The sequence below is a fragment of the Hyphomicrobium sp. 99 genome, assembly GCF_000384335.2.
Taxonomy (GTDB): domain Bacteria; phylum Pseudomonadota; class Alphaproteobacteria; order Rhizobiales; family Hyphomicrobiaceae; genus Hyphomicrobium_B.
Window position 1 is genome coordinate 1319300 of record NZ_KQ031382.1, and the last position, 115343, is coordinate 1434642.

Sequence of the window (115343 nt, forward strand, 5' to 3'; positions counted from 1 at the left end):
AATAAAGAGCCTCAGCGAAGATCAGATGCTGGCGCTCGTCAAAGAACAATTGGCAAAGTCCTCGACTTTCAAGGATCACGCCTTCGTCTTCGTGCACGGCTTCAACACGTCTTTTGACTGTGCGCTCTATCGGACCGCGCAGATCGCTTACGATCTCGGCTTCGATGGCGTGCCGTTTGTCTACAGCTGGCCGTCCGGAGGCAAGGTCGCGAGCTACACCTACGATCACGGCAGCGTCGAGCAGGCCGAGCCGATGCTTGCGGACTTCCTCAAAATCGTCATCCAGAAGAGCGGCGCGAAATCCATCAGTCTCATCGCCCATTCGATGGGTAACGAGCTATTGCTCCGCGTGCTCGAAAGGTTGAGGCCCAAGATCCCCGAAGGCGTCGTGATCAGTCAGGTCATTCTCGCGGCGCCCGACGTCGACCGCGATAAGTTCAACATCATCGCGCGCGAGATCACGAACTTCGCCAAGGGCGTGACCCTCTATGCCGCTTCGAACGATCGGGCACTCGGATATTCCGCGCGGTTCTGGGGTGGCGTGCCGCGTGCGGGAGACATTCCCAAGGACGGGCCGCTGATCATACCGGGCGTCGACACTATCGACGTCACCGCTGTCTCGACGGATGCGCTGGGTCTCAACCACTCGGGCTACGCGGAAAATCCAGCGTTGCTCGACGACGTCAAAGCGCTCGTGAAATTCGGCATTCGCCCGCCCGATAAGCGCGTGAAAAGCATTTTGACCGTCGAGTCGACCGCGGGAACGTTCTGGCGGTTTCAGGCAACCAACTGAAGCGGTAGCCTCGTCAGCCGGTCATACCCGTTCGGCGTTTAAGTATATCCAAAGCGCGGGGAGAACGTTCCGCTTCTCGCTCTTTGCTGCGGCGACTACGTTCCTCCTCGGCATAGACGCGTTTCGTCTCCCGATCCGCACGCTCCGAGCGCCTGCGCTCTGAAAGGGTCATGCCATAAAACAACAGGGCGCCGAGAACGATCGGCGCGCCGATGACTGACAGGACCAAAAGAAATTCGCTCAAATATTCCTGCACGGCGAAATCTCCGCTCTATTGCCGAAAAACTGCGCAGAAATCGCAAAGTTCCGGATCCTGAAAGAAAGCGATCCGCGCAGGATTGCGGGCCCGGGTTCCTCAAACATTCGAATGCCGCTGGCCCATGCGGAACGGGAACATTGCCTGTCCCGCGGCGGTTACGAGCCCACAAGTCGAATGACTGTAGGAGAGATCGCGATGAGAGCAATATTAGCAACGATTGTGCTGGGCTTTGCCCTGCCGGCATTGGCTGCGGACGTCCCGAGTCAAACCAAAGATTTCATAAACAATGCCACCGTTGGGAATAAATTTGAAATCGACACGAGCCAGCTTGCGTTGAAATACGCCAAGTCACCCGAAGTGAAGAGCTTCGCGCAGCAGATGATCACCGATCACACCAAGGCGGGTGACGAGTTGAAGGCAGCTCTCACGGAAGCCAAAATCGAGCCGCCTTCAGACACTCTGGATGTGGCGCACGCGGCCAAATATGCAAAGCTGCGGCTGTTCACGACTGAGCATGGGTTCGACGCTGCCTATACGGACGAGCAGCTGAAGGCGCACGAGGATACCGTTGCCAAGTTCAAGGATTATGCAGCGAATGGACCGACGCCGGAAGTGAAGGCCTTCGCAACGAAACTTCTTCCCACGCTTCAGCACCATCTGGAGATGGCGAAAGATCTCAATGAGAAGGTGCACTCAAAAAGCTAGCACGCGAGAGCTTTTCTCGAACTCGATCACAAAATGAAAAAGGCCCCGAAGTGAGAAGCCTTCGGGGCCAAATGCAATATTAACAAATGAATGTACGGGAGCGTACAACAAGAAAATCCTAGTTGAATCGCGCCGATTCTGCAATTGCCAGCGACGATCAGCGCGACTCTACCCACACAAAAAATGCAATCCTAATTCTCTTCGCCGCCTCTCGATGTTCAACATAGCCGTGCGCTTCATCGCGAAGCGGATCTGCTCGTCTCGTTGGAAATAAGCGAAATCACCTTGGGCGCTCGGAGCCAACGCCTGAAGCAATTTCGCCCGCTTGTGTGATTGAGCGAATGCCCGCTAGTAGGTGGGAACGATCGCAGTCACGAGAGTGGGCATGCCGTGAGTAAGCTTGACGACGTAGTCAAAGAAATCGCCGATGAGATGCGCCACATGCCGGACCGAGGAGTGGTTGCATCCTACATTCCCGAACTGGCGCGCGTTGATCCGAAGGCTTTCGGTATCGCCGTTATCGACACTGAAGGAAACGTCGCAGCCGGCGGCGACGCCGATACGCCGTTTTCGATCCAAAGCATCTCGAAGGTCTTCACGCTGACCCTCGCTCTGGGCAAAGTGGGTGATAGACTATGGGACCGCGTCGGCCGCGAGCCCTCGGGAAGTCCCTTTAACTCGATCGTTCAGCTCGAGCACGAAAAGGGTATTCCGCGGAACCCCTTCATCAACGCCGGAGCCATCGCGGTAACGGATCTGATCCTCTCAGGACATTTGCCCCGCGAGGCGCTCGGCGAAATCCTGAGGTTCATGCAGTTCCTGGCCGACGATTCGACCATCACGATCGACCAGGAAGTTGCCGCCTCAGAGCACAGAACGGGCTTCCGCAATGCCGCGCTCGCCAATTACATGAAGTCTTTCGGCATCCTCAATAACCCCGTCGACTTCACCCTCGGCGTTTACTTTCATCACTGCGCAATCGCAATGTCTTGCCGACAATTGGCCATGGCGGGACGGTTTCTTGCACAATTTGGAAGCAATCCGTCTACTGGACATGCAGTCGTTCAGCCAGAGAGGGCGCGTCGGATTAACGCTCTCATGTTGACCTGCGGGCACTACGATGGATCCGGCGAATTCGCCTACCGCGTCGGTCTGCCCGGCAAGAGCGGGGTAGGGGGTGGCATCCTGGCCATTGCTCCCGGCACGGCCTCCATCGTCGTCTGGTCGCCCGGATTGGATAAGACAGGGAACTCGCGTCTGGGCCGTATCGCGCTCGAGCGCCTCACCAGCCGAATGGGCTGGTCGATCTTTGGGGCATGACGTTCTGAGACCATTCGAACGAGGCCGAGACCTCAAAGGGCTCGTAGGCACGCACGCTCAGGTGGTGAACAGGCCAGTCCGGGATTCGTCTATATTGGGGGTGGGCAGAGCCGGAAAATAGAGCGCTTCCAAACCTCGGTGGCGGTCATTCCCCGCCTCGCGCGAAAAGGACCAAAGCCCTTCGCGCGATATCGATCAATTCCTGAGGTTGAAGAAAGTGTCGTTAAGAATGACGTCTACAACTCGGGAGCCTCAGCTCCAACGCACCAGCTCGGCATCTTCAATGGCTGCTTCGTGATACCAGCAGCTGCCGTACTCGACCGGTCTGGCGAGCCGCGAGGGAATGATCGCAGCAGCTTGTTTGACGAGGCGCTGTCCATGCAAAGAAGCACGTCCGCCCCTCGGGAATTGGTAGATCTTTGCCGATGGTCTCATGTGCATTTCAGTCATCTAAGTCGCTCCTTGAAGTCCCACTGCTTGCACGGCGCAGTCGGATCGTCATCTATTCTCGCCCGTTTATTCTGATGCCTCAATAAAAATCAGCAGTTGCTCAAACTATGGGCATGCTTGGATTTGCATCTTTCGTTAGCATCCGTGCCGTGGTGAACGCTCGCAGCACGCGTCGTGTTCCGCCACGTTGCCTTAGGCCTCCCATGGGCCTGCATCACAAGAGGGAGACTGGATGCTGACCGGCGTGTCTCAAGATGAGAGCGAGAGACTCTGCGCTGGAATAGCATCCGCACGCAAATCTCGATCCGCCTTGGCTGTCGGCAGACGGCGCCCAGGCGAGCTCCCCGACGATGCAGGTTCTCATCGAGGCCCAAGCGCATTCGCGGAGCCGTCCGCAATTTCAGACTTCAGCGCCGAGGCAATCCAACGCCGGTCGCAGCAAACGCATTAGGAATTCTCAGAACGCTAACTCAGGGAGCAGCTCAGAATGACGAAGTATAAGCTTGAGTACATTTGGCTCGATGGTTACACGCCGGTCCCGAACCTGCGTGGCAAGACGCAGATCAAGGAATTCAGCTCCTTCCCCGACCTCGAGCAGCTTCCCCTCTGGGGCTTCGACGGCTCGTCGACGATGCAGGCTGAAGGCCACAGCTCTGACTGCGTCCTGAAGCCGGTCGCTCACTATCCCGATCCCGCCCGCACCAACGGCGTGCTCGTCATGTGCGAAGTCATGCTGCCGGACGGCAAGACACCGCACGCCTCGAACAAGCGCGCAACCATTCTCGATGATACCGGCGCGTGGTTCGGCTTCGAGCAGGAATACTTCTTCTACAAGAATGGCCGTCCGCTCGGCTTCCCTGAGGCTGGCTACCCGGCTCCCCAGGGCCCCTACTACACAGGCGTCGGCTACAAGAACGTCGGCGACGTCGCGCGCCAGATCGTCGAAGAGCATCTTGATCTCTGCCTCGCAGCCGGCATCAACCACGAAGGCATCAACGCCGAAGTCGCGAAGGGCCAGTGGGAATTCCAGATTTTCGGCAAGGGCTCCAAGAAGGCCGCTGACGAAATGTGGATCGCACGTTACCTCTTGCTTCGCCTCACGGAGAAGTACGGCATCGACATCGAATTCCACTGCAAGCCGCTTGGCGACACAGACTGGAACGGCTCGGGCATGCACGCAAACTTCTCGACGACCTACATGCGCGAAGTCGGCGGCAAGGAATACTTCGAGGCTCTGATGAAGGAGTTCGACAAGAACATCCAGGAGCACATCGCGGTTTACGGTCCCGACAACCACATGCGCCTGACCGGCAAGCACGAGACGGCGCCGTGGAACAAGTTCAGCTATGGCGTTGCCGACCGTGGCGCCTCGATCCGCGTGCCGCACTCGTTCGTCAACAACGGCTACAAGGGCTACCTCGAGGATCGCCGTCCGAACTCGCAGGGCGACCCATACCAGATCGCTTCGCAGATCCTGAAGACGATCTCCGCGGTGCCGGCAGGCGCCGTCGCAAAGGCAGCCTAAGTCTCTCAATCGCGGCGCCGGCTTTCCAGTCGGCGCCGTGAGTCTATCTGGGACTGCGCGGCACAAACGCCATCCCCGCAAAAAACTCCGGGACCGTGCGGTTTTACTGAAGTTCCGCAGATTTCTTGCTGAGCAGCGCCGCTCGTCTGGCACGCGATGACGTCTGGTGATGTTTGCTTCTTCGCGAAGACGATCGCATCGTCGTTTTCTGAGGCTCTGGCGGCGTAACATCCGCGACGAGCTGCAGCGTCGTTTTCGGCTTTAAAAGAACGACCTTATACCCACCCGCTTTAAGTTTCGCGAGAAGACCGGGCACAGCACCGGCAGTCCACTTATGGATGTCGTGCATCAGAATGATCCCGCGGCCACGTGCCTTCAATCCCGCCATAACCTTTGCGATGACTGGGGCTGAACTGCGCATGCGCCAGTCGGAGGAATCGATGTCGACCGCGAACTGCGCGATGTTGCGGCTCTTGAAATAATCCTCGTCGAGCTTGCTGCTCGAGAGATACGGATAGCGGAAAAACGGCGCGACCGGCTGGGGACTAGCCTTCTGCACGACATCGAACGTCGCTTCGACCTCGCGGGTGACTTCGGGCAAGTCAAGCCGCGCGAGATTGGGATGAGACCACGTGTGCGTTCCGATGGTATGGCCCTGGTCCGCCACCTCTTTGACGATCTCGGGATGCACGGCGACCATTTCGCCGACCATGAAGAAGACGGCCTTAGTGCATTCCTTGGCCAGTGCGGCGAGGATCTCGCGCGTGTCCTTCGGCGAAGGGCCGTCATCAAACGTGAGAACGACTTCGCCCGGAGCGAGGAAATTCGGATCGCCAAGCGGGGCGCCGATCCATGGGCCGCCGGTCGCGTCGACTTCGATCGTGCGTGAAACGCCGAGCGTACCAGCCGGGCAAGCGTCGTCTGCGAGCGCGGGCGCCAACGTGCCAATGGCAGCAGCAATAACGGCTGAAGCAGCCAGGCTCAGGTTCCGTCGTCGCATTTGAAATCCAGTTGAGAAGGGCCGAACAGGTTCCGAAGTCGTTTACAACAAGCGGTCTTGAGTCTGACCATACAATTTGGTGAGCCTGCGGGGCCCATCTGCACAGAAGCTCACTCCCGGGGAAGGCGTATCAACCCCAAAAGAATATATCAACTTCCGCTCGGAGCGAGCTAGGTCAGAGACGAGGGCACCCCGAGAATCGCTTCGCCTGGGGGGACGATGGGCAACATTCTCTCGCGATTTCCCTGCAATTTCACGGGCGCGGCATACGCTCCACGTGAACCGCCGGTGCAAAATTTCATGCCGCGGAGAAAAACTTGATCCGACCGCAGTCGATTCGAGGGCCAAAGGCTACCGAAGCAGAGAGTTCACCTTGAATTTTTGAATATCGGCGGGGACTGACCAAACTCTACTGAGGAGCCGGCTTTTGAGGCGGCGTTGCCTGCGAAGGCTGCTCCGCAGGCGCCTTGTTCTGCACGCCCTCCATTTGCGGCGGCGTCTTTCGAATGAATGCAATGGCGAAGCCGCCGAGAATGAGCACTGCGAGGGCCGTCGATATGATCAGAACCCGAAAGTTCATCTTTCGAGGACTGGCTTGTCGAGCTTCGGTCGGTGTCTTCGCCACGGATGAGCCTTTCGCGTTCAACCGAAGAAATATGCGAGCGCTATCAAAATGACCGCGACGTGGGCGACGAAGATGGTAACGCCGCGTATGAAATCCCGATAAGTGCGGACATGATTTTCGAATTCCTGCACCGTTGGCGCGTACGGCTGCTTCTCGACGGCAGCGCGTTCGATGCCTTCTTCTTCCAACATCTCTAACGCGGTAGGATTGCTGGTCACAGCCATGATCGCCTCCATAACCTTGAAGGTTAAACCTCGGTCCAGGGGTGCGTGTTCCCGCATGCATTTGCGTGTTCGAACCGCACACCTGTATCCGTACGGGAGCATCTAGCGGGAGCGCGGGTTAACGCACGATGAGGCCGAGTTGTCGGACGTGATACCTATTCGTCCAAAATTTTACGTAGTTTGAAGGCAAGCGCTTCGACATTGAACGGCTTGCTGAGAAGACTTGTGCCGGGATCGAGCACGCCATTATGGACGATGGCATTTCGCGTATATCCGGTCGTATACAGAACTTTCAACTCAGGTTGCTTCTGACGCGCGCGATCTGCAAGCTCCCGCCCCGACATGTCGGGCATGACGACGTCGGTGAAGAGCAGAGCAATGTCGTCATGTGCCTGAAGCAATGTCAGCGCCTGCTGCGGGCCACCCGCTTCCAGAACGCTATAGCCGAGTTCCCTCAACGCTTCGACGGACACTGCGCGAACGCGATCATCATCCTCGACGACGAGAATGATTTCCCTCGTCGAACCCTGTTGCAGGTCGACAGGGTTGCGCGTCTCGGGAACTCCGCTGGCCTCGCCGTAGAAACGCGGCAGATAAACTTTGACCGTCGTGCCGACGCCAACTTCGGAATAGAGTTTGAGATGTCCGCCGGATTGGCGCACGAAACCGTAAACTTGGCTTAGTCCGAGGCCTGTGCCTTTGCCCACGTCCTTGGTTGTGAAGAACGGCTCGAATGCTTTTTCCATGACGGCAGGTGCCATACCGCTGCCGGTATCGGTGACGGCGATCATCACGTATTGACCGGCAGTGACCGAGTATTCCTTGGCGTAAGTATCGTCGACGACCGAATTCGATGTTTCGATCGTCAATCGTCCGCCCTTCGGCATCGCGTCGCGCGCATTCACGGCGAGATTGATGAGCGCATTCTCGAGCTGAGCGGGATCGGCGGTCGCGCGCCAAAGGCCCGCGGCGAGCACGGTCTCGATCTTGATGGTTTCCCCAAGCGTCCGCGCGAGAAGCTCGCTAATACGTGAGACGAGTTTGTTGGCGTCAATCGGCTCGGGAGCGAGCGGTTGTTGGCGCGAGAAGGCGAGCAGGCGCTGCGTCAGGCTTGCAGCTCGCTTTGCGCCGTCGATGGCCGCATCGGCAAAGCGTTCAACGTCGGTCTCGCCCTTCGCCAGCCGTCGCTTCAAAAGATCAAGGCCGCCGAGAATAACGGCCAGCATGTTGTTGAAGTCGTGCGCAATGCCCCCCGTCAATTGACCGACCGCTTCCATTTTTTGAACTTGACGCAACTGCTCTTCCGCCTTTGAGCGCGCGTAAATTTCGTCCAGCACCCGCTGTTCGAGCGTGTTGTTGAGCGCCTGGAGCGCTGCCTCGGCGCGTTTGCGTTCCGCGATCTCGCGCTCCGCGGCCTGATAAAGCCGCGCATTGTCGATCGCCGTTGCCGCTTGCCCCGCGATGCCGACCAGAAGCTCTTCATGCTCGGCGATAAATTTTGCCCGTGAGCCGTGGCCGAAAAACAGGCCGCCGATAACGCCGCCAGATCGGGAGGTTACGGGAACAGCGAGATAGCTGCGTACCGGAAGATGCCCTTTCGGCATGCCGTAATGGGGGGCGTTCCGTCCGTAACGTGGATCGTTCAAGATATCGTCGGAGCGAACAGTCCCGACGCCCCGGAACGTCGGCTCGAAGATCGCCGTGTTGCGCGGCATCGGAAAGTTTTCGAAACTTTCTCGCGGGACGCCGGATAGCCCGTACAACATGTAGCTTTCGCCGTTCTCGTCGATGACGTTGTAAAAAAACGCCCCGAACTCAGCGCCGACCAGGTCGGTGCATGCGTCTGTCACGATTTGAACAATGCGCGTGACGTCGAGTTCGGCGGCGACCGCGGCGCCCGTGCGGTTCAGCACATCAAGCTTGCGCGTCTCCGCGCGATTGGCGGCTTCAATTTGCTTCTGCTCGGTGACGTCGTGACCTTGGATGAAAATGCCGGTAGTTTTCCCATCGCCGGTCGTGATCGGCTGATATACGAAATCGAGGTAATGCGAAGCGAATGGACCGCCTGGCGAATGCTGGAGATTGACCGGTAAGCCCCGTCCAAGAAATGGCTCCCCGGTTTCGTAGACGCGGTCCAGCAATTCAAGGAAGCCCTGATTTGCAACTTCCGGAAGGGCATCGGAAACGGACTTGCCCAATACTGGACGGTTCCCAATCAGAGTCTTGTAGGCCTCGTTGATCATCGTGAATTTGTGCTGGGGGCCGCTTAGAACCGCGATAAAGCCAGGCGCTTGCTCGAACATGCGCTTGAGACTTTCTCGTTCGGCCTTCAACTCGCGTTCTGCCTGCACCTTCGCTGTGATCTCTACGACAATTGCCATGACGCCGACGGGCGTGCCTTCCTCGTCGAGCAACGGCGAATAATCGAGATCGAGCCAGACCTGCTCACCCTGACCGCCGCGCCGGTAGAGCGTGAGTGGAAATTCACGATATGCCAGCGTATCTCCCGCCAGCACCACCTTCATGACGTTGTCGTTGAAATCCGCGACCTCCGGCCACCCTTCGCGAACCTTTGATCCAAACAGCGCAGGATGACGTTCCCCCGCGAAGGCTGAATAGGCATCGTTATAAATCATGACGCCGTCTTCGCCCCACAGCGTCACGATCGGTACCGGAGAACGTAGGACGAGGGACAAGGCGGCTCTTTGGCTCATCGGCCAATTTTCTATTCTGCCGATCGGGGTACGTGACCAGTCGAAGCTCGCGATGATCTGCGATGCTTCTCCGCCGCCTGCGAGGAACGGAAACTCAATCTGACTGCTCAACGCGCGCCGCTCCCGTCATCTATCCATCACTAGGTATAATCGTTCGACCGATAGGGAAACGTTCGCACACAGAAGAAGCGGCAATGCTTGCTGGAAATTTCTGTAACTGCAAGCTCATCGGAATTGGCGCGACTTTGTCGCTTTCGGGAGGAGGGCGCTAGGGACGGGTCGACTGATGGTCAGAAGATCGGTGGGCCGGCACTGTCCCACACTCAATCGCAAATCGAGCGCGTCGCAAATCGAACGACGCTGCTCGCAACGCCAGCCCCGGAGTAAAGTTCCGCGCATACCTGAGCCTGCGTGCGGCCAAGGACTCTAGAACGTAGGCTTTCAGCTAGGCGGGCGGCTGACCGTTGCGGCACTCTTCAGCCGCTGGCGAGCCGGCTGGCGATGAGGCTATTCACAACGATCGAGACGTCGTCCGGATTGTAAGGCTTTCCGAGAATTGGGGTATTGGGATAAAGCGTGCCCAGCTCATCCTCACCGGCGCCGGTGCAAATGGCGAATGGAATGCCTTTGTCGTCGAGCGCACGCGCCAATGGCGCAGCCTCGCCGTCCTCCAGAAGGTAATCGACAACGGCGATATCGACTTCCTCCGTACCGAGCACTTCAAGCGCCTCCCTTACGGTCACGCTTGGGCCGACAACGCAACAACCATACCCCTTGAGGATCTCCTCGAGGTCGAGAGCGATCAGCGTGTTGTCCTCCACAAGCAGAACTCGCGGCGGAGGTATTTGTCCGAAAATCTTGGTCTTCACCATACTTCCCGAACCGCCAAACTTCATACGAGAACTCCGAAAAGCCGATCCTCAATCCTTTTGCAATATTAATCAATCCGTTAATGGCGGCACTTGCTCCTCTGTCGCGAAATTGTGAGCGAACGCAGGAAACCATTCCTGCTTCATGGGCGTTAGCCGCTGTCATCTCTCAGTTTGAGTAACTTACTAACTCGGGACAGAAACCCTTTATGGAATGCGCGAAGGAGGTCGCGATGAGTGCCGCTGCAAACAGGGACGAACGTCTGCAAATTATGCTTGAGCCCGAAGAGCTGAGAGCTGTCGATGACTTTCGCTACAAGTATCGTCTTCCAAGCCGGGCCGCAGCCGTGCGCGAATTGTTGAAGCGCGGACTATCGAGCGCGCCGACGGGACAGGTCGACGATCACTCCCGATCGCAAGATTTCGGCGTACTCGGCATTGCCAACGGTAGTCGCTTCAAAGAGGTCGATAAATCTCGCGAAGAGAAGTAACGCAGGTCGCAAGCTATCGTTCGAGCCGAGCGACCGGTTAAATCGCGCCAAGAGATCTTACCCGTATTTGAACCCCTATATCCCAGAAAGCTTCACGTTTGCTTCCACGCTTGTCTCCGACCGAAAACGGCATTTGGTTCCGCGACGCGGGCCTCTAAAACTCGCGAAATCAACGCGTTATGCGGGCCTTCGTCAGAGATACGAAGAGGGCGCCCATCCTTGTCCAGGCTTACCTGCGATTTTTTGCTTTTTGACGGAACTTCGAGGGGCGCGTTGCCGTTTTCTGCTTACAATCTCCCCCCAGATTGTACTCCTGGCGCTATTCCCCCGTAGCGCCGTCCCAAAAGACGTCGGCTTTTCCCCGAAGCCGGCGTCTTCTCTTTTCGGGCTCACGGGACGAACTTGTGACTGCCGGGTGGAATAACCAGCGGCGGGTGATCCAAACGGTCAGCTGGCTAGCGCTCTCTCTTTTTCTGACTGCCGCAAGCGCGTGAGCAGATCCGACATAAAATCCGGAAAGCAATTCAGTTCCCGTTCGAACATTTCCCGCAGACGAGGGCTCGCCCGATCGTTGAACTCGGTTAGCCAATTGTCCTCAAACATATCGTTTTCCCGTGCCTCGCGTTCTGACCCGTTTAAAAAGTCGCGCGGGGAATGTGCAGTTCCGCCCCCTAGGCGGCATATGTTTTTGAGGAGACGGGCGGTTTTTTTTACGTAGTCGCAACGCGCCTGTGCTTTACAGAATTTGCATTGCTGCTGAGCCGCAAATCCCGAGGTTCGCGCTGAAACGAAATCATAAGCCCCTGGGCTACCATCCGAATTGAATTAGGCGGGTGGTGAACTATCCGGCTGGTTTAATTCGCGCTCGGAAGCTGTGCCAAGAGGGCACGCAACAAAGATATCTCGCAGGTGTTTGAACTTCATTGGAGCCGCATCGGCTCCTCAGAGAATGAGGCAAACCCAAATGGAAAGATTTCGAAAGCTGGCCACCATCGCTGTCGCCGCGCTTGCAGTGACAGCATTCTCAGTTTCGGCTGACGCCCACGGCGGCGGTGGTGGCGGACACGGAGGCGGTGGAGGAATGGGCCACGGCGGCGGCTTCGGTGGTGGAATGGGCCACGGACATATGTCCGGAAATTTCGGTGGTCACCGCGGACATGGATTTAGAGGCGGCGGTCCCTGGTTCGGTTACGGATACGACGGCTATTACGACAGCTACTACGATGACGACTATACCTGCTACTGGCGCCACGGGCGCCGCATCTGCGGCTATTACGATTGAGACGATTGATGAAAAGCCCCGGTCACCGGGGCTTTTTTTCTGTGCTGATTGTAGAAATAGAGAGCCCTGCCATCGCTGGCAGGGCTGACAGGAACACGTCACCCTCACGCTTGGCGGTATCGGCTCCCGCTATGCCGACCGTTCAAGCAGCGACGCTCTTCCCGCTGAAGGACGCAGCCAATACAGAAATTCCACGGCACAAACAATTCACAATCCGACGCAGTGTGTAACAGATGTGTCTTCGCAGCCACCCTGCCGCGCTCCCAGAACGATTGCGGCGAAAATCCTGGATGATGATCAGAACAGTTTTCGTCCGGCAACCAAAGCAGCGGGAAGACGAGCGCGAGCGCTTGCAGTCGCGCCGTCGCTGGCAGCTTCGATCGTATGAAGCAGCTCATCGATCTCAAACGGCTTGCCGATGTGAGCTGTCATGCCGGCGGCATAACAGCTGGCGATTTCGTTGGGGAGAACGTTTGCCGTCATGGCGATGATCGGAACTTGGCCCTGGTTGGGCGGCAAATTCCGAATTTCCTTCGTCGCCGCGAGACCATTCATCCCGGGCATCTGCATGTCCATGAGAATGACGTCGAACGTCTCGGATTTCACGAGCGAAATGGCCTCCGCTCCGCTTGCGGCCGTCACGGCGCGATGACCTGCTCGCCGTAAGACCGTCGACGTGAGCCGCCGGTTCGGTTCCATGTCGTCGACCACGAGAATATTCAAGCCGCCGGGGCTAGCGGGCTTCGATTCCGCCGAGCGATCGGCCGGAGGGAGCGCGCGGCTGACGATGAGCGGCAATTCGAACCAAAACGCCGATCCTGCGCCGAGTTCGCTGTGCACGCCGATTTCACCATCCATCGCAACAACGATACTTTTGCTGATGGCAAGCCCGAGGCCCGATCCCGCAAAACGCCGCTCGTAACTTCCGTCGAGCTGACTGAATCTGTTGAACAGTTCCGGTATTGATTTTTCCGGTATCCCAGGGCCCGTATCCTTGACGGTAAAGCGGACCGCAACGATGTCGTCGGAGCGCCGGAGCCATCGGGCTTCGACATCGACGCGGCCTTCGGAAGTGAACTTCACCGCGTTGCCAACGAGATTGACGAGCACCTGCCGGACTCTCTGTGCGTCCGCCTCAACAGTCACCTCATCCAACGCGCTATCGATTTCGGCACTTAAAATTAAGCCTTTCGCCCGCGCCTCGACCTGCATGAGCGATAAGCAACTCTCGATTGTCGGGCGAAGCAGCGTCGGCGCAAGCAACAACTTCAAGCGGCCAGCTTCGATCGCGGAAAAATCGAGAATGTCGTTTACGGTGTTGAGGAGCGAACGCCCCGCGTCCCTCACGATTTCGAGGTCGCGCGCGTCTTCCGCGTTCAAGCCACGCCGTGCCAGCACGAGGCTCGTATAGCCGATGACGCTGTTCAGCGGGGTCCTGATCTCATGGCTCATCGTTGCGAAGAATTCCGACTTCGCCGATGTAGCCCGTTGCGCCGCTTCGTTTGCAGCCCGCGCGTCTTCGATGGAGATCTTCAGCCGCTGCAGAACCCTCAAACGCTCCATGAACATGCGAGCGTTCGTCATGACCAGGATGACGAGGAACACCAAAAAGCTGACGGCCAACGCCGCGAGGAGCAAATTATCTCTGCCGCCGACAATCAACAGCTTGATGATGAGTGGACCGAGGATTGTGCCCGCATAGCTGAGTGCCGCTGCCGGTAGCGGTGCAAGCAGGATGCTGCCGCTTGCTGCCATACCGACCACGAATGCAATGAGGATCGCTTCGCTCGTCCCATTCACGGCGCCTGCCCAAAACACCGCCAAAGATGACCAGGGAACTGCAAGGAGAATGGCGAATACAAGCGCGTTGCGTGCGCTCCGCAACTCGGAGGAATTCTGACCGCGAGGCGTCGGCGAACGATGAAGCGAACGCAAGCCCACGATCCCGCATACTGTCAGCGAGAAGAGGAACCACAGAAAAAGGTCTCGCGCCGGTATGGAGTTCCAGAAGGCGGCGGTCGCGAGCACGACGTTGATGCCATACCCGGCCATCGCATAGGGAGTGACGCGCGCGACGGCCGACAATTGATCGCGATGAACGCGCATCTTACCCGCCATCGACGCCTCCCATGTACGCGTTCAGCGCAGCAACGGCGCGGTCGCCTGCCCTTCGTAGTTCCATCTGGGCTGTGACGACATCGGCTCGTGCATTCCGGCGGGCGAATTCCCTCAATCGCTCGGCCGACGACATCAACTCGCACATTCCAAGCGTGCCGGAGAAATTGATGAGGTCGTGGCAGATCGCTTCGATTTGCGAAGGCGAAAGCTCGAGCGAGCCGAGGTTCACGAGTTGCTGACGAATTCCGGTCTCGAATTCGCCGATGATTTCCCGAAAGCCCTCCATGTCCAAATAGCCCCGCATACGCAGTAACTTGTTGGCATCCAGGACTGGGCCCTCATCGGTAAATACGGCCTCGGGGATCGGAGACTTCATTGAGAGCAATTATTGTCTGACGATAAGGCCGGGCACGCTAATTCGGCCCCCCAGAATATCATCCTCACAATGCATTACTCTGAGCTTAACTGAGCCTTGCGGCCTCCCAATTGAAAAGACAGTGTTCATTTGCGAACCTCCCATTCAATGCCGGATCTAACCTCTCGGTTATAAAAGTTAATGAAAACATTCGTGCTTACTGAGGCCCGCGGAATCCCATTGAGAGCGAGAACGAGGAGCACGCGAGGCTGGCGTTTCAGCAGTTAGGTTCGTTTCGAGAACTCCAGCCTTTCTATTGCCGTCGTTGAGTTTCTGATTGTCTCCGGGGAGCAAGGGACGTCAGTTATGAAATTTGTCGCGTCAGTCGTTCTGCCGGTCCTGGCATTACTCGCGGCGTATGTATCGCCGGTTTTCGCAGACACGCCCGCTTCAGGGCCGCAAGACCCGCAATCCGCCGGCACGACGCCGCTGCCGGCATTTATCCCGTTATCAGGACAGGAGAAATATGCTTCCGCCTTGAAGAGCAAAAGCGGATCGGCAGCCGCCGCGCGACAGGAGGCAGAAAAAATTAGTGCCCTTTTCGCCGGGATGACAACCGGTTCAATTTCGAAAAGTGATGAGGCAGAGCCTGCCGAACGCCGTGTCGAAGCACCGCTCGAGGCTGATCCCGTAAAGCCAATAGCGACTGAAGAACCGTCCGGGCGCTCGATCACCCTCGCATCGAACCAATCGGCCGAAGACAAAACCGGGAAGACCCAGGTTCCGCCGAAGAACGCGCCACCAGCCGATCAGATGAAAGGCACGAGCAAGCCCCACCGGATTCCACAAAAAGCGATAGCCAGAGAGACGCACGGCGGCCCAAGCCTCGCAGGAGGCGAGCCCGGGAACCTTGCGGCCATCGGTCAAAAGGTGAGCGTCATCGATCTGCTGACCAACCCGGCGTTGTGGTGGCACTGAGTACGCCAACAGGCAGTACGAGCCGCGCGCTCATTCGCTTTGCGGCGGCGCCATCACGGGTACTGGCTGTTTTTTGCGAGACGCGCGCCATTCCTCGAAACGCTGGATGATGACGAAGAACGAGGGAACGAACAGCACCGCCAGACACGTCGAAGCGAGCATTCCGCTGAACACCGTGATGCCGATGGACTTCCGCGCCGACGCACCGGCTCCCGAGGCGAACACCAGCGGCGCGACGCCGAGGATGAATGCGAATGACGTCATCAGGATCGGCCGGAACCTCGCACGCGCTGCTTCGAGTGCGGATTCCAGGGTCGGCTTGCCTTCGGCTCTCAGTTCGCGTGCGACCTCCACGATCAAAATGGCGTTCTTCGCCGAGAGGGCAATCAGGAGGACAAGCCCGATCTGAACGTAAAGGTTGTTGTCGACGCCGACCGCGATCAATACCAGCACTGGTCCGATGAGGGATAACGGCACGGCCAGCAAAACCGACATCGGCGCGTACCAACTTTCGTACTGGCCGGCGAGCACGAGATAAACGAGAAGCATGGCCAGCGCGAACACGTAATAGATCTGTCCGGCGACAAGCTTCTCTTGATAGGAGAGCGCCGTCCAAGAATAGCCGACGCCGGGCGGCAGCGTGTGGGCCGCGATCTCTTGCATCAGCTGGATAGCCTGCCCGGATGAAAAGCCCTTGGCCGGCACGCCGACGATCGTGGCTGCAGGATAAAGATTGTAAAGACTGATGAGGGACGCGCCGACCGTCGGCGTGATTGTCAGAACGGTGCCAAGCGGGATCATGTCCCCATTCTGATTGCGAACCCTGAGACGGAGGATGTCTTCAGGCGTCATGCGGAAGTTCGCGTCGGCCTGCACGTAGATTTGGAAAACACGTCCGAACTTGTTGAACTGGTCGACGTAGCTCGATCCCAGATAGCTCGCGAGCGTCGAGAAAACCTGATCGGTCGTCAGCAGAAGCGTCTGCACCTTTTCGCGGTCGATCGTGACCTTGTATTGTGGAGCGGTCGCGCGGAACGACGTCGAAGCCCGCTGAATGCCCGACTGCGTGCTGGCGGCGCGCACCATGGCGTTGACCGAGCTTTCGAGCTTGGCCAAGTCGAAGCTGCTGTCGCGAAGTTCGATCACCATGTTGAAACCGCCGGCATTGCCGATGCCTTGGATCGGCGGAGGCGGCACGACGAGGACGCGACCGTCCTCGATGACCGAAAGCTTGTCGTTGAGAGTCTTATAAAGTGACGCCAAGTCCTGACCCGGGCCGCGCGCGCTCCAATCCTTTAACGTGATGTAGGCAACGCCGGCGTTGGCGAGCGAAGCGCTGTTGTCGAGTGCCGACTGCCCCGCAATGGTGATGACGCGCTCCACGCCCGGCACCGAATTTGCGATCTGTTCAACCTCCTCCAGAGACTTCTGCGTCCGGCCGAGCGAAGCGCCTTCCGGAAGCTGCACCGCCGCGATCAAATATCCTTGGTCTTCGATTGGCAGGAAGCCCGTGGGAACGCGCGTCATTCCGTAAATGGCGGCGCCGATGATGGCCAGCGCAACAATTGCCATCGCCCCGCTGTGGTGGACCATCGAGCCGATCAAGCCCGCGTAGCGGTTCTCGAGCCTCTGATAAAGAGAGTTGAATCCGCGATAGAACGCGTTTCTGTTCTCCATCGGCACGGGACGGCGAAGCCAGAGTGCGCATTGCGTAGGCTTCAGCGTCGCCGCGTTGATGGCGCTGATCAACGCCGTCGCGGCGATGACGAGCGCAAACTGAGCATACATCTGTCCCGTGAGACCGGGCAGGAATGATGCGGGCAGAAACACCGCCATCAGGACCAGCGTGATGCCGATGATTGGACCCATCAGCACGTTCATGGCGGCAATCGCCGCGTCATGGCCGGACATGCCGCGCTCGATATTGTGAGCGGCGCCCTCAACCACGATGATCGCATCATCCACCACGATGCCGATGGCGAGCACGATCGCAAACAACGTGGAGAGATTGACCGAAAATCCTAAGGCCGCCATGGCAGCGAACGCGCCGATGATCGTCACCGGCACTGTCGTCGCCGGAACCAGCATCGCCCGCCAATCCTGGAGAAATACCAGGATGACGATCAACACGAGGACAGCGGCTTCGATCAGCGTCTTGTAGACTTCCGATATCGCCTGCTGCACGAACGTCGTCGTGTCGAAGGGAATGGTGTACACCATGCCATCCGGAAATTCTTTCGCGAGCGCCTGCATCTTCTTCGATACTTCGCCTGCGACTTCGAGCGCGTTCGCTCCCGGCGTCAGGAATATCGCGAGACCGGCGGCTTCCTTACCGTTGAGATTGAAAATCTGCGCGTAGGTCTGCGCACCGAGTTCGACCCGGCCCACATCACGCAACCGGGTCAGATCCCCTGCGTTGCCCGTCTTGACGACGACGTTTGCAAACTGCTCCGCATCTTCGAAGCGCCCGATGACGTCGAGCGTGTATTGGAATGATTGCGCGCCGGCGACAGGCGGCGCCCCGATCTGCCCGGCCGTCACCTCCTGGCTCTGTTGCTGGAGGGCCTGGACCACGTCTTGCGCATTGAGACCGCGCGCCTGCATTTTTTCCGGATCAAGCCAGATCCGCATGGAATATTGCCCGGCGCCGAAAACGTTGACGTTGCCAACTCCCGGTAAGCGAGCAATTTCGTCCTTCAGCCGGATTGTCGCGTAATTGCTGAGATAAAGACTATCGAAGCGGTTATCGGGCGACGTCAGCGTGACGATCTGCAGGATGGCCGTCGACTTCTTCTGAACGACGACGCCCTGCACCTGCACCGATTGCGGCAGCGACGCCATGGCAGCCGAGACACGGTTCTGCACCAGAACCTGTGCTGAGTTGAGATCGGTGCCGATTTCGAACGTGACGGTGAGCGAGTAACTGCCGTCCGACGCGGAAAAAGACTGCATGTAGAGCATTCGCTCCACGCCGTTCACCTGCTGCTCGATCGGCAAGGCGACGGTATCGATAACCGTGCGCGCGCTCGCGCCGGGATAACGCGTCGTCACCTGGACGGTCGGCGGCACGACGTCGGGATATTGCGAAACAGGAAGCCGGAGAAGGCTAACGGCGCCAATGACGACAATCAGAAGCGCGATGACATTCGCGAGAACCGGCCGTTCGATGAAGAACTTCGAAATCATGGCGCAGCTTCCGGTTTAGCTTGGCCTTCGGCCTTGGGTGCGACTTCGGGCTTTGACATGACCTCGGGCTTCGCGATGGTCTCCAACACCGGCTCGATTTTTTCGCCCGCCACCACTGCCATCAATCCCGATATGACGACGCGATCGTCGGGGGTCAGTCCCGTCTTGATGACGCGCAGATCGCCGACCTGCTGGCCGAGCACGACTTTGCGCTGTTCGACGGTGTCGTCTTTATTCACGACAAGCACATAGCGGCCACTCTGGTCGCTGCCGACGATACGGTCCGGAACGAGCAGCGAGCCCGGCTGCTGCGAACGCGGTATGCGTACGCGCACGAAATACCCGGGAAGCAGCGCGCGATCGGTGTTGGGAAACACGGCGCGCACGGCAAGCGTACCCGTCGCGGCCGTAATGCTCGGCGCAACGTAGTCGAGGCTGCCGTGATGCGGATATCCCTGCTCGCTCTGCAGGCCGACTTCCACGGGAATCTTCCTGAGTTCCTCGTTCGTAATGCCCCGCGCCCTCATGTCGGCGCGGATCTCTTGCACGTCGATTTCACTGACCGAAAAATTGGCATAGATCGGTTCGAGTTGAACGATGGTCGCGAGCGTCGTCGGGCTACCGGCGCCCACGAGTTGACCCAACGAAACTTCACGCGACGTCACGATACCGTCGAACGGCGCTCTGACTTCGGTGTAGCTGAGGTTCAGCTTTGCCTGGTCGATGTCGACTTGCGCCTGCTTCTGCTTCGCGACCGCCGCGTCCTTGGCCGCGGTTGCCTGATCGAGCGCAGCTTGGCTGGCGATATTCTTGCCCGCGAGATCGACCTGACGCTTGTAGTCGGCCATCGTCTGCGTTGAAGAAGCCTGCGCGCTCGCCAACCCGGCTTCGGCCTGTTCAAGCGCGAGCTGATAGGGCTTTTGTTCGATGACGAACAGCACTTGCCCGGCCTTTACGAAGTCGCCGTCCTGATACTTGATCCCTTCAAGGAAGCCTTGAACACGCGCCACCAGGGTCGTGCTGTTGACCGCGGCAGTGCTGCCGGTGCTTTCCAGATAGCGGGTGACCGTTTCCTTGAGCGGCACCGCCACTTCGACTTTCCGCGGGGGAGGGGGAACGAACGTATTCTTCTCGCCGCAAGCCGAAAGCGCCAGGGTCGAGACCAGCGTCGGGATTAGGATGCATGCTCGCGTCATGGACCGGCGTGCGGACGATCGCAGTACGGATTCATCACCCATAGAGATTCCACAAGGTTATCGAGGAAATTGGATAAAGGCGTTCAATGAAGCCAAGTCACTTGGCCGACGCCGCAGATATCCTTCATTCCGCATGTTGGTTGCTATACAACTACTGGAGTTGCAGGGTTTCGATTAAAGTTATGCTCGGCAATATAGGAGTGCCGACTTTATAGATTATTGCCGCGTTCCATTCATTTGGATGCTGAAACCGCCGCCACGGATGATGGGCCAATTCCGGCGGCCAAGTTAAGCACTTACGCCGCCATGTCTCCAAAGCATCAGAAACCGCTGGTCGGGGATGGATCTTTGGAGCATTCTCCCCGAAAAAAGAGGAACAATTCCCGATGTATCCGGGAATTAATCCCATAGGGAGGCCAGCTTGAGGTTCGGCGCGATTATCAGAGCTTCGCTGCTTATCTGCGGTGCCGTCATTCTCACTGGCTGCAACGCGCCGCATTCCGAAGAGGCCGAAGACCGTCAGGACGCTCCGAACGCCCTTCCTCCGCCTGTTCACACCATCACGCTCGCCGCGTCGAAAGAGCCGGTGAAGATCGAGGGCATTGCAACCGTCCTCAATCCGGACGTGCTTCTGCAACTTGACGCCGATATCCGCTCCGCCACCGTTGCCGCCAACTTCAGTCATGGACAACTCGAGCGCTTCAAAGCGTCCACCATGCTGTCGAGGCAGACGCTAGAGAACGCAGCGCGCCAGGAGGGCATAGACGCGTCTCAGCTGAAGCTGCTTCTGACGCGCCTTCAGCAATCGTGGGGCGATAAGGCGCCGTTCGTAAATGCTGAAGCCCGGCAGACATTGATGGCCGATATCGCCAATGGTTCACGCGCTGTGCTCCGCTTGGACTTCCCGGATATGGCGACGGACGAGCCGGAGAATGTCCGTGTCGTACCTCTTCGCGGCGGTTTGGAAACGAAGGTCGATACCCTATGGGCCGCGCCTTCCGGAAATCTGGCAATGCCGGGCGTCTCCTTCTTCGGCTTGATCAATGCCGGTCCGGGACTTCGCGCTGGCGATCGCGCGCGCGTAATCGCCGATAGTCCGGAAAGACTGGGCGGTGTCGTCATCCCGAGTGCCGCGCTGGTCGTCTACGGAAGCAAATCATGGTGCTACGTCGAAACAGAGCCACGGAAGTACGAGCGCAAGCTCGTGTCTCTGGAGGCGCCGGTAGACGATGGATATTACGTCAAGGGCGGTTTCGAGCCGGGCGAGCGCGTCGTTGTGAAGGGCGCGTCCATTCTGCTCGCGCGGGAGGCGACGCCTGGAAGCCTCGATGATGACGACGACGCCGGTCCGCAAGCTCCTCCACCCGCGGCGGCACCGTCCGGAATCGGAAAGTCGGCAACGCCTGCCGTAGCCCAAAGCCATACCGCTCCAACCGGCGACCCGGACTAAGCCAGCATGAACGCGCTCATCCGCTGGTCGATCCGCTATCGTGGCATCGTCGCACTGCTCTCCGTCGTCTGGTTCATCGCCGGAATCTTTCTGGCGATGCGGGCGCCGCTCGATGTCTTTCCAGAATTCGTGCCCCCGCAAGTAACGATCCAGACAGAAACGCCCGGTCTCGCGCCCGAGCAGGTCGAGCAAATCATCACGCGCCCGATCGAGGCAGCGATCATCGGCGGACCCGGCATCGATACGGTTCGCTCGGAGTCCATTTACGGCCTGTCGGTCGTTCTCGTGACGTTTGACCAAGGCGCCGACGCCAACGCGGCGAGGCAGGGCATCGCGGAGCGCCTGACGACCCTCAACGGAAAATTACCGGCAGGCATCGGGCCACCGAAGCTGACGCCACTGACATCGAGCACGATGGACGTGCTGAAGCTCGGCATCGTCTCCGATCAGGTCGATCCCTACACCCTGCGCGATATCGCGGACTGGACCATTAAGCCCCGGTTGCTCGCAGTACCCGGCATCGCTCGTGTCACGGTATACGGCGGCGCGGTAAGGCAGGTTCAAATTCAGCCCGATCTCGAACGGATCGCAGCGCTCGGTCTTACAGTGACCGAGGTGATGGACGCGGCAAGCGCTGCCATTGCGCTTCGCGGCGGCGGTATCGTCGAGACGTCAGCGCAACGGATAACAATCGAGACGCCGCCACCCGCGCCGGACCCGCGCGCAATATCGCAAGCCGTCGTCACGATGCAGAACAATCGGCCGGTTCGCCTTGCCGATGTCGCGACAGTGACGATCGGACCCGCAGCGAAAATCGGCGACGCCACGATCATGGGCCAACCCGGTGTTTTGATCACGGTTTCCGGACAGTTCGGCGCCAATACGCTCGATGCCACCAAAGCGACGGAAGCCGCGCTCGACGAACTCAAGCCTGCGCTCGAACGACGGGGCATCACGATATATCCAGCCCTTCACCGGCCGGCATCGTTCGTCGTACGCGCTCTGAAAAATCTTGAGACCGCGCTGACGCTCGGCTCGGCTTTGATCCTGTTCGTGCTTTACGCCTTCTTGAGAAGCGTGCGCGCGTCGCTGATCTCGTTTCTCGCGATACCGCTGTCGCTTCTCGCAGCCGTCGTGGTGTTGAGCGAATTCGGCCAATCGCTGAATACCATGACGCTCGGCGGGTTTGCGCTGGCGCTCGGCGTCCTCGTCGATGACGCGATTATCGATATCGAAAATATCGCACGTCGCTTGCGCCTCGCAGCGCCCGACGCAAACCGCCTGAACATCATCGAAGACGCGTCGATCGAAATCCGCGGCTCGATGCTCTACGGCACGCTGGCGGTGATCTTCGCATTCTTTCCGGTGCTGTTTGCGGGCGGAGTGCAAGGCCGCTTCATTGGACCGATGGCGCTGACATTTATCATCGCGGTGCTCGCTTCAATGCTCGTCGCGTTGACGGTCACGCCCGCGTTGTGCGCGCTGCTGCTGACAAACAGCGAGGACACGAAAGAATCGCCGCTCACGAAGAGCCTCAAAGCCGCTCAGAAATGGGTCCTGGCGCTCGTTCATCGCGCATGGGGCGCGACGGTTCTGATTTTGACGCTCGGCGTGTTGGCTGCTGCTGCCGCCGTCCCCTTTCTCCATAGCGAGCTCATTCCTCAGTTTCGCGAAGGGCATTTCGTTCTGCAAATGGCGATGGCGTCTCCCGGCACGTCGACGGATGATGTCGTGGCCGTCGGCGAGCGCGTGACGCAGGCCCTGCTGAAGCTGCCGTTCGTCGAAACCGTGGGACATCAGATCGGCCGGGCTGAAGCCGGCGAGGATACCTGGAGCGTCGATCGAAGCGAATTTCACATCGAATTGAAACCGGTGCACGATGAAAGCGAAGAGGAAGCGCAAAGCATCATCCGCGACACGCTGCGCGGCTTTCCCGAAGTCCGAAGCGAAACATTGACGTTCCTCGGCGACCGCATCAGCGAAAGTTTGAGCGGCGAGACGGCGCAGGTCGTCATCAGCGCGCTCGGAACCGATCTAGCGTCGCTGGAAAGTGCCGCTGCCGACATTCAGAAAGCCGTCGCGGATATTCCAGGCGTCACCGATCTCAGAATGCCCCGGAGCGCCATGGTGCCGACGCTGTCGGTCAAGCTCGATCCGACAGCGCTCGCAAATTATGGCCTCTCCTCGCGCGACGCCCTCGACGCGATCCAGACAGCATTCGCCGGAACCACGGTGGGCCAGACTTACGATGGCGCACGCACCGTCGATGTCGTCGTCATTCTTTCGCCCGATGATCGCAACCGCATCAGTGCGCTCGACAAGCTGATGATCGGCAACGCGATGACTAGGACGCTTCTGAAGAATGTCGCCGCGATCACGATCACAGAGGGCCGCTCCAACATTCAGCACGATGGCGCGCAGCGTCGCGTGTCGGTCACCTTCAATGGGGCGAAAGGTTATTCGCTGCGCCAGATCGTGAACGAAGCACGCGAACGCGTCGGCGCGCTTGCGTTGCCCAAGGATGTCTATGTCTCATTCGCCGGACAGGCCGAGGCTGAGCGAGAAGGGCAGATCCGGTTGGCCGGCCTGACCGCCATGAGCACTGCGCTCATCATCGCCGCGCTCACGATGGCGTTTCGCCGTCGGGGCCTGGCGGTATTGGTATTGATCAATTTGCCGTTCTGCCTCATCGGGAGCATCGCCGCGATCGTCGTCAGCGGCATCGGCATGACGCTCGGAAGTCTCGTCGGCCTCATCACGGTTTTCGGCATCGGTGCCCGCAACTCGGTCATGATGCTGGCGCACGTCGAGCATGTAGCGGACGAGGAAGGCAAAGGTTGGAGCCCCGAAACCATCCGCCTCGCGGCATCCGAACGTCTCGCGCCGGTATTCATGACCGCGTTGATGGCCGCACTCGGGCTTGTGCCGCTGGCGCTGGGTCTGGGCCGCCCAGGTCACGAAATCGAAGCGCCGATGGCAATCACGGTGCTTGGCGGCCTGACGACGGCGACGCTTCTCAACCTCGGCGTATTGCCGGAAGCGCTCATTCGCCTCGGCCGCTTCCTGCGAATTTCCCGCACCGCCCCTAACTCTCAAGCAACTCGCCCGGAAGTGCCGCCAGCCGCAAAACCCACTGCCGCGGAATAACACGCGCTCGCTGCGGTTCAGATCGGCTGTTTGAACTGATCGACTACATAGATCGTCAGCTTTTTGGGATCATGCTCGCCGGCGCGCATGAAGCCCGTGACCAAAAATGCGACCCGCTCGCGGTTGGCGCTGTCGGTTTCCTTGATGGCGAGCTCGCTGCATGCAAGGTCCATCGCTTGCTGCATGATGTTGAGATGTTCGCTGTCTATCACCCCACGAGGGAACGGCATCTTTGCGCCCGCTATCTAACGACCCACGAGCTATGACGCCGAATGACCCGAATTTGTTCCGCTCGTCGTCGCCGAAGCGGCCTACCGTGGCAGCAAAGGCACAACCCTTCTGAGCAGATTGTCGGTGTAAACGTCGGCGCCTTCCGCTTACTCCACGTCCAAGATGCGGCCGCTCCCGCGATTGGGACGCACGTAGACGAGTGTGCCGGTCTCGAACGCTCCTGCTGCTGTGCGCCGTGGCGTGTCGATCATCAGCTTCTGTCCGCCGCCGATCTCGACGAACAACCGCAGCATCGGACCGTAAAACACCGTCGAAATAATCTGGGCCGCAACCGCGCCGTCGGACGGCGCCGCGGAAACGGATAATTCTTCGGGCCGAATGCAGACGAGTGTCGGCGCTCCAGGCGCCGGAGCGACAGTCGCCCGATCGACGGGAACTTCGAAAGTTATCGGCCCGGCGGCGACGCGATGGAATTCGGATGTCGTCTCGAGAATCTTGCCCTCTACGAGGTTCATCGTTCCGATGAAATTCGCGACGAAGCGCGTCGCCGGTGCATCGTAAAGTTCCGCGGGCGATGCGATCTGCTCGATTCTGCCGCGGTTCATCACCACGATGCGATCGGAAATCGAAAGCGCCTCGGTCTGATCATGCGTGACCATGACGAAGGTCGTGCCGAGACGCGCCTGCAGCCGTTTCAATTCAATCTGCATCTGCTCGCGCAAGTTGGCGTCGAGCGCCGAAAGCGGCTCGTCGAGCAGCAGCACGCGCGGCGAACAGACGAGCGCTCGCGCAAGGGCCACGCGTTGGCGCTGGCCACCGGAAAGCATTGAAACGCGCGCATGGATCTTGTCGGCAAGGCCAACGAGATCGAGCGCCTCGCGCACTTTCCCGCCGATCTCCGCGTTGGAAAGTTTGCGCAGCGACAGCCCGAAGCCGACGTTCTCCGCAACGTCCATGTGCGGAAAGAGCGCGTAATCCTGAAAGACCGTGTTGAGCGGCCGGTCATAGGGACGAAGCGCGGTAATGTCCTGCCCATCGAGAAGAACGCGTCCGCTGGTCGGAGATTCAAATCCCGCCATCAACCGCAGGCTCGTCGTCTTTCCGCACCCGGACGGCCCGAGAAGGCTGACGAATTCGCCGTGTCCGATGTCGAGATCGACATTGTCGAGACCGACGGTGCCGGTATCGAACACCTTCGAGACCGCGTCGAGACGCAGGAGCGGATCACGCCCCATTGCTGATCTCGTTCGGCTTGGCGGTATTGATCCAAACGATCTCGCACCGCTCTTTGCCGCGATTGCGGAACGCATGTTCCAGCGTGCTCTTGAAGGCAAAGCTGTCGCCGGCTTTGAGAAGATAAACGACACTGTCGATCGTCAATTCGACTTGGCCTTTCCTGACGATGCCGAATTCATGTCCGGCGTGGCTGTAGGAAGCGCCCGTTCCACTGTCGGGCTCGACGGAGACCAATAGTCCCGTCAGCACTGAACCCGGCGGCGAAAGCAGCTCCTTGTGAATGCCTTCCGATCGCACCGGTATTTCCTTACGGTGCGAAGCGCGAACGACGTAGAGATCGCCGCCGTCGTCCTGCGTTTCGGCAAGAAGGGTATGCGGCTCGACGCCGAGCGCCGCAGCCAGCGGCCACAGCACACGCACGCGCAACGAGGAAATGCCTCGCTCTATCTGGCTCAGCGCGCCGACAGAAATGCCGGCGCGCTGCGCAACGTCTGTGAGACCTAATTTCCGCTCGAGACGCGCCGCACGAATGCGGCGCCCGAGACGGATATCTGCATCTGACGGAACCTGTTCCGAGACTTCCGCGCGTCCTTCCTTAGCTTTCGTACGAACCACGTTGGTTGCCTTTCTCCAAAGTTCTAAGAAATGGAACGCGCTTCAAAACGTCCGGTGGGGTTCCGCTAGCCGCCGGCCTTCACCTTCTCGAACATCTTGGCCAGATCGTCGTTCTGCTTCATCGGTCCGGTAAAGACCGTGCTCTTCAAAACGACATCCGGATCGGCAGGAAGTTGCAGCCGGTCGAGTTCTTCTTTGGGAACGAGGGCGAACGCCGCGCTCGATGCACTGCCGTAGCCATATTGCGTGATCAACTCTTTGCCCGACGCGCCTTCGAGGCGGCTGTTGATGAAGTCGTACGCGAGATCGACGTTCTTGGCGTCCTTCAGCAACACGAAGCCGCAGCTCCACGTCAGCATGCCTTCCTTCGGCTTCAAGAATTCGACCTTGACGCCTTGCTTCTTGAGCGTCGTGGCAGATGCATTCCACGTCATCGCGGCAACGAGTTCTCCGCTCGCGAGTGATTGCTCGACGGACGTCATGTCAGTCGTATAGGCGCGAAGAAGCGGCCGTTGCTCGCGCAATTTTGCAGCGACCTTCTCAAGTTCTGCAGGCGACATATCGAACGGGCTGACACCGGCAAGAAGCGCCGCGACCACCGGCGTATCGTGCACGGCATCGATCGTGGCGATGCGCCCGCTATATTGCTTGTCCCAAAGCAGGTTCCAGCTGGGCGCCGGATCTTTTACGAGATCCGTGCGGTAAAGAATGGACGTGTTCCCCCAGTCCCACGGAACCATCCAGACCTTGCCGTCTCCCGCCTGGATGTCGGCCAAATTCTTGAACACCGGGAAAATCGTATCCCAGTTCTTGATGCGCTTCGTATCGATCGGCTGCAGCAAGCCTTCCTTGTTCCAGCGCGCGATCTTGTCGTAGCAGGGATGCGCGAGATCGGGATGGAAGCCAGCCTTGACCTTGGTGAAGGCCTCATCATCGTCGCTGAAGACGGATGTTTCTACGCCGTCCGGGTGGGCGGCGAGGAAACTCTTGTTGAAGTCCGGCAACTCGTAGCCGGACCACGTGAAGTACGTCAGCTTGTCGGCCGCGAGGGCCGGGACCGCGAGTGAAGCAATCACCGTCGCAAGGCCGGCAGCCCTGCGAAGCATCCTGCGTGTCGTCGAACCGTGCATAGTTTTTATACTCCCTGTTCGCGCTCAAGAAATCGGCAAAGGTCTCGGTGTAGTGACGGGAAGTTCGTCGTGCGAGGCGCCGCGCCGCCGTATGATTTCGGCAGCGGTCGCGATGACGATAGAAGCAAGCAGAATGAGCGTCCCGAGCGCCATGACGCTTGGAAGCGCCTTCGGAAAACGGAGCTGCCCCCAAACGAAGAGCGGCAAAGTCGGCTCCGTGCCCGATAGAAAAAACGCGACGATGAATTCATCGAACGACGTCAAAAACGACAGCATGAACGACGAGGCGATGGCGGGCGCCGCAAGCGGCAAAACGATACGGCGGAACGTCGTCCATTCATGCGCACCGAGGTCCATTGCGACCTCGCTGAAACTTCTCGGCAGCGAAGAAAATCTTCCGCGCATGATGACGACGGCTGTCGGCAGCGCAACGAGCGTATGACCGAGAATGATCGCCGTCCGCGAGGGCCCGAGGCCCGCAAGATTGACCAGGATCAGAAGCGCGATCCCGACGATGACGCCCGGGATCAGAATCGGCAAACGGCAGAGGCCGGATATCACCTGCGAAACGCGCGTTCCTCCAGTCACTTCCATGTATCCGACGGTGACACCAATCGCAGTCGCGAGAAACGCTGCCGAGAGACCGACGATCAAACTCGTTTCGAAGGCGCGATGCAGATTTTCGTTGCCGACGAGGCTGCCATACCATTCGAGCGTGAAGCCGCTGAGCGGAAAAGCGGCCTGGATCGAGTTGTTGAATGAGAAGAGCGGAATGATCGCGATTGGCAGATAGAGAAACAGCACATACGCGATGACGTACATCCCGAGCCAAGTTCCGTTGGTGAAGCGCGTTCGGGTCACGTTCTGCTCCCGAAGCGTTTGTCGGCGAACCGCGCCGCCATGACGACAGCAAGAATGACGACCATGACGATCACGGAAAGCGCCGCGCCGAAGGGCCAGTCGTTGGCTTTGCCGAATTGCGCCTGGATCATCGAGCCGATCATCGTGCTGTTCGGACCGCCGACGAGCGCGGGCGTGACGTAGTCGCCGACCGTCGGCACAAACACCACGAGCGCCGCTGCCATCACGCCCGGCATCGAAATGGGCAGGATGATCCTCCGGAATATCGATATCGGACGGGCCCCGAGATCTTCGGCCGCTTCGATCAGCGATCGCGGCACATTCTCGAGCGCGACATAAATAGGAAGGATCGCGAACGCCGCGTAGGCGTGCGCGAGCGTAACGACGACCGCGGCCGGTGTGTTGAGAAACGCGAGGATCGGCTCCGACGTGATGCCGGTCATCAGCAATGCCGAATTCAAGACGCCGTTGTAGGCGAGCACGACTTTCCAAGCGAAAACGCGAAGAAGATAGCTCGTCCAAAACGGCAGCGTCACAATGAAGAGCAGCAGCCCGCGATGCTTGCCAGCATGAAATGCAAGATAGTAGGCGACCGGATATGCAGTGATAACCGTGGCCAGCGTCACGAACGCGGCAATGGCCAACGAGCGCAAGATCACCGTCGCGTAAAGCGGGTCCGTTAGCGCGGCTTTGAAATTGTCGAGCGTAAAGGCGCCGCCGAGCAGCGACCCGTCATTGGTGCGAAATCCGAGGAAGAGAACGACACCGAGCGCGAACAGCACGAGCACCGATGTGGCAAGCGCTCCGGGAGACGACATGCCGATGAAGAAAAGTCGGCGTTGGCGCTCAGAAGCAGCCGGTAACGCGGAGACATTTTCGGCGGATACGTTCATCAGAGCGCATTCCTGAATTCACGCAATAGTTTTTCACATTTACGAAAATGTCAATCCGTCGGCGATTTATCTTTCGAGCATGTCAACCAGCCGATACCAGGCGATGGCGGCGCCGATACCGACATTGCGAAAAGCGTGAAACGGAATGGGCCGGATCGGCGTCAGCGGAAACGGAACAAGTTCCGGATCTTTCGTCACGAAATAATCGACGAGACGAGGGCCAAGCCCGCTCATCAACCCGACGCCGCGACCTTGGCATCCCGCGGCCACGAGCAATCCTGGCTCCGGTTCGTGCACGTGCGGAAGATGATCGAACGTAAGCGCCACGCGCCCATACCAGCGCTTCTCGATTGGAACGCCGGCAAGAGCCGGATAGAGCCGCTTCAAGGCATGCTCCAGATGAGCCCACGCTTTCGGTTCCGTGGGCTCGGCCATCGAGCCCCGGCCGCCGAGCAGCATCCGGCCGTCGGGCCCCTTCCGGAAGTAGATGACGATGCGGCGCGAATCCGAGACGACCTGACCTTGCGGGAGTATTGTCGAAAGAAGATCGTTCGACAGCGGCGCAGTCGCGATCTGAAAGGAATGCAGCGGCAGCAGCGTCCGCGCGAGACCCGGAATGAGGCCATCCGCATAGGCGTTCGTAGCGATGATCACGCCCTTGGCGTTGACCGATTTGCCGTCCGCGGTTTCAAGAACCCAAGCTCCACTTTCGCGCTTTACCGAAGCAACCTGCGTGTTTTCCGCGATGAGAGAACCTGCGTCGATGGCGAGCCGCGCCAACTCGCGCGTATAGGCGAGGGGTTGAATAGCGCCACCGCGCGGATCGAGCCACCCGCCGAGATATCCGTGTGCGCCGGTAAGACGGGCCACTTCCGCCGCGCTCAAAAACTTTGCGGATACGCCTCTCGTCTTCCATTGTTTGGCGCGCTCTTCGGCAGACCGCACGGCAGCTTCCGAATGCGCCGCCTGAATCCATCCGGTCCGCTGATGCGGAACGGCAAGCTTCTCCCGCGCGATGAGATCGAACACGACATCGGCAAGCGATGAACTGAACCGAACGACGGCTTCGCCGCGCTTTTCGCCGAAATGCTGAAGAAGCCAATCCGGATCGTACTTCAGACCCGGGATAACCTGTCCGCCGTTGAGGCCCGACGCGCGATCCCCGACCTGGGCGGCGTCAAGAACGCGAACCGAGAGTCCGCGCCGCGCCGCATGAAGAGCCGACGAGAGCCCGAGAATTCCGCCGCCAACAATGGCTAGATCGACTTTCTCGCCGGATTTGAGCGTTTCGGAAGCGAGCGGCTCGAACGCCGGGTCTGCCCACGCGGATTTGGCTTGGTAGCCGGCAATCATCGCTCGCCCCAAAATGAAGATGCGCGCAGATTTTCACCAATGTGAAAGTTTGTAAAGCGGGGAAAAAGCCAATCTTTGCGTCAGTGGCAATAAAAAAAGGCGCCCGGGACTTTCGTCCTCAGGCGCCCGGCCCCCCGAAATCGGCTCTGGCGAGTTCAGCCCGCTGCCGAAGGATCGATGACCGTTTTGACCTCGATGATGCGGTTGGCGGGGAAGCCGCTCAGTTCCGCATGTTTGCGGATCGCCGCTTCGTCATTCGCAAGATAGACGCAGAACGTGCTGTCGCCTGCGATGTAGGAGTGAAGCCACTGCACGTCGGGTAATTTTGCCAAAGCAGCATTGGAAGTCTGAGCGGCGCCTTTGAGCTGATCGGCGCTCGAATCGCCGACACCAGGAATGTTCCGCTCAATGATGTACTTCTTCATTTGCTCTCCCTTTGCTTCTTGGGCGCATCCCGATATCCGAACGCGCCCGATTTAAGAACAGCCTTCTGGCGGGCCGTCTATCGAATCTTTGGAAGTATTACGAGCCGTAATTGACCCAGACGGTCTTCGTCTGAAGATACTTGTCGAGGCCCTCGCGTCCGTTGTCTTTCCCATAACCCGACTGCTTGAAGCCGCCCCAGCCCACGGCCGCGTCGAACTGGTTATAGGTATTGATCCAAATGGTGCCCGCCTGGATCGCCGCTGCGGCTGCGTGCGCCTTGGCTATGTCGCGAGTCCAGATACCGGCTGCGAGCCCGAAGTTGCTGTTGTTCGCGCGCGGCACGAGATCGTCGAGAGAATTGAATTTCTGGATCGTGAGAACCGGCCCGAAGATCTCTTCCTTGACGACGCTGGCGCTATCGTCCGCACCGCAGAGCACGGTCGGCTCATAGAATGAACCGGATGCGAGATCGCCTTTGCCGCGCTGTCCGCCGATGGCAACCTCGATGCCGCCCTTGCGCGACTGTTCTACGAAGCCGTTGACCCGCGCGAGCTGGTCTTCGGAAATCAGCGGGCCCATCGTCGTGTCGGCGTTGAGACCGTGGCCGAGCTTCAGTTGCTTCGCTTCCGACACGACGCGGTCGACGACACGGTCGTAGACGGCCGCATCGACCATGAGACGCGAGCCCGCAGAGCAGACCTGCCCGCTGTAGAAGAAGATCGCGCCTGCCGCGACGGAAGCAGCGGCGTCGACATCGCAATCGGCAAAGATGATGTTCGGATTTTTCCCGCCAAGTTCCAGCGACACATGCTTCAGCGTTTTGGAAGCACTGCGCGCGATATGCTTGCCCACCTCCTCCGAGCCGGTGAACGAGATCTTGGCGACCCCCGGATGCTCGACAAGAGCCTGGCCGGTCGTCGCGCCTTCACCAGTCAGAACGTTGAGAACGCCGGGAGGAATGCCGGCCTCGAGCGCGAGACGTCCGAGAATGAGAGCCGAAAGCGGCGTCTGCTCGGCGGGTTTCAAGATGACGGTGCAGCCCGCAGCGAGCGCCGGTGCGATCTTGAAGCAAGCTTGGCAGAGCGGGAAATTCCACGGCACGATCGCAGCGACCACGCCGACCGGTTCGCGGCGCGTATAGACGTGCATGTCCGGTGCGTTGACGGGAATAGTTTCCCCCGCAAGTTTCGTGCACCAGCCGGCATTATAGCGAAGCGCGCCGACAGCCAGCGGAATATCGACTGCTGCGATGTGCAACTTGGGCTTTCCGGAATCCAGGCTTTCGACTTCCGAAATCCACGCGGTATCGCGTTCGATCAGATCCGCGAACCGCATCAAGAGAGCCGCGCGTTCGCTCGGCGCGATTTCCTGCCAGACCAGCTGCGCCGCTCGCGCCGAGGCAACGGCCGCATCGACATCCGCCTGCTTCGCATGCTGAACGGATGCCAGCACCTTGCCGAACGCCGGATCAAACGTTTGAAAGGTCTCGCCTGTCGCGCTGAGGGCCTCGGTTCCGCCGATGACCAGCTTATGCTGAGCAGACAGAAAATCGGTCGTTTGCTTCGAGGCTGATTTCACTTCCGCGGTTTCCGCTATCGACATTGGTGTTTCACCTACGCTGGTTGAGGGCAAGCGGGCGCGATCCGCTGCTCATTGAAAGAAAGCGATTGCCGGTGATGGTGTCACCAAGGCCATCCCCAGATCAGAAGACCGGCGGGAAATATGATCCCGAGCACAACGAGCGCGAGCCAATCCCAGAATGTGAAGCTCACATCTTCCGCGCCGGTGTCTTCGAAAGCGCGAATGCGCCGTTCGAGTTCAGGATCGAAACCACGCATCTCGAGTTTCCCTATTTTTGTGTGTCTGCCACGGTTTCGAAAGATCAGATCTCGGCCGTCAGGATCGTCGCTCCGCCATCGGCGAAGTTTGCCACGTCGGCCACCGCCGCCTTGCCTTCGTCGGACGCGAGTGACGCCTCGAGATCTGCCTGCGAGGCGTAATCGAGATAGGCGACCAGATGCACCGGCTTCGCGGGATCGCTGCTCGCGACCGGGCCGCGGCTATAGGTGAAGTTTTTGAGATGAGGCATCTTGGCGGCGAGCGGGGCGTGCACATCCCTGTAGTACGCGTCGAACTTTGCCGCGTCGGCCGGCACACCGTAAATCACTGTGAGGCGTATCATGGGCTTGCTCCGTCGTTTTCGAATGGCAGCATTTTCCGGCGAGCGTAGACAATGGGATTTAGCGCGCTCTCGCGATCGACTTCGAGCACACGGCCGATGACGATCTTGTGGTCGCCGGACTCGATGATTTTATCGACCTCGCACGCAACGGCGACGACACAGCCCTCGATTTTGGGCAAGCCAGAAATCCCGGCGTCCCAGGCCACATCGCTGAACTTATCGGGAGATTTGCCGGAGAACTTCATCGCGATGTGCTGCTGGCCGTGGGCCAGGACGTGTACCAGAAATCGGCCGTGAGACTGGATGGCGCCGAGCGTGTTCGATGCATGATCGAAGCACGCCAACATCTGCGGTGGGTCGAGAGACAGCGAAACGACCGCCGAAAGCGTCGCGCCGGATGGAGCGCCGTCGGATCCCCACGAAGTGATGACCGTAACGGCGCCCGGCATATCGCCCATTGCCGAGCGAAACGCGCCGGGGTCGGCCGATCGCGGGCGATCCATTGTCCGCCCGTCAGTTTGCAGCATCACTGCCATTTCGGTTCCAGATCTGCTTGCCGTTCTTGAACACGTGATCGACTTTGATATTCGGCAGGTCGTCGACGCCAACAGCATGGGGGTCGCGATCGAGCACGATCAAATCGGCAAACTTGCCCGGAGCGAGGCTACCACGAACGTCGTCTTCGCCGAGCACGGCCGCAGCGTCGAGCGTGTGCAGCCGTAATGCCTGATCGAGAGTGATGGCCTCGTCAGCGTCAAGCGTAGCGCCGGAATACGTTTGCCGTTTGAGGCAGCACCAAACGCCGAAGAGCGGGTTCGTTGCGCCGCTTTCAGAGCCAACCCAAACGTCCGAGCTGCCCGACAAACGCCAGCCTTGCTTCATGAGCGTAGCAAACGAGAAACGTCCGAGCTTGCCGTAATCGCCGAGATAATCGGGGAAGTACTCGCCGAACGTATAGAGGAATACCGGCTGCGGAACGGGAATGATGCCAGCCGCGGCCCACTTGTCCGCCGTGACTTCCGAAGGCATCAGGTTGCCCGCATGTTCGATGCGCGTGCGCACACGCCCCGTCGGCGCGCCACCCATTTCGAGAACGGTATCGCACACCCATTCCTGGGCGCGGTCGCCGTTGGCGTGAACGGCCAGCTGCAGACCCGCGTTTTGCGTCAGTTGGATCGCGCGGCGGGCAAAGTCCTTGTCCAGCGCAACCTCGCCACGGAACGTATGGCCGCCGCGACAACCGCACACCAGATATGGATTTTTGACGGCCGCACTCTTGGCGGAGAAACCGCCGTCTGCGAACAGCTTCACGCCTTGAATGCGGAAGAGATCGTCGGATGCCGTGACCGAAATGCTTTTCTTCCAGTTGCACGCCGCTTCGAGCGAAAGCGTTCCCGGCGCCCAAATATAAGTCCGGACCGATACCGGCAGCTCATCGCGAGCCGCCATATCGTTCATGATCTGCAATCCGTCGACCGTCTCGGAGATTTCTCCGATCGTGGTGACGCCGAACTGTGTGAAGAGCCTCGGAATGCCGGTCTGCAACGCGGCCGCGAGCTGCTCGTGATCCATGGCCGAGAACGGCAGCAGATTGTCCATCTCCTTTACGATGCCGGTCGGCTCACCAGACTCGTCGCGCTCGACACTCGGAAGCCCCGTGATGGAATACGGAGGCGGCGAATAATTGCGGTCGATCATGCAGACCGCAAGCGCCTTCGAGTTGAGAATGGTGAGATGGCCGCCGGCGCGCAGCGCAACCGGGTGCGAGCTGCTCACGCGATCGAGTTCGTAGCGCGTCGGAAAGCGCTTCTCGGCGAGCTTGCGATCAAAAAAGAGATTGGCCTGACCGACAACCCATTCGCCGGGAGGCGTCTCGACGGCTTTGGCCGAGAGCGCCGCGACGACTTCATCAATCGTCCCGCATCCAGGCGCTCTGCAATCGACGACGCCGAAAGACGAACGGCAAGCGACCTCGATATGGGCGTGAGGATCGACGAAACCCGGCATGACCGGTCGGTCGCCGACATCGATGATGCGAGTCTTTTCGTTCGTTACAGAAGCGATCTCCTCTCGACGGAGGAGGCGCAAAATGCGCTTCCCCCGGACCGCGATGGCTTCTATCCGCGGATCCGTCTCCGGGTCCATCGTGATGACGCGGCGGCTGAGAACGATGAGATCGGCGGGTTCGGGAGCGCTGTCTGTCATTCTGCTGCAACCTTGTAATCGCGGTCGACGGCGGGAATGACCTCAGTTCCGATCAGATGGATGCTCTTCATGATTTCTTCGTGAGGCACGCCGTCGATGCGCAGAAGAACCTCGTCGATACCCATGGCTTCGAGCTTGCGCAGGCGCTCGATGAAGTCCGCAGGCGAACCGACGAGCACGGACGCGGTCTCGCTCAATAGGAAGTCGAGATTGGTCTCGTTGGCTTCCAGGAGCTGGATCCGCTCGAGATATTCGTAACTCGGGTTACGCGACAGCGGCACATAGAGATCGAGAATGAATTTGAAATACCCGAGCGTAACATCGCGCGCCACGCGAACCGCTTCCTCGCGCGTCTTCGCGCAGAATGAAGTGGCAACGTAAAGCCCCATGTACTCATTAGGGTTAGGCATGAGGTTCTTGCCGCGGGGATAAGCGTCGCGGTAGGCGTCGATGCACTGCTGCAGGTAGTCGAACCCGAAGTAGTTTTCGAAGCACATTGCACCGATCTGCATCTCGCCAGCCGCGGCGTGAGTCTTGATGCTAGAGGCCGCAACGGAAACGGGAGGATGTGTATCCTTGTCGAACGACGGGACAATCGTTCTCTGCGGAATTTTCCAAACCGGGCCGTCATGCTCGAGCTGGTCGCTGGCGAAGATCTTAGCCAGCACCTCCATGGAATCGTTCCATTGCTCGACCGTCTCTGTCGGCTTCACGCCGAAGGCCCCCAATGTGGTGAGATTGTTGGAGCGAGCCGTGCCGATTTCCGCTCGGCCATTGGAAACGATGTTAAGCGTCGCCAGACGTTCGGCCACGAGAATTGGATGATTCCATTTCAGCAAGACCGAGCACATAATGCGGAGTTTGATGCGCTTCGTGTGCTGCGAGATTGCGGAATAAAGCACCTCGGGCGCGGAGACTGTAAACCGGGGAGGGCTGAAATGTTGTTCCGAAGTTCCCCAGGTCGAGAACCCCAGCTTGTCCGCCAGAGCAACCTCTTCGATCATCTCCCGGTAGCGCTGGGCATAACTCACGCCCGGCATTACCTCGCCTTCCTGCAAGATGCCTACTTTCACAGACGGCCACTCCTTGTACCGTAATTCGTCGAAATCTGATGAGATAATACTGTAATTCGTATCAACTTTTGTGTCAAGGCTGGGAAACGCATTACGGGCTTGATCCGTTGCCGGCTTCGGGCTTCTTCGTGGAACGCCGCGCGGTGCCGGTTTGGGGAGGATTGAATGAAAGGAACTATGACGACGCCGGACTATCTTCGGCTCGTCGCATCGCTCGACGATCTCGATCGGAAAATTGTTTCGCTGCTTCAGGCGGACGGACGCATGCCGTTCTCCCGGATCGCGCGCGAAGTGGGAGTGACCGAAAAGACGGCGCGCACACGTGTGCTCGATCTCGTCGAGCAGCGCGTAATGATGATAACTGCGGTGACGGACCCGACAGTGCTCGGCTACGGCGCGTCTGCGCTGCTCTGCATGACGAACCGTCCGGACCGCCCCGCGAGCGAGATTGCACGCGAGCTGCAGAAAATTCCCGCGGTCGACTATGTCGTCGTCTCGCCCTCCCACTATTCGCTCTTCGCTGAAGTCCTATGCCGCGATCGAGCCGCGCTGCAGGCAACGATCGAGAACGAAGTCGGCAAAATCGACGGCATTCAGAGCATCGAAGCCATGCCGTACCTCAGTTTGCACTATCAGCTCGCTCACTTCGCGGCAGCGCAGAACAAGGCCGGCATCGAAACGGGCGTGCGCCCGCGCGAAATCGATGCGATGGACGTTCGCATCATCCGCTCGTTGAGTGAGGATGGCCGCAAGCCGTTCTTACAAGTCGCAGACGAGCTCGGCGTCTCCGAAGGTCAGGTGCGCCTGCGCTTCAAGAATCTGTCCGATACTGGCACCGTCAGCGTCATCGCATTGATCAATCCGATGAGCCTTCAATATCGTTCCATGGCCTGGGTCGGGATTAACGTGGCGGCCGGTCATCGCGTGAAGGAGGTGGCGGACTCATTGGCGCGACTGGCCAACACGACCTACATCGCCATCTGCGCCGGGCGCTACGACATCCTGACGGAGTTCATCTGTCAGAACGACCGCGAACTCCTCGACGTGATCGACCAAAACGTGCGCTCGCTTCCGGGGGTGGGTAGACTTGAAGTGTCGATCTACAGCGATCTCTACTACAAGCGCCTCGCGGCGATCCGCGATGAAGCGGCTCCAGATCGGAGTCTGGGAGTAGGAAACTGAGGCGTTCCACGGCCCTTCCCCTTCAGCCCGGGCAATCGCTGTAAAGCGACCCGAGCCGCGCGGTCCTTCCCCCTAATCCCAATCACGGAATCTCGTTAATGTCGCCGCTCTCCCGTGCGCTTGCCAAAGTGCAGTATCGCATTTTGCCCCTTCTGATCGCGGGCTATTTCTCCGCTTACCTCGACCGCGTAAATATCAGCTTCGCGGCACTGCAGATGAATGCGGATCTATCGATCCAGGCCGAGGCCTTCGGATTTGTCGCCGGCGTGTTTTTCCTCGGCTATTGCCTCTTCGAGGTGCCGAGCAACATCGTCATGTCGCGGGTTGGCGCGCGCATCTGGTTGGCGCGGATCATGATCACATGGGGGCTGCTGTCGGCAGGAACCGCGTTCGTCACCGGCGTCAACGGTCTCGCAGTTCTGCGCTTTATATTGGGCGCCGCCGAAGCCGGGTTTTTCCCCGGCGTCATCTACTATCTCACCAATTGGGTTCCAGCTGCGGAACGCGCCCGAACCGTTTCCATTTTCATGATGGCCGTACCGATATCCACGATCGTCGGGTCACCGCTGTCCGGTTGGATCCTTGACGCGTGGGACGGCGCGCTGGGATTCCGGGGCTGGCAATGGCTGTTCATTCTAGAAGCGCTGCCCGCGATCACGCTTGGCTTGATCTGCTTTTTCGTACTGCCTGATACACCGGCGAAGGCAAAATGGCTGACTGACGAAGAGCGCGATGCGCTTCTTGCGCGGCTCGCAGCCGATCGCAAAGAGAATGTGCCGAGTCACAGTCACTCCATTCGTGGAGCCCTGACAGACCGGCGCGTGCTTATCCTCGCCCTATCCTGCTTCGGGACTGGCATCGGGCTTTATGGGCTCGGCTTCTGGTTGCCGCAAATCGTCAAGAGCATGTCGTTGACCAATAAAGAGACCGGATTGGTCGTGGCCGTGCCCTATGCAATTTCAGCGCTATTCATGTGGGCTTGGGGCCGCCATTCGGATCGCACAGGCGAGCGTATCTGGCACATCGCGATCCCGGGATTCGTTGCGGCCGCAGCTTTTGCACTGTGCGTGTTCGTTTCGTCCCCCATACTGCTGCTCGTCCTGCTGACGATAGCATCCGCATGCACTCTATCGATTTTCCCCGTCTTCTGGACCGTGCCGGCGGCGATCTTGAGCGGTCCCGCAGCCGCGGCCGGCATAGCTCTCATCAACTCCGTTGCAAACAGCAGTGGATTTTTTGGACCGTATCTGGTCGGCTTCGCCAAGCAGCATGGCGCGTCTTCGCAATATGCTATTGCGCTCTTGGCCGTCTTCATGCTGGCCGGTAGCGTACTCGTTCTCTCGATGGACTTCGGAATGAAGAACACCGCGAAGAAATCGTAAGGGGGGAAGATGAGTTCGACGCAGGATGGCGTAACCGAATCCGGTTGGCCGCTGACGGGTAAAGACCGGACGTGGACGACTAAGCAGCTGACCGTCGTTCTGCTCGTCACCGCCTGCGGGAACTGGTCCTATCTCATAGGCCAATACGTCGCCTTCTATCTCGATTTCAAAATGGGCGTCGCAGCATTGATCGCGGGATCGATGATTGGCATGCTGATGTTGACGCTCGCGGTCGTGCCGATTTCGACGAAATACGGCATCGATTCCATCGCGGCGTCGAAGCCCCAGTTCGGCAACCGCGGTTGGCTCATTACGGTCTTCCTGCAATACGCGTCGATCATCGGATGGAATGCACTGCTTCTCGTATTCTTCGGAAAAGCCGTTGCTCAAGCGATGATCACCTTGGGAATGGCAGAGCCCGAAACATCGCTGACGATCGTGCGCGTCGTATCGGCGATCACCTGCGCTGTCGTTTATCTGGTGCTGCTTCGCGGCTTGAAAGGACTCGAGGCCGCCTCGAACCTGCTTTTCTTTGTCGTCATCGGCATCGGAACCTGGATGCTCTATCAGCTGCTCTCCTCGCAGGCGGACGCACTCGCCGTTGCGAAGCCCTCGATGGCATCGAGTAGCCTCTCCTGGAACTACGTGACGGGAGTCGAGATCAGCATCGTTTCGCTGCTTGGCTTCTGGGCTTACTTCGGCACGATCGTCCGTGAAGCCCCATCGCCGTCGAGTTCAGTTCTGCCGTCTATGCTGGCGATGGGACTGTCGCTGCCCTTGCTGAGCATCGTCGGACTTGCGGCGATGCTGGTTCTCCAGGTTCCGGATCCGACAGCTTGGCTCGTGTCTCTGGGCGGACCGCTCTATGGCCTTATTGCGCTACTGCTCATCATGGCGGCGAACCTTGGGCCATCGCTCGCGGGCGTCTATTCGACAGCCATGGGCTTGAGGCGCGTGCCAGCCCTCGGAGATGCGCGTTGGAGCACGCTCATCCTCTTTTCAATCGTGCCCGTGGCAGCCGTCGGTATTTTCATTCCGGAAGAGTTCTTCTCGAATTTCGGCACGTTTCTGGCCTTCATCGGCGTCTTCTTCGCACCATTGTGCGCGATCCAGATCGCCGACACGTTCCTACTGCGCCGGAATAGGATAAACGTGCGCGGGATATACGAAGACGGCCCCGATACGCCTTACCACTTTTGGGGCGGCTTCAATCCCGCGGCGCTACTGGCGATGGTCGCGGGATTTGCAACCTATCTTTATCTCTTGAATCCGGTCTCGTACGAAAGCCGATGGCCCTACGAGTACACCACGGCATCATTGCCCGCTGCGCTCGTCGCCGGAATTGTTTTCGTCGCTGTTACGCGTCTCGTCGTCATGCGCTTTCGCAAAGGCGACTACAGGTAAATCTGGAATTTGGATTGCGGACCGTGGGCAGGCTGATCAGTTCGGCGGGCGCCGCTCCGTGTAACTTCCGTAACGCAAATCCGCGGCCGCGTTGCCCCCGGGCCTACCAATCAAGCGCGCACGAAGCGATCTCATTATTGCGCAATATTCCGAGAGACGATTGAGCGTAATCGCACTCAAGATGTCCGCGAAGTTCCGCAGGGCCACGACGGTGCCCTTTCGCGCACTGTAAAAAAAGAAAGGCAGATAGGACGAAAGGGGGTCGTTGACTTACATCAATTTGCGAAATACGGTCGCACAAGCCGTCATCACTACGCATTCCGGTTTGCAACCGCTCAAGTGGTGCGCAAACAGCCTCGAATTTGGGCATTCATTCAAGTCGGGACGAACAGCGGAATGCGGGCATTTGGGATGGCGCAAAGACGTGTTGAACGATATTCAACAGCGGTCACACGCTGCGGGGGCAGGATGCATTCTTGGAATGCCGAATGGGCAATCGGACCGTCAGGGGCTTTTTCGAAAGCCGTCCCCGTGGGCCTTCCGTTTCTTCTTTCCATCGATAACCAGTCCTCGTGCCTCCGCATGAACAGCTTTTGGCACGGCGCCCGTCCTCACCTGACGAAGCTCGGCGACGTTTCGATGGCCATTGCATTTGGGCGAAACACCTGCCCGCAGACGCACTTCGCATCCGCACAATCAGCAGCATCATCCATCGGGAGTTTCTGAAATGAATGACGGTGAAGGCAAGACCAATAAGAACACTCTGTCTCGCCGCCAGCTTTTGCAGACTGGTAGCGTGATCGCTGGCGCAGCACTCCTGCCCATGCCCGCAATTATCGGCCGCGCTTACGCGCTTGATGCCAAGGACGCGTTCAAAGGCGAAGAGTTGACGGTGTGCGCTTGGTCCGGTGGGTACCTGGACTCGTTTAAAACCGCTATCTCAGACCCCTTCAACGAGAAGTACGGCACGAAGGTCTCGCTGGTCGGCGGCTGGGATCAGATGGTTGCGCAGATGAAGGCCGCGCCAGCAGGCAAGCCTCCGTTCGATATCACCATCTCTGAAGAATACACCACGCTCGGCGCGCTCGCCGAAGGTCTCTACGCGAAGACCGACCGCTCCAAGCTTCCTCAGCTTTCCGAGCTGCAACCGTTCTACCTCACCGCACGGCCGGAAGCCGCTCGCGACTACGGCGTGCCGTTGGGTCTCGGCTTCCTGCTCCCGATGATGAACACGGCGCTCACTGCCGACAAGCCGCTCAGCTGGTCGACGATGTGGGACAAGGACCTCGAAGGCAAGCTCGCGCTCGACGCCGGCGCCTACTGGTGGTTGATCGCGATCTCGGCGCTCTGGGGTGCGAAGGTTGATTTCAACGCCTTCTACGACTGGAAGCCCGGCATGGCGTCCGATCCCATCTTCGATGCGGTCGAGCGGCTGCGCCCCGCCAAGTACTATAAGGATGGCGCGGAGCTCTCGTTCCTCATGCTGCAGGAGCAGGCGTCGTTTGCGGAGATCTATTCGGCCGATGCCTTGGGTCTCATGCAAAACGGCGGCCCGACCTACAAGACCGGCATCCCGGCTGACGGCACGGTCGCGTATGGCGACTGGTACATCAAGGTTAAGGGCACGCAGCACGATACGTTGGCTGACGCCTTCCTTGGTTATTTGCTTGAAAAAGAGACGCAAGATCGCTTCATCCAAGTGCAGATGTCGGTGATGTCGCGTAAGGACGTCAAAGTTCCGGCCTTCTGGAACAACTATCCTGTTACGAACGAAGACCTGGTGAAAAACGTGCGCTTGATGACAATGCAGGGCCTGGAGCGGCTGTTGCCGAACTTCGACGCGATGGGCGAACGCTTCCAGCAAGCAGTGCTGAAGACCTCGAAGGGCTAAGACGGGATGGTTTGCGCCCTTCGGTTGGAACGTGTCGTCAGGCGTTATGGAAGTCACGCCGCCGTCGATGAGATTGATCTCTCTGTCGAGAAAGGGGAGTTCCTTACGCTCCTCGGTCCGAGCGGCTGCGGAAAGACGACCACACTCCGTCTCATAGGCGGAATGGATCGTCCTGACGGCGGCACCATTGAGATTATGGGGCGCAGGGTCGACCACCTGCCGAGCTACAAGCGCGACACCGCCACCGTCTTTCAATCCGGGGCTCTGTTTCCTCACCTCACCGTGGCGGAAAACGTTGCCTACGGGTTGAAGATGCGTGGCGTCGCCTCGGGCGATATCGCGCCCCGCGTGAAGCGCATTCTCGATGTCGTCCGGATGGGTGGCTTCAGCGAACGCTATCCGGCCGAGATGTCGGGAGGCCAGCGCCAACGTGTGGCGCTGGCGCGCGCGATGGTCGTCGAGCCAAGCATCTTGCTGTTCGACGAGCCGATGAGCGCGCTCGATCTGAAGCTCAAACTCGAACTTCGGACTGAGATCCGCCGTCTCCACGACGAACTGGGATATACGGCAGTTTTCGTGACGCACGATCAGAGCGAAGCGATGGCACTCTCTGACCGCATCGCCGTCATGAACAAGGGCAAGATCGAGCAGATCGGTCCGCCGATCGAAATCTTCGAAAAGCCTGCGAGCGAATTTGTCTACACATTCGTCGGCGAGTCCTGCTCGCTACAACTCCCGCCGATTCTTGGCGGCTCAACGGCGGATGGCGAAAACGCGCCGGTCGGCCGGTTGTTCATCCGCCCCACGAGCCTCGGGCTGGTCAACGGAGCCGGCGCCGAAAACGTCGTGACCGCACGCGTTACATCGATCGAGTATCTCGGCGGCACCTATCGAATTCACGCGGATACGGATCGCGGCAGTCTTTTCTTCGATAGCCCGATAGCTCCCGCAGTTGGCCCCGATCACATGGTCAAGATCGGCTGGAAGAGCGCCGACGCAACCTACTTTCCGCTCTCATGACGGCAGAGACCGACATCTTGCCAAGACGTTCTAGGATCTCGGCCGCGTTGCCGAATGTTCCGTGGCTCATCCTGCCGACGCTCGTCTTCATCGTCGTCGCATTCGGCTGGCCGCTACTCTATCTCGTGCGCATGAGCTTCAACGAACATCCCGCTGGCGGGATTTACGTCGAAGCCTGGACGCTCAAGAACTATCTCGTCGTGCTGACCGAGCCGAACATGCTCGCGGTCATCGGCAAGACGATCTACATTTCGCTCGTTACCGCAGTCATCACCGTCGTCGCTGCATTCTTCTTCGCGCAATTTGTCTGGCTGCGCGAAGGCCGTAGCAGATTAATGCTGCTCGCGATCGCCATCGGGCCGATGCTGATCTCGGAAGTCTCCGTCATCATCGGATGGCGAATGTTCTTTCCATCGAATGGTTTGCTCTCCTACACCCTGATGTCCACCGGCCTTGCCGACACCAAGGTCAATCTTCTCGGCACCCAGCTCGCCGCTGTCGTCGGCCTGTCCTACATCTCGATTTCATATTGCTTCTTCTCGATCCTGAGCGTCCTGAACGGGATCGATCGTAATCTTCTGACCGCCAGCGCCGACCTCGGCGCATCGCCGGCGCGAACGTTCTTCACCGTTCTCTTGCCGCTCGCGAAGGGTGGTATCGCGGCCGCCTTTACGCAGGCGTTCGTCTTTACGATGGGCATCTACGCCACGACGAATGCGCTGGGTCCGGATTCGCTCTGGACGATGCCCTACGAGATACAACTTCAGATGCTCACGCGCCGCAATTGGCCGATGGCCGCGGCAATCGCCGTCGTATTGATCGCGATCATCGCCGTCGCGGCGATGGTGATCCAATCGCTGCGGCATAGGAAAGGGGCGAGCCATGTTTGAGGAGCGCACCTTCCGTTTTCTCCATCGTGCTTTCGCGGCGCTCTTCATCTTGTACGTGTTGATCCCGCTCGCGATCACCGCGGTGGTGGCGTTCAGCGACGACAACGTCGTCCGTTTCCCGATCCGCGGCTTTTCAGGCCGCTGGTTCGGTGTGTTTTTCAACGATGCGCAATGGATCAACGCCGCCTGGAATTCACTCCAGATTGCGTTGATCACCGCAGTCATGTCGATGGTTCTGGCGCTGCCTGCATCTTACGCATTGGCGAATGGCAAGAAGGCCCGTCCGATCCTCCAAACGCTTTTGATCTTGCCGCTGTTCGTACCGGGCGTCGTGTTGGGAATTTCAGTGGCGATGGGTCTCGGCTCCATCAATCTGTTTGGCTACGACCTTTTCGGTTCGAGAATTCTCGTCGCTTGCGCCCACACGCTTTGGGCATTGCCATTGGCGATCACCGTTCTCATTCCGACGTTCGAGACGCTCGACAAGAGTTTGGTCGAGGCTGCGGGTGATCTCGGCGCTTCGCCACTCAGAGCGTTTTTCAATGTGATCGTGCCCGTCGCGATGACCGGCATCGTTTCGGCTGGGCTCTTCGCGTTCATCACGTCGCTGAACGAATTCATCATGGCGCTCTTTCTGACGACGCGCGAAACGCAGACGCTGCCGGTCATGCTCTGGCTTTCGCTCCGCTCGAGCGCGACACCCCAGATCGCGGTCGCTTCGTTCGTATTGGCAGGCTCCGTGTTCACTGCCGTTGGCCTCGCATACGCTTGGTTCACGCTCTCGCGCCGGCGCAGTCAACCAAAGATCGCCTGAAAATACTCGTTTGCAGGTGACGCGGACGTGAAATTATCTATTGAAAATTTCACGAAAGCGAACAATGATCCCGCCAGGGAAATTCAGTCGACAGGCGGGTGTAAATGTCTTCGTTCCGGAATCGTGTTGAGGTTCTGATTGTCGGGGGCGGCGTCGCCGGCGTCTCGATTGCCTATCACTTGGCGAAGCTTGGCATCACAGATGTCATGCTCTGCGAACGTAAGCAGCTGACGTGCGGCACCACATGGCACGCAGCCGGCCTCGTCACGCAGCTCCGCGCCACCCGCAACATGACGGAGCTCGCGAAGTACACCGGCGAACTCTTCGCTAGCCTCGAATCCGAAACGGGACAGGCGACCGGCTTTCGCCAGAACGGAGCGCTTCGCGTCGCGAAGACGGAAGGACGCTTCGAAGAACTGAAGCGCGGCGCCTCGATGGCGCGCAATTTCGGACTGCCGGTCGAAGTGCTGAGACCGGAAGAACTCAAGGAGCGTTGGTCGCCACTGAACACCGATGGAATCGTCGGCGGTCTGTGGGCGCCGAAAGACGGTCAGGTCAATCCGGTTGACGTGACGATCGCGATGGCGAAAGGCGCGCGCAACGCCGGCGCCACCATCCTCGAGAATATTCGGGTCGAACGCATCCTCGTCGAAAACGGCCGCGCCGTGGGTGCGATTACCGATCATGGCGAAGTGCGCGCCGACAAAGTTGTGATTTCCGGCGGAATGTGGTCGCGCGATCTTGCAGCGCTGAGCGGCGTGTCCCTTCCGCTCCATGCCGCCGAGCACTTCTACATCGTCACCGAGCAGCTGCCGAACGTGCCGCGCGATTTGCCCGTGCTCTTCGTCACCGACGAGGAGGCGTATTACAAAGAGGACGCCGGCAAAATTCTTCTCGGCTGCTTCGAGAAGAACGCCAAGCCCTGGGGTCACAAGGGCATCTCTCCGGACTTTTGCTTCGACTCGCTGCCCGAGGACTTCGAGCACTTCGAGCCGATCTTGGAGAAGGCAATCAAGCGCGTGCCGATGCTCGCGGAAGCCGGCATTCAGCTCTTCTTCTGCGGCCCCGAAAGCTTCACGCCGGACGATCGTTATTTGCTGGGCGAGACGCCGGAAGTCGAAAACCTGTTCTGCGCCTGCGGCTTCAACTCTATCGGCATTCTGTCTTCAGGCGGCGTCGGCAAGGCCCTGTCGCAATGGATTCGCGACGGCCGTCCGCCTGTCGAACTGACCGACGTCGACGTGCGCCGCATGATGCCGTTCCAGTCGAACAGCAAGTACCTCTACGATCGAACGACCGAAACCCTCGGTCTGCTTTTCGATATGCACTGGCCTTACCGGCAGTTCGAAACCGCGCGCAACGTCCGCCGCAGCCCGTTCCACGACAGGCTGATTGCGCAAGGCGCATTCATGACGGAAGCGGCCGGTTACGAGCGTCCGGGGTTCTTTGGCGCTCCCGGTACGAAGCCCGAGATCGAATATAGCTACGGACGTCAGAACTGGTTCAGCCTAGCGGCAGAAGAGTGCCGGGCCACGCGTGATGCCGTTGCCCTGTTCGACCACAGCTGCTTCACGAAATTCGCCGTCGACGGGCGCGACGCGTGTGCTGCGCTCAATCGCATTTGCGCGAATGACATCGACGTTCCGGTCGGCCGCCTCGTCTATACCCAGTGGTTGAACGAGCACGGCGGCATCGAAGCCGACGTAACGGTGACACGACTGTCCGAAACGTCCTTCCTCGTCGTCAGTATCGCGGTTTCGCAGATCCGCGATTTCGCTTGGCTGACGCGTCATCTTCCGAAGGACGCACACGTTTTCGCACGCGATATCTCATCGAGTCTGCCGATGCTGGCGCTGATGGGCCCGAAATCACGCGAGCTGCTGAGCTCCATTTCAAACGCCGATCTCTCGAACGCAGCATTCCCGTTCGGCACCAGCCGCGAAATCGAAATCGGATACGCGAAGGCCCGCGTAAACCGCGTGACCTTCGTTGGCGAACTCGGCTTTGAAATTCTGATGCCGGCCGAATTCGCCCAACACATCTTCGATGTTCTCGTCGAGGCAGGCAAAGCGTTTGGCCTGAAGCAAGCTGGCTACTTCGCGATGAATTCGCTGCGCATGGAAAAGGGATACCGCCACTGGGGCCACGACATCGGCGAGGATGATACGCCGCTCGAAGGCGGCCTCGGATTCGCTGTCGCCTGGGATAAGAAGGGCGGCTTCATCGGCCGTGAGGCACTGCTGAAGCAGCGCGAAAGCGGTCCGCTGAAAAGGCGCCTCGTGCAAATCCAACTCGAAGGCGACGATGCTCCGTTGCTATATCATGAGGAGCCGATCTGGCGCGACGGCAAGGTGATCGGCTCGGTTACGTCCGGCGGTTATGGCCATCGCATCGGCGCTTCGCTCGGAATGGGCTACGTGCGCTGTGAAGAGGGCGTCGACGCAGCATGGCTCGCCGCTGCGCCACTCGAAGTCGAGGTTGCCTGGAAGCGCTATCCCGCACGCGCGCAGCTTGGGTCCTGGTACGACCCGAAGGGCGAGCGCATCAAAAGCTGAGCCGGTTTAGAATTCAGAACCCAGACGCCGCGCGGTCTCGAGAATGGTCTTGGGGCCGGGCGCGCCTTCGATAGACCCGAATAAAAGCTCGAGCCGCGTCTCTCTTATCCCGCAATACTGGAGAATGCCCGTCTCGAGCTGCGTGCGCATCGCTTCGTCATAGCCGCGCTTTGCATAGGCCTCTGCCGACGTTCCAGCTACCGCGAGCATCCACGCGCGGTTGTGAGGATAGGTCCGATCGCCGTACGCCCAGCCGTTGTTCCAGACGCGGTCGATCCAGCCTTTGAGAAGGGCCGGCATCGACCACCACCACACGGGAAAGACCATCACGGTCGCCTCGTTGCGTTCGATGCGCGCCATCTCGCTTTGAACCGCAGCGGAATAGAGCTTGTTAGGATCAGCCCAGTCAGGTTCGTCGGGTTGCAGTAGAACAGGATCAAACCCTTCCGACATAAGATCCGCGACCTCGATCTCGTGGCCCTTCTTCTGCGCAGCTTCGGCGAACGCCTTCGCGGCAGCAAAAGTGAGTGAGTCAGAGCGCGGATGCGCAGTGACGAGAAGAATCTTCATGGCGACCTGTCCCTCCGCGAAAACGCAACGATTTGACGCTTGGGCCTCGCCCGCGCGCCAAAATCGCTGCGTTCGCCGACGTTTTCAATACTATCGTTAGGCGGTTGGTTCGAAGCTCTCCGCCTTGGAATACGGGAACCACCAGAAGTCCTGGTTCGATGCTTTGGGATCGATCATCACGAACTTGGTGTTCTGGAACTGCGCGAGGCCCTCTGGTCCAAGCTGACGTCCGCTGCCCGAAAGCTTGCGTCCACCGAAGGGTAAGGCGTCGTTATCGAGCAGAGGCGCGTTGACCCAAAGGATGCCGCTTTCGATTTCGCGGACCGCGCGGAACGCTTCATCCATGTCGAGCGAGTAGAGGTTGGCGCCGAGCCCGAAGCGCGAATGGTTGGCAAGGGTGATGGCTTCATCGAAGCTCTTCACCTTGCAGATCGGCGCGACAGGACCGAACGGCTCCTCGTTCAGGATCTCCATATCAGGCGTCACATCGGTGAGAACGGTGGGCTCGACGAACCAGCCTCGATTGAGTTCAGCGGGACGCCCGCCGCCGGTTGCCACCTTCGCGCCTTGCTTACGCGCCCGCGCGATTAATCCTTCGAAACGATCGCGCTGACGGCTTGTCGCGAGCGGTCCGAGATCGACCGTGCCGAGACCGTTGCCAATGCGAAGCTTGCGCGCTTCCGCGACAAGCCCTTCGACGAAGGCATCGTGAATGGATTCGTGCACGTAGAAGCGTTCCGCCGATGTGCACACCTGCCCGCAGTTGAGATAGGCGGCGAATGCTGCGCCCCTGACGGCCATGTCGAGCGGCGCCGAAGGCATGACGATGAACGGATCATTGCCCGAAGCTTCGATGAGGCTCGGCTTGAAACTCTCCGCGCACGTGCGCGCTACGGCCTGACCGACAGCAACGGAGCCCGTGTAAGCGACGCCATGCGTCTTCGGGCTGGAGATCAGTCGCTGACCGACCCGCGCGCCACCCGTTATGACCTGAAGCAATCCAGGTGGCAGGCCCGCGAAAACCTCCATGAACTTGAGCGTCGTCAGGCTCGTCTGCTCATGCGGCTTGATGATGACGGAGTTTCCGCCAGCCAGCGCCGCAGCGGCTTCCCAGCACAACAGAACGAGCGGATAGTTGAACGGCAGGATGATCACGATCGTGCCGAGCGGTTCCTTCACGCTGAAGTGAAATTGCCCTGGCACCGTTGCGCCCGCGAGACGTCCAGTCTCATGCCGCGCAAGTTCCGCATAATAGTCGATGGCCGTAGCGCACCACGAAACCTCATCGGAGGATTCCTTGAAGGGCTTGCCCTCTTCGCGCGTCAGGCATTCCGCGAACGGCCGCCGGTCCCGGCGAAGGATCGCCGCGATATCGTGTAGGATGACAGCCCGGCTGCGTGCGTCCATCGCCGTCCAAACGCGGCGCGCGTCATTTGCCGTGTCGATGGCGGCGTCGACTTCGTCGTCGGGACAATCGGCGACCGATCCGATCTTGTCTTCGGTCGCCGGATCGATGACATCGAAGTGCTCACGTGCTCTGCTGGCAACGAACTTGCCGCCCGCGTAAATCTTGCCGGATAGGAATGCGAAGTCATCCAGAGCCGCCATCTGCGTTCTCTCCCGTTAAAAACGATCGGAAGTGCAGAGTATAAATTTATCGAACATATTGCTATAAAAATTTGATCGAGCCGAATTGGGCTCCAACGCGAATTGGAAACGATGGCACAATCGAAGAAAAAGCCGACCAACGTCACGACCAAGGCCCGCGCCCGGGCAGAGGCGAGCGAGCTGGCTGTGGGATCGCGTCTCAAATCCGTGCGCGAAGCAGCTGGTCTTTCGCAACGCGAACTCGCCAAACGCGCGGGCGTCACCAACGCAACCGTTTCGATGATTGAGCAGGAAACGCACGCACCATCGCTCGCGTCGCTGCATCGCCTGCTGGCCGCGATTCCGATTTCGCTTGCCGATTTTTTTGCATTGCCGGTGTCGCAGAAGAATGCGCTTTTCTACGAGGCGGAAGATTTAGCCGTCGTCTCACGCGGCGATGCCGATCTTCGGGTTCTCGGCAGCGAGCGCCGCGAGAAGAAACTTCAAATGTTTATTGAGCGCTATAAGCCAGGGGCTGGCACCGGCGACGATCCGATCGTGTTCGACGGCGAAACAGCGGTCGTTGTCGTTCAAGGAACGATTGAAGTGGAGGCGGAGGGCGAGGTCCGTCGTCTAAGCAAAGGCGGTGGCTATCAGCTCTTCGGGCGCGTGCCGTATCGGCTACGCAATATCGGCAAGATAGACGCGATCGTTGCCTGCGCGTGCACACCGCCGATTATTTGAGCATCAGTACGATGGTGGCGTAATTGCCCAGACGACAACAGTCTCGACGTTGCCGGGGTTGCGATACCGGTGAGGCTTCGTGGAAGGAAAGCTGAAACTGTCACCCTCCTTCAATGTAAATGATTGCTCACCGATCCAGAGTTCGAGCGATCCGGTGAGAACCAGACCCGCTTCCTCGCCTTGATGCGTGTAAGGCGATCCGGTCTCGGTTGATCCTGGCGGAAAACGGGACATCAGCAACTCGAGCTGGCCACGCAGATTGGGAGAAAGAAGCTCGTCGGTTATCCCCGATGCAAAACGCAACGTGCGCCTGTTGCTGGCGCGAACGATGTAGTCGCGCTCGTCAGGGTCTCCGCCTTCGGCGTTGTGTAGAAACCATCCGATGGTGACGCCGAGCGCTTTCGCAATATCGTGCAGCGTCTTGATGCCGGGGGAGGAGATCCCGCGCTCGATTTCGCTCAGATGACCGATCGAGAGTGACGTCGCGAGCGAGAGTTCCTTAATTGTCAGCCTCTTGGCCTTGCGAAGGTCCCGGATTTCGGCTCCCACGCGCGAGGGCGTAAGATTGTCGTCCCCCGCGGACGCTGCCTTCTCCTTTGCCGCCGACAATGTCGCCCCCTAAGATTAGCGTTTGTTCAAGCCTAAAATTTCAGCTTGTCAGGCGAAATATGCAAGGCATAATTTCGCTATGCTGAATTTATCAAACCCAGCCGCGCCCGTGCGTGATCTAGATCCCGATATTTTATCGGCGATGGCTTGGATCGGTAAACTGGGTGGAAGTCCGGTGAAGCCCCAGAGCTTCGCAGCATCCCCGGTCCTCGCCGTGGGCCATTTTCGTTTCGACGGTCTGGCCGAAGAAGTTGAAGCTCCCCAGCTTCCCTTTCACTACATTTCAGTCTCGCTTGGCGCGCCGTTGGTCATTGAAGCGCGACTCGGTGGCGAGAAGGTCAAAGCGCGCGTTCTTCCCGGTCAATCACTGATCATGGCGGCGGAACGCAGCAACATCTGGCGCTGGGACGGTCCGACGGAAGAGGCGCACGTATTCCTCCACGCTGATTTTCTGGAACAAGTCGCGGTCGACGCCGGTCAGCGGCGGGCGGAAATCTCTGACCGGCTCGCCTTCACCGACACGAGGCTTCGCCATACAATCTTGGCGCTCACCGAAGAAATGCAGCGCCATGGAAGCATTCCGACGCTTTTCTTCGACATGGCAGCGGATGTCCTGGCACGCCGCATCTTGTTTCGTCATTGCGAAAGCGATGGAAAATCACGTCCGAGCAGCAGCACTGGAGCGCTGACGGCGCGTCAGCTGCGGCGTGTTCTGGCGGTTGTCGAGGATCGGCTATCCCACGATATCTCGCTCGACGATCTTGCGAGCGCCGCGGGCTTGAGCCGGTTTCACTTCGTGCGCGCATTCAAGACTGCTGTTGGAACGCCGCCGCACCGCTGGCTCGTCCGGTTGCGTATCGAGCGCGCCAAGGAATTGCTGCTGTGCCGCACGGCAACGATTATCGAGGTCGCAGCACTCGTCGGGTTTGAAAGCCAAAGCCATTTTGGTCAGGTTTTCTTAAGCCAGGTCGGCGTGCCTCCGAGCGAATGGCGCCGCCGCGCACTTTCCTGAGCAAAAAGCGCAATTTTCCGAGAGACGGTCGCCCTGGCTCCCGCTCATCATCACCCGAATAGGAGCGGAGGTTAACCGCTGCCGGGAGATGATAATGACGACGATGTGGGGCGATAGCGCCTATTACGGGCTTGACGCAGAGTTCAATCCGGACTGGTTCCTGACGCATGAACAAAAAGAGCTGCGCCGCGAGCTGATCGAGGTTTGCCACAACGTTCTGCGTCCGAACGCGATCGAGTGCGATAAGACCAACGCCTATCCGCGCGCGAACATCGAAGCGCTGGCCAAGCTGCGGCTCTTAGGGGCGATCATCCCCAAGCAATTCGGCGGCAGAGGCGAAAATCACGTCGGCATCACGATGATCGCCGAGACCATCGCGCGATACGGTTGTCCGTCCACCGCCCTCATTTACATGATGCACACCGTGGCGGTTGCGGGACTCGTCTATCGCGCCAAAGGCAATAGCGAGATCGAGAGCTTGCTGTCACGCATCGACAGCGAATGTCTGATCGGCACGGCATCCTACACGGACCCTGAAACGGGCGGCCACTTCTGGTACCCGAAGATGTCAGGCGCAAAGCGCGTCGAAGACGGCTGGCACGTGCACAAGAAGGCTGCGTGGACGACGTCGTCGGGCTATGCCGATTGGTACATCTCGCAGACGACGAGCCCGGATTTCGACGGCAACTACGGCAACCTCTCCGTCTTCCTGTTCTACAAAGACGAAGTGCAAGGTTCCGCGGGCAAGTGGGACGCGATGGGCATGCACGGAAACCAATCCGGCCCCGTCGAGATCGATACGGTCGTTCCCGCAAACCGCATCGTCGGATGGCCGGGTGACGGCGCGGCGTCCAACGACGAGGCCATCGATCCGCTCGCGATGCTTCTCTATGCGGGTTCGTATAACGGCGTCGGACTTGCGTGCATCGACGTCGCGAAGCGGCATGTGACGCGCAAAGCCCACGTGCAGTATGGCCGCCGCGTCGCCGACTACCCGACGATCCAGGACACGTTCGGTCGCGCGATCATGGATGCTCAGGCTTCGCGTTTGTATGCGTACTCCGTCGCCAAGGCTCTGGACGATGCGACGGGTGGCGGACGCTGGGACATCTACTATGAAGATCCCAAGGCGATGCCGCGCGCCGAATATGCGCTGTGGTGCTTCAAAGCCAAATTTCTTTCGACGCGATTCTGTTTCGAAGTCTCGGACAAGATGCTGCAAGCATGCGGCGGCCGTGGCTACATGCGCGATCTCGAGCTGGAGCGCCTCGTACGCGACTCGAAGGCTGGCTGGATCATGGCGCCGTCGAACGAAGTCACCGCGCAGCTCATCGGCAAGTGGGGTTTGTTCGGAAACGAAGCGATCGACTGGTGGAATCAGAAGGTCGACGAGCCCGTTTTGATGACTGAGCTCGGCAAGCTCGACGACGCCGGAAAGCAGCGCATCATCCAAAAGCTGACCTCCGAAATTCAGACCAAGAAGGCCGCTGCGGAATGACGTCTGCCGACGATTGGATCTCGCCCGACGATCCGTTGGACCTGCGCAAAGCCCTTGCGTGCTTTGCAACGGGCATCACGATCATCACGGGAACGACCGAAGAAGGCGCGCGCTTCGGATTGACAGCGTCGTCTTTCCAGCCGGTCAGCCTGACGCCGCCGCTGGTTCTTTACAGCGTCCGAAAAGGTGCAGCCAGCGTCGATCTCGTAAAGGGCAGTGGATCGTTCTGCGTGAACGTTCTGCGCCACGAGCACGTCGAACTCGCAAAGCGCTTCGCGGCTCCGATTGCGGATCGTTTCGAAGGTCTCGAATGGTATCGCGGATCATTGGGCTGCCCGGTGTTGCCGGATGCCATCGCAACCTTCGAGTGCCGGTTGTGGACCACCTACGATGGCGGAGATCACGAGATCGTCGTCGGCGAGGTCGCAAAAATGCGGCGCGCTCCAGAGGGTAATCCTCTGGTCTTCTTTCGCGGCGAATTCCATCCGATCGTCGCCGATGCCCCACGCGTATCCTGAGAGGTCTTGCAGATGACACTTATCGCTCCGGTCAAATCGGAACACGTCACGTTTGATCCGCCCGAGTTCGCCCATCTCGGAATGATTCCCGAGCTGGTCGTGCTGCCCGTGAAGGACGAGCGCATTTGGGTTCTGCTTGAGCCGAACGTCTGGTTTCGCCCGTTGTTCTTCGACATGAACTCCGGTTCGCACGGAGAAGTGCTGAAGGTCAAAAAGGGCGGTGTCCTATCGCGCCATCGCCACCCGTCGCCGGTGCACGGCTTCGTGCTCAAGGGCAGCTGGCGGTATCTCGAACATACCTGGCGCGCGGAGGAAGGCTCCTACGTCATGGAGCCGCCGGGCGAGACGCACACGCTGACGTGCGACAGCGGCGACGAAATGCAAACCCTGTTCTTCATTCAGGGTGCAACGCTCTACATCGACGAGCAGGATCGCGTGACCCTCGTCGAAGACAACTTCCACCTCATCGAAGCCTGCCGCAAGCACTACGAAGAGGTTGGTCTAGGGGCCGATTTCGTCAACCAGTTCATTCGCTAGCAGAAGCGCCAAGGCAGGCCGCGCGCGTTTTTTGGGGGGCGCGTGCACCGCCGAACGCTGGAAAGCGCGGGTCGAAAGCCCGCGCTTTTCATTGTCGCCCCCGACCGCCTTTGCCGGACGGGAACCAATGGCCACGATCAGTCATTCTCCTGGCAAGGATTGCCACGGAGAGGCTTCATGGCTGCTCAACAAGACGTTTCATCCACCGTCCGCGACGCAACAAGCGCCGCCAAGCGGAATATCGATCAAACCGCCGATTACGCCGTCTCGGTCATCGATGACTTTCAAAGTATCGGGTCAGAATTCAAACGTGCAGTGAACAAATCGATGAAAAAGGAGCCCTATACGACGCTCGCGATGGCGGCGGCTGCGGGCTTCGTTCTTGGCGCACTGTGGCGCGCATAATTAGGTGGAAACAGGAGCGGAAGGCGTCGCTTCGGCGAGGCTCTCCGGCTGTCCAGACACGCAAAGGAAATCGACCCCAGAGTGGGCTCCGGGGCCGATCAGGTGATTACTTCTTCTTGCGCGAATCTTCGCACTTGCCGCCCTTCCAATACTTGAAGGTGCCCTTGCAATCTTTCTTCTTGTCCTTGTGTGCCTTGTGATGATGCGCCTTGTGCGGCTTCGCCTTTGCGAAAGCGTCCTGAGCTGCGCCCATTCCGCCGAGGCTGAAGATTGCCAGAGCGAGCACTGTCGTAAATTTCATGAGTGAAGTCCCCCAAAAGGCCGATCTGTAGTGATCGGATCGCCGTCGCTTATCTGAAATATGTGACAAGTGAGTGTAAGGGGGAGGGGGCTGTATTGGTGCCTGAACTCGGCTCTTCCGTCGTATCCATAAGGACATCGTCACGAGAGGCTGAGCCGATACGGGTTTCAAGCTAGACGCTGCCTACTAGGGCAGACGTCGCACGGGTGATATGCGAGCGCATCTAACAGTGGCCAAGCGTTGCTAAGCGCCGTCGACCCGTTGGTAGTAGTTTGATGTTCCGCCGATCAGCCCCGAAAAGCTTCCCCAAGCTTTGGTAACGCTGATGAGGCCCTTCAACATTGTTCTTTCGGCAGCGAATCGGCGCAATGGCCAGAAGCACGCACCGGCAAGCACCAAGAAACTTCCAACGCAGATCCGCCTTAAGCCATGCGGCAGGCGCCTGCCCAGCGTCTTGGCGTAGCCCTCTCTGATCACGTCGAGAAAAGTACCCGCTGACGAGACCATGTAAGTGCGTTGCAGGAAGCGGCTTAGTGTGAGCCGGGAAGCTGGCACGATTTCGATGACCCTCGCTTCCGCCACGAACACGATGCGGGCGCCCCGGGCATGTGCGCGTCTGAAAAAATCGACGTCCTCGGCGCCGAATGTGAGGCGATTGTCGAACCTCAACGCAAGCCCTTCTTGGGTGACAAGACGGGCGTTGAAGAGGACGTTGTTCGTATAAGCGTCCCGCCGGAACTCGCCCGTCGTTCGGCGAGAATGCGAATGTGGTTTCCACCAGTGCGGCGCCTCGACTTCGGCCACCTGCTTTACCGGACCTGTCGCGACGTCCGCATCGAACCGCTCACACCCTTCGAACAACCGGAGCAGCCAGTCCGGCTCCGTATACTCATCATCGTCGAGCATCGCGATCCAATCGGCATTCTCGCCGATTGCGGCATCGATCGCGCGATTGCGCGCATGCGGAATTCCGATGTTCGATTCCAAACAATACTTTATCGGAAACGGGCTCGACGCGCGGAATCGTTCGACGACGTCGAGCGACCGTCGCGCGTAATCGTTCTCCACGACGACGACGGAAAGCGTACAGCCCGGAGGTACTGTCAGCCGGCCCACGCTCGCCAAGGCTCGCGACAACATCTGCGGGCGCTTGGCCGTGCACACGGTAATTGTGATATGAGCCATTTACCGTAACTGATGAGTCAGCTTTGCTGCCTCGCAGAAGGCAACGCGCGATTGGGATTGTTCTACCTGAGTAGCAATCTCCGATCTCGTGGTCGGCATCCAGGACGGATCTTGATTCTCGCTCAAAATGTCGTGGATAAAATGCTCCTTGAAGAGATTGGCCTTTATCAATATGCCCCATCGATCACTGCGCGATGCGAAGTTGAGACACGCAGCGGGATTTCTTCCCGCTACGGCAAAACTGCTATTGAAAACTTCTTCAGAGCTAGATCGGCCGTCGGCCGCCCCGCCGCGTTTAGAAGTTGAAGCTGGCTTTGCCGCCGAAGGCATGCTGCTCAGTGGTCTCGCCAAAGGAACCATCGTAGTAGAGCTTCAGGGCTCCGCCGCTGATTGCAAGTAAGTCCACGCCTGCAGAGATGGTGCCTTGAACCTGATCCATCGCAGCGCTCGTTTTGAAAGCTCCAATATAAGACGGCAAACCCGCAAACGAGCTGACGACCGAGATCTCATCTGCGCTCAGGATGCTCGCGCCCAAACGCACGAACGGCCGTGCCGTCAGGCCTTTGGAGACACCCATCTCGCCGCCGATCTCGATTGCCGGGGCGAAGCGCGCAAACGTTTCCTCGCTGCTGGCGACTGAAAGCGCGACAGCACCGCCGGTCTCAGTGAACGACCCAAGCCAGAGCTGTGCCACTTCGAGGTCGGCCATTGGCTTCGCATAGAGGGAGGTGCTGCCGAACTGATAAGCGACGCGGAGACGCCCGCTGAGATTGGCGACGTCCTGGCTGCCGTGCATCGATGAAACCAAGCCGCCAAAGTCAGCCCGTCTATCCGTGTCGTAGGCCGCTTGGCCGCCATAGATGGCAGCGGCGAAAAGCCATGGACCAGCATTGTGCTTCAACGTGGCGCCGCCGAAGAAGCGGTCGCCGTCGGTGCGGGCATAACCTCCCGTATCGGACGTCGACTGCTCGACGCCGCCTGCAAGACCAAACGTGAAACCAGGCGCAAGCTTCACCTGCGCCCCGCCGGCAAAGCGCCAAGCTTGCTCGCCGTAGCCAATATTGCTGCCGGTGCGATCCTGCTCGAAGTTGCTGCCCGAGACGTTAGCCCAGACGCATTCCTCTTCGCTCACGGCAACGTAAGCCGCGTCCTTTGCCCGGCAACTCATAAGCGCGTTGCCGAAATTCGTTGCAGCGAAGAGCGTCGAGGCTGCCGACTGCGCGTAGACTTCGGGCGACAGCTGATCGAGAGCGGAGCGATAGTCCGAGTTCGTCGTGACGTTCAACAGCGCGTCGGTGATGGGCTGAATGCCGGTTCCGCCCGCGGATACTGCGGCGTTGATATGCTGGCCGAGCGCCAACTGATTGCCGTTGAGGCCGGCATTGGTCGGAGCAAAGCTGATGGAGTAGGCAACCACCACGTCATTGGCATTCGGATAGACGAGTTCCGCTTGTACAACAGGACCGGAGCCCGCGAAGTTGAGCGCCAACCCGTTCGCAGTCGTGCCGTTTGTTGCGCTGAGGATTGTGACCTGACCACTCGTGATCGCAAGGCTCTGCATCGCGATCTGCACTTGACCCGAAAGCGCAGCCGTTCCGCTGACATTGACGCGATCCGCCGAGTTGCTGGCGGCGTCGAGATCAATGGCGAGAACGCCTGTCGCGGTCTGCGAAAGATTGCCGGTGACCGCCGTCGTTACGATCGATCCCGCGCCGCCGGGAGCGAGCGTTCCGGCGTTCGTCAACGTATTGCCTGCGCCAACCGAAAGCGCAGTTCCGGCGATAAGCCGACCGGCTGCGAGGTTGGAGAGAGTGTTCGTGCCTCCTCCGAGATCGATGCTGCCGATGATCGTGCCGGAGTTGGTGACTGTGTCATTGCCAACTCCCATGATGATGGTCGCTTCGCTGCCATCTCCACGAATAATTCCCGAGTTTGCGATTGAGTTGGCGTAAGGCCCCACGACTTTGATCGCGGCGCCGGCGAGACCCTCGATTGTGCCCGCGTTCGTGATCGTGACGGCACCCACACCATCGCCTTCCGAGCCGTCATCGATAAGAATACCGCGCTTTGCACCAGAAATGAGCGCTCCGGCATAGTTGTTGATCGTGCCGCCACCCATGGCGATGCCTTCAGAGCCGTTCGGTTGCCCGCCGGAATCGACGCCGCCCGCGCCGGTGCCCTGAATGATACCGTAGTTGTTGATTGTGCCGATCTTATCGATGTCGACACCATCGCCGTCACCGTTGATCGAAGCGGCACCGCCGTCGAGAAAAATATTTCCTACGCCCGCGTAGGCGCCAGTGATCGTGCCGTAGTTCGTAACTGTGCCGTTGCCGTCCGATCCGACGCCCGAGCCGTTGCGGCCGGTAATCGAACCATAGTTGACGACCGTGATGTCCGTGTCGGCCGTGATGCCGTGACGCGCGCCGGAGATAACGCCAGTACTCTCGTTTGTGACGACGACGCCTGTTCGCGCGCCGGCGTCGATACCATCGGCGGAACCGCTGCCCGAGTTGGGAGCAGCGACGCCTTCGATGCCGCTGCGGATCGTGCCGTAGTTGTGAATGATCGAGTTCTGCGCAGCGCGGATCGCGTCATCCGTATAGGATTCAATAATGCCCGTGACGTTGTTGGTGATAGTGACCGTCACGCCGGAAGTAGCCGCGATCGACCGCAAATCGAGCGCTTGGCCAAGCCCGGTGAAGCCCGATCCGCCAGCGCGGATGAGGCCCGAGTTTTCAATCGTGATCACGCCGCTCGTCAAAGCCGTGTCGATGCGGAAGGCATCGTTGGCACTGGCGATCAGGCTCGCACCGGCATTATTGGTGAATGTCAGATTGCGCGTGCCGGACGCGGAACTCGGGGCATTGAAGGCGCGGCCCGAGCCAAGCTGCTCGACAATGCCCGAATTGGTGATGACGACAGTGCTCGCCGTGCCGTTCCAGGTGATGGCATTCGTCGAACCGGAAATACTGAGCTTTCCGCCGGCATCGATCGTACCGGATTGCGTGCCGCTCAGCGTTTTGGCGGCTGTATCGGTGACGCCGGTGCCAATCGTGAACGTCTGTGCTTCAGATGGGCCCGCTAGTGCTGAGGTGAGGGCGATACTCGAAAGAATACCAAACGCGATCCGCGGTACCGCGGCATGAGAACTCGACACAGATATCCCCGACTGACGACAAAGAAATGAGGCTGCGTCCCTAAGCAGGGGTTGTCTCAGTTTGATGACAACTGATCGGCTCCGCCGCCATCCGTGGCTGGGAGATCACACGCGACGATTGGCTCTGCCAAATTTGAGATCGCCACATCGCTCGGACTTTCATCATATGCACGCGTGTTGATCTGAAATTTTTACACCCCGTTGACGACAAGAACAGAAGGCCCGCCGAAAAAATCAAAAGCTAAGCGATGTTATCGTGCATCGCATGCTTTCGGATAAGCCAGAAGGTCGTCACGAGCACCGCCTTGGGTGCATCGATTATAGAACCGGGTGAGTTTCATGTTTTTTCGAGCGCTATTTTATATCTTGTTTTGTTTGATTGCTGTCCCGGCCCGCGGTCAGGAACAAGCTGAAAATCCGTCCGACACGCAAGCGCCCTCGGCATTGCCGCTGCCGCTGAAAGAGTTGCGAGATCATATCGACGCGCAGCAGGAGATGGATTTTCAGACGACGTTTCACGCGTCGAGCAATGTCCTGGATACAAAAGTACAAGGGGTGTCGGAGTTTCGGACCCGGCGACCCAATCTGTTTCGGGCGACGGCGAATAGTGGTCCCAACGCATACGAATATGTCTCTGATGGAACCGTGCTGACGATTTATAACGTTCACACCAATGCGTTCGCACAGACACCGGCTCGCGCCTCGGTGCAAGGAAACATGGCGTTGATAGCCGGGCTGATGTCGTATCAAGCGCGAATATTCGATTTCTTCGCCGCGCTTGATCAGGCGACAGTTGGCGGCGGTGTGGAGATCGCGACGAAAGGCGCGGAATCCGTCGGCGGACGCGAATGCGATGGCTTCGCGGTAAGAACGATGGTCGAAAAATGGGATGTTTGGGTGGAAAAGGCATCACCTCATCTGCCATGCAAACTTGTGAGCAGCGATGTAGATGATCCATCCGGGAACGTGCAGGTCAACGAATTTACCTGGAAAAAAGCACCGAACTTTGAGCCGGCCACTTTCAAATTCTCTCCGCCGCCCGGAAGCAAGCGGCTCGATATCGGAGACTTGTTGGCGACTCCCCAGTGATCGAGAGTACGGATGGGGCAGGAAAAGAGTAGTCGTGACTTGCATCGCTCCCTTACCAACAAACCAAACAAACCTGAAGGGAGGCAAGCGATGCGCCCGATCGTCGACCCGCGGCGCGGTGACGTCGAAGACGACGCATCAAGCACGAAACAGCGATCGCTTCTCTCGTTGGCCGGAAGCTTGTTGGCGGAGATCAGTCTTCCGAAGCTGCTCGCCGCTTGGGCCATCCTAATCATCTTGCCGGCACTGCTACTCGGCGTGGCACCTCTCCTGGGGTCGATTTGGATGAGCACCGTCTCATCGAAGGTTGCTGCGATTTACACGGGTTTCTTGGCTCCCGTCGTTTTGGTTATTCTTCTCGTCGTGGGTTGGTTCGGAGGTAAGCCGCTGTGGCGTCTTATCGAGACAAATTTCTGGTCTTTGAATGCGCTTGCCGTTCAGCCGGCTTACGCGCTGTCGCGCGAGACGCTGCGCCAGCTCGTCGAGCGATTTTTGCCAGCAGACGCAGATCAGCACTCGCGAGATTTGATGCGCGCCATCAGTGCCGGCGCGTCAGGCCTGATAATCTGCGGGCTTTCACTGTGGATTGTCGCGCTCGCCTGGCCTCACACGCGATGGACTGGCTCGCTCTCCGATATAGCCTCGCCTTCTCTAATTGCGCACGCGGCGCTCTTCAACAGCATCACGATCGTCTCCGCCTATCTCGCAGTGGCGGGACTTAGCTGGGGTCTGGCGGATGCGTTCATGACAGCGCCGCACGATCTTCCGAGCTACGCGCAGACGTCGGAAGGCAGGAAAATTTGGCGCGTCGCACACCTTTCCGACATTCACGTTGTCGGAGAGAGATTTGGTTTTCGGATCGAGGGAGGGCGGTCCGGCCCGAGTGGAAATGAGCGCCTCAAGCAAACGCTAGCGGCCCTCGACGCCGTTCATGCGCGCAACCCGCTCGACGTGGTTCTGATTACCGGCGACATGACTGATGCGGGTCGTTCATCGGAATGGGCGGAATTTATCGATGCGCTTGCGCCCTTTCCGAGCTTGGCGGAATTGATGGTGATCCTCCCTGGTAATCACGACCTCAACGTCGTGGATAGGGCCAATCCCGCCCGCTTCGATCTGCCGACGAGCCCAAAGAAGCGACTGCGCCAGATCCGGGCGCTTTCGACGATGGCGGGCTTGCAAGGCAAGCGTGTGCATATCATTGACGATGTGACGGGCAAGCCTCGGGCGACGTTAGGGGAAGTTCTCGAACCTTATACCGGGCGCATCGCAGACTTCGCTGATCGCGGATCGGCGCGCTTGACATGGGAGTTGGCCGACCTGTGGCCGCAAGCCTTTCCGATGGTGATGCAGCCGAAAACCGAGGATGGCCTGGGCGTCATTCTCCTTGATTCAAACGCGCAAACGCATTTCTCGTTCACCAACGCCCTTGGGCTCGTGACGCATGACCAGACGAAAGCCATCGAAAAAATTTCCGCGAACTTTCCAAAAGCGAAGTGGATCGTTGCGCTCCATCACCACGTTGTTGAGTATCCCAAAGCCGCAAAGACATTGTCCGTGCGTATCGGGACAGCACTTGTCAACGGAACGTGGTTCGTCCGCCGGATGCAGCGTCTATCGGACCGGCTGATGATCATGCACGGCCATCGCCACATTGATTGGATCGGAATTTGTGGCGGCCTCATCATCGTGTCGGCGCCATCTCCGGTGATGGACGTAACCGACGAAAAGGCCACTTATTTCTACATCCACAATCTCGGCGTTGGCACGGACGGCCGCCTCGCGTTGTTTGAACCGGAGCGCGTCGCCCTGCCTGGCCAGCCGACGAGCTGACCGCTGAATAGGGCCATCAACTAGCATCGCGTGGTTGGCCAAACAGATCGACGACCCAATGGGTCGATGGGTGCTGCTCACAAAGTGTAAGAATCGAAATGACGATCGGGACGCCGATAAAGGCGCCTGTGAGCCCCCAGAGGAACGTCCAAAAAAAGACCGCGAACAAAACGACGAAGGGCGAAATCGACAACGCGTTCCCGACGAACCGTGGCTCTAAATAACTTCCCACTACGAATTGGATGACGTTGAGGCACGCGAATACGACCACTGCCATCTGCCAGGATTCAAACTGAGCCACGGCGAACAGGGTCGGGAAGACGGTCGCAATGAAGGGACCGATGAACGGGATGAAGTTCAACGCGAACGCGATAACACCCCACTCAACGGCAAGCGGAAGCCCGGCGAGCAAGGCGAACGCCCATACCAGCAGGCCCGTTACGGCGCTCATCAGGGTTCGGACAAGCATATATCGCCGGAGCTTGATCGCTGTTCTTGCGCCGCCGACGAGGAGGACATCGCCCAGTTTTCCGTGCCGCCAATTGTGGATCTTGAGGTAGGCGTCATCCACCTCCAGCAGGCCGAGCAGTACGTAGATGAAGACGACGATCAGAAAGGTCACTCCCGTATTGAGCCGCGAAGTGGCTTGCTGGGCCAGACGGACCAACTGATCGACGCTGAAATAATTCGACCAAAGACCGGCGAGCGCGATGCCGTGACCTTCGAGCCATAGGGCAAACGAAGCGTAGAGCGCCTGAAGCCGTGGCATATCGCTCGCAATGAATCGGCCGACGCGGCTTCCGGCCCAGGCGATCAACCATCCGAAGGCAACAATGACGAGGATCGTAGCCGCCATCGTCAATGCAAGAGCCAGGAGACGCGGGAGTCTCAGTTGCAACTGTCGCTGCAGCGGCCATGCGATCGCAACAATAAAGAGGGCAACAGCGAGTGGCGCAAACACCGACTGCGCCACGGAAAGTGCCCAGAACGTCAATACGGCCGCGCACACGCCGACCGGCGCGATGAGCGCGTGGCTCGTGTCGGATCGAGGTCGTGGCTCAAAGTTGGTCACGCAGGAAACTCTGACCTCATAATTTTCAACGAACAAGGATCGCCCGTTGCGAATGGTAAACTGAGATGTTTTAAAAAATACACGATGAGTGAAGTTATGGTTGCGCGATTATTGCCCGGGCACACGCTTTCAAATTCTGTCTGGCACGCACTCTCTGCTCATGGGGCCAAGTCCGCTAAGGGCGTTCCAGGCAGGGCGGGGCCACATCCGGAAACGGCAAAATCATCTGGCGAGAATCGCAAGTTCATTGACTGGTCGGAACGAGGGCGGCAGCCGCGCGTCCGCGGATTGACCGGCCTGTACGGCAATGGTAAGGCCCCCTCGCATCGAAATCATAGCAAGCTGCGCCATCCGCCGGTCCCAACCTGAAATACGCAAAGAGGGAGATCCGGGCGCGGACGCGAGCAAGTGGCTCCATGCGTGACGCGCGACGTATCAACACTTGCGCGGGTAGCTTCCCCTGCTGCGGTCATCACGCGGCAATCCAAGTTGGGCGGAGCCGGCACTCGAAAAAGACAATCTTCGTTGGGCTTTCATTTAGCCGCTAATCGGCTTCCTAGAACGGAAGCCAGGCCCTAGTCGCACAGCATTCCGTTGTCGCGACTAAATGGAGCCGCCAATCGAAGCCGCAGATATCTTGACAGAAGCGGCATATGCCTCGATTAATTTTTTGTAAGAATTTCTTCCGGGGGGAAGCGTGCCTGAAATTATTCATATGCCGATCTCGGCCACGTGCCTCTCTCGACCCCATTCGTTGTCGCCCATCGCGCCCCGCATTTTACACTTCTCGCCGATTGCTCGGGAACTTCGCGAATGTCAATCGCGGATAACATTGAGCGCGGAATCGCAAACCCATTTTGATGCGCTTCGATCTGAATTTGAGAAATCTGGCGCTGGCGTGCTCTCGTTTGATGTCTTCGATACATTGCTTTTGCGAAACAATCAGAGCGAAGCGCGCCGATTTTTAAATGTCTCGCGCCGGATTTTGGGGGAGCTGCAATCAAGCGGAAAGTTTGAAAAAGCGAATTCGCTAACTCAATACGATCTGATGATAGCGAGAGCTGACGCGATGCGCGTGAGCTATCGAACGAGGCGGCCTGTCAGAGGGTGTGTGGAGGGGGCTATCGCAGACGTAATCAAGATCGCGCGGAGGTCGTTAGGTTTGCCTCCCGAAGCGGACGCGATTTTTCGTCAATGCGAGATTGAATATGAAGCTAGCGTTCTTCACTTCAACAAAGCCTTATTCAAATTGATCCCATTCGTCAGATCGCGGGGCGGAAAAATTATTCTGGTAAGCGACATGTATCTTTCGAGCGAGCTAATCGGATCGATTATCCAAAAGATTGACCCAGCGGCGCTCCATCTGTTCGACGCAATCTTCTCGAGCGGCGATTTATCGGTCAGCAAGCGGTCGGGACGCATTTTCCGCGAGATCGAGCGCCAACTGGAAATAGGGCCAGCTTCCTTTTTTCATATCGGAGACTCCTTTTTGGGCGATGTCCTCAAGCCGCGCGAAGCGGGATGGAAGGCGCTTCATTATCCTGTTTCTCAAGGGGAGATGCATGAGCGCTTAGAGGATCTAGCGAGCTTCGTCTCTGAGATGCGTTCGCTAGGCCTACCCGTAGATCATTGGGCGAAAATTTGATGCCAAAAATTGAACGTACCTTGTCCTATCCGGGGCTAACCGGGCAGAGCGCCGATGCTTACGCGTTTGGGGCCAAAATTTTAGGACCCGCAATCGCGGATTATTGCTCTCGTCTTTCCTCTCACCTGTTGTCCTTCGAGCGTGACCAAGGCGCCAAGGTTCTTTTTGTCACTCGCGCTGGCGTCCGCATAAGGCGCGCGATGGAAACATTTTCTACTGCAGCCGGGTTGGATTTGCCCTTCCACGCCGATTATTTATTGGCTTCGCGATTGATGATCGCGAAAGGCATCTGGTTGCGCAATCGGACCGGCGCAATTCAACTACTAGAAAGCGTATTCTCTTATGCATCGATAAGAGACTTTATCGCGGCGATGTATCGTTATGACGGCGTGCCTGCATCCATTGACCTCAATCAACCGCATCTTGGACAGCGCGCAGCAAACTTGGAAGCTTTTTTCGCTCAACGCACAAGTGAGTCGAAAGCGCTTGAGGATTACTTTGCTGCCCAATCCTCACTTTTCGACATTTATCTAAGCGACCTTCTAAAAGACCGGGATTTGGCTGTCTTAGTCGATTCCGGTTGGCAGGGAACGAGCCAGACTTTGTTGCAAGACGCCTATCCTGAGATCACTTGGTGGGGGGCATATTTCGGAAGATTCGGCACCGATAATCCCGATCGGCGTTTCTGGCCTAGGATGGTCGGTCTCGTGACCGAAAAGGAGTCGTTTGATCCGGCAATTCCGGAAAGCTGTGTGGTGTTACATCGACACCTGATCGAGGACCTCTTTCAACCGACTGGCCCTAGCGTTGAGCGCCTCGTTGAGACGAGTAAAGGCAGAATAAGCTCGCCAGAATCCGCAATTGTGCAAGACGACATCGAAGCGTCGCCGCTGTTTTCGGGCGTTCTCGAATATCTGTCTGTACTGCCCGATGGACGTGGGCCCGCGGCGTTGCGCGTAGCTGCGCAAGCAGCTTGGCGCGAGATCGCTCGAGTGGTGACGATGCCTGCCGCAGACGACGCAAGATTGTTCATGAATGTTAAGCGTCCTGCTGACTTTGGACGGTCGCTCGAGGTGAATTTGCTTCTCGAGCCAAAGCCTAGATTCCTCGGAGATACCGCAGAACGCCGCGTGACTGACGCTTTGTGGCCATCTGGTCAATGTGCGTTAGAATATACCTCCGATGTTGCCCTCAGCATGCAACGCAAGCTGGCGGGTATGGGAAGGTCAGATGTAATAGGCCAACCGCAAGTCAAGGTTCAGTACGACAACGGTAAGAGCCGGCGCGCCAAAGTTGCGGTAATAACGAGGACGCTTGATCGAAAGCTCTTTCTCAAACGAGCTCTCGAGAGCGTCGCGCAACAAACCTTCCAAGATTTCGTTCATGTCATTGTCAATGACGGTGGCGACGACAATGTCGTGCGGGAAACAATTGAAAGCTCTAGTGCGGACATTGCGAAAGTTGTCCTCGTTGATACGTGCGTCAATCGCGGAATGGAAGCGGCGTCAAATATTGGAATTGGTCAATGTGATACCGAATATATCGTTATCCATGACGACGATGATTCTTGGGACCCCAAGTTTCTCGAGAAGGCGGTATCGTTTCTCGATAGCTCGGATGGCCAACAATATGGGGGCGTGATTACGCTCTCCAACTACGTTTCAGAATCGGTTGGCGCGGAAGGGATCCGCGTCCTCAATCGGCGCCCGTATTGCGATTGGATAGAAACAGTCCACGTATTTGAGATGGCGGTAGGCAATTTTTTCCCGCCCATATCATTTGTGTTTCGCAGAGACATTTACGATGCGATAGGCGGATTCGATGAAAGATATCCCGTTCTCGGCGATTGGGACTTTAACATAAGATTTCTTCTTGATAGCAATATCGCTGTTATACGCGAGTATCTCGCAAACTATCACCATCGTGATAACGGTGACACGGGGGTATTTGGCAACTCAGTCATTGCCGGAAAGAATCTTCACGTTGAATTCTCGGCAGTTGTCCGGAATAACTTGGTCAGACGCCTCAGTTCTGAAGGACGTACAGGAGAGGCGGCGCTGGTCGGAGGCGCGTTGATTTTAGGCGAGAATCGCGACCTCGGGAGACGAAGCCTTCAACGGCTGAATGAGGCCCTAAGCAATTCGCACCTGAAATCGGATGGAAGCGATAAGCTTTCGTCAGTCCGGTCATCGGATGCCAATTGGATTGCGCTGCAGCGATTGTTCCTGGCCTGCTTTGTTGGAGATACGCACGTTCTGACTGATGTCGGGCTAACGGCGAAGCCGAGCGCTATTCGACAGCAGGGATCCCGCATGCTTGCGAAACTAATGCGGTCGCGAAAGCGAACCTTAGGACGCACGCCCGGCCTCAAGAATAAGCCGGCGATTACAGCGGAACACATCGATAGGCTCTTGGCCTTGCGCAGCGGTGTCTACAGCGCTGTTCCCGCACCTCCCGATTTTGATGAGGCGCGCTACTTGCGGGACAATCCAGACGTAGCCGCCGCGATCCAGAACGGGATCCTGGATTCCGCCTTCGAGCATTACTTCTATCACGGGCGTGAGGAAGGTCGGGTTCGTCCACGGCGATAGGTTGCGGCTAGGTTGCAACGATGCCTTCCGCAAATTTCTCTTCTCGTGCTTTCAACCAAGGGGCGGCTTTGCAAAATCTCGACCGCAAAGATCGACCGCACAATAGTGCGCGATCTGCGGGAGGGGATTCCCGAGCCAAGGCCCAACAACTATCTTTGATGCGGAGCTTGAGTGGAGTAATTCTGTAGAACTTTTAGTTATACCCTCAGCCAAACTAACAAATGGGAATTATAGCGGACGGCGCCCCGAACAGAGTTGGGGCGGGGAAGCGTGCACAGTCAAATAACGGCCTGGCCCAGCCAATTCAATCAATTCAATTTGCGGTTTCGGTCCAGGCTTTTGAGTCCAAAGCGCCAACAGCGTTCGCCCATTGGCCGATGTGATGACCTGATACCGACTAGCCGCGGCAAGTAGCTCTATAATGTGGCTAGGATTGTCAGGAAGCGTTGCTGTCATGACCAAATCGTCTTTAGCCAGATAATCCGTCAGGTTCAGCTGGGCTAAGTCCCGGGCCTGCAACATCAATGATACCTTTCGAAGTCCAGCAATGTAAACGCTCTAAAAGAACAACCTACCGGCCACTCAATAGTTATCGAGCTCGCTTGCGATTAATATAGTTCGGACGCACTAAGCTTGTACGACGTTGGCAATAGGCCGCTCCAAAGTCCGTGGCATTGTCATAAAGGGGGAGGCCAAACGAGGGCGGAGCCAGATTGTGGGAAACGAGGTCGTCGGGAAGTCGGAAGTGCTCAGCTGTAAAGCGAAACAGTTGGGCTGAAGCTGAAAAAGTTCCCGATGGAGTCGCTGCGAACGCCTGACTGCGCACCCTCTCGTCTTGGGTCAACGACCTCTACGGCGATGTTCTCAAGATGGCAAAAGCATCGTGATGCGTGACGCGGAAGGGTCGCGCAATCGATTCATAAAATCCAGGATGCGGGTATCGTCTTCCTGGTTCCGGTCGTGAACCGTGAAGTGGTTTTCGCCGATATTATGACGTGCACCTGAAGGCGTGCTGGCTGCAAGTGACCCGCGGCCCTTCATTCGTTTTTTCAGCCACTCTTCATGGGATTTGAGGACGTAGTGGTTGAGTTGCACGATATCGTAGTTCGATGGTCGATTGCCGTGAAGGATGGGAGACTCGAGTTTGAATTCGAACTTCTTCGGAAACACAGTCCGATCCGGGAAGAGATAGCGGCTCGGATCAGGATGACGGCGGTCATTCCATTTTCAAAATCGCTTAGGTGTCCTAGGCTAATGAGTGCGAAGAAACGGGAATCGGGGAAATACGCGCTTTGGAAAGAACCATTGAGTCCGGCCTATCGGGCCGGGAGAACAATTTTGACCTGATCCGTTTGTTCGCCGCTTGGCTCGTTCTGTTCAGCCACAGCTTTGACCTTCTCAATCGAGCCGGTGAAGACCCCACGGGGCTGATATTTGGGGGCCAAGCACGCGGCGGCGGGTTAGGTGTGGCCATCTTCTTTGTTATATCGGGCTTCCTGGTGACGCGGTCAGTCGTTACGCGATCAATTTCTCAGTATTTATGCTCGCGAGCACTTCGTATCGTTCCCGCGCTGGCAGTCGTAAGTGCGATATCCGTATTCGTCATTGGCCCATTGTACAGCAGTCTTCCGCCGCAGGACTATTTTGCTCGCACGGAAACATGGTCGTATCTCTTGAACACCATCATTTGGCCGATACGGTACACCCTTCCCGGAGTATTCACGGAACTTCCGAGTGCTTCCATCAACGGCTCATTGTGGACGCTACAAATCGAATGTCTATTCTACCTGCTGCTTCCGGTTCTTGCGGCGGTCGGACTCATCAAAAAATGGCCGATGCTCTCCATGTTCATTTTGGTGCTCGGCGGCTTTCTCATTGCCGTCAACGTTTTTGGATTGAAGTGGACCAACCAAGGTCCGTGGCTTTTCATAGGATGCAGCACGTATTCGACGTTAGGGAATGGCGCCTTCTTTCTCGCAGGAAGCGTCATGTGGCTCTACCGGGACAAGCTAGTCTTGGATTTCCGGCTTGCAGCTCTGGGTCTGATCCTGCTCACTTTGGTGACTTATGACCCACTACGTATAGCGCTATTCCGCCTAGTTCTCCCCTATTGCGTCATCGTCGTCGCCCTCTCCAAGCCCGTCCTCCAGGACGAGATGAGAAAAATTGGCGATCTATCTTACGGGTTCTATATTTTCGCATGGCCCGTACAGAAAATTTTGATTGTCCAATTTGCGGGATGGATATCCCCTTACACGCTCATTGCTCTCGCCACGCCTCTGACGCTCGTTTGCGCCTGGGCATCATGGCATCTGGTTGAAAAGCCATTTCTCGCTTTGCGCGACAAGCGCCCGCCAAAGGTCAGCACGACACGCGTGCCGCAATTCCCGCATCATGCCCCTTCGGCTTCAATCACATAGCATTGCAGTCGATGGTCAGCATTTCGACGGCGAGCGATTTGCGCGAAGAAATCTTGCCCGTCGACATGCAGTTGTGAACCCAATCCACTGCGCATAGCCCGCGCCCGTGCGCCCTGGTTTGCGATACGCGGCAAACCACTGAAGTAGAACGCTTTTTTTGCCCGTTGACGCTCTGTTGAACTGTGTTTATTGGGAAATGGGGATCTGTGAACAGGGTTTACAGGGGCGCGTTTGTCAATCTCACATCGTTGCAAACGGTAATGCGAAACACTTTTCGCTACCCGAAGCGAACGGCGGCCTGCTAGCGGCCCTGCTCCTCTGTAGCCCGAGAATGTGGGGCGTGTTCGGGACATGGCTCGCTGGCTTCATTCGAGATGCCAACGCAGTTGAGTTCGCCAAAGTTACGGTTGGGGGCACAAAGTGAGGCGCGCGGCCGCGAACGATATTCACGAAGACCAGCTACGCCTCGCTGATTTTAAAGCAACGACTTTGATGCAGTTCGTGCTGAAAAGTCACCTTGCCGTCCGGCGACGAAGCGCGCTTGGAACGTTGGCCCGGAAGTTCAGCAAAAGCAAACTCGCGAAGACGTGTCGGACTCTGAGCCGGTCCGGTCTCTTCGACCGGGACTGGTACTTGCGACAATACGATGACGTCCGCGCTTCCAGAATTGAACCCGTTGCCCACTATATTTTGTGCGGGGCTTTCGAGGGCCGAAATCCCAACCGCGTATTCGATACTGCATACTATTTGAAAACCAATCCTGACGTCTATGCCAGCGGCTTAAATCCGCTGCTCCACTACATCCGCGTCGGAGAGAAGGAAAAAAGAAAGCCGTCGCAAAAGTTCGATCCCGAAGCCTATCACCTTTCGAATCCGGACGTTCGGGTTGGTGGCGGTGCACTCCTGAAGCATTTTCTCCGCCGTACGGATCGCGGGGTCGCAGAACCGGCTTATCGTCCCAAGGAACCGGAGTGGAGCTTCTTCGAAAAGATTAGCAGCGCCACGGGTGGACCCACTAGGCAGGTCAGCGATGCTGCTGTGGTCGATGTGGTTATCCCCGTGTTCAAGGGCTATTCGGATACGTTGGCGTGCATCGCCTCAGTCCTCTCCAGCGTAAATCAAACGGCATTTGAGTTGGTGGTTATCAACGATGCGTCGCCGGATGAGAGGCTCACCGAAGCTCTCATTCGCCTGGAGACGATGGGCCTCCTCACGCTATTGCAGAACGATGTGAACTTGGGGTTCGTAAAGACGATCAATCGCGGGATGAGCCGATCCTCGCGGGACGTCATCATTCTCAACAGCGACACCCTGGTTTTCAATAACTGGATTGATCGGCTTCGCATTCACGCTATCGAACCCGCAGTGGGAACTGTTACGCCATTCACCAACAATGGCGAGATTTGCAGCTATCCCATCTTCTGCGCCAACAATCCTGCAGCTCTGGAAATCGAATTCGCGGAGTTGGACCAACTGGCCGCACTCGTGAACAAGGGCCGATCTCTTGAAGTGCCGACCGGCGTCGGCTTTTGCATGTATATCACCCGCGCCGCACTCGATAGTGTCGGCTACTTTGATTTCGAATTATTTGGCCTCGGTTATGGCGAGGAAAATGATTTCTGCCTGAGGGCCAGTGAATTAGGGTTTTCCAATAAGCACGCATTGGACACTTTTGTATTCCACTCGGGGGCTGGATCGTTCGGGGCAAAAGAAAAAACGCTCAAGCGAAAGGCGCTCCAAACCCTGACGCAGAAATACCCTGATTATCAAAATATCGTTGGCAGGTTTATCGAACGCGATCCGGCGCGCGTGTATCGGGCAAAGCTGGACGTGGTTCGCATGCTGCGTCAAGCTCCGCGCGCGGTGACGTTGGTCTTTACGCACTCTCTTGGTGGAGGTGTGGAGAAGTTCCTGAGTGACCGGTCCGCGCGCATGCCCTCGGGTGAGGCAATCTTGGCGGCGTACCCGGATAAAGCAGGCGAAGCTATTTTGCTCCGCGCGGACCGAGACGGTCTCAACCTACCTAACGTCCCGAGCTTCGACTTGCACGCGGATGAGGGGTTGTTCGCTGCTTTGCTTGTCGAGCTGAACGTAACCAGGATCGAGGTGCATAGTACGGTCGGATGGTCAGCCTCGCTTTTCGAAAAGCTTGAGCGGCTGAGAGATTCGACCGGCATTTCCTATGATGTTCATCTCCACGACTACACCGCGATCTGTCCGCAGGTTACGCTCATCGACGATAGCGGCGTATATTGCGGCGAGACCGGCGTCCGGGCGTGTGATCGTTGTCTCTTGGTAAAACCCGGCAGGCTGAGAGAGATCCATCCAGATGCCGACAATTCGGGCATGGCGGATATTCGCGCCTGGCGAGAGACCTATCACCGGTTCCTACTATCCGCACGAAGCGTCGTCGCGCCCTCGGAAGATACACGACGGCGGGTGCGGAAGTATTTTCCGGACATTGACATTCGGGTCGAGCCACATCCCGAAAACCATCAAACATATTCTGGTGTCGCGCGAACTTATACGGGTGGTCTCGTAAAGGTAGCCGTTATCGGCGCTATCGGTCCTCACAAGGGATCCAATATTTTGCTCGAATGTGCACGCGACGCAATACGCCGTTCTTTGCCGCTCGAATTCGTCGTGGTGGGCTACACAAATCTCCAGTCGCTGCCGCCAAATTTGAAAGTCACCGGGCGTTACGAAGACCATGAGGTGTTCTCGATACTCGATCAACAGAACGCACATGTCGTCCTTCTACCGTCAGTGTTGCCCGAAACGTATTGTTACACCTTGTCGATAGCGCTGTCGGCGGGGTTCCCAGTCTACGCGTTCGACTTTGGCGCTCCTGCCGAAAGGCTCGCCAGTGACGCCAGGCACGTTTTGATGCCGCTGGCTTTGATGACGGAGCCGGCATCCATAAACGATCTACTACTGTCGAAGAGTCTTCCTTCGCAGTTAAGCTAGATGGCCTCGATAAATGTCAAGGTTAGAGCCCTCGCCATCTCTAGAGTGCTGCACGTGCCCGGAACAGGTTAGATGTCAGCGCGTACCAATGCGTTGTTGTCGTGAGCAGAAACCGGCAAAATGCCCACGTCCATCATTCTCTGTTGCGGCCGGTTAACACCGGGCACGTGCTCCAGCGTAAACGAACTGGGCAGCAAAGAGTTCATCTTGTCTAATGCAGCGTGCGATCCGCTACTATCGCACCCGCATCGGACGTGACGCGAGATCGAGCGCGCGAAAACGAGCGCGCTGACTCCGGGACCGGACCACCGGCCGACGCCGAAAGGCTCTTCGCTATAGCCTCGTAATGATAGTGCATTGCCGTTTTCACAGCGTAGGTGAAGAGCAACTGAGGCTCAAACATGCGCGCGCGGAAGGCGCGGAGCAACTGCGCGCGATAGCGGCGCGCCAAGCCTCTGTCTTCGACGCGATGAACCAGACGGCTGGCAAGTACAAGGAACATGACATAATTCTCAAAGCAGCTTTTTGCCCAGGCTAACCGATGGCTCCGCCAGTAAGCGAGCTGATGCGCCGCGAACTTGAATCCCCCGTCGATAAACAGGGCATCGAGACGCTGGAAATAGGCGTTCGCCGAATACGAGCATTCGGTCACCCTGATCAGACCCTCGCGTAACATGCCTGGCGACATGCCGAGCGGAATGACATTAGTGCCGAAAGCCTCACTGCCGGCTGCGTCATTCAACCTGCCATCGGCTTTCAAGCGATCGAAGAGAGGCGTGGTCGGAATGGCGTGGAGCAAACCGATGAGAGCGTTCGCGATCCTCGCTTCGGCTAGGAATCCCGGAAGAACATCGAAGGCTGCCGGCTTGTCGTTATCGAATCCGACGATCATCCCGCACCAGACGTCAAGCCCGCTGTCTTGAATGCGTCTAACGCGCTCAATGAGCGTGCCGGCTCTCTCGCGCACATTCTGAAGTTTCTTTGTTTCTCTGAGAGATGCCTCGTCGGGGCTTTCAATGCCAATAAACACGCTTTGAAAGCCGGCTCGCCCCATAAGGCACATCAGCTCGTCATCCTCCGCGAGGTCCAACGATGCTTCGGTGAAGAGTGTGAGTGCATAGGCGTGGTCTTCCTGCCATTTTGCGATCTCGCGTAACGTCGGCTTGATGGCTTTCTTGTTGCCAATGAGATTGTCGTCCACGACGAAGACGATCTTGATGCCTTCGCGATAATAGGCGTCGAGTTCGGCCAGAACCTGCTGGGTTGATTTCAGACGCGGTTTCCGCCCGAAAGTGACGATGATGTCGCAAAACTCGCAGGTGAACGGACATCCGCGCGAGATCTGCATGCTGCCGAACATGTAATGTTGTGATTTGAGGAGATCGAGCCGCGGCTGCGGCAAGGTCGTCATGTCAGTCTTTTCGTGTTGCTCGTAGCGGGAGGCGTGCTGGCCTGTTTCCCACTCTTTGAGGAACTGCGGCCACGTTGCGTCAGCTTCGCCGACAAAGATGACATCGGCGAGATCCTCGAGCTCTTCCGGCTCAACGGTTGCCATTGGGCCGCCCGCAACGGTGAAGACACCACGCGTACGGACCTCCTTTAAAATTTCGCGCATCCGCGTTCCCTGGATCGACATGCCCGTTACACACACCATGTCCGCGCGGCCGAGGCGGGCGAAATCCAAGTCCTCGACGTTCTCGTCGAGAATCGTCACGTCATGGTGCTTTGGAACGAGAGCCGCGAGCAAAGGAAGGCAGGCGACCGGAAGATTGCCTCGCTTGCCGAGCAATCCCATACATTTTTCCATGCCCCAGAAGGATGTGTTGAAGCGCGGATTGACGATTACAATATCGGCCATCACTCACCCGGACTGTTAAAATCGGCGCGGTTTAGTTCTCGTCGTGCGACGTAGCGCCAATGCCGTACACAGACGACTGGCATGTTCTATTTCAATATCGGTCTCTTAAAGGCCGAAGGGCTGTGGGTCCGACCACGCTGAGCGATGCGGCACCACATTTGCAAACGCGGCCGCGTCATGAGGGTTTCCACCATTTTGGCGGTCACCCGATCGAAAAGAGATTGTAATGGCGCAGGCTGTCGCGCTCGCCCGGAGCTTTCGATCCGGCGCAGACGCGGCGCGCAGAGCGGATCTGAGAAGAAGGGCCTGTTGGCGGGCTAACGGAGCGTAGCCGATGCTTAGTCCGCCCCGACGCGCTTTTGAATGATTGCTCTCGCCTGTGGTGCGATGCGAAAACGGTTAAACAATAGATAAACAATAGAAACGGAAACGGCGAACGATGCGGCGCCGTTCGGCAATGCGCTGCCACCCTACTGTCTTGAGCGGCCGCGCGGCTGACTATTTCCCGTGTTCGCCTCAAAAGCTTCGCAGCTTCTCCCGGTTAGCAGAAGCACGCCACAGAAGGCGAGCTTGGCGGCCCGCAGGTTTATCGCACGACCGCCGACAGTTGTGCCGAGATAGCGGCAGTCGCCGTGCGCCGGGAAAAAACCAGGGAACGTTGATTTTTCCCCGCGCATGGCTCGTCAGGTTATGAATGGACGGCTTCTGGCTTGCGCGATTTGGTGGTCTCCTTGTTCCCGCCGCTCTTCCGCGCGGGGATGTCGACGATAAGTCCGCGGGGAATTTTCTTTTCCTTATCGTAGAGAGGCAGCTGGGCCAGTACTGCTGAATGCGTTTTGCCGTCGCGACCCAAAACCTCCACCTTCGTGCCCTCGGCATAAGGTTGATCGAGCCGTACGATCGCAATGCCAGCTTCGAGGAATGGAGAGAAGGCAGCCGCAGTGACGAAGCCCACTTTCTTGCCGGCGATCGTTACGGGGCCTTCGCGCACCGGCTCGCCACCTTCGCTTACGAGCCCGATCAGGCGTGATTCCCTTTTTTCGGCAGCGAGCGCCGCTTTGCCGATGAAGTCGTCCTTCGAAAGATCGACGAATGCCCCGAGACCCGCTTCGAACGGCGTCATCGTATCATCCATGTCGGACCCGTTGTTGAGAATGCCCGCTTCGATGCGGCGGACTTCCATCGAGTCGAGCCCGCAAACTTCGAGCCCGAACGGTTTGCCGGCTCCCAGCACCGCATTCCACAGCGCTGCGCCGTCGTAGTTGGGCTCGTTCGGCAGCGTGTAGAACTCGAAGCCGGCCTCGTTCGTCCAGCCCGTGCGGGAGACGATCACGTCCTGTCCATTGATGCGCGCCTTCCGCACGGAGAAGTATTTGAAATCTGCCGGCAAGCCGCCTTCGACGAGCTTGTCGAATATGTCGAGCGCCGCCGGACCCTGCACCTGCGCGACCCAGGAGTTCGGATCTGAAATTTCGACATCCAGACCCTGAGCGTGCGCGATGAGCCACGAGTACACCGGGCCATCGGCCTGGACGTACCAGAAGGTATCCTGTGCCAGCCGAAGAAGTACGCCGTCGCACAGAATTTTTCCATTCGGATAGCTGAGGAGCGCGTAGCCGGCGCGCCCCGGCTTCAAGTTCGAGATGTTGCGCGTGAAGACTTTGTTGCAAAGCTTCTCCGCGTCGGGCCCCGAGATTTGGATCGGGCGTTCGCCGGTGTCGAACAGTCCAGCCTTTTGCCTGAGGATCCAATAACCCTCTTCGCGCGAGATCTTCTGGCTAACCGGCATCAGTCGATTGTTATAGACGCAGTATTTGGCGCCGTTCGCGATGTGGAACGCCGAATAGGGTCCGCGAAGCGTGCCGTAGTCCCATCCACCTTCATTGTCGGCGGTGACGACCAAGCGTGTAGTGTTGAGAGACATGTTTGTCGTGTCCTGATGAGTTTTTTTGACGAAGTAGCGCTAGGGCGCTGTTAGGCGATGCGGAGATCCTTCTTCGCCTGCTCAGGCCACTCACCCTTGTCGACGATGTAGTGGCGATAGAAGAAGACAAGCACTATGATGGCGAGTGCGCCCGCTCCGTAGAACAGTGCGTAAGGCACGAACGTGTTGGCTCCGAGCAGGACGACGCCAATGTTGAAGGCGGCGAGAAGTGGCGCGACGTAGTTGACGAGGAAATCCGGCGCGCGGAAGTGACGGCCGCGGTCGGGATATTGCTTCCGCAGCAGTTTGACGGCGATCAGATCCATTGAAAGGCTGGTGAGGTAGCACACGGCGCCGGCAGCGAGCACGAACAACGGCGATCCGAGCAACATGAGAAACGTGTTCACGGCGACGTCAGCCCACATTCCAGCGACAGGTGCACGGTGCTTGTTGAGCTTGGAGAGGAACTTCGGAAATACGCCGTCAACGGAGGCTTGGTAGAGAGCGCGCGAGCTCGACGCCATCAGAGTGCCGACCGAGAGAATGAGCGCAAGCGTCAGAACGATTGTTACGATGTAGGCCGAGTGGCCGCCAAAGGACCTCGTCGCGAGTTCAGCAACGGCCTGCTGCGTGTATCCTGCAACGAAATCCGGCTGAGTGAGTACCGTGAGGCCGAGCACACCGAGGAACGTGAAGGGCAGAAGAACGTATAAAATAAGCGAGACAAAGCCCGTCGACAAAATTGATCGGATATTGTCCCGGCCCGGGTCCTTGAGTTCACTCACGTATGCAATAGCGACCTCGGCGCCGTACGTGCTCCAGCCCGCGACCAGGAAGCCGCCCGCTAGCGCGGTGATACCTGCAGCGCCGAACCAGTCGATGCCGCCTTTCAGTTCAAACGGCTGGAAATTAGCATAGTTGATGGTTCCGTTGAAAAGCGGGGCGATGGCAATGAAGGCGAGCGGAAGAAGCGCAAGAAGTGCGATGACGAATTGCGTTCTCGCTGCACGCAGTATGCCCGTGTGCTGAACCGCAAAGACCAAAAGCAGGACGGCTATGCCGGTGATGATCGTTGCATTGAGCTGAAGGACGATTCCCGGCAAGATCGACGAAAGGTCAAGAAGTGTGATCGAGAACGATGCGAAAGCCGTGTCCTTGAAAAATCCCGATACGATGTAGCTGCCGGCGAGCGTAGCCAACACCGAGAGCGAGGTCGAGTCGCCGAACCAATAGCCGCCCATGTTGATTGGAGCGAAGACCTTTCCGTATTTGATCCAGGCGACCGAACCATACACCGATCCGCCGCCGGTCTTATTTGGAAAAACGCCGGCAAGCTCGGCGAAGATGATGCACTGAATGAACCCGATGATGGCGGACACGGTCCAGACGAGGATAGACGCCGTTCCAAGCGTGTCGGCCATCGCGCCGATCGAGAATAGAACCCACGGGGCCGCACCCGCAGAAATCCAGAACACGTTCTTCCAGGTGATGACGCGACGCATGGAGGAAGCTTGCGCTTCCTCTCCGGCCGCGTCGGCAACGTCGGCGGTGGTGACAGACATAGGTTTATTCCGCTTTCAAGAATGCAGTTTGAGATTTCGATGATGTTAGTGAGTGGCGGGAGACGTCCGCCTCAGCTCCAGGCGTGCAGTGGCGGGTTCACGCCGTTGAGGAAGTAGTTTCCGAGAATCGCGTACTTCCAGCGAACCGGATCGTGCAGTGTGTGAGTTCTCGCGTTGCGCCAGTGGCGATCGAGATTGTGTTCCGCGAGCGTCGAGCGCGTACCAGCCAGTTCGAACAGTTTGTTCGTGGCAGTGATCGCGATCTCCGTGCTGAGAACCTTTGCTTCCGCGACCGCGATTTGTGCGCGGGCAACGGATTCGGCAGTGGCGTCGACGACCGCTTCATCGACGGCCTGACCGGCCTTCTCGAGAAGGGCCTGGGCGGCATGCAAGCGAAGCTTGAGATCTCCGACGGCCTGGATCGTATAGGGATCCTGCCAAGCGTGCTCGAGTCCGCTGTCGACCCATGCGCGCGACTTGGTCCGGACGAACTCGATGGTGTCGTCGATGGCCGCTTTGGCGATGCCGTTGTCGACCGCAACCTGGATGATCTGGAAAATGGCGCCGTCCGCAGTCGGCCGCTCATAACCCTTATAGCCGGGGACGAGATGCGTCTTCGGAACGCGAACGTTGTCGAGGATGACGGTGCCGCTCAGCGTCGTGCGCTGGCCGAAAGCCGACCAGTCGTCGATGACAGTCAGTCCGGGTGCGTCACGCTCGGCGATGGCGTACCAGGCGCGGCCCTGATCGTCTAAAGTGACGATTGGAACGAGATGAGCCAACAACGCGCCGGACGAATAGAATTTCCGTCCGTTGACGATGACGTCATCGCCGGCGTCCGTGAATTTGGTCTGGAAGTCGACGGCCCGTTTGGAGCCAAACTCCGAGAACGCGTTGCCGAAGCGGTAGCCGCGCAGCGCCAAGCCGAACAGCAGGCGCTGTTGAGCCTCGTCGGAAACTGTTCGGATTGCCGCGAGCACACCGAGATGGTTTTGAGGAATCTGCCCGATGGATGGATCGGCCGCCGAAATGATCTCGATGACTTTTCCGAGCGTGACGTAGGAAACCTCGGGGCCTCCGAATTTCTTCGGCACGTTGATAGACCAGAGGCCGCTCTGCGAGAATGCATCCAGCTCCTGCACGGGCCAGCGGCGCGTACGGTCGCGTTCGGACGAGCCTTGGACGAAGACCTTGGCGAGTTCCGTGGCGACCTCGATCGCCTCGCGGTCGGACTTGATGACATGCGCATCCTTTTGTGGACGCGGAAGTGCTGGAACGGCCTCGTTTTGGGCATTGGCTGGCTTCGGAGCGTCAAGCGTAATTGTCATGGTGTAGATCCTGAGAAGAGAAGGGGGTTGAGACGACGGCGCCGGGAGGCGGCGCCTGTATGTGCGTGTGTTCGCGCGACTTATTCGGCCGCATCGGCCAATGGCCGAGCTGCCTCCAGCCCACGCACGAGCGGAATGACGTGACGGCCGAAGTATTCGACCTCTTCTTGGAAGTGCAGGAATCCGAGCAGGATGAGATCGGCCCCGGCATCCTTCAGCGCGATGATGCGTTCTGCGATTTGCTGCGGCGTCCCGATGAGATTGGAGCGGAAACCATCGTTGTACTGCACCAAGTCATCGAACGTGGATTTCGCCCAGTTGCCATCGCCTTCTGGCGACGCCTTGCCCGCGTTCTTCACCTCGTGACCGAAGGCTTTGACGGCGTCCGGATCGGCGTGCGCGATGATATTAGCCAGAACGTCCCTGGCTTCGCTCTCTGTTTCGCGCGCAATCGCAAAAGCATTGACGCCAATCTTCACCGAGTGACCGTTGGCCGCCGCCTTCGCGCGAATATCGTCGACCTGCTTGCGGATCTCTTCGGGAGTGTTGCCGTTCGTAAAATACCAATCCGAGACCCGCGAGGCCATGTCGCGAGCGGCGCGAGATGACCCGCCTTGGAAGATCTCCGGCTGCGGATCAATGGGCTTCGGCTTCAGATTGTAATTGTTGAATCGATAGAAATCGCCGCGGAACGTGAAGTTCTCCTCCGACCAGATTCCGCGCAACGCCCGAATAAACTCTTCCGACCGGCGGTACCGTTCATCGTGATCCAGCCAATGTTCGCCGATGGCCGCAAACTCCCCGCGAAACCATCCGCTGACAACGTTCACCGCGATGCGGCCGCCATAGAGATTGTTGATCGTCGCGATCTGCTTTGCGGCGACAGCCGGATTCCATGGACCTGGAAGAAGCGCGGCGATGACCTTCAATTTTTTGGTTTCGGACAACAGCGCCTGGCTGAACGTCACAGGTTCGTGCTGAAACTCCGCGCCGTACCCGGCGGTGAACCGGATCTGGCTCAAGGCGTATTCAAAGCCGCTGTCCTCGGCGATTTGGGCAAGCTTCCGATTGTAGTCGAAATCCCAGCTTGTCCGTTGCTCGACCTTGCTGATCACAAGGCCACCGGACACGTTGGGAACCCAGTAGGCAAATTTTACCGCATCATTCGAGGGTGAGGCGGTGGCCACAGAATTTGTCATCGAGAATCTCCTGAAATCTCTTGGGTTCACGCTCAGGCAACAACGGCCTTGGGCGCGAATACTTCGTCCGGGGAGGCGGGGAGGGAGTGCCGCGTCAGCTGGATCAGCGCTTCATTCGCGACGCGTTCGATGCGTTCATGAATGACGGAGCTGCCAATGGCATAGTTCGAGAAGTCGCCTTCGGCCGCGTAGATTGCCGTCGGCAAGGTGAGCGCATTCAGGAACCCGAACAGGGGAGTTTGTGAGGGATTTGATAAACTTCCGGATATTCCGAAAATCGATAGGGTCGTCATTCTTTGTCCCGGTCTTGCGCGAGAGTTGACTCGCGCGTTCGAATGAATTCCGGGACGATTTAGGATTGGCGGTTTTTGCAGGGCAATAGTGCCGAATGGCACTAGCCGTTAGTTTTTCAGTAATTACAGCTTATACCAATTTTCACTATGCTTTGCAGCCGCAATGACCGGCTAGACGCGCGACTTCGCGAGTAGTCCAAGGAGTTCGCGCTCGGAGTTGACCGCAAACTTGCGGTATAGCCGTTGCTTGTAGTTCTTGACCGTGCCCTTGGCGATCCCGAGTTCCACAGCGATCTGGCCAGACGATTTCGTCAACTTGATCAGCTCCAGAACGTCACTTTCAAGCTTTGTAAGCGGCGCGATTGCGTGGTTGTCGAGGGCTGCCAATTTCTCAGTGGCAACGCGAACAGGACGCCAATTTAACACACAAATCTGACCTTCCGGCGCGATGGAGAAGTCGTCCGGAAGTCGTGCAACCTTGAGGCTCATCGTTTCCGAAATATCGAAGTCGCATCTGTCGATCGTGCGAATATCTTTGCGAACGTTGGAGAGGCGCGGCTCTTGATCTTCCGCTTCCCGCCAGCTGGCACTGCGGTAGATGACCTGACCTTTGCGGTCCATGAGCAAGATGGGCGTCGTGCTTGCGTCATCCGCGCCGGGTGTGAGTTCACATAATTTGCCGAAGGTCCGCGCGAGATGCGCGAAATGAAGGCCCTCCAATGCCGGAAATAAGTTCTCTATGTGAGCTGCCAATTTATCCGAGAATTTCCGGTCGGAGCTTTCCAGAAATAAAGCAATGCACGCTTTTCCCGGTGAGGGAAAAACAACGCCTATTTCATCGGATATCTTGGCCCGCCTTTGAAATACGCCCGTATAGAGCCGGCTCTCCGCTGTGTCGTTTAGTACCTGCTGCGAAGTCACCAGCCCTTTGCGCCGTGTCGATCGCCAGAAGCTGCCAAACGGATCGACGTGATGATAAGTCGTCTTATACTCGTCGACGATGAAATCAGGATGTCCGGTCGTGCATAGAACATCCGTCGATTCCGGATTTCCGTAACGAACGGCAAATCCATACTCATGCGAGATCCCCGATCCGAAAAGCCGGAGCATGTTCTCGTAGAACGCAGGCGTCCCGGCCGATTTTGCAGCGGTGCCGAGCCTGACGTACCAATTCGCGTCATTGAGTACTTCAGACATGATGGGCGCATCTGGGATGGGAAAGACTGCGAGGGGTATCGCACCTAGATGTCGCAGCCCAGACGACGGAGGTCTTGCCGCGACGGATTTTCGGGGCACTAAACAGCGGTAGGCACAGCATTCAAAATAAGAAATCTGGGATTCCTTATATGCGATCGTGCATTGCCCAAATCCGCGCTCATGGCGAGCGCTCATTTCCAGAAATCTGTTTCCGACAATCGCGGGCGTCTGCTGTCGTAGAGAGAGTGTGCCTTTGCCGTTAGGACTCAGGGTGACACGCGATCTCTTCGCCACAGGGTGTCAACCTTCCAGACATGCCCATCTGGATCACGCACAACGACCTGCCCGGGGGCGATGTCGAAGATCCAACCGAAATTCAAACTTTGCCCTTCAAGCCATGGAAACGTCGAAAGCTCGACAATGTACTCATCTGACGCAGCGCTTCTTTGGGCATAGGAGAACTCGCAATCGAGCATCGCGCGGATCGTCCCGAGGTCGTTGCCCCGTCCGCGCACCACCTCAACAAGTGGGCTCTTGTGCGCAATTGGGTGCCGCCGGCTGCGGGCTCGCACCGCATGGTTGCCGGTCAGGTAAAGGCATTCGGTTACATTATTTTCTGTCTTCATAAGATGGATCGCAAACGCCGGATTCATCTCGAGCAGCCGCCAATCCTCTTCATACGCGCCGCTTGGGGCGTATTCCAGCATCACGCTGCCGTTGTCTCTCCACTCGAGCCAGCCGGGCTCAGGAAAGCTCACGACGGGCTGAAAGCGAAAGAGATCGAGCGAAAGCGGCCAAATGGCCATTGGGTAAGGCGTCGTCGTGGGATCGAACAGCGTCGTCGCACAGAAGCAGTCCTGCTCGGCCAAGGCCAGCAGCTCATCCCGGCTGCAGTCCGCGAGTCCTGTTCGATGGCGCAGCTCGGGACGTTCCGCTGAAATGCGAATGTCGGCGACTCCGGACGCCGTTTGGAGCCAGAGGACTCGCGTGGTGCGGTCTACTGTTCCGTTGTTGAAGGCGATGCTGTGCCTTTTCCAGCAGCCGATCAGCTGCTCAGGCACTGTTCGCGTCCCCGTTTCTGCTCCTTCAACAAGTGACATGCACGCCATTCCAGGGCTCTCCTCGGTGTGAATTTTTGCGCGGGCTCAGGATACGCGGGAGCCCTTCAAGGTCGATCGCGGATCTCGCTTCGCGGGGCGCGTCGCCTCCTCAATCGATCGAGGAATTCCACTGCGGGATAGCTTTCGCATGCCGCGAGCATCAGATCGACGTGGCAGGTGGCGGCCATGTCCTGGGCTCGGAAGCAGCAGTGGTGCTTGGTCGGTCGGTGTGCGAGGATACAGGGAAAGCATTGAACCTGAAGTCTGCTGAGCGCCTGCTCTTAGGTTTGGACTAAAAAGCTACCAAACTTCCAGTCGCCAGAGCATTACGAGTAGAATTACACGCGAACCACTCGTCAAAAGAAGCAGGCTGCGAGCGCGGCCCCACGTTTTGCGAAGGCCAAAAATGGACAAGTGTCCGACCTTCGCCAAGCGCTTAAGATGACATGATTATCAACGTGAATTGGCGCCCCGTAGGGGACGGGTCATTTTCCATTGATTTCATTGATGTTTTTCAGCTGTTACTGCTGACTCGGATCTCGAAATTTTCATTATGGATCAGATCAAATCGATGGGCTGCATTCCGGTGAGAGGTGTGTGCGACTTGAGCTGGCGCACCGTGAACTGCGAACCCTACGTTATCTTCAACAGTGCAGTATGGATTTCGGAACCATAAGTAGACCATGATTTCATCCTCGCCCTATCGATGCGCTTCTCGTAGGAAGGAATGAATTCCTTCTGAAAAAGTGCCTTCGTTAGGGCGTGCAAAATCTCTTCTGTAGAGTAAGGATCGAAGTAAGGGCACATGTCTCGGCCCACCTCTGGCATAGAGGAGGTCTTTGAGCACAGGCACACTTTTCCGAACCACAAACTTTCGCCGACAGGAAGTCCCCATCCCTCGTACAAACTGGGGAAGATGCTGCAGAACGCGTTCCCATAGAGCAATTTGAGAATGTCGTCGGGCGGCTTTCGAAAAAGGATAACGTTGCGCCGGATTGGAGATAGCGACATCACCTGTCGGGGATCGTTATCTCCAACGATCACGAGGTCAGCTTCAGGATCACGAAAAAAGTTCAGCGCTTTCCAGGCAGACAAAAGGCGCTCGAGGTTTTTATGTGAGGAGAGCGTGCCGACAGTAAGCAGATAGCGCCTACTTCTATTCGCAAGGAACGTCTCCGCAGAAAATTCCTCGTTCGACATCGGTTGATTACGCGTATCGGACACGGAAAGGAATTCATGAGGATTGGTTACAACTCGGCACCGTGGGGCGCTTTGCCCTCCATACCGTCGCCAATACCGCATGAGGTCCGCTTTAGTGTTGTCGGAGATGCAAATGAACTCATCCACAGAGCGTGCCGCATCCCGCAGCCACCGCCGAAATTGCCTGGTGCCAAGCCGATTTCTGTAGACTTTCCTTATAAGCGGGATGAAATCGTGGACCAGCACGACGAACCGGAATCCAGGATGCTGAGCTTTCCATTTGCGCGCGGCATGCATGGTTTCCGGAGCATCCCAACCGGCTCCGCAGAAGTAAAGCACGTCTTCCGCTTGCGGGTAGTAATTACCTTCGACGAAATCTTCGTGCATTATCTCCTTCTTTTTTCCAAATTTTTGAAATCTCGCCTTTGCTAATTCGATAAAATAGCGAGCCCGGCGCTGTGCATACTTGTTATAGGAATACTCTATTCCATTTCCACCAATGTAGATTGGATCTGAAAAATCCTCCTCCATAAACCGGTGAGATATAATCTTATGGCGGTTGGTTTCGGGGTCGTGCCGGATTATCTCAAACGGCAATCCAAGTTCTTGCCATGCGCGTAATAGCCCAAGGGTTATACGATGAACTCCGGAAATAGGCTTGCCCGCAAACAAGAACCTATTCCAGTCGGTGATGTCGACAATAATTCGTCGCGACGCGCTCATGCGCCGGATAGCTGTCGAACTCAGCATTTAGATTTCATTCAACTCCGTTTGTGAAGCGCCATTCGCCCGTCGAAAACGCCACTCGATCATTATCTGAATAATCATTGGAATACATGCAGAGTGGATAAATTTCAGGAACTGCGATCATCAGCACTCCTTCCCGACGATCAGGAGGGAGTGAAATGGATACTCTCACAGGGTCGCCGGATTGCACGGTGGCGTCTAATTTCTGCAAGGTTTGGCCATCGATGAAAGTCACAGACTCGGCGGGGACTCCGGCAATAAATGCCGCCTTGAATGCGATGTGCCTTTGATTTTCGTTCCGTCTATAAGCAATCGACGCAACCTTCCCGGGACCCATTCGCATTTCAGTTCCCCAATTCGGGGTTGACCGTGGCGGGTACCAGCCAGATATGAGACGAATTGTGCTTCCATTGTCGTTGTGTATTACGTTGGAATCATAGGCCGGAACTCCATCTCGAGCGCATAGGCGCTCAATAAGCTCACGGCGATATGCATCGAATCTCCGGCACACTTCGGAATATAAGAGGAGATCCACGGCGAAAAGGTCAGCGCGACGTCGTAGCCACTCTTGCATGCTCTGATGTTCAGCGGCATCTGTGTCTGGCGCTTGATTGGTGTCTGCTCGCTTTCCTCCCGAGGAAAGGCCCAATTCAATGGAGATAAAGTCCACCAAATCATCAAGGCGATCCGTTGGAGCAATCCATCGAATACGGTCGATAGAATCATAAAGGCGGGGCAACAGCCAATGCTCAAGGGGCCTTAGCAGATCGCGTTCTTGTAGCGGGTGAAAGGCGCCGACCAAATATCGTGCTTGAATGTTGAAAAACCTATCGGCCAGCAACGTGAGGGATCTGGAGAAGGACAGCTTGTTCAACGCGGTATGCAGCGGATGCGCTGGCGCTCTCCGGATGTGCTGAAAATATGAAATGATCTGAGCGATGGGTTCGCGTGCCAAGCAAGCGATATCTAAATCGCTATGCCCTTGAAGGACGTGACCGTTCACATGCGCAGAAATGAACTGCTTCGACTTGAGCAGGCCCTCAAAAGTTTCCGCGTCGGAAGATATGCTTAGGTCGCCCTCCATGTAACGGACGCTTTCGGGCGGGAAAGCAGTTGCTAGGCGCAATCCGAAAGTTTGTCCTCCGGTTTTGGGGATGTGCAAATGGAATAGAGGCCGCCGGCTTCGCATTGGATTGAGCATCAGCGCTTCAGAACGACATCGCAGTGACGCGTGGCGCTCAATTCCTCAAAAGTGACCTGCGCGAGAGTGGAGTCGTGCTCGATTCTAAAAATGGTGAAACCGTACGCCTTCAATTCATCATAGAACTTTTCGATCGAACCATAAGCACCCGCTAATATGGACGGCGCGAATTCCATCATAATCTGGATGTTCGGGTTTTCACTTAGAAGACGCGTCGCGCCCTTTAAAATAAACGGCTCTGCGCCCTCAGCGTCAATCTTGATGAAATCAATTTTGGTGCCCGCTGGAAAATAAGAATCCAGCGTTATCGCATTGACGGCCAACTCTCTAATTGAGTCATTGAATTCCGCGGCAGTGTCGGAAGTCGCAAAAATGCTGCTTGAGCCCATGTAATGGTTATAAATTTTGAAATCGATTGCCTTGCACTCGCTATATACAGCGCAAGGCACGACCGTGCTTCTCTCCAGGAACCCATTTACCATCAGGTTCCTGTGCGTTATCGCAGAAAGTTCGGGATTGGCCTCGAACGATACTAGCCGCCCCGATTGGCCAATTAGATCCGCTGCCAGAAGCGAATACCAACCGACATTTGCACCGATGTCGATCACTTTCATTCCGGGCCTTACCAAAGCTCGGAATACGTTCGTGATCCACTGCTCCCAATATCCATCGAGAAGAAGGTGGGGCGTTAACGAGTAATCGCGCGTGTCGACGTAGATCTTGTGTCCATATATCGTTTTGGTGAGCGCTACGTTTTGGCCCAAATAAACGGCCATCCGCGTCTCTTGAATTGCCGGTGCGGCTTTCGGCCGAGCCATTGCGGAGAAAAGTTTCCGAAATGCTTTGAAATGATCGGATTTCATAATCGAATTATCATGTCCGTCGCGCGCGAATATCACGAATACTTCGTTAGCAAAGGTGGGCCCCAGATCTCTTAGCAATTCCTCCAACCTAGCGGCACCAATAAGGTCCATCTGACCTTTATGCACCACGAGCAGATCAGGCGTGCCGATAGCAGACAGCTGATCGTATGGAAGAATACTGGAAACCAAAGTCCGGAATTCAGCAGGACCCACCGCAAGTTTGTTTGCGATATCGCGACTGGCAACAAATGCCGCCGCATCTCGCCAGTAGCGGTCGTGAGCGACAGTCATGCCGGGAGACCCTGATCGACATTTCGAGAAGTGGCGCTGTTGGCCCCTATAGCGGACATGAAGTTGCGCGGCAGATCGATTGGATACCGTGAGGCCATCGCACCTGCACGCTTTTCCTGCCAACGCGTCCTGACTTCACGCAGGGCGCTGGCGGAAAACTCGATATCAGGTTCCGCCCAAGAGAGGTTCGTTCCCTGATAGGCGAAGGTTCTGTCTTTGTAAGGAACCAGACGATAGGGGACCGGCACGGAATGCGGGTAGCACTCCATATAGTCCATGTTTCCGGACCAAGCCGTGGCTAAAGTCGGGACGCCGAGTTCGAGCATCTCATGGATATTCAACCCGTAGCCCTCCGCACGGTGCAACGAAAGGTAGACGTCGGCCATGCGTTGAAATGCGGTCATATCTCTGTCGCTGAAGACTTGCTCCACGAGAGTTATGTTTTTCGCCTTCCCAATTTCCCTGAGGAGTTCTCGCCGTGCAAAGGTCGTATTTTTTTTGAATCGAACCTTCATCAAGAGATGGCAAGACGTGTCGCCTCCGAACGCGAGCGTCCACGCGCGAACGTGGGCCAAAGGATTTTTGCGATCCGGGCAGGCGGCAAGATCCATGATCGCCAACCCTAGGAACTGATCCTCTCGCACTCCAAATTCTGCGCGCGACAGAGGAGAAACCTCAGGACAAACGACGGCATGAGGAACGACTCTGATCGGTAAGTCGGTACCACGCCGCAGGGCGTTTGCGCTGAAGGATGAAGGAGTCCAAATCTCGTGGACGATATCTAGGGCGAACTTCCAGTCGCCGGGAAATTGATCGAGCTCCCACACCCAAAGGCCGATCCGGTATGCATTGTGGAACCGGTCCGGAGGTTCTGCCAGCAGTCGGGGATAGTCCCACGGCTGGCCAAGAATCAGAACCTGATTGCCGTCAGCGTGAGCCGTGCCGTGCTTCAGGATTTGACGTCTCACCTCATATCGATAGGCACGAGATAATCCGTTGATTGTCTCTGTGTCGCCGATGAAACGCAGCTGTGCGCGAGGATCAAATTCGGCGAATTTCTTGGGCCATGTACGAGCGAGAGCGTCACCTTGGACTAACCGCCGTTGATACCGGCGGCGTTGCTTGCGCCGCCAGGAAGACAGTACGTGAGAGAACATGCTTTGCTGCGATACTCAGTTCGGTTAGTTCAACTGAACGGTGTGTATAGCCGACGCTGACCTGTCTTGCGCACATAACATCGAGTGATCCACAGCGTTGTGACACCGTCGATGAGTTTCTACCGACGAGAATGAAGACATCCTCGGCCATCAACTGGCGCGAGATTAAAAATGCGCGTCGACGAAGTCGCTCTCGACGCCAAGATCCCGCTTGACGACGAGCCCAATCCCAACGCCTTCGCGGTTTCGCCGCCGGGGCTGCTCGGCCGACTGGTGTCCGGCGCGACGATGCGCTTCTCGCGAGATCCGAAGCCGCGGAAGCCGCCTAGCGTGAAACCGTGGCGCAGCACGAAGACGTGGAAAACGGCGCGGCCTGTGTTGATCGAACTGACCAGCGCTGACATCTACCGTCGAGGGGAGAGAAACGGATGCGGGAAGATCGAGTCGAATTCGCAAATGCATTGCGGGGAATCGCTGCCCTTTGCGTGATGACGACTCACATGATGGGGTTTTGGGGGAATCCGACCTTTGTCGCACAACGCATCAATGCCAATGAAATTGCCCCGCCAGTCGAAATGCCGAACGCGCTTTGGTTCGTGGGCCATTACCTATATGCTATGGGCCTAGATCTAGGCTCGTTTGGCGTTGGCATTTTCTTTGTCATCAGCGGCTTTGTTATATCGATATCTCTCGCCAAGACGTCAGTTGGCGAGTTCGCCATCAGACGATTTTTCCGCCTGTGGCCGACGTATTTGACATGCTTTGCGATAATGCTGCTGTCGATCTATGCGACTGGTTGGTTTTTCGGCAGAGCGCTTCCATTCGACGAGTTCTCAATCCTCGTTCACCTGTTGCCCGGGCTAAACGAAATTTTCGGAGTGCTGAGCTTAGACGGCATATCGTGGTCGCTAGCGGTTGAGCTGAAGTTCTATATATTTGCCGCTTTGTGCGCGGGCCTGCTTCGGCGCGCTGATTTGAAGGTGTTCGCCGTCGCAGTTGCCGTTAGCGCTGGCCCATACCTCTTATGGCATCTGTACCCGAACCGAAATGATCTTGGCCTATTTGGCGTTCGCACGCTTTGGTCATTCGTCTTCTTTGGCGACTTTCTGCTTATCCTTATGGTGGGCGTCGCGTTCCAGTTTCATTATGCCCGGAAGATCGGCAATGGAACATTTTGCGCTATCGTGGCAGCGATGCTTTCCATCTTCGTAGCGATCAATCTATTGAACCCGATAATTCTATCGACGAGTCCGGTATGGTCATACGTTGCCGCGGTCGCCGTGTTTTGGGCATGCTATCTCTTGCGAGACTACTTCCGCGCAACCGTACCGACGACATTTCTAGCGAACATAAGTTATCCGCTCTACGTCCTTCACTGTTACGCGGGGTGGTGCTTCATGCGGATGCTGGTGGAGTTTGGACTCTCCTCGAATACGATCGCCATTTTGTACATCGTCGTTTGCTTTGCGATGTCATGGGTGATCCATCGAGTAATCGAGAGGCCATCAAACCTTTTTGGCGGCGAACTTGCGAAGAAGTTTCGTTTGAAGCCGTATTATCTGGCAGCCACTGGCACCGCAGCCGCTTAACGTCTCCGCTACCAGTTTTGGGAACCGGAGCGATGGGTCAGGAAGGGATATTTGGCCATGTCGGACATGCTCGATTCGTAGCAACAAATCGTAGCAGTCAATGGCTTAGCTTGAATTGGCGCCCCGTAGGGGACGGGGAATAAGACATTGATATTAAACGATAATCGAGGCTGCTACTGCTCTCTTGAGTAGCAGGCTTCAGCAGCAAATTCTAGCTTTAACTGACGCAGTAATAGACAGAGGTAGGCGAAGTCATCCATGCCGAACCGCCCCGCCGCTTTGGCATTTGAGGTAAGTGGTTTCGGTACGTATGGCGTTGCGCCGATGGCCTCGCAGGCGAGAACCTCCTCGCCGCTGAAGTAGCCGCGATCGGCGAGGACATCGATCTTCTCGACGGCCATGGCCTCCTTTGCCGAGCGCGCCATGGGAGAAAGCAGCGTCCGGTCGGTCACGACGTTGGTGACGTCATGGGCGACGATCAGATGGTGCTCGGTATCGACCGCCGCTTGCACGTTATAACCGACGACGCCGGCGCCACGCATGCTGGTCGCCATTGCCCGGGCGTCGGGATCGGTGAGTGAGATCTGCTGATCCGGCGCTTGCAGAACAGCCGTCTCCAGCTGTCTGAGTTCGGCAAGCTTGCTCTTCATCGCCGCGATCTTGTCCCGCAGGCGCGAGGCTTTTGTCTCTACGCTTTCACCCTCCTGAAGGTCAGCAGCCTCTAAGGAAGCGATGTAGCGCTCGATGCTCGCTTCCACCTGCTCCAGGCGCCGCTTGAGCTTGCCCTTCGTGAAGTTGCGGTCGCGCGAGTTGACGCCCTTGAACTTGGCGCCGTCGATGGCGGCAACAACGGCATGCGAGAAATGGCCTAGCTGGCCGCAGATCACGATGAAGCGCGCGCAGACTGCACGGATCGCTGTGCTGTTCGCTCTTCTAAAATCGGCGATGGTCTTGAAGTCAAGCACCAAGCGGCCAGTGAGCCACATCAGCTCGACATTCCGGGCCGCCTCGCGCTCCAGCCGACGGCTCGACTGGATACGATTGAGATAGCCGTAGAGATAGATCTTCAGAAGCGTCGCCGGATGATAGGACGGACGACCGGTCGCCGCTGGTTGAACGCGTTCGAACCCGAGAGCGGCAAGGTCGAGCTCATCAATGAAGGCATCGACGACACGGACCCGGGGATGTAGTCCTCGAGGCAAACGGGCAACATCGTCCGCTGGCGGCGATCCTCGCCTTCCACAAATCGGCCCATGTCGGCCTCCCTGTCGGATCGCGGGAAGCATGGACTGATTTGCCGTTTTCACACAGCCACTCCCAATAGCGGACCTCCCTTGAAGCGGAGGGCTCGGCTCAGCTCGAGTCCTCGCTTTCGTCCGCTCTTAAATCAAGTGCCGACGTTAGAAGCAAAACCCGATCGGCGGCGACTGCCCCGAAGCAGACCGGTTGCGAGGGAAACGGACTCGACAGCTATCGAATGACGGGCGGTCATCGCCGATGCGGGCTGACGCTTTGAAAGGTTGCGAGGAATCGTACTAGTCGATCACTCAACGGTGCTGCCTCGATTTTGATCTAGCCAACTTGAGGAAGCGGCATAAAGGATCAATGCACGTCGCCGGATACCTGTGCCAGTTACGACGGCGTTCGTGGCCGCCGCAACGAAAGGCAAGAGTAGCAGAACCGCAACGCCATGCGGCGAAATCGAACATGTTGTGAATGCTGTGAACAATTGGGGGCAGCCGCCTCGCCTTTCCCGCAAAACGGCGCCAGATGGACGTTGGCTGATTCAGCAACTTCGATTGCTCTGTCCAAATTCGGGGAAGATTCTAAATGGTAGTGGCTGCCGCCGATATTGGCATCTTAGAGGTCTCAACTCCCGACTGCGTCGCCAACGATTTTGACGGCGAGATCGTGGCACTGAATTTGTCGAGCGGTGTCTACTGGAGTCTGCGCGATCTCGCGGCCGCGCTGTGGCGGGATGTTACGTCAGGACACAACCCAGCAGCGATCGCAGACCGCTTAGCTCAGATAAATTCAAACATTGCTCATGAGAGTCATCTCCTCATTGCGAATCTCGTGAATGCTGGCCTGTTGCGCCCATGCAGTGCGAACCCGGTTGCGCTTGAGGCGAGCGAGACCGTGGCACGTGCAGAGGCGGGCGAACTTGCCTTCACGGTCGAGTCCTATGAGGACATGAAGGACCTTATCCTGGCAGATCCGGTGCATGATACCGAGGAGCACCTCGGCTGGCCCATCGTACGCAACGACAATGGCGTCGGCGCATGATCGCGAGCGCTCTGTCCGGCGTCGCGCAATCTGAGGCAACCCGGCCAAGCGCACGACAGCTTTTAGACGCGCTTGACTTGTTCACCGCGCGACACGCTGAACGCGCACATCAGGTCCGGGTCCGCGTAGCGGATCTGTCCATCCGCCTGTACATGCCATCGGCCGCCATGGCCGACCTTTATGCAGGTCGGCTCGGTGGTGAGATCAACACCTGTACCGGGACGGACGATCTGCACTTTCACCTCGGTGAGCCAGGCTCAGTCGGCAGCCCAGACGCCGCGAATTTTGCTTCCTACCAATCCCTCGGACCTGATTTCGAGCGGCTTGCCGGAGAGGCGGGCCTCATCGGTATCGTCGGTCAACCAGACGCGTACAACAATCCAACCGAGCCATGCACGCTTTTCAATCCGCGTACCGGCGTCGGCGTGCAGTGGCTGACCTCGCTTGCTGACCTGCCACCGTGGGATGCTGGCTCGCCTTTCCGTCTGCTAATCCACTGGGCAACCGCACAGCGCGGATCGCGCATGATGCACGCCGGCTCTCTCGTCTCCGGGCATCGGGCCATGCTGCTCGTCGGCGGGGGTGGAAGTGGCAAGTCGGGTACGACGCTCGCGGGCATCGCGTCGGGACTTCAGACCGTGGGCGACGACTATGTTGTGGTCACGGCCGACTCTGTACCTCGCGTCCATCGAGTCCATCAGTTGCTGAAACAGGACCCCGCCGGTATCAAACGTGTCCTTGGGCCACGCGAGTTAGAGAAGCCCTTAGCGCTGAATTGGCAGGGCAAGGTCGAAATCGATCCCGAATTATATTTTAAGGGATGCATGGCCGAGAGCGCTGCCGTTGTAGCGCTCGTGCTTCCCCGGATCGCTCGTGCAGATCAGACGACTTTCGAGCCTCTTCGACCTCAGGATTTATTCCATCACGCAGCCGCATCCATGTGGCAGCAGCTTCCGGGTGCGCAGAAATCCGGCTTCGTTTTTGCAACGGCACTGACGCGGCGCGTTCCGACGTGGAGCATGAGCCTTTCCTCGGACCCGTTCGAGATCGGCATTGCGGTACGCCGGTTTCTCGATAGCGGGGTGTCATGACCGCTCGCATAGTCAGCATCATCATACCGATTTTCAACGGTGAGCGGCACCTTGGGGAAGCGCTGGCTTCGCTAGAAGATGAGCCCGGCCTTCAGCTCGACATCGTCATTGTCGATGACGGATCGACGGATCGTTCGCTGGATATCGTCTCTGAAATCAGTTGCCGCGATCAGCGCCTGCGCATCATGAGCGGGCCACATCGAGGCGTCGCCGCCGCGCGCAATATTGGCGTCCAAGCGGCACGGGGCGAGTTTGTAACTTTTCTCGATTGCGATGATGTCTGCCCGCGCGGGCGTATTGCGCGCCAGCTCGGAAAGCTTCTCGCCAATCCGGAGCTGACGTGCGTCGTCGGGCAGACCCTGCTTTTCGAGCAGCTCGACGATGCGCAGTGTCCGTCGCCCGGTTCGCGGAGCGCAAACATGTTGCTGCCGACCTTGCACAGTGCGCTATTTCGAAGAGCCGTCTTCAGTCAATTCGGGATGTTCGACGAAGAGCTCGCCTTCTCGGAAGACTTAGACTTTTTCTTCCGGCTCGCTGAGCACGATGAGCCGCTGCTGGTGGAAGCGGAGATTGCCTCGCTCTACCGCCGGCACGACGGCAATATGACACGCAACGGACGCGCCATTCGCACGTCCACTCTCCAGGTTCTCAATAAATCGATTGCCCGGCGAAGGGCGATGGGACGGCGTAAGCCGCTGGACTTGTTCTTCGTGCAGCACCAGGAGGCAGAGACTTTGTTCGGTAGGCCGCCGAGTGATGATGCGCGTGACCGCTCAAAGACAGGGATGCAATGACCGTTCAAGCTCTCCCTCGGATCTCGGTCATCATGACGACGTATAACGGGGCCGAATTCGTAGAACAGTCCATAGGGTCGCTTACGGCCGAGGCCGGCGTCGATCTCGATATCGTCGTCGTCGACGATGCCTCGACTGATGGAACGCTTGCGCGCCTGCGCGATATTGGGGCGCACGATCCACGCATCCGCGTTTTCGCCGGGGAGAAGCGCGGTATCGCCGGATCGCGCAATGCCGGGCTGGCGAAAGTCAGGCACGAGCTTCTGACGTTTCTTGATCAAGACGATCTTTGCATGCCGGGACGTCTCGCGCGTCAAGCCGCGCTGATAGAGAGAACGCCCGGTGTAGCGGCCGTCATGGGCGAAACGCTGATGTTCCAGACCCTTGGGGCCGACAGGATGCCTTTGCCGGGCACCAGCACAGCGCGCGTCCTTGTTGTACAGCTCTCGGCCGGCCTGTTCCGGACAAGCGCCGTCCAGTCCCTTGGGTTCGACAGCACATTCACGATGGGAGACGATTTTGATCTGATCTTGCGCCTGCTTGAGACGGATCATGAGATCACGGTCGAACGCGAAATTGCGACGTTGCACCGCCGTCACGCCCGAAACACTTCGGGAAATATCGCGGCCTTGCGGCTCGAACTGCTCAAGGTGTTCCAGGCATCATTGAAGCGCCGCCGCGCTGCGGGACGAGTGGGACCCATCACGCATCCACTGGTGGCCGCGATGTCTCGGGCTGGGAGTTAAGTCCATGTCGGATAACGCGTATGCAGTAATCATCCCCGCATATAACGCGGCGCGCACGTTGGATGAAGCAATCCGGTCGGTGCTTGCACAGACGGTTGCCGCCAGCGACATCCTCGTGATTGACGACGGCTCGAAAGATGATACGGCCGATATTGCCGCGAGATACGGCGGCACGGTTCGCGTTATCCGGCAAGCCAATGCGGGGGCGGCTGCAGCGACGACCGCAGGATTGAGGAACGTATCGGCGCCGTTCGTTGCGGGTTTGGACGCCGATGACATTTGGCTGCCTGAGAAAGCCGAACGGCAATTGGAGCGATTTGCGCGCGGACCACGCGTTGACGGTCTGTTCTGTCGCGGCCGGCGTTTCCAGCATGGCAGCGATGATCGATCGAGCGGCGCGGTTTCCGAAGGCCTGTCGCGCTCCGCCATGATGTTGCGCACGTCTGCCGTTGCGGCGATCGGGCCCGTCAACGATCCAGGGGGTGCGCGTGGCCGTGGTGAGATGATCGATTGGCTGCAAAGAGGCCGCGAACTCGGATTGATTTTCGAAACGCTCCCGGAGGTGTTGTGGCTCCGTCGGATCATCCCGGGGAGCTTGAGCTACGGCTATAACACGATGGCAGATCGTGGATATCTCGACGTTGTCCGTGCCTCGCTCGAGCGGAGGAGGGCGAGATCAACATGAGGGTCCCTATATTGAAGGGGGCGCGGCCGGCCCCTGAGATAGATCTTCTGCTCCAAGCTTGCCTCGCTCCGCCGGATGCAGCACGTGCTGCTTGGCAGCGCTGGCTCAAGAGCCGCGAACTCGACGATGCGAGTTGGCCTGAAATGCGTATTCTTGCACCTCTTTCGGGTCGCCTGCGGACTCTCGATCCGAACTCAACCTACCGGCCTCGCATCGACGGGTTAGCCAAATCCCATTGGACCCAAACCCAGATCATGCTGGGTGAAACGCTGCCGGCCATCAAAGCCCTACGCAAGGCCGGCATCGAATGCATGCTCATCAAGGGCGCCGCAGGATACGCAGAAGGATTCGGACCAACGGTTCGTCGTTTGATGGGCGATGTCGACATACTCGTTCGGCAAGAGGATGGGCCGCGTGCCGCCAGCGTGCTGACAGCAGCAGGTTGGGAGGCAACGAACGGCGATTCTGCTCTCCTACTGCGGCAACTCGCGCCGCTTCGCGCGTCCTCAAATTATCGTCGGGGCGTTTACGGCGAAGTCGACCTGCACACTCAGGCGTTTCACTTCTGTCGTCGCGACCAAGAACTCGAAAGCGCACTATGGCAAAATTCGAGATTAATCTCGTTCGGCGGCACTGACGTTTGCGTACCCTCTTCTGCGGACAGCATTGTGATCAGTCTCGCACACGGCGTGGTCGGCCGCGATGGAGACTGGGCAATCGACATCGGTCAGCGCATCAACGCCGGCGGCGTCGATTGGGACCGCACGATCGAGCTTGTCGAGCGCCGAGCCTTAGTTCCATTGGCGCTCGCGGGTCTCAACTATCTGCACAAGCTTGGCCTCGGTGTGCCGCAGGAAGTGCTGCGCAGACTTGCCGAGACGCCGGTCGCGCCTGGCGTCTGGTTGAAGCATTACGCAAGCATCCGCCCGAACAGACGAAAGCGCGGATTGCTGCAAAAAATTGCCGACGTATTATCATCGCCGCTCCTGCCGCGTGCCATCTACCATCGGTCGTTTAAATCCGACAATTTGATCGGAGTTTCACGTGACAATCTTGGCGTTTGGTACCCGCGCCGATGGAAGCGCATACCGCTGGCGCAGGGTCATACGGCAGCGTCGGTAGGTCATTGCATCGAAATTGATTCTGACCCGAATATAAGGGTATGCGGAGTATCTCTGCGTTTTCCGACTAGCGGCCAATCGAGGAGAGTGTTCATCGAGGTCGTGTCCGGCGAGAGGGTCATACATCGCCTGCGAGGCCGTTTGCGCTCCCGTGCCGGAAAGCATCAAACCATGCACTTTGAAATTCCGCTCAATGATTTGCCCCCCGGTCAGCGCATCGTAACACTTCAGGCCCGCCCCTCTGGCTATGTGTCGTCCGCGGAACCGCATGCTGAGGCAGTGGCAAAGGCAGCGCCTGCTTTCCAAATAACTGATGCCTGGGCCGCTTGACATCCGGTTGTTCTGCTTGGCCACGCGCGCCAAATCTCGTTGATTTCTTTTCACTGAGAGGACGGTCGCGTCGCAAACGCCGCAACCGCTTTGGCGCAGCCGTGTGCGGCTTGAGTGAGACGCGCAGGCACTCATTCTTTTCCCGTTAATCACATCGCGCTGGCCGAACTCCGCCATTGGTCGAACGCCGACCGCTAGCGGTGCTTGTATCGATCGCCTCAGACAAAGATCTATAAGCAATGCCTCGCTGCTCAGTTCGGTAGCAAGCGAGATCAGGTGTGAGAGGCTTCGCCCCAGACGGTCCAGCCGCCAACTAACCAAAACATCTCCATCTTGTGCGTAGGCGGGAACTTCGTCCTGAGCCGGGCGACTTCTAATCACGCATGAAACTCCATAGTCACAAAAAATCCGCTGTATCCACTCACTCAAGCGAATCGTGGTCGACATAGATTTTCTGCTGCACTGTATTTAACCCTCGCAGCACCTCGCTCCGGCGCGTCTGGCGGCCGGTCGCGAAGGGAGGAGCAGCAGGCGCGCGTGGCGATGGCACCAACGCGTTGCAAATTGCTTCTGATACCCGCAGTCAGTTTTGGGTGCCCACTTTTTGCTTTCGAATTGAAAGCATGTGATTGCACGTCGCATAGGCTTCCATTTTTGCCGCAAACAAACGCGCCGAAATATTATCGATCCCCCATATCGATACGATGCCAAGGGGCAAATCAGCGCAAAGGCAGCACACTGATTCTAAGCGGCTGATGCGCGACAAATTTTTTTAGGCACGGGGAGAGGGCGGCCACAAAGCGACAGCGCGCGATATCAGATCGAGAATAGCAACAGACATTGGGCACATAACTCGGGGGGCGATATGAGTCACGGTGCGCATTACAACGCGGCGACCGCATCTGACGGCGGATTGGCCGAACGTATGTCTTTTATTCAACTCGACGAAGAGAGATGCAAAAGCATCCGTAGCATTAAATCCATCATCGACCGCGAGATGCCCGTGGCGCTCGGCATGTTTTACGAAACGATCCGCAAGACCCCGGAAACACGGAAATTCTTCAAAAGCGACACGCACATGGTTGCAGCCAAGACGGCCCAGGTCAACCACTGGGCGTCCATCAGCAATGCTGATTTCGACGCACGCTACGTTTCCAATGTGCGCAGAGTGGGCCAGACTCATGCGCGCATCGGTCTCGAGCCTCGGTGGTATATCGGTGGTTATGCCATCGTGGTCGACCACCTCATTCGTTCGGTCGTCAACGACATGTGGCCATCTGGCTTTTCGCTTGGCCGAAAAAAGAATGACTCCGAAGATGTCGGACGGTGTCTCGGTTCGCTCGTGAAGGCCATGATGCTCGACATGGATTTATCCATTTCCGTCTATGTCGAGGCCGCCGAGGAAGCGAGACGCAAGTATGAGGCAGATGCCGAAGCCGAACGCATCCGCACGGAGCAGGCGAGACGCGAGGCGGAGCGCAAAGCTGAAGAGGAAGCGATCGGGCGTGAACGCGCCATGGTTTCCAATTCGATTGGGGCGGCCGTTGCAAAACTCGCCGCCAAAGACCTGTCGTTCCGATTGACCGACGATCTTCCTGACGCCTATCGCAAGCTACAAAAGGAATTCAATGCAGCTCTCGAGCAGTTCGATGTGACCCTGCAATCGGTAATCGCAAGCTCGCAGAAGATGACGGCGGGAACTCACGAGATTGCGGCAGCCGCCGACGACCTCGCTCGCCGTACGGAGCAGCAAGCGGCCAGCCTCGAAGAAACAGCGGCAGCTCTTGAACAGATCACGATGACCGTAAGAAAGTCGTCGGAGGGCGCCTCCCATGCCCGGGATACAGTGGCAGCAGCAAAGAACGCTGCGGAATCGAGCCGTGAAGTCGTTCGCCAAGCGGTCGACGCAATGGGGAACATCGAGAAATCTTCAAAGCAGATCACTCAGATTATCGGTGTCATCGATGAAATCGCCTTTCAGACAAATCTGCTCGCATTGAACGCCGGCGTGGAAGCCGCGCGCGCAGGCGACGCGGGACGCGGATTTGCGGTCGTTGCTTCCGAGGTACGCGCCCTCGCACAGCGCTCAGCCGAAGCCGCGAAGGAGATCAAGATGCTGATCTCGACATCGAGCGGACAGGTCGAGCAGGGCGCGCGCTATGTTTCCGAAAGTGGCAAGACACTCGAGCAGATTATTTCCCATGTCGTCGGGATCAATCAGATGATCGCCGAGATCGCTGGCGCTGCTGAAGAGCAGGCCAGTGGATTGCAGCAAATTAACACCGCGATCAACAGCATGGATCAGACCACGCAGCAGAATGCGGCGATGGTGGAAGAAACGACGGCCGCTTGCCACTCGTTGACGGACGAGACGAACCAACTTTCAGACCTCATGAGCGAATTCAAGGTCAATCAGAACTCGTCCGTTATGGCGCTGAGGCAAACGTCGGCCCAAATGACGGCGGCACGCCAATCACGCCAGAGGCCTACCGAGACAAAGACCAGGCGCGATCTCCGCGCGACGGCTTTGAAAACGACTTCCTCGTCGGGAGGGGCATCCGTTGCTCGCAAAACCGAGGACGGATGGGAGGAATTTTAACCCGCATCGATCCATGACCGTAGATCGAAGCCGGATCCGAGGCTGAACAATGATCGAGAAGCAAATGACTGAGGGAAGCAGAACTCTCGAGGTTTTGGCGTTTCGCGTAGGCAACCAGGACTTCGGTATCGACGTCGTGGCTGTGCGGGAGATCCGTGGCTGGACCCCGGCCACTCCGCTACCTCACGCGCCGAGCTTCCTCTGCGGCGTGGTCAATCTGCGTGGCATCGTGCTTCCGATTGTCGATCTCGCGGCCCGGCTGGGATTTGTCCCGGCCGAACCAACTGCGCGTCACGCCATCGTAGTCACTCAGCAGGGCGACCAAGTGATCGGCCTGCTCGTCGATGGAGTTTCCGACATTCTGACCATCGATTTGACGCAAGTTCAGCCGACGCCCGAAGTCGCCTCTGAGATCGCAAAGTCATTCGTGCGCGGCGTCATCCCGATCGACGGCCGCATGATCAGCCTTCTTGCTTTAAATACAGTGTTGCCGGCAGTGGATCAGCACGCCGCCTAGCGGGTACCTCGTAGCCTATCGGCAGCTTATCGGGCTCGCCTCCACTTGATGCCAGCTAAGGAAGGCAATGCTTCCTTGGGACTAGGCAATCCGAAATAATATCCTTGTGCTCCTCGGCATCCGTTGTTCACGAGAAAGTCCAATTGGAAGCAGTTTTCGACGCCCTCCGCGAGAACCTCCAGACGCAGACTCCGGCCGAGACCGATAATGGCGGCGGCAATGGCCTGGGCCGCACCTCCGGATTCCAAGTCCGAGACGAAACTGCGGTCGATCTTGAGTTTATCGATCGGCAGCTTTTGCAGATACGACAACGACGAATAGCCGGTGCCGAAATCGTCCACGGCGAGACGCAATCCCAAGGCCTTTAGAGCCTGAAGGATGGCCACAGGCGCTTTGCCTTGGCCCATGAGCGTGCCCTCGGTTATCTCGAGTTCGATCACGGAAGGGCTGAGATCGAACTCTTCCAGGATACTTTGAAGGGTGTCGACAAATCCGGCATGGTGGAGCTGCTGAGCCGACACATTGATCGCCATAGTCGTTAGCTCCGCACCACTGGCAAGAAGCTCTTTCATATCGCGGCATGCGGTCCGCAGCACCCATTCACCGAGAGGAACGATAAGGCCTGTCTCTTCGGCAACCGGTATGAAATCCCCGGGCGGCACGATAGTGCCGTTCGCAGTCTTCCAGCGAACGAGAGCCTCGAAACCAGTCACCTTGCCGTCCGGCATAGAAACGAGAGGCTGATAGTGGAGAATGAACTCTTCGCGCTCGAGAGCTTGCCTCAGCTGCAAGTCAGCCGAAAGCCGCGTGTTGGCTGCCTCGGTCAAGCGGGTTGAGAAGAAGCGATACGTGCCCTTACCGGCGCGCTTTGCATGATAGAGCGCCGCGTCTGCGTACTGTATCAACGAAGCGGCATCCCGGCCGTCATCAGGAAATAGGCTGATCCCGGCGCTTGCTCCGAGCCACACCTGCCGTCCCCCGGAAAGAAAATACGGCTGGCATAACTGGTTTAATATCCGGCCGACGAGATCACCGAGCATAGAGCGCGGCGTGCTTTCGCAAAGCAGCCCAAACTCGTCGCCTCCAAACCGGGCAACCATGTCCGAGGTTCGCACACATGAGGAAAGCCTCTCGGCAGCGCGTATCAAAACCTCGTCTCCGGCGGTATGTCCGAGGCTGTCGTTGACAAGCTTGAATCGGTCAAGACCGACGAAAATGACGGCGCCGGTTGATCGTTTCGCACGTGAGCGCACAAGCGCTTGATCGAGCCGTGACGTGAGAAGGCGTCGATTTGGAAGGCCGGTCAGCTCATCATGTTGCGCACGACGCTCGAGTTCGCGCTGTGACGATTTGATCGGAGTGAGGTCGGCGCTGCTGCCGACATAGTGCGTCAGCTGGCCATCCTCGGAACGGACGGCGCTGATTGTGAGAAGTGCCGGATAAATATTCCCGTTCTTCTTCCTATTCCAGATTTCGCCGTGCCAATAATCATTCGCTTTGAGGCAATTCCACATTGCCTCGTAAAACGACTTCGGATGCATACCAGATTGCAGAACGCGCATATTCTGGTTCCGGATATCGTCAGTCGAGTATCCCGTTATCCGCGAGAACGCAGCGTTGGCGCTGATGATGGTGCCGCTGGCATCGGTTATGATGACCGCTTCGTGCGTACACGAAAGGATTGTCGCGACGAGTTCTTGCTCGACAGTAAGCGGTAGCCTGCTCCCGAATGCCCCGGAGGAGAGAACGTTTCTATTCTTCTCATAGTGCTCTCTTCCGGGGCCGAAGCTCATTTGGCAATTCCCACTGCAAGCAATCGCCGGGAGTGTGAGTGGGATATGGTGAAGCAAATTCTAAATCGGCGAGCGATTTGCGCCGACGCTATCTATCGCCCGGACATATCGAACCAGCACGAAAATCTATGCTTTCGAAACGAAACTAGTTCTTTTCGCCTCGATCAGTTCGACGAGAGTTTCTTCGCCATGTTTTTTGTTGACTTTCCGAGGCAGGATTCGCGTATGAAGGCTATGCTGGTCCGGGGGAAGAATGGTTGCGAAAGAGGTTGTTGACGTCCTTTTGCAGTTGAGTCGCGCACTCCTTGCGGAAAACGACGGAGATCAATTGACGGCCGCGCAATGGATCGCCCTTCGCTATTTCTCGCGATCCAACGCATACAGCCGTACCCTCACGGGACTGGCCCAGTATCAGGCGACAACTGCGGGCACGGCTTCGCAGACAATCAAATGTCTCGAGCACGCCGGATATGTCGAGCGCGATGTCTCGGCGCGCGATGCGCGAAGCTCGGTCTTCACGATTACCGATGCGGGACGTGCGGTCATGGAAGAAGATCCGCTTGCGCATCTTGGGCAGGAGGTCGACGATCTAAGCGTGGCGGACTTAACTCATCTTCGTGATGTTCTACGCTATCTTTTGGCGAATATCGGTGGAGAGCAACCGCGTAATCCCTACGGCACCTGCAGGGATTGTGCATTCCTTCTGACTCGCCAGGCCAGGGGCCCGAACGCCGCCCGCAGCAATCAATATCTTTGCAAGTTACTGAATTTCTATATTTCGGAAACGGAACTCAACTATCTTTGCAAAAACTTTCAGGCGCTGCGGGAATTTCAGAGACCGCAGAGTCGGGATGCGACCTAACCGCAGCTGCTGATACCATTTGACGGGCAGCCGCTTGTAGTAGAGGTTTTGCGACCCGGAGCGGCGCGTCAGAAAGGGGGGGGCACGTCGACAATACCTCGCAAAGTAGCAGCGAAAGGTAGCAGTCGAGTAAAGAAAGCCCTTGTTTCTCAATGACTTCTATAAAATCAATGGCTTAGCTTGAATTGGCGCCCCGTAGGGGAAAACAACCCGAAATTTCCCGCAGCCATAAGCTATTGTAATTGTTTAATATTCATCCTCAAGTTTCTTTCCCGCTCAATCGTTTTGTGTGGAGCGTTTGTATGAGCACTGAACAACGCCCTCTTCGAAGGCGCATGCGAACCCATGCACTTTGGGTATAGCTTCCGGGAAACCTTCAAAATCCACCTGGAATAAACTGCCAATGGCAGGGTTTGGCAGGGCATCGAAATCGCGCCTCTGCGGAGCTCTTTGGCCAATTCTCGTCCCGGTCGGCCCCACGCGCTCAAGCAATTCAGGCTTCCAGATCAGCCGCACAAGGGACCGATTGGAGGGGACGCTTCAGTCCACGTGGGGTTCGTCGCCCCGATTTGCTATCTCGGCAAAAATTGCCTGCAGGCTTACTGATCGCGGATCAAACATTTCCAGACGCGACCTTGCCCATTGGAGCCAATCTGAAACTGCCTGGCCATGGACGACGGCTGAGAACTCGTCCGTCCGGCTTTCAGGCTGGCATCCGCATCTGGGCGATTTATCAAGATCGCCAGAACCGGTTATCCGACTTCACTCACTCCAAGGGACGGGCGGCAGGAGCGTCCGCCTTGGGCTATGCCCAAAACACCATCAAGCAGCCTTCCGGAAGCGCCATCTATTTTTCTGTCGATTTCGATCCGTCGATGTTCCAAGTTGGTCAATTCGCAATCCAGAAGGACAATCACCCGGACATTTAGGTCGGTCGGTTCTCCAAACCATCGCGCCGTCTGCTTGGCCGAGAAAGCGGACCTTTCTTCATCCGCCCTCACCCCACGTTATGTGCGCCACGAATACGTCTGCATCGCCATCGAAAGCAGACGACCTCCAAATGACACCAAGTGCCTATAGCGCTTGGCGCATCCGTCCGAGGATCAAGTCCTTACCAACTTCCGCTGCGCCAAGCTGTCTCAAAGATCGCGATACGCGTCCGCAGATCACCGTGCCGAGGCTGGTGGTGGGCGTGCGGTTCGCACTTCCCCTACTCTCCACGCGGTTTTAGGCGTAACGGCTCCAAAATAGGGCCGATCCGGAGGTTTGAGCCTTCATCGAAACTTCACCTTCTGTGGCCGGACTTAGCGGCTCTTGAGAGGAACTTTAACAGACCAATCCGCGTCTCTAACGATCGAAGCCCAAACCTTTAGGGCGAAAGACAGAATGCTCGCGGCTTTCTTTCGAGCCGCCCTACAAGCCTAAACATCCCATCCACGCCTCATCTTGGAGATCAGGCAGCAGTGACAATCAAGACAAGCCATCCCCGTCAAAATTGGAACTGCCCACGCATGGGGCCGCCACTCTGCCCAGTGTGACGGTTGATAGTTATAATATCGAGGTGCGCGACGATGACGGTTTTGTCGGCGACAAAGCGAGCAAGGGCGCATTCTGGGACATCGTCGAGAAGTGGCGCAAGGCGCTGCGGAAGGCCGGCGAGGATCCCTTCGGAAAGACGACGACCGAGGAACTGACGAAGAAGCGACTGGTCGAGGAGCTGGAAAAGGGCGACCCGGACGCTGCGGGCATCGTACAAAGCGCGGTTGAAGAATTCTCACAGCAATTCGCGGAGGTCATTCGGCGTTTTTTGCAGACCATGGAATGGCGAGATACCGAAGCTATTGTAATCGGCGGCGGGTTTCGCGGCAGCCGGCTTGGCGAGCTGGTGGCGGGCCGTACAGGCCTGCTTCTCAGGGCCGATAAAATCAAGGTCGACCTTGAAATGATTCACAACGACCCCGACGACGCGGGTTTGATCGGCGCGGCGCACCTGTTGCCGCCCTGGATGCTCAAGGGGCACGATACGATGCTCGCCGTTGATATCGGGGGTACCAACATTCGCGTTGGCACTGTGGAATTGAATATCGGCAAATCGCGGGATCTTGTGAAGAGCAAAGTGGCGAACTCAGAGATCTGGTGCCACGCGGAAGATGAGACAGATCGGTCGGGCGCTGTCGCCAGATTGGTGAAGATGCTAGAGAATCAAATCCGGTGGAACAGCAAAGAGAAGCTGGCGTTAGCGCCCGTCATCGGTATTGGCTGCCCGGGGATCATCCGCGAGGACGGATCCATTGATCGCGGGGGCCAGAATCTTCCCGGCAATTGGGAAAGCAGCAGCTTCCATCTACCCAGCAGCATCAAGGAAAAGCTCACCGAAATCGGCGGATTTGAAACGATGATCGTTATGCATAACGACGCCGTCGTTCAGGGGTTGAGCGAATTGCCCCATATGAAAGATCGCGAGTATTGGGCGGTTTTGACAATCGGAACTGGACTCGGCAACGCGCTTCACCAACCGCGATGTGAAGAAGCCGAAATAACTCCGTCGGCAGACCCAACGACCGTCTAACCGGGACCTCCGTGGAATTTCCCCGACGAACAATATGTCAACCGCCGATCTCCTTAACACCGAGTGGCGAAAGCCCATGACCGCCTGCTGGACCCTCAACGATCCACCTCTTTAAGCGAGCGAAAGCCAAAACGGCCGGCAAGTTTTGAACCGGAAGAATTTCGACGGAAGGCTTTCCGAGCCCGTAAAGAGCCCTGAGATAGTCCCGCGCTTGTTTCTCAATTTCTTCCATAAGGTCTCAGGGCATCTCTTCGATCGACTAGGCCTTCCCGGACGAGGGCACGCACTCGGAATAGGCTAGATTGCTACGCGTACCAATGCGTTGCTGTCGCAGTCAGAAACCGGCAAAATGACCACGTCCATCGATCTCTGTTGCGGCCGGTTGCCACCGAACGCGTGCATCAACGAAACGGATCGCACGCGGAATATGTTCCGGGACATGGATTCGAGGTTCTAAACGCCTCTGACCAGCTCGTACATTCCTTGGGATCATAAAGGGTCTCGATGAGGCGAGAGCCAATGTGGTTCGGACGGTTACAATCGCCGGAACGAATAGCATCGATGACTCGATTGGCGATGTGATACTTGGAATAGAAGGAGACACTTCAATGCCCAACTCTACCAGCATCAAGGCGCTCAGCTGATCGCGAGAGTGACCATTCTTGAGCGCGTCGTGGGCCTCATGGTGCGCGACCGCATGCTCGAAGCAGGCAAGGGCGCGACGGACATCCTCACTTTCGGCGAGGACGTCAAAAAGTACTTTCATGGCCGCACAGCTGAGGGCTCGACCGACCGCGAACTCAACGACGCTGCTGATCGTTTCTTCTCGGCGATTGCATCAGATATCGGCAGCCAAGATAGCCAATAATGGCCTGCTAATTCGTTTCCGAAAGCATCCCGCGGATAGTTTCGATTATTGCGTCCTCGTTATAGGGCTTCGGGAAAAATCTAGCCCCGACGGGCATGTGGCCCTGCTCAACGAGGGTCCGGCCCGACACCACGATCAACTTAATCGGCGGCCATCGATCGCTGATGTAATGAGATAGCTTTAAACCATCCATCAAACCAGGCATCTCGACGTCGGTGAACACAAGATGGATTTCGGGCCGCGCTTCGAGAACCCGAATAGCTTCGTCCGCGCTACTCGCCTCGATCACCTCAAAACCAGCGGTTTCCAGAAATTCGAGAGCAGCGTTTCGAATAATCGGGTGATCCTCGACCACCAAAACAACGTTCTTATGAATTGGCATATATTATCCGGTGAGGACGAAGCTGATACTCAATCGCTGAGCGTAATGTGAAGCAGGGGAGCCTCTGCTAAGCAGTCGGCAGTGCCTCCCTCCGTTTGGCGACCAGCTCGTCGTAAACAATACAAACCGAGGTTCCAGGTTTTGCATCGCGCACAATAATTTTGCCGCCCAGCTGTTTGGCGAGCGCCTCGACGATTCCTGTACCGAGCCCCGGCTTGGCTTTGTCGGAACCCGTCGCCATGCCAATCCCGTCATCCACGACGGATAGAGCCCATTTCGCTCCATCGGACCGGAAATCGACGCTAATCTTGCCGTGCCGGTTGCCTGGGAAGGCGTGTTTAAGAGCATTGATCACCAGTTCGGTGATGATCAGACCAAAGCTCACCGACGTATTTGCATTGACGACACTGTCATCGATGGTCGCCACGATCGACAGACGGTTGGGGTCTTGGATCATCGATGCACCAAGGCTTTCGCAAAGTTGGACGAAATAGGGTCGAAGCGACACGTCTCCGAGGCTCGACGCCGCGAGGTGACGCTGAACTTCGGCGATCGACATGACGCGATGGTGCGCGTCTTGAAGATGTCCCCTCGCTTCCTCGGACTGCACCTTGCGAGCGCTCTGCATCAACACGCTGGCGATGATCTGGAGACTGTTGGCGACGCGGTGCTGGATTTCCTGCAGAAGAATCGCCTTCTCTCGGATGAGATCATCTTTTTCCCGAGACGCTGCACGAGCGGCGGTTACGTCAGATATCGCCAGAAGGAGCCGAACACGGTCGTTGTCTCCATCGTCGAGCTTGCGAGCATTTAACACCAAGCTTCGAGGCTGTTGGCCCATCAAGGCGAGCTCGAGTTCGTAGCCCTCGATTGGGGTTGTCCCCCCTGCGGTTGCCATCAGCAGAGAATGGAGTTGGGGCATTGCCCACTCGCCACCGCCGATCTCGGAAAGCCGCCGACCAGGAATGCCGGCGGCATCAATCTGAAATGTCCTGCAGAACGATGCGCTCGCAGCGATTACGTTCAGATCGGCAGAAAGGAATAGCAGCGGCTCGTTGGATGAAGCGATGACAGCGAGAGTGCTGGCTGCTTCAACGTGCTGAGAGGTAACAGAAGCCATCGTATGGCCCTCAAGGGCCGGAGGCTCGCGGTGCGAAAGCCATCACTCGGCAGAATACTATCGCTCTTACAAGAGCCTGCTGTTGGCCCCAATGCAATAGGGCTGGGGCCAACATGGTGTCAAAACTTGGTGTGTTTAATCGCGACAGACGCGACGGTGGTGCCGGTAATAGCAATCCCTGTAGTCATCGGAACCGTCACCAATGTAAACGCCGGAGCCGTAGCCAAATCCATAGCCTCTGCCACCGTGCGAATGACCGCCATGGCCACGATTGCCGCCATTCCAGTTGCCTGCCATACCATGCGAGCTATGGCCCATGCCGCCGCTACGTCCAGTTCCGCTTGAGCGACCCGCGCCCCCGCTGGAATGACCCATGCCGCTACCCCCACCACCGTCCGTATGGGGACCAGCGGTGGCCGTGACGGCGGATACGCTGAGCGCAAGACCAGCGGCCAGCGCCATTAAGGCACTCGAATTGACTTTCATTTGTTTCCTCGGAAATCTCGCTCAGCACATGCTGGCATTGCGGCATGAGCAAAATAGCTCGGCCGTTAGGGATGATACTCCCCGGCGGCCATTTAAGTTTCGAAGCTAATCATTCGTGACTGGGAATTTGCCTACTTAGATTAAGCGGGTGTGGGGAGATTGGGAGCGGCGGCCATGTTTTGAGGCTCGCCTGTGTCGCTCTTTAACGCGAGGCTCTATCCGACCGAAGGTGAAGTCGATCGCGCCTTTCATGGGTTGCCTAGGCGATGCCTCGAAAGCCGTGACTTTGGCGCACAGCGAGGAGCGTGGCATTCGCATCATCCTCGGCCGTTGTGGCTGTCAGCGCCGTGCCATGGCCTGGCCACGGGCTTACACGGAGAAGCATGGTATCGCCATGGACATGCCGCTGAAGGTTTTAGAACGACGCATTCGATGCACGACTTGCAATACAAGGCTAATCCACGCCATGCCTGAGCCCTATAGCATCAGGTACGATCAGCTCGGGGAATCGCGAGAGTAACTCTCTTGCGGCGCTTGTGCTCGTCGCGCGCCTCCGCGTTGCAGAGCTTTGACATCGGCGATCGTTAAGGCCTTGCCTCCTATTCCCCAACTCCCGCTCGCAAACTCGTGCACACGGACCCATTTCAAACCGCGCATAGCTTCGCCCTCAATCGCCACCATCGCTTCGGTGACGTTGGTGATCATCGCTTGCTTCTGTTGTCGTCGAAGACGCCTTCGGTGAGTTGAATGTCGACTAGCGGCATGGCGTAACCTTTGTTTGTTGAAGATACCTCCCGATTTGAAGATTGGTGCCGACTCCGGCTCTTCCGCTGGGAACAGGTAGTCGCTCACGAATGTTTCGAAACTTGAAAGGGCTTCAGAACAACGGCTGGCGGTTCTACGCTGTCGTAGGCCAAAAAAGGAGTGAGCACTGTGAAAAGCTCCGACCTAGTTCGTATGGCTAATCAGATCACGGACTTCTTCGACGTCTACCCAAAGCCCGAAGCGCTCGATGGCGTTGCCAAGCATATTCACAATACGTGGGACCCGCGCATGCGCAATGAACTGAAGGAAATTTTGGAAGCGGGCGGTAAAGGACTGAACCCCCTCTGCGTTGAAGCGATGACAAACTATTTTCAGGGGCCCAAATCCGATGGACGGCGATCCAATGTCAACCCGAGCGCAAACGCGCCGAAAGGCGGAAAGCCAAGTTTTGCTGACGGAGGAGGAGACGCTGGGTAGACTCAGAAAAGTAGCCGATAGGCGGGGTCCGAGTTCCCTCCAGCTGGGGCGTTTATCTATGCGATCCGCAAGATGCCTCAACTGCTCAGTCAAGGCTGATTTGCTCGGAAACTGACGCCAGCGACCTCATATTGAGGCGTTCACGCGCGCGGCTTCTTCGGCAAGCGCTCGCCGTTATGCGCGTTGTCGACGGGATCTTTGGCGGCGATCAGCTTGGTGCTCTGACGCAAGTCTTCATGAAAGGTGATCGGTTGGCCCTTGTTTTTCATAAGATCGCGCAGGACCTCATCGTACAGATCATCGAAGCACGTGCGGTTGTCGCGCGAGTACTCATACAGAACTTCCAGGAGCGGCTTATCGATCGAGAAAAGCTGACGGAAGCTGGCCAGGTTCATGACTAGGGAAGGGATGGTCGTAGTGTGATGCACTTGTCCATCATGTTCTCCCTCAAGCTCGGCGCCAAAGGATCAAAGTCAGGAACGCACCCGCTATAGCGGCGATGTAGAGTAAAACGCTCGGCAGGAGCTCAAGAATGACGCCAACGTGGAAGCCCATGAAGGATCCGGCAATTCCGACGAGAGCGTAGGTCACGTCGCCAACGCCCGTGGCCTGAGCTACTTGGCGCCCCAGCCAGCCACGTCCGCCCCGATTGAAGATGAGACCGACAATAACCCCGATCAACACCAGGATGATGAAGGTGGCGATGGCTGTCGTGAGTATGGGCATGCTGAACTCCTTTGTCGTCCATCTAAGGCGAGTGCGCGTCTCGGGGTACAAAACAATGACGGCTCGACGGAGGGCTGCCGGACCTTAGCACAGGGGATGCTGCCTCAGTAATATGCAATACCTGCGCGACGGCTGTGCGATCAAGAGAACGAGGTCGCTTAGATTTTCGGTGCGCGCATGCGCGCAGAGGTCAGGAGCAAAACCAAGTCGGAGAGCGGCTCGTCGCATCGAGCCGCCGTTCAAAGGCCGAAGTTTTCAGGAACCGCTGTAGAAGCTCCGCTGTTCTTCGAGAAGAACCGGAGCAACGCACATGTCGAAAACGAATTACAATGATCCGACGAACGCGACCGACCCGCCCGGCGGTAAGCACCACAAAACTCAGACAGAGGGCAAGAAGCTGCCGACGGACCGGCCCTTCGGTAAGAAGGACCATGATGCGAAGATATCCGCCGATCCGGATACCGTCGCAAAAACTGAGCGCTGATCGATTCCGATGTGGCGTCGGCCGGATTAGTCCGGCCGACACCTACATTCATCGCAAAGTACTAGTTGGGAGTTCGGTCAGACGTACCCTCCGGCGTCTGGCCGGCGTCTGTGCCCGGCGCACCGGCCGAGGTTGAGCCTGGAGTGCGGGCTGGAGAAGCGTCCCCCGGAGTGCGGTCCGACGTTTTCCCAGAAGCGCCACTTGAAGCACCGCTGCTCGAGGTATTGGTTATGAGGCCCTTGTTGCAAGCGCTCATCCATTCCGTCTGATCGATTGTCGCGTCTCCATCCGGGTTGGCCGCTTTGAAATTAGAGACATAACCCTTGGCTTGGCTCGCTGTCAGTCCCTTCGAATTGCTCGGATTAGCCTGCTGCCAAAGATTGGTGCACTCGCTTTGGCTCATCTTCATTCCTGCATTTTCCGCCGCAAGACAAAGGCTTGTGAATCCGAACGTAGAACAAAGTGCTACCGCTCCCGCGGTCAGATGCTTTTTGTTTTTCATGGTCTTCTTCTCCACCTTCGGCTGCTAAAGCCGTCCTCGAAGCGCACGAACGCGCTGATAGGGCAACTTGCCTGCGAGCCGCGTTGTTCCTCTTAATCTTAAGCTGTCCTGCGCACCTCAAGCCTCGGGGTGGATGTCATCAATATCATCGGGCTGAGAGAGGTCGGACGGCGTCAGCCTTCCGACCTCAAGTGAAATTTCGGATTACGCTGAGAGATCAGCAGCCGTGACGCAAACCGCGCCAGTGTCCGCGTCGATGATGGTCTGTTCCGCCGTCGCCATCGTGATTGCGTATCCTCTCGCTGCCGCCCTGATCGCGGCCGTGACGCATTCTATCGCCACCGCCCGAGTCGTGACGGTTCCCTGCGCCGCCTCCACCCTCATCGCGCATTCTTCCACTGCCGCCGCCTCCGTTACCGCCTCCGAATGCCGAGCGTCAGTCTAAAGTTTCTGAACTTTTGACGCGCAGCGCCCTGGTCCGTGTTCCGTCCGGCCAGGGCGTTTATCTACGCGATCCGCAAGCGGCTTGAACTGCTCAGCCAAGCCTGATCTGCTCGGAAACCCGACGCTATCGACTTCAATTGAGGCGTTCACCGGCGCGGCTTCTTTGTCGATCGCTTGCCCACCGGCTGGTCGATGGCATCGTTGGCGGCGCGCATAGCCTCCTCGCAGAAATCATCGAGGCGCGTGCTGTTGTCGCGCGCATACTTGTGAGAGGACCTTGTCGATAGAGAAACGCTTTCTCTGCCGTTCGCCAACTTTATGCGGCCGCCGCGCCTCGGTCGCCGCGTACATCTGCAAGGTAATCGCTGATATCGTCTTTGAAGCGTGATTCAATGCTTTCGGACAGGCTCTGCAGCAGCCCCCCCTTTTCGCATCTAGGTGGATGATGCGATCGAGATGGCTGAGAAGATCGACATCTGATGGCAGCATTACCCCTGTGAGGAGACCTAGTCGGCGATTGCAACGGGGCGCCGACTACGGTCCCGGCAATGACCGCTAATGGGATCGACCGTCGATCGACCTTCAGCCGTTCGCATTCTGTCGCGATGGTCTGAAAGCCGCCGTCAGCCTGACGGCGCTCGGGGCCATCTGCGGACACTTACGTCGAAATCCGATCGATAGCTCAGCATGAGGCGGCTAATTTCTGCTTTCGGTCTGAGGCGAGCGTCCCGGCCTGGAGCCAAGTCTCTTTGTGGCACCTATCCGATAAAATCGAAAGCGTAGGCAAAACCCCTAACAGCATCTCGAGTCCCCCTGCGCGATATCGACAAAAGCGTCAGCACGCTCACCAGAATCGCAGACGCAATTGGCTTGCGCTGTCGCTGGCGAAAGCTTTCATTTCAGAAGAAATCAGTCCGCTTTCGCGCCTTGGGTCTCATGCGGATAAGAAGGAGAGCTTCGGTGAGCTACCGACCAACCTTTTCCCACGATGCAACCGGCTTGTTTGAAGTCGCGCCTATGGCCCGGTACACGACAATCCTAGTTCTGTCAGCTAAGAGTGCGCTGGAGCACGGATTCCCTAATTGGCGATCCTTGTCTTGAGATCGCGATCCGCTATCCTTTAAGTGAGACTTGCAATAGTCGTGCGCCTCTCTGCGCACTTCAAACGGGACACAACAAGAAAGCTACTCATGTCCAACCTAATTAAACCTGCGCCGACTACGGACAGTACTTTTTCGTCTCCGTATGACGAGCTCAATCGGCGGATCGTGGGCATGCTGCAAGAAGACGGCCGAGTGTCGTTCCGCACGATTGCTGAGACGCTTGACGTCTCTGAAGGCACTGTTCGCAATCGTGTCAATTGGATGAAAGAAGCGGGACAACTTGCGATCGTTGCGATCGTCGATCCGGCGTCAATCACTTACCGGTCCGATGCGATGCTAGGCATAAAGATAGCGCCGGGTCATACGCCGGAAGAAGTGGCTCAGCGCATCGGAAAGCATCCGCAAGCGGTCTATGTTCTTTGGGTCGGGGGACGGTTCGACCTACTGGTGGAGGTGGTGATCGAGGCCGAAGGAGAGCTCTCCGATTTCATGAACGACCATGTCTATAAGGATCCGGGCATAGGGTCGGTAGAAATCATGACCGGCATACAAATGTTCAAGAACCAGTTCCTACTGAAACGCGATTTCACGATTCAACCACCGGCGTAGTGACCCTACGCCATCGACTCTGCGATCTTGCCGTCAAGGAACCTCTCAAATTTCTTGTCGTTGCCAGGGCTCGCCACGCAATGCCCGAATGGTGAATCGTAGACGCAGAGTTCGGCGTTCGCCATCTGCTGAACTTCAAGCTGATTGTCTTCCGGCGGGAAGTAGAGGTCCTTACGGCAAGGGATGACGATGGCGCGCGCCTCTATTGCTCGTAGCGCCTTCGCGAAGTCACCCGAATAGGTCGCATTGGCGCTGATGTCCGAGTGCTGCCACGTCCAGATTTTGGTGAGAAGATTGTTCGCGTCCCAGTTCTCGACGTGGTCGTTTTCCCAGTCGACAAGAAGATCTTCGATAGATGCGTAGCCGAGGGTTTTGAAGTGTCCGTCTCGGTAGAACTCTTGTGAGTACGCCCAGCCGGCGTAGACCCTTGCGAATGCTTTCAGCCCACGCTCAGGCGGGGCTTGATAGTCTCCCCCATTCCATGCGCTGTCGGCGAGCAAGGCAGCCTTGATACCTTCAAGGAATACGAAATTGTGTGGCGATACTTTTGCCGAGGCGCAGAACGGCAGAATTGCCTTCACCATTTGAGGATATTGCGCGGCCCATTCGTAGGCCTGGCAACCTGCCATCGACCATCCGGCGACCAATGCAAGTTCGTTAATGCCGAAGCGTTCGACCAGCACGCGGTGCTGGCAGCGAACG

At 57.7% G+C, this 115343-nt stretch carries 100 protein-coding genes and 2 pseudogenes (2 of these 102 running past the window's edge); 46 read left to right on the top strand and 56 right to left on the bottom strand.

The annotated features are described in order from the left end of the window. On the top strand, window positions 1-793 hold the end of the coding sequence (locus G359_RS06500) for an alpha/beta hydrolase (protein WP_045835459.1). Its footprint begins 896 nt before the window's first position; only the last 793 of its 1689 coding nucleotides appear in the window; the start codon falls outside the window, past its left edge; it ends in the stop codon at window positions 791-793. Window positions 794-806: 13 nt separating this feature from the next. Here the strand turns inward: G359_RS06500 and G359_RS06505 are convergent, their stop codons facing one another. Continuing rightward, complete coding sequence (locus tag G359_RS06505; protein ID WP_045835460.1) at window positions 807-1049, bottom strand: hypothetical protein; 243 nt, start codon at window positions 1047-1049, stop codon at window positions 807-809. A gap of 111 nt (window positions 1050-1160) precedes the next feature. On the opposite strand from G359_RS06505, the gene G359_RS06510 reads away from it, so the two are divergent. After that, window positions 1161-1757: a DUF4142 domain-containing protein gene (locus G359_RS06510; protein WP_156150688.1), complete on the top strand. Its 597-nt coding sequence runs from the start codon at window positions 1161-1163 to the stop codon at window positions 1755-1757. Between the two features lie 390 nt (window positions 1758-2147). After that, window positions 2148-3077, top strand: a complete 930-nt coding sequence (locus G359_RS06515; RefSeq protein ID WP_082072835.1) for a glutaminase — start codon at window positions 2148-2150, stop codon at window positions 3075-3077. Window positions 3078-3329: 252 nt separating this feature from the next. Here the strand turns inward: G359_RS06515 and G359_RS19920 are convergent, their stop codons facing one another. After that, window positions 3330-3527: a DUF2735 domain-containing protein gene (locus tag G359_RS19920; RefSeq protein ID WP_082072836.1), complete on the bottom strand. Its 198-nt coding sequence runs from the start codon at window positions 3525-3527 to the stop codon at window positions 3330-3332. 487 nt (window positions 3528-4014) lie between these two features. On the opposite strand from G359_RS19920, the gene G359_RS06520 reads away from it, so the two are divergent. Beyond that, window positions 4015-5052 carry a glutamine synthetase beta-grasp domain-containing protein gene (locus tag G359_RS06520; protein WP_045835461.1) on the top strand — a complete coding sequence of 346 codons (1038 nt, stop codon included), beginning with the start codon at window positions 4015-4017 and terminating at the stop codon, window positions 5050-5052. 103 nt (window positions 5053-5155) lie between these two features. Here the strand turns inward: G359_RS06520 and G359_RS06525 are convergent, their stop codons facing one another. From G359_RS06525 to G359_RS06540, 5 genes are all read right to left on the bottom strand, one after another. Next, window positions 5156-6052, bottom strand: coding sequence for a polysaccharide deacetylase family protein (locus G359_RS06525; protein ID WP_045835462.1), 897 nt, complete (start codon window positions 6050-6052; stop codon window positions 5156-5158). Window positions 6053-6461: 409 nt separating this feature from the next. After that, the gene (locus G359_RS20355) at window positions 6462-6632 is read right to left on the bottom strand and encodes a hypothetical protein (RefSeq protein WP_197077639.1); all 171 of its coding nucleotides are present in this window, start codon (window positions 6630-6632) and stop codon (window positions 6462-6464) included. Window positions 6633-6694: 62 nt separating this feature from the next. Next, window positions 6695-6901: an aa3-type cytochrome c oxidase subunit IV gene (locus tag G359_RS19925; RefSeq protein WP_197077538.1), complete on the bottom strand. Its 207-nt coding sequence runs from the start codon at window positions 6899-6901 to the stop codon at window positions 6695-6697. 155 nt (window positions 6902-7056) lie between these two features. Then, complete coding sequence (locus G359_RS06535; RefSeq protein WP_052699225.1) at window positions 7057-9726, bottom strand: PAS domain-containing protein; 2670 nt, start codon at window positions 9724-9726, stop codon at window positions 7057-7059. Window positions 9727-10091: 365 nt separating this feature from the next. Next, window positions 10092-10511: a response regulator gene (locus G359_RS06540; protein WP_045835464.1), complete on the bottom strand. Its 420-nt coding sequence runs from the start codon at window positions 10509-10511 to the stop codon at window positions 10092-10094. Window positions 10512-10717: 206 nt separating this feature from the next. Here G359_RS06540 and G359_RS06545 point away from each other — a divergent pair, with 206 nt between their 5' ends. After that, entirely contained in the window at window positions 10718-10975 is a 258-nt protein-coding gene (locus G359_RS06545) for a hypothetical protein (RefSeq protein WP_045837742.1), read from the top strand. A gap of 964 nt (window positions 10976-11939) precedes the next feature. Then, window positions 11940-12257: a hypothetical protein gene (locus G359_RS20705; protein ID WP_045835465.1), complete on the top strand. Its 318-nt coding sequence runs from the start codon at window positions 11940-11942 to the stop codon at window positions 12255-12257. Window positions 12258-12554: 297 nt separating this feature from the next. Here the strand turns inward: G359_RS20705 and G359_RS06555 are convergent, their stop codons facing one another. Both G359_RS06555 and G359_RS06560 read right to left on the bottom strand, forming a co-directional pair. Further along, entirely contained in the window at window positions 12555-14375 is a 1821-nt protein-coding gene (locus tag G359_RS06555; protein WP_052699226.1) for an ATP-binding protein, read from the bottom strand. Next, window positions 14365-14751 carry a hypothetical protein gene (locus G359_RS06560; protein ID WP_045835466.1) on the bottom strand — a complete coding sequence of 129 codons (387 nt, stop codon included), beginning with the start codon at window positions 14749-14751 and terminating at the stop codon, window positions 14365-14367. The genes G359_RS06555 and G359_RS06560 overlap by 11 nt, the downstream gene beginning before the upstream one ends. Before the next feature lie 345 nt (window positions 14752-15096). On the opposite strand from G359_RS06560, the gene G359_RS06565 reads away from it, so the two are divergent. Continuing rightward, the gene (locus tag G359_RS06565) at window positions 15097-15708 is read left to right on the top strand and encodes a hypothetical protein (protein ID WP_045835467.1); all 612 of its coding nucleotides are present in this window, start codon (window positions 15097-15099) and stop codon (window positions 15706-15708) included. 30 nt (window positions 15709-15738) lie between these two features. Here G359_RS06565 and G359_RS06570 read toward each other — a convergent pair whose 3' ends face one another. Both G359_RS06570 and G359_RS06575 read right to left on the bottom strand, forming a co-directional pair. Next, complete coding sequence (locus tag G359_RS06570; protein WP_045835468.1) at window positions 15739-18894, bottom strand: efflux RND transporter permease subunit; 3156 nt, start codon at window positions 18892-18894, stop codon at window positions 15739-15741. Further along, window positions 18891-20090 carry an efflux RND transporter periplasmic adaptor subunit gene (locus tag G359_RS06575; RefSeq protein ID WP_045837744.1) on the bottom strand — a complete coding sequence of 400 codons (1200 nt, stop codon included), beginning with the start codon at window positions 20088-20090 and terminating at the stop codon, window positions 18891-18893. Before G359_RS06575 ends, G359_RS06570 begins: the two co-directional genes overlap by 4 nt. Window positions 20091-20511: 421 nt before the next feature. On the opposite strand from G359_RS06575, the gene G359_RS06580 reads away from it, so the two are divergent. Continuing rightward, window positions 20512-21540, top strand: coding sequence for an efflux RND transporter periplasmic adaptor subunit (locus G359_RS06580; protein ID WP_045835469.1), 1029 nt, complete (start codon window positions 20512-20514; stop codon window positions 21538-21540). A gap of 6 nt (window positions 21541-21546) precedes the next feature. Beyond that, on the top strand, window positions 21547-24687 hold the full coding sequence (locus G359_RS06585) for an efflux RND transporter permease subunit (RefSeq protein ID WP_045835470.1): 3141 nt from the start codon (window positions 21547-21549) through the stop codon (window positions 24685-24687). Between the two features lie 17 nt (window positions 24688-24704). Here the strand turns inward: G359_RS06585 and G359_RS20365 are convergent, their stop codons facing one another. The 14 genes from G359_RS20365 to G359_RS06645 form a co-directional block, all read right to left on the bottom strand. Continuing rightward, window positions 24705-24917 carry a hypothetical protein gene (locus G359_RS20365; RefSeq protein ID WP_156150690.1) on the bottom strand — a complete coding sequence of 71 codons (213 nt, stop codon included), beginning with the start codon at window positions 24915-24917 and terminating at the stop codon, window positions 24705-24707. Window positions 24918-25064: 147 nt separating this feature from the next. Continuing rightward, entirely contained in the window at window positions 25065-26153 is a 1089-nt protein-coding gene (locus tag G359_RS06590; protein WP_045835471.1) for an ABC transporter ATP-binding protein, read from the bottom strand. Further along, complete coding sequence (locus tag G359_RS06595; protein WP_045835472.1) at window positions 26143-26769, bottom strand: cupin domain-containing protein; 627 nt, start codon at window positions 26767-26769, stop codon at window positions 26143-26145. Before G359_RS06595 ends, G359_RS06590 begins: the two co-directional genes overlap by 11 nt. A 65-nt stretch (window positions 26770-26834) precedes the next feature. Beyond that, window positions 26835-27875, bottom strand: coding sequence for an ABC transporter substrate-binding protein (locus G359_RS06600; RefSeq protein WP_371199098.1), 1041 nt, complete (start codon window positions 27873-27875; stop codon window positions 26835-26837). A gap of 48 nt (window positions 27876-27923) precedes the next feature. Continuing rightward, complete coding sequence (locus tag G359_RS06605; protein WP_045835474.1) at window positions 27924-28721, bottom strand: ABC transporter permease; 798 nt, start codon at window positions 28719-28721, stop codon at window positions 27924-27926. 35 nt (window positions 28722-28756) lie between these two features. Further along, a complete protein-coding gene (locus tag G359_RS06610) occupies window positions 28757-29653 on the bottom strand; it encodes an ABC transporter permease (RefSeq protein ID WP_045835475.1) in 897 nt (298 codons plus the stop codon). A 66-nt stretch (window positions 29654-29719) separates the two neighbouring features. Next, window positions 29720-31006 carry an NAD(P)/FAD-dependent oxidoreductase gene (locus G359_RS06615; protein ID WP_045835476.1) on the bottom strand — a complete coding sequence of 429 codons (1287 nt, stop codon included), beginning with the start codon at window positions 31004-31006 and terminating at the stop codon, window positions 29720-29722. 155 nt (window positions 31007-31161) lie between these two features. Next, window positions 31162-31431 (bottom strand): DUF4242 domain-containing protein, encoded by a 270-nt coding sequence (locus G359_RS06620; RefSeq protein ID WP_045835477.1) that lies wholly within the window; start codon window positions 31429-31431, stop codon window positions 31162-31164. Window positions 31432-31528: 97 nt separating this feature from the next. Continuing rightward, the gene (locus G359_RS06625; protein WP_045835478.1) at window positions 31529-33034 is read right to left on the bottom strand and encodes an aldehyde dehydrogenase family protein; all 1506 of its coding nucleotides are present in this window, start codon (window positions 33032-33034) and stop codon (window positions 31529-31531) included. 80 nt (window positions 33035-33114) lie between these two features. Next, the gene (locus tag G359_RS20370; RefSeq protein WP_156150691.1) at window positions 33115-33270 is read right to left on the bottom strand and encodes a hypothetical protein; all 156 of its coding nucleotides are present in this window, start codon (window positions 33268-33270) and stop codon (window positions 33115-33117) included. Between the two features lie 44 nt (window positions 33271-33314). Further along, window positions 33315-33614: an EthD family reductase gene (locus tag G359_RS06630; RefSeq protein ID WP_045835479.1), complete on the bottom strand. Its 300-nt coding sequence runs from the start codon at window positions 33612-33614 to the stop codon at window positions 33315-33317. Next, window positions 33611-34117, bottom strand: a complete 507-nt coding sequence (locus G359_RS06635) for a flavin reductase family protein (protein WP_197077540.1) — start codon at window positions 34115-34117, stop codon at window positions 33611-33613. The genes G359_RS06630 and G359_RS06635 overlap by 4 nt, the downstream gene beginning before the upstream one ends. A gap of 10 nt (window positions 34118-34127) precedes the next feature. Continuing rightward, entirely contained in the window at window positions 34128-35819 is a 1692-nt protein-coding gene (locus G359_RS06640; RefSeq protein WP_045835481.1) for an amidohydrolase, read from the bottom strand. Continuing rightward, the gene (locus tag G359_RS06645; protein WP_045835482.1) at window positions 35816-36892 is read right to left on the bottom strand and encodes an LLM class flavin-dependent oxidoreductase; all 1077 of its coding nucleotides are present in this window, start codon (window positions 36890-36892) and stop codon (window positions 35816-35818) included. Before G359_RS06645 ends, G359_RS06640 begins: the two co-directional genes overlap by 4 nt. 165 nt (window positions 36893-37057) lie before the next feature. Between G359_RS06645 and G359_RS19620 the strand changes: the two genes are divergently transcribed. The 8 genes from G359_RS19620 to G359_RS06690 all read left to right on the top strand — a co-directional run bounded on the left by G359_RS19620 (window position 37058) and on the right by G359_RS06690 (window position 48030). Then, on the top strand, window positions 37058-38074 hold the full coding sequence (locus G359_RS19620; RefSeq protein ID WP_082072839.1) for an Lrp/AsnC family transcriptional regulator: 1017 nt from the start codon (window positions 37058-37060) through the stop codon (window positions 38072-38074). Between the two features lie 98 nt (window positions 38075-38172). Continuing rightward, complete coding sequence (locus G359_RS06655) at window positions 38173-39456, top strand: MFS transporter (RefSeq protein ID WP_045835483.1); 1284 nt, start codon at window positions 38173-38175, stop codon at window positions 39454-39456. A 9-nt stretch (window positions 39457-39465) separates the two neighbouring features. Next, a complete protein-coding gene (locus G359_RS06660) occupies window positions 39466-40860 on the top strand; it encodes a cytosine permease (RefSeq protein WP_045835484.1) in 1395 nt (464 codons plus the stop codon). Between the two features lie 727 nt (window positions 40861-41587). Then, window positions 41588-42751: an ABC transporter substrate-binding protein gene (locus G359_RS06670; protein ID WP_045835486.1), complete on the top strand. Its 1164-nt coding sequence runs from the start codon at window positions 41588-41590 to the stop codon at window positions 42749-42751. Window positions 42752-42757: 6 nt separating this feature from the next. Beyond that, on the top strand, window positions 42758-43771 hold the full coding sequence (locus G359_RS06675) for an ABC transporter ATP-binding protein (RefSeq protein WP_045835487.1): 1014 nt from the start codon (window positions 42758-42760) through the stop codon (window positions 43769-43771). Between the two features lie 17 nt (window positions 43772-43788). Then, on the top strand, window positions 43789-44661 hold the full coding sequence (locus G359_RS06680; protein ID WP_197077541.1) for an ABC transporter permease: 873 nt from the start codon (window positions 43789-43791) through the stop codon (window positions 44659-44661). Continuing rightward, complete coding sequence (locus G359_RS06685) at window positions 44654-45475, top strand: ABC transporter permease (protein ID WP_045835489.1); 822 nt, start codon at window positions 44654-44656, stop codon at window positions 45473-45475. The genes G359_RS06680 and G359_RS06685 overlap by 8 nt, the downstream gene beginning before the upstream one ends. A gap of 104 nt (window positions 45476-45579) precedes the next feature. Further along, complete coding sequence (locus tag G359_RS06690) at window positions 45580-48030, top strand: GcvT family protein (RefSeq protein WP_045835490.1); 2451 nt, start codon at window positions 45580-45582, stop codon at window positions 48028-48030. A 6-nt stretch (window positions 48031-48036) separates the two neighbouring features. Here G359_RS06690 and G359_RS06695 read toward each other — a convergent pair whose 3' ends face one another. Beyond that, window positions 48037-48600: an NAD(P)H oxidoreductase gene (locus G359_RS06695; RefSeq protein WP_045835491.1), complete on the bottom strand. Its 564-nt coding sequence runs from the start codon at window positions 48598-48600 to the stop codon at window positions 48037-48039. A gap of 96 nt (window positions 48601-48696) precedes the next feature. Further along, window positions 48697-50208, bottom strand: a complete 1512-nt coding sequence (locus G359_RS06700; RefSeq protein WP_045835492.1) for an aldehyde dehydrogenase family protein — start codon at window positions 50206-50208, stop codon at window positions 48697-48699. A gap of 111 nt (window positions 50209-50319) precedes the next feature. On the opposite strand from G359_RS06700, the gene G359_RS06705 reads away from it, so the two are divergent. Beyond that, entirely contained in the window at window positions 50320-50931 is a 612-nt protein-coding gene (locus G359_RS06705; protein WP_052699484.1) for a helix-turn-helix domain-containing protein, read from the top strand. A 3-nt stretch (window positions 50932-50934) separates the two neighbouring features. Here G359_RS06705 and G359_RS06710 read toward each other — a convergent pair whose 3' ends face one another. Continuing rightward, window positions 50935-51540 carry a cupin domain-containing protein gene (locus tag G359_RS06710; RefSeq protein WP_045835493.1) on the bottom strand — a complete coding sequence of 202 codons (606 nt, stop codon included), beginning with the start codon at window positions 51538-51540 and terminating at the stop codon, window positions 50935-50937. A gap of 79 nt (window positions 51541-51619) precedes the next feature. Here G359_RS06710 and G359_RS06715 point away from each other — a divergent pair, with 79 nt between their 5' ends. The 5 genes from G359_RS06715 to G359_RS06735 all read left to right on the top strand — a co-directional run bounded on the left by G359_RS06715 (window position 51620) and on the right by G359_RS06735 (window position 55510). Next, window positions 51620-52552: a helix-turn-helix domain-containing protein gene (locus G359_RS06715; RefSeq protein WP_045835494.1), complete on the top strand. Its 933-nt coding sequence runs from the start codon at window positions 51620-51622 to the stop codon at window positions 52550-52552. A 94-nt stretch (window positions 52553-52646) separates the two neighbouring features. Further along, the gene (locus G359_RS06720; RefSeq protein WP_082073066.1) at window positions 52647-54050 is read left to right on the top strand and encodes an acyl-CoA dehydrogenase family protein; all 1404 of its coding nucleotides are present in this window, start codon (window positions 52647-52649) and stop codon (window positions 54048-54050) included. Then, entirely contained in the window at window positions 54047-54568 is a 522-nt protein-coding gene (locus tag G359_RS06725; protein ID WP_045835496.1) for a flavin reductase family protein, read from the top strand. Before G359_RS06720 ends, G359_RS06725 begins: the two co-directional genes overlap by 4 nt. Before the next feature lie 12 nt (window positions 54569-54580). Then, entirely contained in the window at window positions 54581-55105 is a 525-nt protein-coding gene (locus G359_RS06730; RefSeq protein ID WP_082072840.1) for a 2,4'-dihydroxyacetophenone dioxygenase family protein, read from the top strand. Between the two features lie 177 nt (window positions 55106-55282). Beyond that, window positions 55283-55510, top strand: a complete 228-nt coding sequence (locus G359_RS06735; protein ID WP_045835497.1) for a hypothetical protein — start codon at window positions 55283-55285, stop codon at window positions 55508-55510. 106 nt (window positions 55511-55616) lie between these two features. Here G359_RS06735 and G359_RS06740 read toward each other — a convergent pair whose 3' ends face one another. The 3 genes from G359_RS06740 to G359_RS06750 all read right to left on the bottom strand — a co-directional run bounded on the left by G359_RS06740 (window position 55617) and on the right by G359_RS06750 (window position 60156). Then, a complete protein-coding gene (locus G359_RS06740; protein WP_045835498.1) occupies window positions 55617-55811 on the bottom strand; it encodes a hypothetical protein in 195 nt (64 codons plus the stop codon). Between the two features lie 243 nt (window positions 55812-56054). Further along, a complete protein-coding gene (locus G359_RS19625) occupies window positions 56055-56996 on the bottom strand; it encodes a glycosyltransferase family 2 protein (RefSeq protein ID WP_052699229.1) in 942 nt (313 codons plus the stop codon). A 295-nt stretch (window positions 56997-57291) separates the two neighbouring features. Further along, entirely contained in the window at window positions 57292-60156 is a 2865-nt protein-coding gene (locus G359_RS06750) for an autotransporter outer membrane beta-barrel domain-containing protein (RefSeq protein ID WP_045835499.1), read from the bottom strand. Window positions 60157-60495: 339 nt separating this feature from the next. Here G359_RS06750 and G359_RS06755 point away from each other — a divergent pair, with 339 nt between their 5' ends. Continuing rightward, a complete protein-coding gene (locus G359_RS06755; RefSeq protein WP_045835500.1) occupies window positions 60496-61245 on the top strand; it encodes a DUF2092 domain-containing protein in 750 nt (249 codons plus the stop codon). Between the two features lie 90 nt (window positions 61246-61335). Next, window positions 61336-63078 (top strand): metallophosphoesterase family protein, encoded by a 1743-nt coding sequence (locus tag G359_RS06760; protein ID WP_045835501.1) that lies wholly within the window; start codon window positions 61336-61338, stop codon window positions 63076-63078. Window positions 63079-63094: 16 nt separating this feature from the next. Here the strand turns inward: G359_RS06760 and G359_RS06765 are convergent, their stop codons facing one another. After that, window positions 63095-64102, bottom strand: coding sequence for an AI-2E family transporter (locus G359_RS06765; RefSeq protein ID WP_045837749.1), 1008 nt, complete (start codon window positions 64100-64102; stop codon window positions 63095-63097). Window positions 64103-64847: 745 nt separating this feature from the next. Between G359_RS06765 and G359_RS06770 the strand changes: the two genes are divergently transcribed. Both G359_RS06770 and G359_RS19630 read left to right on the top strand, forming a co-directional pair. After that, window positions 64848-65795, top strand: a complete 948-nt coding sequence (locus G359_RS06770; RefSeq protein WP_156150692.1) for a hypothetical protein — start codon at window positions 64848-64850, stop codon at window positions 65793-65795. After that, the gene (locus tag G359_RS19630) at window positions 65795-68386 is read left to right on the top strand and encodes a glycosyltransferase family 2 protein (RefSeq protein WP_082072841.1); all 2592 of its coding nucleotides are present in this window, start codon (window positions 65795-65797) and stop codon (window positions 68384-68386) included. The genes G359_RS06770 and G359_RS19630 overlap by 1 nt, the downstream gene beginning before the upstream one ends. 864 nt (window positions 68387-69250) lie before the next feature. Here G359_RS19630 and G359_RS06785 read toward each other — a convergent pair. Continuing rightward, complete coding sequence (locus tag G359_RS06785) at window positions 69251-69481, bottom strand: hypothetical protein (RefSeq protein WP_210165512.1); 231 nt, start codon at window positions 69479-69481, stop codon at window positions 69251-69253. A gap of 197 nt (window positions 69482-69678) precedes the next feature. Between G359_RS06785 and G359_RS06790 the strand changes: the two genes are divergently transcribed. Further along, window positions 69679-70806 carry an acyltransferase family protein gene (locus tag G359_RS06790; RefSeq protein ID WP_045835504.1) on the top strand — a complete coding sequence of 376 codons (1128 nt, stop codon included), beginning with the start codon at window positions 69679-69681 and terminating at the stop codon, window positions 70804-70806. Between the two features lie 1059 nt (window positions 70807-71865). Beyond that, window positions 71866-73773: a glycosyltransferase gene (locus G359_RS06800; protein ID WP_197077542.1), complete on the top strand. Its 1908-nt coding sequence runs from the start codon at window positions 71866-71868 to the stop codon at window positions 73771-73773. Between the two features lie 211 nt (window positions 73774-73984). Here G359_RS06800 and G359_RS06805 read toward each other — a convergent pair whose 3' ends face one another. The 12 genes from G359_RS06805 to G359_RS19640 form a co-directional block, all read right to left on the bottom strand. Further along, window positions 73985-75631, bottom strand: coding sequence for a B12-binding domain-containing radical SAM protein (locus tag G359_RS06805; protein WP_045835506.1), 1647 nt, complete (start codon window positions 75629-75631; stop codon window positions 73985-73987). 688 nt (window positions 75632-76319) lie between these two features. Further along, window positions 76320-77555, bottom strand: coding sequence for an aminomethyltransferase family protein (locus tag G359_RS06810; RefSeq protein WP_045835507.1), 1236 nt, complete (start codon window positions 77553-77555; stop codon window positions 76320-76322). A 50-nt stretch (window positions 77556-77605) separates the two neighbouring features. Further along, window positions 77606-79117, bottom strand: a complete 1512-nt coding sequence (locus G359_RS06815) for an APC family permease (RefSeq protein WP_052699234.1) — start codon at window positions 79115-79117, stop codon at window positions 77606-77608. 71 nt (window positions 79118-79188) lie between these two features. Further along, window positions 79189-80445 carry an SfnB family sulfur acquisition oxidoreductase gene (locus tag G359_RS06820; RefSeq protein ID WP_045835508.1) on the bottom strand — a complete coding sequence of 419 codons (1257 nt, stop codon included), beginning with the start codon at window positions 80443-80445 and terminating at the stop codon, window positions 79189-79191. An 80-nt stretch (window positions 80446-80525) separates the two neighbouring features. Further along, window positions 80526-81644 carry a dimethylsulfone monooxygenase SfnG gene (gene sfnG, locus G359_RS06825; RefSeq protein ID WP_045835509.1) on the bottom strand — a complete coding sequence of 373 codons (1119 nt, stop codon included), beginning with the start codon at window positions 81642-81644 and terminating at the stop codon, window positions 80526-80528. 32 nt (window positions 81645-81676) lie between these two features. Then, window positions 81677-81937: a hypothetical protein gene (locus G359_RS06830; RefSeq protein WP_052699235.1), complete on the bottom strand. Its 261-nt coding sequence runs from the start codon at window positions 81935-81937 to the stop codon at window positions 81677-81679. Between the two features lie 171 nt (window positions 81938-82108). Beyond that, a complete protein-coding gene (locus G359_RS06835; RefSeq protein WP_045835510.1) occupies window positions 82109-83134 on the bottom strand; it encodes a helix-turn-helix transcriptional regulator in 1026 nt (341 codons plus the stop codon). 266 nt (window positions 83135-83400) lie between these two features. Further along, window positions 83401-84195, bottom strand: coding sequence for a hypothetical protein (locus G359_RS06840; protein WP_156150693.1), 795 nt, complete (start codon window positions 84193-84195; stop codon window positions 83401-83403). 672 nt (window positions 84196-84867) lie between these two features. Next, window positions 84868-86184 (bottom strand): glycosyltransferase family 4 protein, encoded by a 1317-nt coding sequence (locus G359_RS06845; RefSeq protein WP_082072844.1) that lies wholly within the window; start codon window positions 86182-86184, stop codon window positions 84868-84870. Window positions 86185-86191: 7 nt separating this feature from the next. Further along, the gene (locus G359_RS20375; RefSeq protein ID WP_156150694.1) at window positions 86192-87265 is read right to left on the bottom strand and encodes a hypothetical protein; all 1074 of its coding nucleotides are present in this window, start codon (window positions 87263-87265) and stop codon (window positions 86192-86194) included. A gap of 116 nt (window positions 87266-87381) precedes the next feature. After that, on the bottom strand, window positions 87382-88536 hold the full coding sequence (locus G359_RS19635) for an FkbM family methyltransferase (protein ID WP_052699236.1): 1155 nt from the start codon (window positions 88534-88536) through the stop codon (window positions 87382-87384). Then, window positions 88533-89504, bottom strand: a complete 972-nt coding sequence (locus G359_RS19640; protein ID WP_156150695.1) for a glycosyltransferase — start codon at window positions 89502-89504, stop codon at window positions 88533-88535. Before G359_RS19640 ends, G359_RS19635 begins: the two co-directional genes overlap by 4 nt. Before the next feature lie 360 nt (window positions 89505-89864). Here G359_RS19640 and G359_RS20380 point away from each other — a divergent pair, with 360 nt between their 5' ends. Beyond that, window positions 89865-90182, top strand: a complete 318-nt coding sequence (locus G359_RS20380) for a hypothetical protein (RefSeq protein ID WP_045835515.1) — start codon at window positions 89865-89867, stop codon at window positions 90180-90182. A gap of 14 nt (window positions 90183-90196) precedes the next feature. After that, on the top strand, window positions 90197-91282 hold the full coding sequence (locus G359_RS06875) for an acyltransferase family protein (RefSeq protein WP_245280112.1): 1086 nt from the start codon (window positions 90197-90199) through the stop codon (window positions 91280-91282). Window positions 91283-91524: 242 nt separating this feature from the next. Here G359_RS06875 and G359_RS06880 read toward each other — a convergent pair. Next, a pseudogene (locus tag G359_RS06880) lies at window positions 91525-92537 on the bottom strand (IS1182 family transposase); the annotation flags it as partial. 581 nt (window positions 92538-93118) lie between these two features. On the opposite strand from G359_RS06880, the gene G359_RS06885 reads away from it, so the two are divergent. Genes G359_RS06885 through G359_RS06910 form a run of 6 tightly spaced genes read left to right on the top strand, consistent with a single transcriptional unit; the run spans window position 93119 to window position 98335 of the window. Then, window positions 93119-93568, top strand: coding sequence for a hypothetical protein (locus tag G359_RS06885; RefSeq protein WP_045835517.1), 450 nt, complete (start codon window positions 93119-93121; stop codon window positions 93566-93568). Beyond that, a complete protein-coding gene (locus tag G359_RS06890; RefSeq protein WP_045835518.1) occupies window positions 93565-94659 on the top strand; it encodes a hypothetical protein in 1095 nt (364 codons plus the stop codon). Before G359_RS06885 ends, G359_RS06890 begins: the two co-directional genes overlap by 4 nt. Then, window positions 94656-95453, top strand: a complete 798-nt coding sequence (locus tag G359_RS06895) for a glycosyltransferase family 2 protein (RefSeq protein ID WP_045835519.1) — start codon at window positions 94656-94658, stop codon at window positions 95451-95453. The genes G359_RS06890 and G359_RS06895 overlap by 4 nt, the downstream gene beginning before the upstream one ends. Next, window positions 95450-96199, top strand: coding sequence for a glycosyltransferase family 2 protein (locus G359_RS06900; protein ID WP_082072848.1), 750 nt, complete (start codon window positions 95450-95452; stop codon window positions 96197-96199). Before G359_RS06895 ends, G359_RS06900 begins: the two co-directional genes overlap by 4 nt. A 4-nt stretch (window positions 96200-96203) precedes the next feature. Then, window positions 96204-96884, top strand: a complete 681-nt coding sequence (locus G359_RS06905; protein ID WP_045835521.1) for a glycosyltransferase family 2 protein — start codon at window positions 96204-96206, stop codon at window positions 96882-96884. Then, window positions 96881-98335 (top strand): nucleotidyltransferase family protein, encoded by a 1455-nt coding sequence (locus G359_RS06910; protein WP_045835522.1) that lies wholly within the window; start codon window positions 96881-96883, stop codon window positions 98333-98335. Before G359_RS06905 ends, G359_RS06910 begins: the two co-directional genes overlap by 4 nt. Window positions 98336-98590: 255 nt before the next feature. On the opposite strand, the pseudogene G359_RS21065 reads toward G359_RS06910, so the two are convergent. Then, window positions 98591-98782: pseudogene (locus tag G359_RS21065) on the bottom strand (recombinase family protein); the annotation flags it as partial. Between the two features lie 418 nt (window positions 98783-99200). Between G359_RS21065 and G359_RS06915 the strand changes: the two are divergent. Both G359_RS06915 and G359_RS06920 read left to right on the top strand, forming a co-directional pair. After that, the gene (locus tag G359_RS06915; RefSeq protein ID WP_045835523.1) at window positions 99201-100934 is read left to right on the top strand and encodes a globin-coupled sensor protein; all 1734 of its coding nucleotides are present in this window, start codon (window positions 99201-99203) and stop codon (window positions 100932-100934) included. Between the two features lie 49 nt (window positions 100935-100983). Beyond that, window positions 100984-101451 (top strand): chemotaxis protein CheW, encoded by a 468-nt coding sequence (locus G359_RS06920; protein ID WP_045835524.1) that lies wholly within the window; start codon window positions 100984-100986, stop codon window positions 101449-101451. A gap of 26 nt (window positions 101452-101477) precedes the next feature. Here the strand turns inward: G359_RS06920 and G359_RS06925 are convergent, their stop codons facing one another. Continuing rightward, entirely contained in the window at window positions 101478-103244 is a 1767-nt protein-coding gene (locus G359_RS06925; protein WP_052699239.1) for a putative bifunctional diguanylate cyclase/phosphodiesterase, read from the bottom strand. A gap of 328 nt (window positions 103245-103572) precedes the next feature. Here G359_RS06925 and G359_RS19645 point away from each other — a divergent pair, with 328 nt between their 5' ends. The 4 genes from G359_RS19645 to G359_RS06950 all read left to right on the top strand — a co-directional run bounded on the left by G359_RS19645 (window position 103573) and on the right by G359_RS06950 (window position 107543). Then, window positions 103573-104106: a MarR family winged helix-turn-helix transcriptional regulator gene (locus G359_RS19645; protein WP_197077544.1), complete on the top strand. Its 534-nt coding sequence runs from the start codon at window positions 103573-103575 to the stop codon at window positions 104104-104106. A gap of 635 nt (window positions 104107-104741) precedes the next feature. Then, window positions 104742-105035 (top strand): glycoside hydrolase domain-containing protein, encoded by a 294-nt coding sequence (locus tag G359_RS20710; RefSeq protein WP_197077545.1) that lies wholly within the window; start codon window positions 104742-104744, stop codon window positions 105033-105035. Between the two features lie 605 nt (window positions 105036-105640). Further along, window positions 105641-106675 (top strand): ROK family protein, encoded by a 1035-nt coding sequence (locus G359_RS06940; RefSeq protein ID WP_245279951.1) that lies wholly within the window; start codon window positions 105641-105643, stop codon window positions 106673-106675. A gap of 652 nt (window positions 106676-107327) precedes the next feature. Then, window positions 107328-107543 carry a hypothetical protein gene (locus G359_RS06950; RefSeq protein ID WP_045835527.1) on the top strand — a complete coding sequence of 72 codons (216 nt, stop codon included), beginning with the start codon at window positions 107328-107330 and terminating at the stop codon, window positions 107541-107543. Window positions 107544-107550: 7 nt separating this feature from the next. Here G359_RS06950 and G359_RS06955 read toward each other — a convergent pair whose 3' ends face one another. The 3 genes from G359_RS06955 to G359_RS06965 all read right to left on the bottom strand — a co-directional run bounded on the left by G359_RS06955 (window position 107551) and on the right by G359_RS06965 (window position 109531). Continuing rightward, window positions 107551-107925 carry a response regulator gene (locus G359_RS06955; RefSeq protein ID WP_045835528.1) on the bottom strand — a complete coding sequence of 125 codons (375 nt, stop codon included), beginning with the start codon at window positions 107923-107925 and terminating at the stop codon, window positions 107551-107553. A 67-nt stretch (window positions 107926-107992) separates the two neighbouring features. Then, complete coding sequence (locus tag G359_RS06960) at window positions 107993-109045, bottom strand: sensor histidine kinase (protein ID WP_045835529.1); 1053 nt, start codon at window positions 109043-109045, stop codon at window positions 107993-107995. A gap of 135 nt (window positions 109046-109180) precedes the next feature. Beyond that, the gene (locus G359_RS06965) at window positions 109181-109531 is read right to left on the bottom strand and encodes a hypothetical protein (protein WP_082072850.1); all 351 of its coding nucleotides are present in this window, start codon (window positions 109529-109531) and stop codon (window positions 109181-109183) included. Window positions 109532-110488: 957 nt separating this feature from the next. Between G359_RS06965 and G359_RS06975 the strand changes: the two genes are divergently transcribed. Next, window positions 110489-110773, top strand: a complete 285-nt coding sequence (locus G359_RS06975; protein ID WP_045835532.1) for a formate dehydrogenase subunit delta — start codon at window positions 110489-110491, stop codon at window positions 110771-110773. A gap of 140 nt (window positions 110774-110913) precedes the next feature. Here G359_RS06975 and G359_RS06980 read toward each other — a convergent pair whose 3' ends face one another. Together G359_RS06980 and G359_RS06985 are read right to left on the bottom strand one after the other, a co-directional pair. After that, the gene (locus tag G359_RS06980) at window positions 110914-111201 is read right to left on the bottom strand and encodes a hypothetical protein (RefSeq protein WP_156150697.1); all 288 of its coding nucleotides are present in this window, start codon (window positions 111199-111201) and stop codon (window positions 110914-110916) included. A 19-nt stretch (window positions 111202-111220) separates the two neighbouring features. Then, window positions 111221-111499 carry a hypothetical protein gene (locus tag G359_RS06985; protein WP_045837759.1) on the bottom strand — a complete coding sequence of 93 codons (279 nt, stop codon included), beginning with the start codon at window positions 111497-111499 and terminating at the stop codon, window positions 111221-111223. Between the two features lie 310 nt (window positions 111500-111809). Between G359_RS06985 and G359_RS20390 the strand changes: the two genes are divergently transcribed. Continuing rightward, entirely contained in the window at window positions 111810-111983 is a 174-nt protein-coding gene (locus G359_RS20390; protein ID WP_156150698.1) for a hypothetical protein, read from the top strand. Between the two features lie 61 nt (window positions 111984-112044). On the opposite strand, the gene G359_RS06990 is transcribed toward G359_RS20390, so the two are convergent. Beyond that, window positions 112045-112392: a hypothetical protein gene (locus G359_RS06990; protein WP_156150699.1), complete on the bottom strand. Its 348-nt coding sequence runs from the start codon at window positions 112390-112392 to the stop codon at window positions 112045-112047. A gap of 297 nt (window positions 112393-112689) precedes the next feature. Further along, entirely contained in the window at window positions 112690-112869 is a 180-nt protein-coding gene (locus G359_RS06995; protein WP_045835535.1) for a hypothetical protein, read from the bottom strand. 1250 nt (window positions 112870-114119) lie between these two features. On the opposite strand from G359_RS06995, the gene G359_RS07000 reads away from it, so the two are divergent. Continuing rightward, a complete protein-coding gene (locus G359_RS07000) occupies window positions 114120-114641 on the top strand; it encodes an Lrp/AsnC family transcriptional regulator (RefSeq protein WP_045835536.1) in 522 nt (173 codons plus the stop codon). A gap of 5 nt (window positions 114642-114646) precedes the next feature. Here the strand turns inward: G359_RS07000 and G359_RS07005 are convergent, their stop codons facing one another. Continuing rightward, on the bottom strand, window positions 114647-115343 hold the 3' portion of the coding sequence (locus G359_RS07005; RefSeq protein ID WP_197077626.1) for an alpha/beta fold hydrolase. 314 nt of this gene lie beyond the right edge of the window; 697 of the gene's 1011 nt are visible here — the last part of the coding sequence; its start codon lies off the right edge, out of view — the gene reads right to left on this strand; the stop codon is at window positions 114647-114649.

What these genes read in the sequence shown, in the direction of transcription:
- G359_RS20365 (WP_156150690.1), bottom strand. Translation starts at nt 24,917, where the DNA reads ATGCCGTTCCCTCGTGGGGTGATAGACAGCGAACATCTCAACATCATG.
- G359_RS06875 (WP_245280112.1), top strand. Translation starts at nt 90,197, where the DNA reads ATGGGGTTTTGGGGGAATCCGACCTTTGTCGCACAACGCATCAATGCC.
- G359_RS06565 (WP_045835467.1), top strand. Translation starts at nt 15,097, where the DNA reads ATGAAATTTGTCGCGTCAGTCGTTCTGCCGGTCCTGGCATTACTCGCG.
- G359_RS19625 (WP_052699229.1), bottom strand. Translation starts at nt 56,996, where the DNA reads ATGGCTCATATCACAATTACCGTGTGCACGGCCAAGCGCCCGCAGATG.
- G359_RS20375 (WP_156150694.1), bottom strand. Translation starts at nt 87,265, where the DNA reads ATGGAGGGCGACCTAAGCATATCTTCCGACGCGGAAACTTTTGAGGGC.
- G359_RS06615 (WP_045835476.1), bottom strand. Translation starts at nt 31,006, where the DNA reads ATGATTGCCGGCTACCAAGCCAAATCCGCGTGGGCAGACCCGGCGTTC.
- G359_RS06555 (WP_052699226.1), bottom strand. Translation starts at nt 14,375, where the DNA reads ATGGCGGGTAAGATGCGCGTTCATCGCGATCAATTGTCGGCCGTCGCG.
- G359_RS06720 (WP_082073066.1), top strand. Translation starts at nt 52,647, where the DNA reads ATGACGACGATGTGGGGCGATAGCGCCTATTACGGGCTTGACGCAGAG.
- G359_RS06965 (WP_082072850.1), bottom strand. Translation starts at nt 109,531, where the DNA reads ATGAAAGTCAATTCGAGTGCCTTAATGGCGCTGGCCGCTGGTCTTGCG.
- G359_RS06625 (WP_045835478.1), bottom strand. Translation starts at nt 33,034, where the DNA reads ATGTCGATAGCGGAAACCGCGGAAGTGAAATCAGCCTCGAAGCAAACG.
- G359_RS06815 (WP_052699234.1), bottom strand. Translation starts at nt 79,117, where the DNA reads ATGTCTGTCACCACCGCCGACGTTGCCGACGCGGCCGGAGAGGAAGCG.
- G359_RS06920 (WP_045835524.1), top strand. Translation starts at nt 100,984, where the DNA reads ATGATCGAGAAGCAAATGACTGAGGGAAGCAGAACTCTCGAGGTTTTG.
- G359_RS20390 (WP_156150698.1), top strand. Translation starts at nt 111,810, where the DNA reads ATGTCGAAAACGAATTACAATGATCCGACGAACGCGACCGACCCGCCC.
- G359_RS20705 (WP_045835465.1), top strand. Translation starts at nt 11,940, where the DNA reads ATGGAAAGATTTCGAAAGCTGGCCACCATCGCTGTCGCCGCGCTTGCA.
- G359_RS06735 (WP_045835497.1), top strand. Translation starts at nt 55,283, where the DNA reads ATGGCTGCTCAACAAGACGTTTCATCCACCGTCCGCGACGCAACAAGC.
- G359_RS19635 (WP_052699236.1), bottom strand. Translation starts at nt 88,536, where the DNA reads ATGACTGTCGCTCACGACCGCTACTGGCGAGATGCGGCGGCATTTGTT.
- G359_RS06690 (WP_045835490.1), top strand. Translation starts at nt 45,580, where the DNA reads ATGTCTTCGTTCCGGAATCGTGTTGAGGTTCTGATTGTCGGGGGCGGC.
- G359_RS06810 (WP_045835507.1), bottom strand. Translation starts at nt 77,555, where the DNA reads ATGTCTCTCAACACTACACGCTTGGTCGTCACCGCCGACAATGAAGGT.
- G359_RS06985 (WP_045837759.1), bottom strand. Translation starts at nt 111,499, where the DNA reads ATGCCCATACTCACGACAGCCATCGCCACCTTCATCATCCTGGTGTTG.
- G359_RS20355 (WP_197077639.1), bottom strand. Translation starts at nt 6,632, where the DNA reads ATGAACTTTCGGGTTCTGATCATATCGACGGCCCTCGCAGTGCTCATT.
- G359_RS06540 (WP_045835464.1), bottom strand. Translation starts at nt 10,511, where the DNA reads ATGAAGTTTGGCGGTTCGGGAAGTATGGTGAAGACCAAGATTTTCGGA.
- G359_RS06755 (WP_045835500.1), top strand. Translation starts at nt 60,496, where the DNA reads ATGTTTTTTCGAGCGCTATTTTATATCTTGTTTTGTTTGATTGCTGTC.
- G359_RS06995 (WP_045835535.1), bottom strand. Translation starts at nt 112,869, where the DNA reads ATGAGGGTGGAGGCGGCGCAGGGAACCGTCACGACTCGGGCGGTGGCG.
- G359_RS06630 (WP_045835479.1), bottom strand. Translation starts at nt 33,614, where the DNA reads ATGATACGCCTCACAGTGATTTACGGTGTGCCGGCCGACGCGGCAAAG.
- G359_RS06910 (WP_045835522.1), top strand. Translation starts at nt 96,881, where the DNA reads ATGAGGGTCCCTATATTGAAGGGGGCGCGGCCGGCCCCTGAGATAGAT.
- G359_RS06635 (WP_197077540.1), bottom strand. Translation starts at nt 34,117, where the DNA reads ATGGATCGCCCGCGATCGGCCGACCCCGGCGCGTTTCGCTCGGCAATG.
- G359_RS06560 (WP_045835466.1), bottom strand. Translation starts at nt 14,751, where the DNA reads ATGAAGTCTCCGATCCCCGAGGCCGTATTTACCGATGAGGGCCCAGTC.
- G359_RS06895 (WP_045835519.1), top strand. Translation starts at nt 94,656, where the DNA reads ATGACCGCTCGCATAGTCAGCATCATCATACCGATTTTCAACGGTGAG.
- G359_RS06740 (WP_045835498.1), bottom strand. Translation starts at nt 55,811, where the DNA reads ATGAAATTTACGACAGTGCTCGCTCTGGCAATCTTCAGCCTCGGCGGA.
- G359_RS06900 (WP_082072848.1), top strand. Translation starts at nt 95,450, where the DNA reads ATGACCGTTCAAGCTCTCCCTCGGATCTCGGTCATCATGACGACGTAT.
- G359_RS06915 (WP_045835523.1), top strand. Translation starts at nt 99,201, where the DNA reads ATGAGTCACGGTGCGCATTACAACGCGGCGACCGCATCTGACGGCGGA.
- G359_RS06705 (WP_052699484.1), top strand. Translation starts at nt 50,320, where the DNA reads ATGGCACAATCGAAGAAAAAGCCGACCAACGTCACGACCAAGGCCCGC.
- G359_RS06585 (WP_045835470.1), top strand. Translation starts at nt 21,547, where the DNA reads ATGAACGCGCTCATCCGCTGGTCGATCCGCTATCGTGGCATCGTCGCA.
- G359_RS06605 (WP_045835474.1), bottom strand. Translation starts at nt 28,721, where the DNA reads ATGTACGTCATCGCGTATGTGCTGTTTCTCTATCTGCCAATCGCGATC.
- G359_RS06835 (WP_045835510.1), bottom strand. Translation starts at nt 83,134, where the DNA reads ATGTCTGAAGTACTCAATGACGCGAATTGGTACGTCAGGCTCGGCACC.
- G359_RS06675 (WP_045835487.1), top strand. Translation starts at nt 42,758, where the DNA reads ATGGTTTGCGCCCTTCGGTTGGAACGTGTCGTCAGGCGTTATGGAAGT.
- G359_RS06525 (WP_045835462.1), bottom strand. Translation starts at nt 6,052, where the DNA reads ATGCGACGACGGAACCTGAGCCTGGCTGCTTCAGCCGTTATTGCTGCT.
- G359_RS06955 (WP_045835528.1), bottom strand. Translation starts at nt 107,925, where the DNA reads ATGCCAATTCATAAGAACGTTGTTTTGGTGGTCGAGGATCACCCGATT.
- G359_RS06890 (WP_045835518.1), top strand. Translation starts at nt 93,565, where the DNA reads ATGATCGCGAGCGCTCTGTCCGGCGTCGCGCAATCTGAGGCAACCCGG.
- G359_RS06960 (WP_045835529.1), bottom strand. Translation starts at nt 109,045, where the DNA reads ATGGCTTCTGTTACCTCTCAGCACGTTGAAGCAGCCAGCACTCTCGCT.
- G359_RS19920 (WP_082072836.1), bottom strand. Translation starts at nt 3,527, where the DNA reads ATGACTGAAATGCACATGAGACCATCGGCAAAGATCTACCAATTCCCG.
- G359_RS06660 (WP_045835484.1), top strand. Translation starts at nt 39,466, where the DNA reads ATGAGTTCGACGCAGGATGGCGTAACCGAATCCGGTTGGCCGCTGACG.
- G359_RS19925 (WP_197077538.1), bottom strand. Translation starts at nt 6,901, where the DNA reads ATGGCTGTGACCAGCAATCCTACCGCGTTAGAGATGTTGGAAGAAGAA.
- G359_RS06905 (WP_045835521.1), top strand. Translation starts at nt 96,204, where the DNA reads ATGTCGGATAACGCGTATGCAGTAATCATCCCCGCATATAACGCGGCG.
- G359_RS06845 (WP_082072844.1), bottom strand. Translation starts at nt 86,184, where the DNA reads ATGCTGAGTTCGACAGCTATCCGGCGCATGAGCGCGTCGCGACGAATT.
- G359_RS06610 (WP_045835475.1), bottom strand. Translation starts at nt 29,653, where the DNA reads ATGAACGTATCCGCCGAAAATGTCTCCGCGTTACCGGCTGCTTCTGAG.
- G359_RS20380 (WP_045835515.1), top strand. Translation starts at nt 89,865, where the DNA reads ATGCGCGTCGACGAAGTCGCTCTCGACGCCAAGATCCCGCTTGACGAC.
- G359_RS19630 (WP_082072841.1), top strand. Translation starts at nt 65,795, where the DNA reads ATGCCAAAAATTGAACGTACCTTGTCCTATCCGGGGCTAACCGGGCAG.
- G359_RS06725 (WP_045835496.1), top strand. Translation starts at nt 54,047, where the DNA reads ATGACGTCTGCCGACGATTGGATCTCGCCCGACGATCCGTTGGACCTG.
- G359_RS06925 (WP_052699239.1), bottom strand. Translation starts at nt 103,244, where the DNA reads ATGAGCTTCGGCCCCGGAAGAGAGCACTATGAGAAGAATAGAAACGTT.
- G359_RS06520 (WP_045835461.1), top strand. Translation starts at nt 4,015, where the DNA reads ATGACGAAGTATAAGCTTGAGTACATTTGGCTCGATGGTTACACGCCG.
- G359_RS06570 (WP_045835468.1), bottom strand. Translation starts at nt 18,894, where the DNA reads ATGATTTCGAAGTTCTTCATCGAACGGCCGGTTCTCGCGAATGTCATC.
- G359_RS19620 (WP_082072839.1), top strand. Translation starts at nt 37,058, where the DNA reads ATGAAAGGAACTATGACGACGCCGGACTATCTTCGGCTCGTCGCATCG.
- G359_RS06655 (WP_045835483.1), top strand. Translation starts at nt 38,173, where the DNA reads ATGTCGCCGCTCTCCCGTGCGCTTGCCAAAGTGCAGTATCGCATTTTG.
- G359_RS06670 (WP_045835486.1), top strand. Translation starts at nt 41,588, where the DNA reads ATGAATGACGGTGAAGGCAAGACCAATAAGAACACTCTGTCTCGCCGC.
- G359_RS06685 (WP_045835489.1), top strand. Translation starts at nt 44,654, where the DNA reads ATGTTTGAGGAGCGCACCTTCCGTTTTCTCCATCGTGCTTTCGCGGCG.
- G359_RS06820 (WP_045835508.1), bottom strand. Translation starts at nt 80,445, where the DNA reads ATGACAATTACGCTTGACGCTCCGAAGCCAGCCAATGCCCAAAACGAG.
- G359_RS06760 (WP_045835501.1), top strand. Translation starts at nt 61,336, where the DNA reads ATGCGCCCGATCGTCGACCCGCGGCGCGGTGACGTCGAAGACGACGCA.
- G359_RS06620 (WP_045835477.1), bottom strand. Translation starts at nt 31,431, where the DNA reads ATGAAGAAGTACATCATTGAGCGGAACATTCCTGGTGTCGGCGATTCG.
- G359_RS20370 (WP_156150691.1), bottom strand. Translation starts at nt 33,270, where the DNA reads ATGCGTGGTTTCGATCCTGAACTCGAACGGCGCATTCGCGCTTTCGAA.
- G359_RS06805 (WP_045835506.1), bottom strand. Translation starts at nt 75,631, where the DNA reads ATGGCCGATATTGTAATCGTCAATCCGCGCTTCAACACATCCTTCTGG.
- G359_RS06590 (WP_045835471.1), bottom strand. Translation starts at nt 26,153, where the DNA reads ATGGGGCGTGATCCGCTCCTGCGTCTCGACGCGGTCTCGAAGGTGTTC.
- G359_RS06545 (WP_045837742.1), top strand. Translation starts at nt 10,718, where the DNA reads ATGAGTGCCGCTGCAAACAGGGACGAACGTCTGCAAATTATGCTTGAG.
- G359_RS06990 (WP_156150699.1), bottom strand. Translation starts at nt 112,392, where the DNA reads ATGAAGATGAGCCAAAGCGAGTGCACCAATCTTTGGCAGCAGGCTAAT.
- G359_RS06695 (WP_045835491.1), bottom strand. Translation starts at nt 48,600, where the DNA reads ATGAAGATTCTTCTCGTCACTGCGCATCCGCGCTCTGACTCACTCACT.
- G359_RS06830 (WP_052699235.1), bottom strand. Translation starts at nt 81,937, where the DNA reads ATGACGACCCTATCGATTTTCGGAATATCCGGAAGTTTATCAAATCCC.
- sfnG (WP_045835509.1), bottom strand. Translation starts at nt 81,644, where the DNA reads ATGACAAATTCTGTGGCCACCGCCTCACCCTCGAATGATGCGGTAAAA.
- G359_RS06575 (WP_045837744.1), bottom strand. Translation starts at nt 20,090, where the DNA reads ATGACGCGAGCATGCATCCTAATCCCGACGCTGGTCTCGACCCTGGCG.
- G359_RS06730 (WP_082072840.1), top strand. Translation starts at nt 54,581, where the DNA reads ATGACACTTATCGCTCCGGTCAAATCGGAACACGTCACGTTTGATCCG.
- G359_RS06700 (WP_045835492.1), bottom strand. Translation starts at nt 50,208, where the DNA reads ATGGCGGCTCTGGATGACTTCGCATTCCTATCCGGCAAGATTTACGCG.
- G359_RS07000 (WP_045835536.1), top strand. Translation starts at nt 114,120, where the DNA reads ATGTCCAACCTAATTAAACCTGCGCCGACTACGGACAGTACTTTTTCG.
- G359_RS06600 (WP_371199098.1), bottom strand. Translation starts at nt 27,875, where the DNA reads ATGCTTCGCAGGGCTGCCGGCCTTGCGACGGTGATTGCTTCACTCGCG.
- G359_RS06975 (WP_045835532.1), top strand. Translation starts at nt 110,489, where the DNA reads ATGGCTAATCAGATCACGGACTTCTTCGACGTCTACCCAAAGCCCGAA.
- G359_RS06640 (WP_045835481.1), bottom strand. Translation starts at nt 35,819, where the DNA reads ATGACAGACAGCGCTCCCGAACCCGCCGATCTCATCGTTCTCAGCCGC.
- G359_RS06715 (WP_045835494.1), top strand. Translation starts at nt 51,620, where the DNA reads ATGCTGAATTTATCAAACCCAGCCGCGCCCGTGCGTGATCTAGATCCC.
- G359_RS06510 (WP_156150688.1), top strand. Translation starts at nt 1,161, where the DNA reads ATGCCGCTGGCCCATGCGGAACGGGAACATTGCCTGTCCCGCGGCGGT.